The 115,343-nt window shown below is 70.2% G+C and carries 97 protein-coding genes, 1 pseudogene and 1 riboswitch (1 of these 99 running past the window's edge); of the genes and pseudogenes, 46 read left to right on the forward strand and 52 right to left on the reverse strand.

The annotated features are described in order from the left end of the window. Positions 1-241: 241 nt before the first annotated feature. Positions 242-1,801 carry a helix-turn-helix domain-containing protein gene (locus ACFW0G_RS06940; RefSeq protein WP_378323869.1) on the reverse strand — a complete coding sequence of 520 codons (1,560 nt, stop codon included), beginning with the start codon at positions 1,799-1,801 and terminating at the stop codon, positions 242-244. 273 nt (positions 1,802-2,074) lie between these two features. Here ACFW0G_RS06940 and uraD point away from each other — a divergent pair, with 273 nt between their 5' ends. The 12 genes from uraD to alc all read left to right on the forward strand — a co-directional run bounded on the left by uraD (position 2,075) and on the right by alc (position 13,527). Then, positions 2,075-2,587, forward strand: a complete 513-nt coding sequence (gene uraD / locus ACFW0G_RS06945) for a 2-oxo-4-hydroxy-4-carboxy-5-ureidoimidazoline decarboxylase (RefSeq protein ID WP_378323870.1) — start codon at positions 2,075-2,077, stop codon at positions 2,585-2,587. Then, positions 2,584-2,898: a hydroxyisourate hydrolase gene (uraH, locus tag ACFW0G_RS06950; RefSeq protein ID WP_378323871.1), complete on the forward strand. Its 315-nt coding sequence runs from the start codon at positions 2,584-2,586 to the stop codon at positions 2,896-2,898. Before uraD ends, uraH begins: the two co-directional genes overlap by 4 nt. 49 nt (positions 2,899-2,947) lie before the next feature. Beyond that, positions 2,948-3,823 (forward strand): factor-independent urate hydroxylase, encoded by an 876-nt coding sequence (pucL, locus tag ACFW0G_RS06955; protein ID WP_378323872.1) that lies wholly within the window; start codon positions 2,948-2,950, stop codon positions 3,821-3,823. Between the two features lie 14 nt (positions 3,824-3,837). Continuing rightward, positions 3,838-4,707, forward strand: a complete 870-nt coding sequence (locus ACFW0G_RS06960) for an FAD binding domain-containing protein (protein ID WP_378323873.1) — start codon at positions 3,838-3,840, stop codon at positions 4,705-4,707. Next, positions 4,698-5,180, forward strand: coding sequence for a (2Fe-2S)-binding protein (locus tag ACFW0G_RS06965; protein WP_378323874.1), 483 nt, complete (start codon positions 4,698-4,700; stop codon positions 5,178-5,180). The genes ACFW0G_RS06960 and ACFW0G_RS06965 overlap by 10 nt, the downstream gene beginning before the upstream one ends. Then, entirely contained in the window at positions 5,177-7,477 is a 2,301-nt protein-coding gene (pucD, locus tag ACFW0G_RS06970; RefSeq protein ID WP_378323876.1) for a xanthine dehydrogenase subunit D, read from the forward strand. The genes ACFW0G_RS06965 and pucD overlap by 4 nt, the downstream gene beginning before the upstream one ends. A 19-nt stretch (positions 7,478-7,496) precedes the next feature. Continuing rightward, a complete protein-coding gene (locus ACFW0G_RS06975; protein ID WP_378323878.1) occupies positions 7,497-7,979 on the forward strand; it encodes a nucleoside deaminase in 483 nt (160 codons plus the stop codon). A 141-nt stretch (positions 7,980-8,120) separates the two neighbouring features. Beyond that, entirely contained in the window at positions 8,121-9,566 is a 1,446-nt protein-coding gene (locus tag ACFW0G_RS06980; protein WP_378323880.1) for an NCS2 family permease, read from the forward strand. A 10-nt stretch (positions 9,567-9,576) separates the two neighbouring features. Further along, positions 9,577-9,963 carry a gamma-glutamylcyclotransferase gene (locus ACFW0G_RS06985; protein ID WP_378323881.1) on the forward strand — a complete coding sequence of 129 codons (387 nt, stop codon included), beginning with the start codon at positions 9,577-9,579 and terminating at the stop codon, positions 9,961-9,963. After that, complete coding sequence (locus tag ACFW0G_RS06990; protein ID WP_378323882.1) at positions 9,960-11,081, forward strand: glycerate kinase; 1,122 nt, start codon at positions 9,960-9,962, stop codon at positions 11,079-11,081. The genes ACFW0G_RS06985 and ACFW0G_RS06990 overlap by 4 nt, the downstream gene beginning before the upstream one ends. Next, positions 11,078-12,394: an allantoinase AllB gene (gene allB / locus ACFW0G_RS06995; RefSeq protein ID WP_378323883.1), complete on the forward strand. Its 1,317-nt coding sequence runs from the start codon at positions 11,078-11,080 to the stop codon at positions 12,392-12,394. Before ACFW0G_RS06990 ends, allB begins: the two co-directional genes overlap by 4 nt. Beyond that, positions 12,391-13,527, forward strand: coding sequence for an allantoicase (alc, locus tag ACFW0G_RS07000; RefSeq protein WP_378323884.1), 1,137 nt, complete (start codon positions 12,391-12,393; stop codon positions 13,525-13,527). The genes allB and alc overlap by 4 nt, the downstream gene beginning before the upstream one ends. A 106-nt stretch (positions 13,528-13,633) precedes the next feature. Here the strand turns inward: alc and ACFW0G_RS07005 are convergent, their stop codons facing one another. Then, a complete protein-coding gene (locus ACFW0G_RS07005) occupies positions 13,634-14,224 on the reverse strand; it encodes a flavodoxin family protein (RefSeq protein ID WP_378323885.1) in 591 nt (196 codons plus the stop codon). A gap of 127 nt (positions 14,225-14,351) precedes the next feature. Between ACFW0G_RS07005 and ACFW0G_RS07010 the strand changes: the two genes are divergently transcribed. Next, entirely contained in the window at positions 14,352-14,756 is a 405-nt protein-coding gene (locus tag ACFW0G_RS07010; RefSeq protein ID WP_378323886.1) for a winged helix-turn-helix transcriptional regulator, read from the forward strand. 86 nt (positions 14,757-14,842) lie between these two features. Further along, positions 14,843-15,541, forward strand: a complete 699-nt coding sequence (locus tag ACFW0G_RS07015; protein ID WP_378323887.1) for a nitroreductase family protein — start codon at positions 14,843-14,845, stop codon at positions 15,539-15,541. A 37-nt stretch (positions 15,542-15,578) separates the two neighbouring features. On the opposite strand, the gene ACFW0G_RS07020 is transcribed toward ACFW0G_RS07015, so the two are convergent. The 6 genes from ACFW0G_RS07020 to ACFW0G_RS07045 form a co-directional block, all read right to left on the reverse strand. Next, positions 15,579-15,794: a DUF397 domain-containing protein gene (locus ACFW0G_RS07020; protein WP_378323889.1), complete on the reverse strand. Its 216-nt coding sequence runs from the start codon at positions 15,792-15,794 to the stop codon at positions 15,579-15,581. A gap of 106 nt (positions 15,795-15,900) precedes the next feature. Then, positions 15,901-16,821 carry a universal stress protein gene (locus ACFW0G_RS07025; protein WP_378323890.1) on the reverse strand — a complete coding sequence of 307 codons (921 nt, stop codon included), beginning with the start codon at positions 16,819-16,821 and terminating at the stop codon, positions 15,901-15,903. A gap of 155 nt (positions 16,822-16,976) precedes the next feature. Next, positions 16,977-17,711, reverse strand: coding sequence for an ABC transporter permease (locus ACFW0G_RS07030; RefSeq protein ID WP_378323892.1), 735 nt, complete (start codon positions 17,709-17,711; stop codon positions 16,977-16,979). Further along, positions 17,711-18,430, reverse strand: coding sequence for an ABC transporter ATP-binding protein (locus ACFW0G_RS07035; RefSeq protein ID WP_378323893.1), 720 nt, complete (start codon positions 18,428-18,430; stop codon positions 17,711-17,713). Before ACFW0G_RS07035 ends, ACFW0G_RS07030 begins: the two co-directional genes overlap by 1 nt. Before the next feature lie 77 nt (positions 18,431-18,507). Continuing rightward, a complete protein-coding gene (locus tag ACFW0G_RS07040; protein WP_378323894.1) occupies positions 18,508-19,059 on the reverse strand; it encodes a hypothetical protein in 552 nt (183 codons plus the stop codon). A 183-nt stretch (positions 19,060-19,242) separates the two neighbouring features. Then, the gene (locus ACFW0G_RS07045; RefSeq protein WP_378323895.1) at positions 19,243-19,953 is read right to left on the reverse strand and encodes a DUF998 domain-containing protein; all 711 of its coding nucleotides are present in this window, start codon (positions 19,951-19,953) and stop codon (positions 19,243-19,245) included. Between the two features lie 561 nt (positions 19,954-20,514). Between ACFW0G_RS07045 and ACFW0G_RS07050 the strand changes: the two genes are divergently transcribed. After that, a complete protein-coding gene (locus ACFW0G_RS07050; RefSeq protein ID WP_378323896.1) occupies positions 20,515-21,366 on the forward strand; it encodes an SAM-dependent methyltransferase in 852 nt (283 codons plus the stop codon). Positions 21,367-21,391: 25 nt separating this feature from the next. Here the strand turns inward: ACFW0G_RS07050 and ACFW0G_RS07055 are convergent, their stop codons facing one another. Further along, positions 21,392-21,748, reverse strand: coding sequence for an ArsC/Spx/MgsR family protein (locus ACFW0G_RS07055; RefSeq protein ID WP_378323897.1), 357 nt, complete (start codon positions 21,746-21,748; stop codon positions 21,392-21,394). Between the two features lie 712 nt (positions 21,749-22,460). On the opposite strand from ACFW0G_RS07055, the gene ACFW0G_RS07060 reads away from it, so the two are divergent. From ACFW0G_RS07060 to ACFW0G_RS07070, 3 genes are read left to right on the forward strand one after another with little or no spacing between them, the layout of a single operon-like run. Beyond that, a complete protein-coding gene (locus ACFW0G_RS07060; RefSeq protein WP_378323898.1) occupies positions 22,461-23,747 on the forward strand; it encodes an aspartate kinase in 1,287 nt (428 codons plus the stop codon). Further along, positions 23,744-27,814 carry a Pls/PosA family non-ribosomal peptide synthetase gene (locus ACFW0G_RS07065; protein WP_378323899.1) on the forward strand — a complete coding sequence of 1,357 codons (4,071 nt, stop codon included), beginning with the start codon at positions 23,744-23,746 and terminating at the stop codon, positions 27,812-27,814. The genes ACFW0G_RS07060 and ACFW0G_RS07065 overlap by 4 nt, the downstream gene beginning before the upstream one ends. After that, entirely contained in the window at positions 27,811-29,181 is a 1,371-nt protein-coding gene (locus ACFW0G_RS07070) for a diaminobutyrate--2-oxoglutarate transaminase family protein (protein ID WP_378323900.1), read from the forward strand. The genes ACFW0G_RS07065 and ACFW0G_RS07070 overlap by 4 nt, the downstream gene beginning before the upstream one ends. A gap of 82 nt (positions 29,182-29,263) precedes the next feature. On the opposite strand, the gene ACFW0G_RS07075 is transcribed toward ACFW0G_RS07070, so the two are convergent. Next, complete coding sequence (locus ACFW0G_RS07075) at positions 29,264-30,295, reverse strand: alpha/beta hydrolase (protein ID WP_378323901.1); 1,032 nt, start codon at positions 30,293-30,295, stop codon at positions 29,264-29,266. A 397-nt stretch (positions 30,296-30,692) separates the two neighbouring features. Here ACFW0G_RS07075 and ACFW0G_RS07080 point away from each other — a divergent pair, with 397 nt between their 5' ends. The 8 genes from ACFW0G_RS07080 (at position 30,693) to ACFW0G_RS07115 (ending at position 40,915) form a co-directional block, all read left to right on the forward strand. After that, positions 30,693-31,538 carry a response regulator transcription factor gene (locus ACFW0G_RS07080; RefSeq protein ID WP_378323902.1) on the forward strand — a complete coding sequence of 282 codons (846 nt, stop codon included), beginning with the start codon at positions 30,693-30,695 and terminating at the stop codon, positions 31,536-31,538. Between the two features lie 112 nt (positions 31,539-31,650). Beyond that, on the forward strand, positions 31,651-32,286 hold the full coding sequence (locus tag ACFW0G_RS07085; protein ID WP_378323903.1) for a TetR/AcrR family transcriptional regulator: 636 nt from the start codon (positions 31,651-31,653) through the stop codon (positions 32,284-32,286). Between the two features lie 162 nt (positions 32,287-32,448). After that, positions 32,449-34,323, forward strand: coding sequence for a CocE/NonD family hydrolase (locus tag ACFW0G_RS07090; RefSeq protein WP_378323904.1), 1,875 nt, complete (start codon positions 32,449-32,451; stop codon positions 34,321-34,323). A gap of 28 nt (positions 34,324-34,351) precedes the next feature. Then, positions 34,352-35,911 carry an ABC transporter substrate-binding protein gene (locus ACFW0G_RS07095; RefSeq protein WP_378323905.1) on the forward strand — a complete coding sequence of 520 codons (1,560 nt, stop codon included), beginning with the start codon at positions 34,352-34,354 and terminating at the stop codon, positions 35,909-35,911. A gap of 10 nt (positions 35,912-35,921) precedes the next feature. Continuing rightward, positions 35,922-37,313 carry a GH1 family beta-glucosidase gene (locus tag ACFW0G_RS07100; protein ID WP_378323906.1) on the forward strand — a complete coding sequence of 464 codons (1,392 nt, stop codon included), beginning with the start codon at positions 35,922-35,924 and terminating at the stop codon, positions 37,311-37,313. Next, entirely contained in the window at positions 37,301-38,242 is a 942-nt protein-coding gene (locus ACFW0G_RS07105; protein ID WP_378323907.1) for an ABC transporter permease, read from the forward strand. Before ACFW0G_RS07100 ends, ACFW0G_RS07105 begins: the two co-directional genes overlap by 13 nt. Further along, positions 38,239-40,134 carry a dipeptide/oligopeptide/nickel ABC transporter permease/ATP-binding protein gene (locus tag ACFW0G_RS07110; RefSeq protein ID WP_378323908.1) on the forward strand — a complete coding sequence of 632 codons (1,896 nt, stop codon included), beginning with the start codon at positions 38,239-38,241 and terminating at the stop codon, positions 40,132-40,134. Before ACFW0G_RS07105 ends, ACFW0G_RS07110 begins: the two co-directional genes overlap by 4 nt. After that, positions 40,121-40,915: an ATP-binding cassette domain-containing protein gene (locus tag ACFW0G_RS07115; RefSeq protein ID WP_378323909.1), complete on the forward strand. Its 795-nt coding sequence runs from the start codon at positions 40,121-40,123 to the stop codon at positions 40,913-40,915. Before ACFW0G_RS07110 ends, ACFW0G_RS07115 begins: the two co-directional genes overlap by 14 nt. Here the strand turns inward: ACFW0G_RS07115 and ACFW0G_RS07120 are convergent. From ACFW0G_RS07120 to ACFW0G_RS07165, 10 genes are all read right to left on the reverse strand, one after another. Then, positions 40,833-42,161, reverse strand: a complete 1,329-nt coding sequence (locus ACFW0G_RS07120; RefSeq protein ID WP_378323911.1) for a glycosyltransferase — start codon at positions 42,159-42,161, stop codon at positions 40,833-40,835. The two genes, ACFW0G_RS07115 and ACFW0G_RS07120, sit on opposite strands and share 83 nt — an antisense overlap. Beyond that, positions 42,158-43,336, reverse strand: a complete 1,179-nt coding sequence (locus ACFW0G_RS07125) for a hypothetical protein (protein ID WP_378323912.1) — start codon at positions 43,334-43,336, stop codon at positions 42,158-42,160. Before ACFW0G_RS07125 ends, ACFW0G_RS07120 begins: the two co-directional genes overlap by 4 nt. Next, positions 43,333-45,327, reverse strand: coding sequence for a CocE/NonD family hydrolase (locus ACFW0G_RS07130; RefSeq protein WP_378323913.1), 1,995 nt, complete (start codon positions 45,325-45,327; stop codon positions 43,333-43,335). Before ACFW0G_RS07130 ends, ACFW0G_RS07125 begins: the two co-directional genes overlap by 4 nt. Then, positions 45,324-46,334 carry a 3-oxoacyl-ACP synthase III family protein gene (locus ACFW0G_RS07135; RefSeq protein ID WP_378323915.1) on the reverse strand — a complete coding sequence of 337 codons (1,011 nt, stop codon included), beginning with the start codon at positions 46,332-46,334 and terminating at the stop codon, positions 45,324-45,326. The genes ACFW0G_RS07130 and ACFW0G_RS07135 overlap by 4 nt, the downstream gene beginning before the upstream one ends. Before the next feature lie 58 nt (positions 46,335-46,392). Continuing rightward, a complete protein-coding gene (locus tag ACFW0G_RS07140) occupies positions 46,393-46,605 on the reverse strand; it encodes a DUF5988 family protein (RefSeq protein ID WP_378323916.1) in 213 nt (70 codons plus the stop codon). 32 nt (positions 46,606-46,637) lie between these two features. After that, a complete protein-coding gene (locus ACFW0G_RS07145; protein WP_378323917.1) occupies positions 46,638-47,432 on the reverse strand; it encodes an ABC transporter permease in 795 nt (264 codons plus the stop codon). Beyond that, positions 47,429-48,394, reverse strand: a complete 966-nt coding sequence (locus ACFW0G_RS07150) for an ATP-binding cassette domain-containing protein (RefSeq protein ID WP_378323918.1) — start codon at positions 48,392-48,394, stop codon at positions 47,429-47,431. The genes ACFW0G_RS07145 and ACFW0G_RS07150 overlap by 4 nt, the downstream gene beginning before the upstream one ends. A gap of 240 nt (positions 48,395-48,634) precedes the next feature. Next, on the reverse strand, positions 48,635-49,555 hold the full coding sequence (locus tag ACFW0G_RS07155; RefSeq protein ID WP_378323919.1) for an AraC family transcriptional regulator: 921 nt from the start codon (positions 49,553-49,555) through the stop codon (positions 48,635-48,637). Between the two features lie 361 nt (positions 49,556-49,916). After that, positions 49,917-50,564 (reverse strand): LuxR C-terminal-related transcriptional regulator, encoded by a 648-nt coding sequence (locus ACFW0G_RS07160; RefSeq protein ID WP_378324011.1) that lies wholly within the window; start codon positions 50,562-50,564, stop codon positions 49,917-49,919. A 277-nt stretch (positions 50,565-50,841) separates the two neighbouring features. After that, positions 50,842-51,435: an ANTAR domain-containing protein gene (locus ACFW0G_RS07165; RefSeq protein ID WP_378323920.1), complete on the reverse strand. Its 594-nt coding sequence runs from the start codon at positions 51,433-51,435 to the stop codon at positions 50,842-50,844. A 288-nt stretch (positions 51,436-51,723) separates the two neighbouring features. Between ACFW0G_RS07165 and ACFW0G_RS07170 the strand changes: the two genes are divergently transcribed. Further along, on the forward strand, positions 51,724-52,368 hold the full coding sequence (locus tag ACFW0G_RS07170) for a sigma-70 family RNA polymerase sigma factor (protein ID WP_378323921.1): 645 nt from the start codon (positions 51,724-51,726) through the stop codon (positions 52,366-52,368). 3 nt (positions 52,369-52,371) lie between these two features. Here the strand turns inward: ACFW0G_RS07170 and ACFW0G_RS07175 are convergent, their stop codons facing one another. The 3 genes from ACFW0G_RS07175 to ACFW0G_RS07185 all read right to left on the reverse strand — a co-directional run bounded on the left by ACFW0G_RS07175 (position 52,372) and on the right by ACFW0G_RS07185 (position 55,161). Further along, complete coding sequence (locus tag ACFW0G_RS07175; protein ID WP_378323922.1) at positions 52,372-53,331, reverse strand: hypothetical protein; 960 nt, start codon at positions 53,329-53,331, stop codon at positions 52,372-52,374. 301 nt (positions 53,332-53,632) lie between these two features. Then, entirely contained in the window at positions 53,633-54,352 is a 720-nt protein-coding gene (locus ACFW0G_RS07180; protein WP_378323923.1) for a GAF and ANTAR domain-containing protein, read from the reverse strand. A gap of 59 nt (positions 54,353-54,411) precedes the next feature. Continuing rightward, complete coding sequence (locus ACFW0G_RS07185) at positions 54,412-55,161, reverse strand: GAF and ANTAR domain-containing protein (RefSeq protein ID WP_378323924.1); 750 nt, start codon at positions 55,159-55,161, stop codon at positions 54,412-54,414. A gap of 492 nt (positions 55,162-55,653) precedes the next feature. On the opposite strand from ACFW0G_RS07185, the gene ACFW0G_RS07190 reads away from it, so the two are divergent. The 3 genes from ACFW0G_RS07190 to ACFW0G_RS07200 all read left to right on the forward strand — a co-directional run bounded on the left by ACFW0G_RS07190 (position 55,654) and on the right by ACFW0G_RS07200 (position 56,837). After that, entirely contained in the window at positions 55,654-55,881 is a 228-nt protein-coding gene (locus ACFW0G_RS07190) for a hypothetical protein (RefSeq protein WP_378323925.1), read from the forward strand. Between the two features lie 207 nt (positions 55,882-56,088). Next, on the forward strand, positions 56,089-56,382 hold the full coding sequence (locus ACFW0G_RS07195; RefSeq protein WP_378323926.1) for an ANTAR domain-containing protein: 294 nt from the start codon (positions 56,089-56,091) through the stop codon (positions 56,380-56,382). 59 nt (positions 56,383-56,441) lie between these two features. Further along, positions 56,442-56,837 (forward strand): response regulator transcription factor, encoded by a 396-nt coding sequence (locus ACFW0G_RS07200; RefSeq protein WP_378323928.1) that lies wholly within the window; start codon positions 56,442-56,444, stop codon positions 56,835-56,837. On the opposite strand, the gene ACFW0G_RS07205 is transcribed toward ACFW0G_RS07200, so the two are convergent. From ACFW0G_RS07205 to ACFW0G_RS07220, 4 genes are all read right to left on the reverse strand, one after another. Then, a complete protein-coding gene (locus tag ACFW0G_RS07205) occupies positions 56,827-61,329 on the reverse strand; it encodes a HAMP domain-containing protein (protein ID WP_378323929.1) in 4,503 nt (1,500 codons plus the stop codon). The two genes, ACFW0G_RS07200 and ACFW0G_RS07205, sit on opposite strands and share 11 nt — an antisense overlap. Before the next feature lie 68 nt (positions 61,330-61,397). Then, a complete protein-coding gene (locus tag ACFW0G_RS07210; protein ID WP_378323930.1) occupies positions 61,398-62,381 on the reverse strand; it encodes a transcriptional regulator in 984 nt (327 codons plus the stop codon). Between the two features lie 183 nt (positions 62,382-62,564). Next, entirely contained in the window at positions 62,565-63,638 is a 1,074-nt protein-coding gene (locus ACFW0G_RS07215; RefSeq protein WP_378323931.1) for a PAS domain S-box protein, read from the reverse strand. 76 nt (positions 63,639-63,714) lie between these two features. Continuing rightward, positions 63,715-64,389, reverse strand: coding sequence for a response regulator (locus ACFW0G_RS07220; RefSeq protein WP_378323932.1), 675 nt, complete (start codon positions 64,387-64,389; stop codon positions 63,715-63,717). A 463-nt stretch (positions 64,390-64,852) separates the two neighbouring features. Here ACFW0G_RS07220 and ACFW0G_RS07225 point away from each other — a divergent pair, with 463 nt between their 5' ends. From ACFW0G_RS07225 to ACFW0G_RS07245, 5 genes are all read left to right on the forward strand, one after another. Continuing rightward, on the forward strand, positions 64,853-65,059 hold the full coding sequence (locus ACFW0G_RS07225) for a hypothetical protein (protein ID WP_378323933.1): 207 nt from the start codon (positions 64,853-64,855) through the stop codon (positions 65,057-65,059). 175 nt (positions 65,060-65,234) lie between these two features. After that, positions 65,235-65,663, forward strand: coding sequence for a hypothetical protein (locus ACFW0G_RS07230; RefSeq protein ID WP_378323934.1), 429 nt, complete (start codon positions 65,235-65,237; stop codon positions 65,661-65,663). A gap of 377 nt (positions 65,664-66,040) precedes the next feature. Next, positions 66,041-67,450 (forward strand): glycosyltransferase family 2 protein, encoded by a 1,410-nt coding sequence (locus ACFW0G_RS07235; RefSeq protein ID WP_378323935.1) that lies wholly within the window; start codon positions 66,041-66,043, stop codon positions 67,448-67,450. Positions 67,451-67,475: 25 nt separating this feature from the next. Then, positions 67,476-67,868 (forward strand): hypothetical protein, encoded by a 393-nt coding sequence (locus tag ACFW0G_RS07240; protein ID WP_378323936.1) that lies wholly within the window; start codon positions 67,476-67,478, stop codon positions 67,866-67,868. 76 nt (positions 67,869-67,944) lie between these two features. Continuing rightward, positions 67,945-69,846, forward strand: a complete 1,902-nt coding sequence (locus ACFW0G_RS07245) for a PQQ-binding-like beta-propeller repeat protein (protein ID WP_378323937.1) — start codon at positions 67,945-67,947, stop codon at positions 69,844-69,846. Positions 69,847-69,851: 5 nt separating this feature from the next. Here ACFW0G_RS07245 and ACFW0G_RS07250 read toward each other — a convergent pair whose 3' ends face one another. The 3 genes from ACFW0G_RS07250 to ACFW0G_RS07260 are packed head-to-tail and all read right to left on the reverse strand — an operon-like array spanning position 69,852 to position 72,981. Next, on the reverse strand, positions 69,852-70,832 hold the full coding sequence (locus ACFW0G_RS07250; RefSeq protein WP_378323938.1) for a TolB family protein: 981 nt from the start codon (positions 70,830-70,832) through the stop codon (positions 69,852-69,854). Further along, positions 70,829-72,085 carry an MFS transporter gene (locus ACFW0G_RS07255; RefSeq protein ID WP_378324013.1) on the reverse strand — a complete coding sequence of 419 codons (1,257 nt, stop codon included), beginning with the start codon at positions 72,083-72,085 and terminating at the stop codon, positions 70,829-70,831. Before ACFW0G_RS07255 ends, ACFW0G_RS07250 begins: the two co-directional genes overlap by 4 nt. Before the next feature lie 8 nt (positions 72,086-72,093). After that, a complete protein-coding gene (locus ACFW0G_RS07260; protein ID WP_378323939.1) occupies positions 72,094-72,981 on the reverse strand; it encodes an alkaline phosphatase family protein in 888 nt (295 codons plus the stop codon). 185 nt (positions 72,982-73,166) lie between these two features. On the opposite strand from ACFW0G_RS07260, the gene ACFW0G_RS07265 reads away from it, so the two are divergent. The 3 genes from ACFW0G_RS07265 (at position 73,167) to ACFW0G_RS07275 (ending at position 76,108) form a co-directional block, all read left to right on the forward strand. Further along, positions 73,167-74,087, forward strand: a complete 921-nt coding sequence (locus ACFW0G_RS07265) for a hypothetical protein (protein WP_378323940.1) — start codon at positions 73,167-73,169, stop codon at positions 74,085-74,087. A gap of 84 nt (positions 74,088-74,171) precedes the next feature. After that, the gene (locus ACFW0G_RS07270; protein ID WP_378323941.1) at positions 74,172-74,915 is read left to right on the forward strand and encodes an AMP-binding protein; all 744 of its coding nucleotides are present in this window, start codon (positions 74,172-74,174) and stop codon (positions 74,913-74,915) included. Further along, the gene (locus ACFW0G_RS07275) at positions 74,912-76,108 is read left to right on the forward strand and encodes an acyltransferase (RefSeq protein ID WP_378323943.1); all 1,197 of its coding nucleotides are present in this window, start codon (positions 74,912-74,914) and stop codon (positions 76,106-76,108) included. The genes ACFW0G_RS07270 and ACFW0G_RS07275 overlap by 4 nt, the downstream gene beginning before the upstream one ends. Positions 76,109-76,114: 6 nt before the next feature. On the opposite strand, the gene ACFW0G_RS07280 is transcribed toward ACFW0G_RS07275, so the two are convergent. From ACFW0G_RS07280 to ACFW0G_RS07295, 4 genes are all read right to left on the reverse strand, one after another. Continuing rightward, entirely contained in the window at positions 76,115-76,645 is a 531-nt protein-coding gene (locus tag ACFW0G_RS07280; protein WP_378323944.1) for a hypothetical protein, read from the reverse strand. A 72-nt stretch (positions 76,646-76,717) separates the two neighbouring features. Continuing rightward, entirely contained in the window at positions 76,718-77,728 is a 1,011-nt protein-coding gene (locus ACFW0G_RS07285; RefSeq protein WP_378323945.1) for an ABC transporter substrate-binding protein, read from the reverse strand. Continuing rightward, the gene (locus tag ACFW0G_RS07290) at positions 77,704-78,513 is read right to left on the reverse strand and encodes an ABC transporter ATP-binding protein (RefSeq protein ID WP_378323946.1); all 810 of its coding nucleotides are present in this window, start codon (positions 78,511-78,513) and stop codon (positions 77,704-77,706) included. The genes ACFW0G_RS07285 and ACFW0G_RS07290 overlap by 25 nt, the downstream gene beginning before the upstream one ends. Then, positions 78,513-79,583, reverse strand: coding sequence for a FecCD family ABC transporter permease (locus ACFW0G_RS07295; RefSeq protein WP_378323947.1), 1,071 nt, complete (start codon positions 79,581-79,583; stop codon positions 78,513-78,515). Before ACFW0G_RS07295 ends, ACFW0G_RS07290 begins: the two co-directional genes overlap by 1 nt. Positions 79,584-79,681: 98 nt before the next feature. Beyond that, positions 79,682-79,797: riboswitch (cobalamin riboswitch) on the reverse strand. An 884-nt stretch (positions 79,798-80,681) separates the two neighbouring features. Between ACFW0G_RS07295 and ACFW0G_RS07300 the strand changes: the two are divergent. The 3 genes and pseudogenes from ACFW0G_RS07300 to ACFW0G_RS07310 form a co-directional block, all read left to right on the forward strand. Beyond that, a pseudogene (locus ACFW0G_RS07300) lies at positions 80,682-81,011 on the forward strand (DUF222 domain-containing protein); the annotation flags it as partial. A gap of 101 nt (positions 81,012-81,112) precedes the next feature. Then, on the forward strand, positions 81,113-81,811 hold the full coding sequence (locus ACFW0G_RS07305) for a DUF222 domain-containing protein (protein WP_378324014.1): 699 nt from the start codon (positions 81,113-81,115) through the stop codon (positions 81,809-81,811). A 193-nt stretch (positions 81,812-82,004) separates the two neighbouring features. After that, positions 82,005-82,283 (forward strand): hypothetical protein, encoded by a 279-nt coding sequence (locus ACFW0G_RS07310; protein ID WP_378324022.1) that lies wholly within the window; start codon positions 82,005-82,007, stop codon positions 82,281-82,283. Here the strand turns inward: ACFW0G_RS07310 and ACFW0G_RS07315 are convergent. The 5 genes from ACFW0G_RS07315 to pdhA all read right to left on the reverse strand — a co-directional run bounded on the left by ACFW0G_RS07315 (position 82,274) and on the right by pdhA (position 88,063). Beyond that, positions 82,274-83,806, reverse strand: a complete 1,533-nt coding sequence (locus ACFW0G_RS07315; protein WP_378323948.1) for a hypothetical protein — start codon at positions 83,804-83,806, stop codon at positions 82,274-82,276. The genes ACFW0G_RS07310 and ACFW0G_RS07315 overlap by 10 nt on opposite strands. A gap of 88 nt (positions 83,807-83,894) precedes the next feature. Then, a complete protein-coding gene (locus tag ACFW0G_RS07320; protein ID WP_378323950.1) occupies positions 83,895-84,617 on the reverse strand; it encodes a phosphatase PAP2 family protein in 723 nt (240 codons plus the stop codon). Between the two features lie 105 nt (positions 84,618-84,722). Then, a complete protein-coding gene (locus ACFW0G_RS07325; RefSeq protein WP_378323951.1) occupies positions 84,723-85,961 on the reverse strand; it encodes a dihydrolipoamide acetyltransferase family protein in 1,239 nt (412 codons plus the stop codon). Continuing rightward, positions 85,954-86,955, reverse strand: coding sequence for an alpha-ketoacid dehydrogenase subunit beta (locus ACFW0G_RS07330; protein ID WP_378323953.1), 1,002 nt, complete (start codon positions 86,953-86,955; stop codon positions 85,954-85,956). The genes ACFW0G_RS07325 and ACFW0G_RS07330 overlap by 8 nt, the downstream gene beginning before the upstream one ends. A gap of 1 nt (position 86,956) precedes the next feature. Next, on the reverse strand, positions 86,957-88,063 hold the full coding sequence (gene pdhA, locus ACFW0G_RS07335; protein ID WP_378323954.1) for a pyruvate dehydrogenase (acetyl-transferring) E1 component subunit alpha: 1,107 nt from the start codon (positions 88,061-88,063) through the stop codon (positions 86,957-86,959). A 78-nt stretch (positions 88,064-88,141) separates the two neighbouring features. Here pdhA and ACFW0G_RS07340 point away from each other — a divergent pair, with 78 nt between their 5' ends. Continuing rightward, the gene (locus tag ACFW0G_RS07340; RefSeq protein WP_378323955.1) at positions 88,142-88,678 is read left to right on the forward strand and encodes an Lrp/AsnC family transcriptional regulator; all 537 of its coding nucleotides are present in this window, start codon (positions 88,142-88,144) and stop codon (positions 88,676-88,678) included. Between the two features lie 4 nt (positions 88,679-88,682). Here the strand turns inward: ACFW0G_RS07340 and ACFW0G_RS07345 are convergent, their stop codons facing one another. The 6 genes from ACFW0G_RS07345 to ACFW0G_RS07370 form a co-directional block, all read right to left on the reverse strand. Continuing rightward, positions 88,683-91,031, reverse strand: coding sequence for a polysaccharide lyase 8 family protein (locus tag ACFW0G_RS07345; protein WP_378323956.1), 2,349 nt, complete (start codon positions 91,029-91,031; stop codon positions 88,683-88,685). A gap of 69 nt (positions 91,032-91,100) precedes the next feature. Then, complete coding sequence (locus ACFW0G_RS07350; protein ID WP_378323957.1) at positions 91,101-92,555, reverse strand: aldehyde dehydrogenase (NADP(+)); 1,455 nt, start codon at positions 92,553-92,555, stop codon at positions 91,101-91,103. Between the two features lie 41 nt (positions 92,556-92,596). Next, a complete protein-coding gene (locus ACFW0G_RS07355; protein WP_378323958.1) occupies positions 92,597-93,748 on the reverse strand; it encodes a hypothetical protein in 1,152 nt (383 codons plus the stop codon). 4 nt (positions 93,749-93,752) lie between these two features. Next, the gene (locus ACFW0G_RS07360; protein WP_378324015.1) at positions 93,753-95,009 is read right to left on the reverse strand and encodes a glucarate dehydratase family protein; all 1,257 of its coding nucleotides are present in this window, start codon (positions 95,007-95,009) and stop codon (positions 93,753-93,755) included. Between the two features lie 10 nt (positions 95,010-95,019). Continuing rightward, complete coding sequence (locus tag ACFW0G_RS07365; RefSeq protein ID WP_378323959.1) at positions 95,020-95,952, reverse strand: 5-dehydro-4-deoxyglucarate dehydratase; 933 nt, start codon at positions 95,950-95,952, stop codon at positions 95,020-95,022. A gap of 52 nt (positions 95,953-96,004) precedes the next feature. Next, on the reverse strand, positions 96,005-97,516 hold the full coding sequence (locus tag ACFW0G_RS07370; RefSeq protein ID WP_378323960.1) for a sodium:solute symporter family protein: 1,512 nt from the start codon (positions 97,514-97,516) through the stop codon (positions 96,005-96,007). Between the two features lie 182 nt (positions 97,517-97,698). On the opposite strand from ACFW0G_RS07370, the gene ACFW0G_RS07375 reads away from it, so the two are divergent. Continuing rightward, positions 97,699-98,499, forward strand: coding sequence for an IclR family transcriptional regulator (locus ACFW0G_RS07375; protein ID WP_378323961.1), 801 nt, complete (start codon positions 97,699-97,701; stop codon positions 98,497-98,499). A 58-nt stretch (positions 98,500-98,557) separates the two neighbouring features. Further along, entirely contained in the window at positions 98,558-99,382 is an 825-nt protein-coding gene (locus ACFW0G_RS07380) for an NAD-dependent epimerase/dehydratase family protein (protein WP_378323962.1), read from the forward strand. 12 nt (positions 99,383-99,394) lie between these two features. Here the strand turns inward: ACFW0G_RS07380 and ACFW0G_RS07385 are convergent, their stop codons facing one another. Beyond that, positions 99,395-99,943 carry a DUF6817 domain-containing protein gene (locus ACFW0G_RS07385; RefSeq protein ID WP_378323963.1) on the reverse strand — a complete coding sequence of 183 codons (549 nt, stop codon included), beginning with the start codon at positions 99,941-99,943 and terminating at the stop codon, positions 99,395-99,397. Between the two features lie 153 nt (positions 99,944-100,096). Between ACFW0G_RS07385 and ACFW0G_RS07390 the strand changes: the two genes are divergently transcribed. Beyond that, positions 100,097-100,981, forward strand: a complete 885-nt coding sequence (locus ACFW0G_RS07390) for a LysR family transcriptional regulator (RefSeq protein ID WP_378323964.1) — start codon at positions 100,097-100,099, stop codon at positions 100,979-100,981. 100 nt (positions 100,982-101,081) lie between these two features. Then, positions 101,082-102,137 carry a chitinase gene (locus ACFW0G_RS07395; RefSeq protein WP_378323966.1) on the forward strand — a complete coding sequence of 352 codons (1,056 nt, stop codon included), beginning with the start codon at positions 101,082-101,084 and terminating at the stop codon, positions 102,135-102,137. 84 nt (positions 102,138-102,221) lie between these two features. Here the strand turns inward: ACFW0G_RS07395 and ACFW0G_RS07400 are convergent, their stop codons facing one another. From ACFW0G_RS07400 to der, 6 genes are all read right to left on the reverse strand, one after another. Beyond that, on the reverse strand, positions 102,222-103,790 hold the full coding sequence (locus ACFW0G_RS07400) for a hypothetical protein (RefSeq protein ID WP_378323968.1): 1,569 nt from the start codon (positions 103,788-103,790) through the stop codon (positions 102,222-102,224). Between the two features lie 88 nt (positions 103,791-103,878). Continuing rightward, complete coding sequence (locus ACFW0G_RS07405; RefSeq protein WP_378323969.1) at positions 103,879-106,176, reverse strand: Tat pathway signal sequence domain protein; 2,298 nt, start codon at positions 106,174-106,176, stop codon at positions 103,879-103,881. 29 nt (positions 106,177-106,205) lie between these two features. Continuing rightward, on the reverse strand, positions 106,206-108,542 hold the full coding sequence (locus ACFW0G_RS07410; RefSeq protein ID WP_378323970.1) for a glycoside hydrolase family 95-like protein: 2,337 nt from the start codon (positions 108,540-108,542) through the stop codon (positions 106,206-106,208). A 237-nt stretch (positions 108,543-108,779) separates the two neighbouring features. After that, positions 108,780-110,114, reverse strand: coding sequence for a M1 family metallopeptidase (locus ACFW0G_RS07415; protein WP_378323971.1), 1,335 nt, complete (start codon positions 110,112-110,114; stop codon positions 108,780-108,782). Between the two features lie 7 nt (positions 110,115-110,121). Beyond that, positions 110,122-114,030 carry a Pls/PosA family non-ribosomal peptide synthetase gene (locus ACFW0G_RS07420; protein WP_378323973.1) on the reverse strand — a complete coding sequence of 1,303 codons (3,909 nt, stop codon included), beginning with the start codon at positions 114,028-114,030 and terminating at the stop codon, positions 110,122-110,124. 310 nt (positions 114,031-114,340) lie between these two features. After that, positions 114,341-115,343: the 3' portion of a ribosome biogenesis GTPase Der gene (der, locus tag ACFW0G_RS07425; RefSeq protein ID WP_378323975.1), read on the reverse strand. 512 nt of this gene lie beyond the right edge of the window; 1,003 of the gene's 1,515 nt are visible here — the last part of the coding sequence; its start codon lies beyond the right edge, outside the window; its stop codon occupies positions 114,341-114,343.

Here is a 115,343-nt window from a genome sequence, read left to right on the forward strand (position 1 = left end):
GTGCCCCCCCACAACCCCCCGGCCGGCCCCCTCCCCAGTTTAATGTGTGGTCCCACTCGGGGCTGTGGCAGTCATTCGGGTCGCGGGGGCGGCCCCCCCCCACAAGGCAGCGCGCCGCGCGAAGCGGCACCAAATCCACAAAGGACAGAGACCCTGACCGCTGACATGTCCCGAACGCGCCGTTGGAGACGTTGAGCGTCCGCTACGCGTCGTTCGGGACAGCGCCGACGGCAACCCGGGCTCACTCCTGGTCGAGGGCCAGGTAGAGGTCGACCCGGTCCGGGAAGGACGCGAGATCCCGGCCGGTCAGCTCGGCGATCCGGCTGATCCGGTAACGCAGGGTGTTGACGTGGACGTGCAGGGCGGCCGACGTCTGCGTCCAGGACCCCGAGTTCTGCAGGAACACCCGGAGGGTGTGGATCAGCTCGGACTTGTGCGCGGCGTCGTAGGCCAGCACCGGCCCGAGCACCCGCGACCGGAACGACCTCCGCAGCTCGTCCGGGACCGCGGCGAGCAGCAGCAGATGCGAGGCGACGTCGTCGCCCGCCACCACGGTGGCCCGGCCGGGAGCCAGCTCGGCGAGTTTGCGGGCGTGCCGCGCCTCGTGCACGGCCGACCGCAGCCCGGCGGCGTCGAGTGCCCGGCTCGCGCCGACCGCCAGCCGCGCCGAGCCCAGCGCGGGTTCGAGCGTCCGCACGGCTTCCTTCACCTCGGCGACCAGCGCGTCCACCGCGTCCAGCCCCGCGCCGGGCGAGATCCGGGCCAGGCCAAGCGTTTCCCCGTCGATCTCGCCGATGATCGCGCGGTCCCCCAGCGGGGCGAGCAGCTCCGCGAGGAGCACCGCGGCGAGGCCCGGACCGCCGCCGTCCAGGCTCACCGACACCGCGCACACCGGATCGGCGGGCGCGAGATCGGCCTCCGGCAGGCGTGCGGCGACCTCGGCCGCGGTCGTGTTCTCCGCCAGCGCCAGCCGGAGCAGCGGCTGGGCCGCCCGGTCTTCCATCCGCTTCGCGTCGTCGAGCCGGGTGCGTTCGAGACCGGCCAGCGTGGCCAGTTCCGCGGCCAGCTCCCGGTCGGCCGGCTCGTGGTCCCCGTCGAGCACGAGGAACCAGCTGACCACGCGATGGCCCGCCCGCGCGGCGGCGGACAGCAGGGTCACCGGGCCCGCGTCCGTCTCGACGACCTTCGGCAGCCGGTCCGCGCGCAGGAACCGCTCGGCCAGCAGCACCCGGCGGTCCGCGGCGAGCGTGTCCGCCGGTCCGGCGATCAGGCGTCCGGTGGCGCTCAGCACCCAGCAGTCCGCGCCCAGTTCGGTCGCGCCCGCGGCGATCAGGTTGGCGATGCCGCCGCCGTCCGCGACGGCCGCGACCAGCCGCCGGTACTGGTCGAGGAACCGGCCCGCCCCCGGTGTGCGCTCGGCGCGTTCCGCCGCCAGCCAGAGGATGGCCTGCTCGCTGATGGTGGCGAACGAGACGTTCACCGGGACTTCGATCAGCGGCACGCGATGCCGGCGGCAGGCCGCCACCATGTGGTCCGGCACCGGACCACCACCCCATTGGGCGGTTCCCGCGCCGAGTGCCGCGACGTCGGCCTCCGCGAGCGCGGCGACGAACGCTTCCGACTCGGCTGGGTTGTTCCACCACTCCATGCCGCTGAGCACGAGTTCCCCGCCGGTGAGATAACGCCGGGGGTCACGCAGCGTGGCAGTGAAGACACGCTCGAAACTCCGGTCGAGCTGGTCTTCTCCGACCAGCAGCGTGAGCCCGAGCTGCTCGGCCGCCAAGAGTGCGCTCAGTCGCACCGTGCCTCCAAGCTTCTTTTGTCCGTCTTTGGAGGAAAGCACGAAAACCACGTCCCCGCGCCCCCGTTCTTTCGGTGAATCCGCCGCTGGCCAGCCGCGGAACTCCCAGTGTGTACTGCTTCACAGCCCGGAAAGCGAGCGATCGGGCACAGCGAGGCGCGACGACGCGACGAGCGGGAGGCGACGGTACGGCATGAGTGATGCTTGCGAGCGAATCATGGACATCATGCGCCAAAAGGAATTGGACGCTGTCTCGCGGAGCGAGTCGATCGCATGAGCGAATCTTCACGGAGCGTGCTCACCCCGTTCCACGCCCTCTCCGGCGCCGCGGCCGAGCGCGAACTGCTCGCTTGCTGCGCCTCGCCGGTCTGGGCGGCGGCGATCGCGGCGGGCCGCCCGTATGACGACGTCGGCGCGGTGCTGCGTGCGTCGGACATGGAACTGGCGGTCCTCGGCTGGGACGAGATCGAGAAAGCGCTCTCCGCCCACCCGCGGATCGGCGAGCGGGCCGCGGGGCAGGGCCGCGAAGCGGCGTGGTCCCGTCGTGAGCAGTCCGCCGCCGCGACCGCGGACGCCACCGTCCTCGCGGAACTGGCCGAGGCGAACGCCGAGTACGAGCACGTCTTCGACCGGGTGTTCCTGATCTGTGCGAGCGGGCTGCCCGCGGCCGAGATCCTCGCGCACCTCAGAGCCCGCCTCGGCAACGACGAACAGGCCGAACGCGCCGTGGTCCGCGAGGAACTGCGCAAGATCGTCCGGCTGCGACTGGAGAGGTGGCTGTCTTGAGCCTGTCGACCCACGTCCTGGACGCCGCGAAGGGCCGGCCCGCCGCCGGACTCGGCGTCCGGCTCGACCGCCACGACGACACGGGCTGGGCCACGGTCGCCGAGGAGCGGACCGACACCGACGGCCGGATCACCGGCTGGTCCCCCGGCCCCGGCACGCACCGGCTCGTCTTCGACACCGGTGCCTACCTCGGCGCCGGCGCGTTCTACCCCGAGGTCACGGTGGCCTTCCGGATCGGCGATCCCGGCGAGCACTACCACGTCCCCCTGCTGCTGAGCCCCTACGCGTACTCGACCTACCGGGGCAGCTGAGCACTGTCCACTTCAGACATCCATTTCGGACCACGAGGAGCACGGAAAGATGGCGATCGTTCTCGGCGGGAACCGGTACGGCAAGGCCGAAGTCCGGCTCGTCCGCATCGACCGCGACGGCGAGGAGCACGGGATCACCGACCTCAACGTCAGCGTCGCGCTGTCCGGTGACATGGCCGACACGCACCTGAGCGGCGCGAACGACAAGGTGCTGGCCACCGACACGCAGAAGAACACCGTGTACGCCTTCGCCCGCGACGGCATCGGGTCCATCGAGGACTTCGCGCTGCGGCTGGCCCGGCACTTCGTCGACTCGCAGGAGAGCATCCACTTCGCGCGGGTCGCCATCGAGCGGTACTCGTGGTCGCGGCTGACGGTCGAGGGCGAACCGGCCCGGCATTCGTTCTCCCGCTCGGGCGACGGCACCCGCACCACCGTGGTGAGCTACGACGGCGAACGGTCGTGGGCGCTGTCCGGGATCACCGACCTGACCGTGCTCAACTCCACCGACTCCGAGTTCTGGGGTTTCCCGCGCGATCGGTACACGACGTTGCAGGAGACCAAGGACCGCATCCTCGCCACCGCCGTCAACGCGACCTGGCGGCACGCCACGACCGATGACGTCGACTGGGAAGCGAGCTACCGCGCCGCGCGCCAGAACCTGCTGGAGGCATTCGCGGCCACCTACAGTTTCTCGCTCCAGCAGACGCTGTACGCCATGGGCGAGCGGGTGCTCCAGCACGTCCCGGGAATCGCCGAGGTCCGGCTGAGCCTGCCGAACAAGCACCACTTCCTGACCGACCTCACCCCGTTCGGCATGGACAACCCCGGCGAGGTGTTCTACGCGGCGGACCGCCCCTATGGCCTCATCGAAGGCACCGTGCTGCGCGACGACGCGCCACCCGCCGGTCCGGCCTGGGACTGAGGGAGGAATCCACAGTGGACTTCTTGCGCCCCCGTAGCCTGGCCGAAGCCCTTGCCGCCAAAGCGGAACATCCCGACGCAGTCCCGATCGCGGGCGGTACCGACGTCATGGTGGAGCTGAACTTCGACCATCGCCGTCCCGCCGCCCTGCTGGACCTGAACCGGGTCGCCGAGCTGCACGAGCACGGCCGCCAGGACGGCCGGATCCGGATCGGCGCCGCGGTGCCCTACACCCGCATCATCGCCGAACTGGGCACGGAACTGCCCGGGCTGGCGATGGCCGCGCGGACCGTCGGCTCACCGCAGATCCGCAACCGGGGCAGCGTCGGCGGCAACCTCGGCGCCGCGTCCCCGGCGGGCGACAGCCATCCCGCCCTGCTGGCGGCCGACGCCGACGTCGAGATCGCGTCCGTCAGGGGCACCCGGATCGTGGCGGCGAAGGACTTCTACCTCGGGGTGAAGCGGAATGTGCTCGAACCGGACGAGCTGATCACCGCCGTCCACCTCGCGCCCGCCGACGGGCCGCAGCAGTTCAGCAAGGTCGGCACGCGCAACGCGATGGTGATCGCGGTCTGCGCCTTCGGCCTTGCCCTGCATCCCGCGCAACGGCGCGTCGGCACCGGGCTCGGTTCGGCCGCACCGACGCCCCGCGCGGCCACCTCCGCCGAGGAGTTCATCGCCGGTGAGCTGGACTGGGAATCGCCCAGGCCGCTGAACGACTCGGTGCTGCGCCGGTTCGGCGCGCTGGTCGCCGAGGCCGCGTCGCCGATCGACGACGTCCGGGGCAGCGCCGCCTATCGCAGGCACGCGCTGTCCGTGCTGGCCCGCCGCACCCTCGGCTGGGCCTGGTCCGACTACACCCGAGGAGGACGGGCATGCGCGTGAACCTGACCGTCAACGGCGAGAAACGCGAAGCCGACGACGTCTGGGAAGGGGAAAGCCTGCTCTACGTACTGCGGGAGCGGCTGGGCCTCCCCGGCTCGAAGAACGCTTGCGAGCAGGGCGAATGCGGCTCGTGCACGGTCTATCTCGACGGCGTCCCCGCGTGCTCCTGCCTGGTCGCGGCCGGACAGGCCGAGGGCCGCGAGGTCCGCACGGTCGAGGGGCTCGCCGACGGCGACCGGCTCGACCCGGTCCAGGAGTCCTTTGTGGAGACCGGTGCTGTCCAATGTGGATTCTGCACGCCGGGCCTGCTGGTCGCCGCGCACGACCTCCTCGAACGTAACACCGAGCCGAGCGACCCCGAGATCCGGGAAGCGCTCGCCGGGAACCTGTGCCGCTGCACCGGCTACGAGAAGATCCTGGCAGCGGTCCGGCTCGCCGCGTCGCGCCGCCGGGACAAGGAGGGGGCCCGATGAACGCGCCCGCCCGTTCCCCGCAGAACCTGGCCGACACCATCTCCGGCGGGGTCGGTGACAGTCCACTGAGGCCGGACGGCACGCTGAAGGTCCGCGGCGAGTTCGCCTACGCCTCCGACCTGTGGCACGAGAACATGTTGTGGGGCGCCACCCTGCGCAGCCCGCATCCGCACGCGCGCATCCTCGCCATCGACGTCTCGGCGGCGCTGGCCACGCCCGGGGTGCACGCGGTCCTCACCCACGAGGACGTCCCCGGCGAAAACGTTTACGGCCTGAAACACCAGGACACCCCGGTGCTCGCCGAAAACCTCGTGCGGTACCAAGGAGAACCCGTCGCACTGATCGCCGCCGACCACCCGGAGATCGCGCGGCAGGCGCTCAAGAAGATCCGGGTCGACTACGACGTGCTGGAGCCGATCACCGATCCTGAGCGCGCCGCCCATGACGACTCGCTGCCGAAACTGCACCCGAACGGCAACCTCGTGCGCTACCAGCGGATCGTCAAGGGCGACCCGGAAGCCAGGGCGGACGTGGTGGTCTCCGGCGTGTACGAAATCGGCATGCAGGACCAGGCTTTCCTCGGCCCGGAAGCAGGACTCGCCGTACCGGACGAGGACGGCGGCGTCGACCTCTACCTGGCGACGCAATGGCTCCACGTCGACCAGAAGCAGACCGCGCACGCGCTCGGGCTGCCGCCGGAGAAGGTGCGACTGACACTGTCCGGCGTCGGCGGCGCGTTCGGCGGCCGGGAGGACCTGAGCATGCAGGTCCACTCGTGCATGCTGGCGCTGCGCACCGGCCGCCCGGTGAAGATGTCGTACAACCGCGAGGAATCCTTCTTCGGCCACGTGCACCGCCACCCCGCGCGGATGTACTACGAGCACGGCGCGACTCGCGACGGCGAGCTGGTCTACGTCCGGGCGAGGCTGTACTTCGACGGCGGCGCCTACGCCTCCAAGACCCCGGTCGTGGTCGGCAACGGCACGACGCTGAGCGTCGGCCCGTACAACGTGCCCAACGCGCACATCGAGGGCTGGGGCGTCTACAGCAACAACCCGACCTGCGGCGCGATGCGCGGGCTCGGCGCGGTCCAGCCGACCTACGCCTACGAGTCCCAGATGGACAAACTCGCCGCCGCGCTCGGGATGGACCCGGCCGAACTGCGCGTCCGCAACGCGATGAGCGAGGGATCGACGACCGTCACCGGCCAGGTCGTCGACTTTCCCGCCCCCGTCGGCGAACTCGTCCAGCGCGTCCGGGATCTGCCGCTGCCGCCGGAAAACACCGACGCCGACATCCTGCAGTTGCCCGGTGGCGCGGCGAACACCACGCACGGCGAGGGGGTCGTGCGTGGTGTCGGCTACGGCGTGACGATCAAGAACATCTCCTACGCCGAAGGGCTGGACGACTATTCGACCGCCCGGGTGCGGCTGGAGGTGATCGGCGGCGAGCCGGTCGCGCTGGTGCACACCGCCGCGGCCGAGGTCGGCCAGGGCCTGGTCACCGTGCAGCAGCAGATCGCGCGCACCGAACTCGGCGTCCAGCGGGTCACCCTGCATCCGCACGACACGAGCGTCGGCGACGCCGGGTCCAGCTCGGCGTCCCGGCAGACCTACATCACCGGCGGCGCGGTGCGGAACGCGTGCCTCGCGGTGGCCGGGCAGGTGTACGCACTCGCCGCGCGCCGCCTCGGCGTGTCCCCGGACGGGCTGAGCCTGAGCGGCGGGAAGCTGACCGGCACCGACGGCGTCGTGCTGGCGGATCTCGCGGAGGTGCTCGGGGACGAGATCATCGAGGAGACCCGGGAATACCACCACCGCAAGACGTACCCGCTCGACCCCGAAACCGGTCAGGGCAACGCGCACGTGCAATACGGCTTCTCCGCGCACCGCGCCGTCGTCGACGTGGACACCGAACTCGGCCTGGTCAAGGTCGTCCAGCTGGACTGCGCCCAGGACGTCGGCAAGGCGGTGAACCCGGACGCCGTGCTCGGCCAGATCCACGGCGGATCGGCGCAGGGCCTCGGCCTCGCGGTCATGGAGGAGATCCAGGTCACCGGCGGGACCGTGCGCAACCCGTCGTTCACCGACTACCTCATCCCGACCATTCTCGACATGCCGCCGATGACCGTGGACGTGCTGGAGCGTCCCGATCCCCACGCGCCGTACGGCGTCCGGGGCGTCGGCGAGCCACCGACCATCTCCGCCACCCCGGCGATCGCGAACGCGATCCGCGCGGCCACCGGCCTCGCGCTCCCCCGCGTCCCGATCAAACCGGAACACATCACCGGCACCTGAACGACTTCCGGGAGAACAAATGCTCGTGCACACCGACCTCGAAACCGCGTGGCTCGCCGAAACGATCCGGCTGGCCACCGAGAACGTCGCGAACGGCGGCGGGCCCTTCGGCGCGCTGATCGCCCGCGACCACGAGATCGTCGCGACCGGCATCAACCGCGTCACCCCGAACCTCGACCCGACCGCGCACGCCGAAGTGACCGCGATCCGCGCGGCCTGCCAGGAACTCGGAACGTTCAAACTGGACGGTTGCGTGCTCGTTTCGAGCTGCGAGCCCTGCCCGATGTGCCTCAGCTCGGCGTTGTGGGCCAGGGTCGACCGCGTCATCTACGCGGGCGACCGCCACGACGCGGCCAAGGCCGGTTTCGACGACCGCGCCTTCTACGAGCTCTTCGACAAGCCGAGGGACAGCTGGGACGTACCCGTCGCCAGGCTGTCCACAGTAGACGGATTCGTTCCCTTCGCGGCCTGGCTGGACAACACCGCACGCGTCGAATACTGAGCCGAAAACCCACCGGAAATCGCCAGAACCTGGCCGAAACCGGTGCTGACCGGAGCACCAGAAAAACCCAAACGTCCCGCTCGCCCCGCCCCGTGCCATACGGGGCGCGGCGAAGCACGCCCACCGGCAAGGGAAGGACGCATGACCCGGACCCAGCCCGAGGCCCGCCTCGGCGTACCCGCCACCGCAGGCCGCCTCTCCCCGCTCGAACGTCTCTTCGCGATCCGCGGCCGCGGATCGACCGTCGGCCGCGAAGTCCGCGGCGGCATCACCACCTTCGTCGCGATGGCCTACATCGTGCTGCTCAACCCGCTCATCCTCGGCGCGTCGGCCGACATCACCGGCGCGCGGCTGACCTCGTCGCAGATCACCACCGCCACCGCGCTCGCCGCCGCGGTGATGACCGTCCTCATGGGACTGATCGGCAACGCCCCGCTCGCTTTGGCGGCGGGGCTGGGCATCAACGGCATCGTGGCCTTCCAGATGGCACCGGCGATGACCTGGGCGCAGGCATTCGGGCTGGTCGTGCTCGAAGGCGTCTGCATCGTGCTGATGGCCGCGAGCGGCATCCGCCAGCGGATCATGGACGCGATCCCGAAGGCGCTGAAGACCGCCATCACCGTTGGCGTCGGCCTCTACCTCGCGCTGGTCGGCCTGGTCAGCGCCGGTTTCGTGACCAGGACGCCGGACGCCGCGCACAGCACCGTGCCGGTCCGGCTCGGGCTGAACGGGCATCTGTCCGGCTGGCCGATCGCGGTGTTCTGCTTCGCGCTGCTGCTGATGACCGTGCTGACCGCGCGGAAGGTGCCCGGCGCGGTGCTGATCAGCATCGGCGCGGCCACCGTGCTCGCGGTCGTGCTCAACCAGGGCTTCGGCGTCTCCGGCTGGGGTCTGGTGGAGCCGAGGGTGCCCGATCACCTGCTCGCGGCGCCGGACTTCGGGCTGTTCGGGCACGTCGACCTGTTCGGCGGCTTCGTCTCGGCCGGGCCCATCGCGGCGACGGTGTTCCTGTTCACCCTGGTGCTTTCCGGCTTCTTCGACGCGATGGGCACGATCACCAGCGTCTCCGACGAGGCCGGGCTGTCCCGGGACGGGAAGGTGCCGCGGATGGGCCGGATCCTGCTCGTCGACGGCGCCGGTGCGGTGATGGGCGGGGTCAGCGGTGCCTCCCCCAACACCGTGTTCCTCGAATCCGCGGCCGGGGTCGGCGAGGGCGCGCGGACCGGGCTGGCGAGCGTGGTCACCGGGGCGCTGTTCGCTGCCACCCTGCTGTTCACCCCGCTGGCCGACGTCGTCCCGGCGCAGGCGGCGGCGCCCGCGCTCGTGGTGATCGGCGGGATGATGATGGCGCAGTGCCGCAACATCCCTTGGCACGACACGGATTACGTGATCCCGGTGTTCCTCACGGTGGCGGTCATCCCGTTCACCTACTCGATCACCAACGGCGTCGGCGCCGGGCTCATCGCGTTCGTGCTGATCAAGACCTGCAAGGGCCGGTGGCGCGAGGCGGGCTGGCTGCTCACCGTGCTCGCGCTGATCTTCGGCGTCTACTTCGGCGTCACCGGCATCGAAGCTCTCTTCACATAAGGAGCGAGAAATGGCCTTGATGTTCCTCAACGGCGGAGCCATGCGGGGTGAGCCACTGCACCACCTCCTCGGCGACGCCCCGCTCGTCACGGCGACCAAGACGGCGCCGAAGTACCGTTTCTACTCCGTCGGCGACGCCTGCCCCGCGCTCTATCCGGTATCGCACGGCGGGGCCGCGGTGTCCGGCGAGGTGTACGACCTCTCGATGGACGTCCTGCGCGACCGCGTCCTGCCGAGCGAACCGCACGAACTGGAGCTCGGCGTCGTCGAACTCGCCGATGGCAGTTCGGCCTTCGCCATGTTGCTGCGTCGTCCCTACACCTCGCATGTCCAGCTCACCGACATCACCGAGATCGGCGACTGGCGGGCCTACCGGGCCGGCACGAAGAAGCCGTGAGCGGGCCCCACGTCCTGGTGGCGCCGGACAAGTTCAAGGGTTCCCTGACCGCCGCCGAGGTCGCCGGCGCCATCGCGGCCGGGATCGGTTCCGTCGTCCCCGGCGTCCCGGTGCGTACCTTGCCGGTGGCCGACGGGGGTGACGGGACCGTCGCCGCGGCGGTCGCCGCCGGTTTCCGCCGCGTCGACGTCCCCGCGCGGGGCCCGACCGGGCAGCGGATCACCGCCTCCTTCGCGCTTTCGGGCGACACCGCGATAGTGGAGCTGGCGGAGGCGTCCGGGCTGCACCGGCTCCCTGGCGACGTGCCCGCCCCCTTGACCGCGTCCAGCGCGGGCACCGGGGACCTGATCGCCGCGGCGGTGCGGTCCGGTGCCCGCCGGATCGTGCTCGGGGTGGGCGGCAGCGCCTGCAGTGACGGCGGAGCGGGCCTGCTGACCGCGCTCGGCGCCCGGCTGCTCGACTCCTCGGGTGCGGAGCTCGCCCCCGGCGGCGCCGCATTGCGGGAGCTGCACCGCCTCGAACTGTCCGATCTGGACCCCGCATTGTCCGAAGTGGACATCGAGTTGGCGAGCGATGTCGACAACCCGCTGCTCGGCCCGCACGGTGCCGCCGCGGTCTACGGACCACAGAAAGGGGCGGGCCCGGCGGCGGTCCGGGTACTGGAGGACGGGCTGCGCCGCTGGGCCGAGGTCGCCGGCCCAGCGGACGCGGCGCGCCCCGGGGCGGGCGCGGCGGGCGGCGTCGGATTCGCCGCGCTCGCCGTACTGCACGCGCGCAGGCGTCCCGGGATCGAGTTGCTCACCGAACTGCTCGGGTTCGACGACGCCCTGCGTGACGCCCGGCTCGTCGTTACCGGTGAGGGTTCGCTCGACGAGCAGACCCTGCGCGGCAAGGCGCCCTCGGGAGTCGCGGCGAGGGCGCGGAAGGCGGCCGTTCCGGTGGTCGCCGTCGCGGGCCGCTGCCTGCTCACCACCGCCGCGCTGCGGGACTCGGGCTTCGAGGCCGCGTACGCGCTGACCGATGTCGAGCCGGACCCGGCTCGCTGTATCGCCGCCGCCGGACCGTTGCTGACCATGGTGTCCGCGCGGCTGGCCGAAGACTGGCTGAGGAGCCCATGACCGACCTCGTACTGCGTTCGGACCAGGTCCACACCCCCGGCGGCCCCCGTCCCGCCGCCGTCTGTGTCCACAACGGACGGATCACCGCCGTACTCGACCGGAATTCCATTGTGGACACCGCGCGCGACGTCGACCTCGGCGGCCTCGCCCTGCTTCCCGGGCTGGTGGACACCCACGTGCACGTCAACGAACCCGGCCGCACCGAATGGGAGGGTTTCGCCACCGCGACGGCGGCCGCGGCGGCGGGCGGGGTCACCACGATCCTCGACATGCCGCTGAACAGCCTGCCGCCCACGGTGACCGCCGGCGCGCTGGCGGTCAAACGCGCGGCGGCGGCCGGGCAGTGCGTGGTGGACGTCGGTTTCTGGGGCGGGGCGATCCCCGGCAACCTCGACGATCTCGCCGGGTTGCACGAGGCGGGCGTCTTCGGCTTCAAATGTTTTCTCTCTCCGTCCGGAGTGGACGAATTCCCGCCGCTGGACTGGGCGGGACTCGACGCCGCGCTGGCCGAACTGTCCAAGATGGACGCGTTGCTGATCGTGCACGCCGAGGACGCGGCCGAACTGGACGCGGCCCCGGCGGCGGGCGAGTCCTATCCGGACTTCCTCGCCTCGCGCCCGGAATCGGCCGAACAGCGAGCCATCGACGGACTGATCGACCGCGCGACGCGGCATTCCGCGCGGACGCACGTCCTGCACCTTTCCTCGGCCGCCGCGCTCGGCCGGATCGCCGACGCCCGGGCGGCCGGGGTGCGGATCACCGCCGAAACCTGCCCGCACTACCTGACGCTGGCCGCCGAACGGATCCCGGACGGAGCGACGGAGTTCAAGTGCTGCCCGCCGATCCGGGACGACGTCAACCGGGACCGGCTGTGGCGAGGGCTCACCGACGGCGTCATCGACTGCGTGGTCAGCGATCACTCGCCCTCGACGCCCGAACTGAAGCGAGGCGGGTTCGGCGAGGCGTGGGGCGGGGTGTCCTCGCTGCAGCTGGGCTTGCCCGCCGTCTGGACCGAGGCGCGACGCCGCGGGCACTCGCTTTCCACCGTCGTACGCTGGATGGCCACCGCGCCCGCGGACCTCGCGGGACTGTCCGGCAAGGGACGGATCGCCCCCGGCCGCGACGCGGACCTGGTCGCCTTCGCCCCTGACGAGGAGTTCACCGTCGACGTCGGCGGGTTGCGGCACCGGCACCCGATCACGCCGTACGCCGGGGCGCGGCTGCACGGCGTCGTCCACCGGACCTGGCTGCGCGGCCGGGAGATCGACGGCGAGCCCACCGGAGTTCTGTTGTCCCGAGAGAGGAAAGCATGACCACCGAACCGACCACCCTGCCCGACCTCGCGTCCCGGCCGCACGGCGGCACCGTCCTGGCCGCCAGCGACGAGTTCTTCGCCGACAAGGAAAACCTCATCAAGGCCGAGGACCCGGCCTTCCGGCCGCACACCTTCACCCCGAAGGGCCAGGAGTACGACGGCTGGGAGACCCGCAGGCGCTTCGGCAGGACCGGTGGGCACGACTGGGTGCTGCTCCGGCTCGGCGCCCCCGGCATCGTGCGCGCGATCGACGTGGACACCTCGTTCTTCCTCGGCAACTATCCGGAACGCTGCCGGGTCGAAGCGACCGGAGTCGAGGGCTACCCCGGCGTCGAGGAGCTGGCAGCCGCCGAGTGGTTCGAGCTGCTGCCGGAGAGCCCGCTGGCGGGCGGCACGCACAATGTGTTCACAGTGGACAGTCCCCGCCGGGTCACGCACATCCGGCTGCACATCCTCCCGGACGGCGGAATCGCCCGGCTGCGAGTGCACGGCGAAGTCGTTCCCGATCCCCGCGACCTGTCCGGGCTGCCGTTCGACCTCGCGGCGACCCTGAACGGCGGCACCGTGCTCCGGTGCAGCGACAGCTTCTTCTCCCCGCCCGCCAACATGCTCCAGCCCGGCGAGTCCCGGTTCATGGCCGACGGCTGGGAAACCGCCCGCCGCCGCGACGACGGACACGACTGGGCGGTGCTGTCGCTAGCCTGCGCGGCGACCCCAGTGGTCGCGGAGATAGCCACCACGCACTACCTCGGCAATTCACCGGACCGCGTCGCACTGTCCGGTGTGGACAGCGCGACCGCGTCACCCGATGACGACACGGCGTGGTTCCCGCTGCTGCCCGAGACGAAGCTGCTGCCGGACACCACCCACCGGTTCCGGCTCGCCGCGGACCGTCCGGTCACCCACGTCCGGATCGACAGTCACCCCGACGGCGGCATCGGCCGCTTCCGCCTCTACGGCGAGCTGACCGCCCAGGCGGTCCACGACCTGACGGCCCGGTGGTTCACCTCGCTCCCCCTGGCCCAGGCCGTCCAGGTACTGGCCGCCGCCGGGCTGCCCGGCGAGCTGGCCGACCGTCCGGTGACCGCGGTGCCGGACCTGCTCAAAGCCCTGCTGGGCAAGGACTCGTGAGCGTTCCGACCGCTTCGAACCGTTCGGAACGCTCATGAGTCCTTGGTGCCCCACGCGTTCGGGATAGGCGGAGGTCAGCGGACTCGCCGGGCGGAAGGCTCGCGGATCAGGCGGCCAGGGTGGTCCGGCCCGCCACCACGACGCGCGCCACCTCGGCGATACGCCGGCCGAGTTGACGCGCGGTGGCGATGTCGGCCTTGTGCACCGCATCGGGTCCTTCGTCGTTGTTGCTCTGCGCGCCCGCGCCGAGGAAGAACCCGAGGCGGTTGACGTCGTGCTCGGACGCGGTCGAAGTGTTCCAGCCCGGGTGGAGGCCCAGGTTCACCCAGTGCATGCCGTGCTGGGCGGCGAGCACGGTGAAGTACTGGAGGGTGTTGAACTTGTCGCCGCTCTTCGAGCCCGAGTTGGTGAAGCCGGCGGCGAGCTTGTCGCGCCAGACGCTGTCGTACCAGCGCTTCGAGCTGATCTCGGCGAAGGTGTGGAACGCGGCGGACGCGGTGCCCATGTAGGTGGGCGAGCCGAAGACGATCGCGTCCGACGCGTCCAGCAGCTCCCACTGCTCGTCGGACATCTTGTCGATCTCGATCAGGTGAACGGCGGCCCCGGTTTCGGCGGCGCCGTCCCGGACGGCTTCGGCGAGGACGGCGGTGTGGCCGTAGCCGGAGTGGTAGGCGATGGACACGGCAGGCGTGGTCACGGGCACAGGCTCCTTCGGATTCGCTCCCGGCCGCGGGATCGCGCCGGGGATGACCTCTCCAGGAAAGCACTAACTAATCGAAAGCGCAATCCATGGGTTAGCGCTACCGAGTGGTAAGCTTGTGTCCATGAGCAGCGCGCCCGACACCGAGATCTGCACCGGAGACGAAGCGGTCTTCGACGTGTTCGCGCGCACCTGCCCGTCGCGCACCGCACTGGAGCACGTCACGGGCAAATGGGGCAGCCTGACCCTCGGCGCGCTCGGCAAGGGCACGGCCCGCTTCAACGAGCTGCGGCGCCGGGTCGACGGCGTCAGCGAGAAGATGCTGTCCCAGACCCTGCACGCGCTGGAGCGCGACGGCCTGGTGCACCGCGAGGCCCAGCCCACCAATCCCCCGCGCGTGGACTACGCGCTGACCCCGCTCGGCGAAACGATCACGAAGCAGCTGCTGACCCTGATCGACCTCGTGGAAGGCCGGATGCCCGAGGTCCTCGACGCCCAGCGACGCTACGACACCGAAGACCGCGCCTGAGCGCCTGTCCGCTATCCGGACACCTCGTTCCGTCAAACGGGCGCATTTCCTTACGGCGGCGGCCGTCCGTTGCCAGAATCGTCGCCATGACGACCTCACAGCGGTGGATGCCCAACTACGGCGAGCCCTACCAGCCGGTCCCCTACCAGCCGCCGAGGATGGCAGCGGGCGAATCGGTCACCAAGGCGGCGGAGCTGCGGCAGCGGATGGAGCAGCGGCGGACCGTCCGGATGTTCGCCTCCGACCCGGTGCCCGAGCAGGTCGTGCTGGACGCGATCGCCACGGCCTCGACCGCGCCGAGCGGCGCGCACCAGCAGCCGTGGACGTTCGTCCTGGTCACCGACCCCGACATCCGGCAGCGGATCAGGGAGGAGGCCGAGGCGGAGGAACGGGTCTCCTACGACGGCAGGCTCGGCGAGGAGTGGCTGTCCGCGCTGCGCCCGCTGGGCACGGACGCGATCAAACCCCACCTCACCGACGCTCCTTACCTGATCGTGGTGTTCCAGCAGCGGTACCACCTGATGGACGACGGCCGCACGCACAAGCACTACTACGTCGACGAGTCGGTCGGCATCGCGGTCGGGATGCTGCTCACCGCGCTGCAGGTGGCCGGGCTCTCCGCGCTGACCCACACGCCGTCGCCGATGCGGTTCCTCGCCGAGGTCCTCGGCAGGCCACGCAACGAAAAGGCCTTCGCGGTGATCCCGGTCGGCTATCCGGCCGAGGACTGCGTCGTCCCCGACCTGCGGCGCAAATCCCTCGACCAGGTGCTGATCCGGGTCTGAACGTCCGATACCGAACGTTCGGACCCGCGACCCTTCGCTACGACCGACAGGCCTTGAGGTGCGCCAGTAACGCGCCGAAGGAGGGCGCGCCGACGACCAGCACCGGACGAATGTGGTCGGGCAACGCGGCCTGCTTGCTGTCGCGGACCCCGACCAGCCCGTCCCCGGTGCCGACGTCGACGCAGGCGTTCTCCTCGAAGTGCGAATGGCTGCTCGTGTGCCAGCCGGTCAGGTTGGTGTACCGGGTACGCATGGGTGGCCTCCCTGTCCTCGGATGTTCCGACTGGGGTCCGCGCCGGTCCCGAGGTCTGGGGGCTCCCCGGTGGATCGCACCGGGAGGTCCTGAGCGGTTCCCTCTCTCAGGGTAAGCGGCGGCGCACACGGGGTAAACCGCCACCCGGCGGCGTGATGAGGACCGGGCACGCCGCATGGTGCGTCAGCGTCCGCCCTGTCGAGCCGAGGGTCAGCCCGGACAGGCCACCCCGGCCCCGGCTGCCGACCACGATCAGCCGAGCCTGGTGGCTCAGTGTCACCAGGCAGTGCCGTGGCCGTTCGGCGACCACCATCCGCTCGACCGCGACGATCGGATGCCGTTCGGCACGAGACCGCAGCCGCTCCCCGAGCAACCGCCAGCCCTTCTGCTGCGCGGCGCGGCCACCGCCGGACAGCATGGTTTCGCGATCATGGCAGGCGTGCACCGCGAGCAGTTCCGCCCCGGCCAGTGCCGCCGCCGTGAACGCGGCGTCGATGGCCGTCTCGCCCGCCGGGCTGCCGTCCACGCCGAGCACGACCGGCCCGTCCGGCCGCGCGTGTCCCCGGACGACCGCCACCGGGCAGCGCGCCTTGGCGAGCAGATCCGCCACCGGAGCCCCGTAGAACCAGCCGAGCAGGCGGCCGTGCTCCGGCGGCCCGACCACGATCAGCGCGGCGCCCGCGGTCCCCGCGAGCAGCGCGGTCAGCGGGTCGGTGTCCATCGACTGCGCGAACACCGGGACCCCTGGCACGGCTTCGCCCGCGATCGACGCCGCGGCTTCGAGCAGCGAGGACGACGACGCCCGCTTCCCCGCGTACCACTCGGGCGGCAGGGTCAGTGTGCCGCCGGGGTCCGGCAAGGTCATCGCGTGGCGCAGGACCAGCCGCGTACCGCGTCGCCGTGCCTCTTCCGCCGCCCAGCGCAGGGCGTGCCCGGCCGCGTCGGAACCGTCGACGCCCACCACGACCGCTCCGTCCACAACGGACTCCACGAGTGTCGCCCGCCCGGTTTCTCCCGCATCCGCCATCGTCTTCTCCTCACCGACGTCCGCGGGACCGCACGCCCGGAACCCGTCGTCCCCTCAGCTTCGCGGTCGGGCTCGTACGGCGCGCAGAGTCGAACGGCCCAGAGACCGGGCGCCACATGGCCCCGGCTCGGTGATGCGGATGCATCAGTCCCGGGTCACGGTGTCCGGCGGTGCAGCGTCGCCGCGCCCAGTACCAGCGCGAGCACCGCGCATCCGGCGACGACGAGCATGTCGCGCAGCAGTGTGCCGTCGATCGCGCCGGAGCGGGTCACCTGCGTCAGCGCGTCGACTGCGTAGGACAGCGGGAGCACGTCCGAGAGCCACCGCAGCGCCCAGCCCATGCTCTCGCGGGGCACGAACAGCCCGCACAGCAGGAACTGCGGCAGCACGAAGACCGGCATGAACTGGACGGCCTGGAACTCGGTGCGGGCGAACGCGCTCACGAACAGCCCGAGCGCGGTCCCGAGCAGCGCGTCGAGCACGGTGATCAGCAGCAGTGTCCACACCGGACCGGCGAGGTCGAGGCCGAGCCAGGCGAGGCACACCGTCACCGCGACCCCGACCTGGACCAGCGCGAGCAGGCCGAACGCCAGCGCGTAGCCGCACAGCAGGTCCAGCCTGCCGATCGGCAGGGTCATCAGGCGTTCGAAGGTGCCGCCGGTCCGCTCGCGCAACGTGGTGATCGAGGTGAGCAGGAACATGATCGTGAACGGGAAGATCCCGAGCAGCGCCGGTGCCACGGCGCTGAAGGCGGGGGCGGAGTTCAGCACGTAACGCAGCAGGATCATCAGGATCGACGGCACCCCGATCAGCAGCACCACGGTCCTCGGGTCGTGCCGGAGCTGGGTGAGGATGCGCCGGGCGGTGGCGAGAGTGACGGACGCGCGCATCACGCCTCCCTGTCCCGGATCAGGCGCAGGAACGCCGGTTCCAGGCTGCCGGTCCCCGTGCGCCGCAGCAACGCCTCGGGGGTGTCGTCCGCCAGCAGGGCGCCGTCGCGCATCAGCAGCAGGCGGCGGCAGCGCGCGGCCTCGTCCATCACGTGGCTGGAGACGAGCAGCGTGACACCGTCGGCGGCCAGCGCGTGGAACAGCGTCCACAGCTCGTCCCGCAGTTCGGGGTCCGAGCCGACGGTCGGCTCGTCGAGCACCAGCAGCTCCGGGGAACCGAGCAGCGCGACGGCGAGGTTGGCCCGGCCACGCTGTCCGCCGGAAAGCCGCCCCACGAGGACGCCGGCGCTCGCGGCGAGGCCAACCCTGGCGATCGCGTCGTCCACAGTGGACGTCTTGGCACCGAGGACGGTGGCGAAGTAGCGCAGCGACTCGGTCACCGTGAGATCGGCGTAGAGCGCGGGATCCTGTGTGGCGTAACCGATCCGATCGCGCAGCCACGGGCTACCGGCGGGGTGCCCGAGCACGGTCACCGTGCCTCCGGCGACGAGTTGCACCCCGACGATCGAACGCATCAGCGTGCTCTTCCCGCAGCCGTTCGGGCCGAGCAGCCCGGTAACACTGCCACGCGCGACGGTGAACCCGAGACCGTCGAGCACGGTGCGGCCGCCCCGGATCACCCGGAGGCCATCGACCACGATCGCGGGCTCAGTGCTCATCACGCGCTCCGTCACGGACCGCTCGCCGTCGAGCCGCCCCAGCCCATTGTGCACCCCGGACCGCGGGAATCCCAGGGTCAGGCCCGCTCCTGCCGGGGAATCAGCGCCTCGACGCGCACCACGCCGCGCAGTGCTTCCCTGGCCCGACGCTCCATTGTGTACTCGGTGACGGCGCGGCCGCTCTGCGCGGACACCGCGAAGGCACCGCGGCCGAAGAAGTACGTCAGGACGAGTTTGCGCGCCTGCCGTTCGCCGTCCTCGGTGAACTCGACCGAGACACACCGCAGCGAAGCGCCGAACCCGGCCAGCGCCAGCCGTTCCGTGATGTCCACGAGATCGGCGAGCAGGCGCACGAGGTCGCCGTCCCGGCGCCAGCACCGCACCGTGCTGCGGCCACGGACGTCCTGGGTGACCACGTTGTGCAGGAAGGCGTCCCCCGCGGTCGCCGCGATGATCTCGGCCTGGGTCCGCTCGGCGGCGTCCCGCGGCACGAAGGAGATCGTGCCGCGGCCGGCGGACACCAGCCCCAGCGCCGCGCGGAGCCGGACCGCGGCGACCGGGACGGCGTCGAGGGCCTGCAGGTGGGCACGCAGCATCCGGCGGCTTCGCACGGTGGAAAGCAGGGTCATCTCCGTCTCCGTCCCGGGCGGGCGCGCACGGCCTGGACACCGTCCGCGCCCGCCCAATCCGCCGACGGTAGGCCGTGACCCGGTGACCGCGCTGCGTACGTTGGGCCCTGGCGGCGGGGACTTAGGTCACTGTCCACAACGGACTCGAAACCCATGCGAGGCTCAGCCGTTACCGGGAACCTCTCAGTACGCCGGGCCTGTCGCCCTCGACGCGTGCCGGGCCCACCGGACCAGGACGACCAGCAGGGCCAGCTCCAGCACCGCCATCAGCCGTTCGACGAGCCCGGTGGCGACGGTCGGGAGATGGCCGCCCAGCACGACGTTCACCGCGAACGGGACGATGAAGGGCAGGTAGAACGGGATCGACGCGAGCGAGAGCCACCGGGACCACCGCGCGAAGCGGCTCCACGGGAGCCAGGCCCGGTGCCGCCTGCCGAGCAGCCAGCCGACCACGGGGAGGCTCACACAGCTCACCGCGGTGGCGTAGAGGTGGGCCTTCCCGGCAGGAGTGACCGCCCCGCCCTGCGGGTCCTTGCTGAACGCGGCCACGATGAGCACGCTCAGGCACCACACGAGCATCACCGACACCGCGAACGGACCGCGCAGCACCCGCCCGCGGTACAACGCCACCAGCGCCGCGGCCGAGCCCGCGCTGGTCAGGATCAGCGAGCCGTCCCACAGCCACCACCCTGGGCAGAGCGCGTAGTCCGACAGCATCGCGGTCACCGGGTCGATCGGCCCCCAGTACCGGTCCACGTGCAGCACCACGAGCAGCAGGGCGGCGAGCGCGAACGCGCCCAGCGCGACCGAGGTGAACGGGCCGAACCGGCGGTGCGGGCCCGGCACGAGCGGTTCCGGCCGCGCGAGTACCGGGACAGAGGGACTCGAGGACATGCGCGGGGACCCTAGCCGACGGCATCCCGGCACCGATCGGGGCGGGGTGCCGGGGATTGTTCATCACACACCGGCTTCGGACATCGGCACCCGATCACCCACGAACAGAACGGAGGGCCACAAAATGACGCACCGGGAACATACCCGCGATTTCGCGACGGTGATTTTCCCACGACTCCCCCGAACGCGACCGGTTATCGCGAAACCCCGAAGGGACATTCGGGCAATTCACCGATCCGAACACACCGCCGGAGAGTGCCATCCTTACGGCGGGAACCCGACATTTCGATGACGCAAACCGGACAACTCCCCCTTTCCGGTCCGATAGCGCCGACGCCGGCGGAGGGTTCTTGTTTCCACGCAGCGCGACCGGCCGGATACGAACAGCGAAAGCACCCGTCCCACTCGCGGAAACTGTGCGGAAATCACCGGCTACCGGATCCCCCATCGGAAACCGGGGGCCGAGCGGGAATACCCGGGCCCGTGCCAGGCCCGGCGCGATGGAACCTTCCGGGCGAAACGCCCCGGGAGTGCTTCCCCGCGACGGCCCGTAGCGGAAGGATGACCGCCATGCGCGACACACAGCCCGTACCGGACGGGGTCGACCTCGACAAGCCGAACGCCGCCCGCATCTACGACTGGCTCCTCGGCGGCACCGCGAACTGGGCCATCGATCGCGAGTTCGGGGCCAGAGCGGTGGAGACCTTCCCGCTCGCCCCCATCCTCGCGAGGACGAACCGCGAGTTCCTCGGCCGGGGCGTGCACTACCTGGCACGCAACGGCGTCGAACAGTTCCTCGACCTCGGCTCCGGGGTCCCGACGGTGGGCAACGTGCACGAGATCGCGGACCGGGTGAACCCGCGCAGCCGCTGCGTGTACGTCGACATCGAGCCGGTCGCCGTCGCGCACGCGAGGGTGCTGCTGGAACGGCACGGCGACCCGGACCGGCACGCCGTCGTCCAGGGCGACCTGCGTGACGTCGAGGAGGTCTGGGAACGCGCGCTGGACACCGGTGTGCTCGACCCGGCGAAACCGATCGGGCTCATCCTGGTGGCCGTCCTGCACTTCATCGCCCCGGAGGACCGCCCGCACGACCTCGTCGCCCGGTATCGCGACGCGCTCCCGCAGGGCTCCTACCTGCTCTCGTCCCACGGGACCGAGGACGGCACCCCGCAGGCCGACGCCGCCAAGCGGGCCGAACTCCGGGCGCAGTACAACCGCTCCGGCAATGCCGTGTTCTCGCGCACCCGCACCGAGTTCGGCCGCTTCTTCGACGGGTTCGACCTGGTCGACCCCGGCCTCGTGTGGCTGCCGGAATGGCACCTCGACGAGCAGCCGTCGGCCGCGAGCGAGGCGTTGACGAGCAATCCCGCCGAGTCCTGCAGCCTCGGCGCGCTCGGCCGCAAACCGTGAGGCGCCCCGCGCGGGACGGCGGCCGCTAGGGCAGTACCGACCGGACCGCCTCCGCCGACCGGCCGACGACGGCCGTCCCGTCGTCGGCCGTGATGATCGGCCGCTGGATCAGGATCGGCCGCGCAACCAGCGCGTCGATCCACCGGCCGCGCGTCCCCGCCGTCCGTTCCCACGAGGCCAGGCCCAGCTCGGCGGCGGCTTCCTCGCCCAGCCGCGCCACATCCCACGGTTCGAGGCCGAGCCGCTCCAGCACCGCACCGAGTTCCGCGGCGGAGGGCGGCTCCTCCAGGTAGCGACGCACGGTGTAGGCCGCGCCCGCCTCGTCGAGCAGCGACAGCGCCGACGCGCATTTGGAGCAGGCGGGGTTGATCCAGATTTCCATGCCCCACACCTACCGCATGCTCGCGCGCGCCCGACAAGCCGGTCCCGGACCGGGCCGAAGACGCGGGAATCGTCGCAGGTCCGCCACAGGACTAAACCACCTCACCGACACCCCGGTTAGTCCACTGTGGACTCAACGGGAACGCGGGACGTTCCGTCGCGCGCACCAGCGGACGTTCGCCCGCTCGCCCCATTCATCTCCACTTCCCGGCGGAAAGAACTGAATTAACGCGGCGAATCGCCGAAGAACTCCCACACCAACGCGACTGCGGTAATTGCACGGCCTGGTTACCGCTCCCGACCTAACGACCGCTGTAATTCTCACAACACGGACGGGGGTACCTCCCGGAAGATCGATGCACTAACTTCGACACTCGTTCGGTAAGACTCCGCGCCGCCGCTTCGAGGAGTTGGAAACCGTGCTCAATCGCTGCGACCTCGGTCGCATGCCGCGCATCTGTACACGGGGTATCCAGATAGCCTGGCATCAGGGGGAAAACCCACACCGGCTCTGAAACGCCGCCGAGTACGGCCACGTGTCCCTGCACGCGTCGCCGTACCACCTGCCGACCTGGTCCGGCCGGCGGGACATTTCACACCGCGCGTCAGCCCAGCACCCGCGCGCGCGGCCAGCAGTATCACCTGCCTATTTCACTGCCGCCTGCCCTTTGGGGCGGAAGTTGTTTCGTTCATTACAGAAAAAGGTGCGAGGGATGAAGAATTACTTTGACGTACCGGAACGCCGGCCGTGGGAAGACGCGCCGCCGACCGGGTTCGACGGGCCTGACGAGGGGATCGTCGTTCGCAAGTACGGCGGCTCGTCGCTGGCGACGCCCGAACTCGTGCACGGGGTCGCGCAGGAAGTGGCCGGACTGGTCCGGACCGGCAAGCACGTCGTGGTCGTCGTCTCCGCGATGGGGAACACCACCGACGAGCTGGTGGCGCTCGCCGGGCAGTTCGCCGACCAGCCCGATCCGCGGGAACTCGACCAGATGATGGCGACCGGGGAACAGCTTTCGGCGGCGGCGCTGGCGCTCGCGCTCACCCGCCGCGGGGTGAAAGCCGTGTCGCTGTCCGGGGATCAGGCCGGCATCGTCGTCGGCGGCGAACCGGGGTCGGGCACGATCGTGCGGATCGACCCGACCAGGATCGTCGAGCGGATGCGGGACGAGCAGGTCGTCGTGGTCGCCGGATTCCAGGGCCGCGACGCCACCGGCGAACTGCTCACGCTGGGCCGGGGCGGCTCGGACACCACCGCTGTCGCACTGGCGGCGGCGCTGGGCAGCCCCACCTGCGACATCTGCACCGACGTGCAGGGCGTGCGGACCGCGGACCCGCGGATCGTGCCGGAAACCCAGCCGGTACCGACGATCGCCTACGAGGTCATGACGGAACTGGCCCACCACGGCGCCCGCGTCCTGCATCCGCGGTCGGTGGAACTGGCCGAGCGGCATGGGGTTTCGGTACGGGTACTGCATTCCTCGCGGCCGGGACCCGGCACCATGGTCGAAGCGGCGGAACCGCTCGAAGGCGGTCCCGAGGTGATCGGCGTCGCGCACGAGCGCGACGTCCGGCAGGTCCGGCTCATGGGCCCCCGGTTGCTGGCGGGCGGGACCGCCCGCGTGCTGGCCAGGCTGGCCGCCAGCGGCTTGAGACCGGACACGCTCACCTGGCCCGATCCGGACGTTCTCTGGTTCACCGTGCGCGGTTCCGCGCCGCTGGCGGGGCCCGTCCGCGAACTCGCCGAAGAACTGGGGGCGCACTGGGAAATCGACGAGGACCTCGGCGCGGTGTCCGTGGTGGGCACCGGTCTCCTCGACGACCCCGGTCATCTTTCCGCGCTGCTGCGCGTCGTGGGGGAACTCGGCGTCACCGTGCCGACCATGGCCACCTCGCCGTCCCGGCTCACCGCCGTCCTCCCCGCCGACCGGCTCGACACCGCGGTCCGGGCGCTGCACGAGGCGTTCGGCCTGAACGTGCCCGCCGAGGCCCGGCGGTGAGCCCGCGCGAAGCACCCGTCGGCCTGCTCGCCGACGAGGGCCGGGTGCTGACCTGCGGCGGTTTCGACCAGGAAATCCGCTGGCACAGCGGAGAACGACTGGAGCAGTTGTTCGAGCAACGGTGCGATCTGCTGCCCGCCGGCACTCTCGCCGTGGACGCGGGCGATGTCCGGCTCACCTTCGCCGAACTCGACGAGCGGGCCAACCGGCTCGGCCGTCACCTGCTCGCCCAAGGAGTACTCGCGGGCGACCGGATCGGGCTGTTGTTCGACCAGCCGGTGCAGACCTACGTCGCGATGCTGGCGGTACTCAAGATCAACGCCGGCTACGTCCCGCTCGACACGGCCTTCCCGGACGATCGCCTTGCCTACATCGCGCGGGACGCCGGCGTGCGGATGGTGCTGACGCTGTCGGCACTGCGCGACCGGTTCGAACGCGGGAGCGTCGACCTGGTCTGTGTCGACGAGGACGAGCCGCAGCTCGCCGCCCGGCCGGGCGGACGCCTGAGCAGGGCGGAAAAGGGCGAGCCCGCGGACGAACTCTGTTACATCATCTACACCTCGGGGTCGACGGGCCGGCCCAAGGGCGTGCCGATCGACCACGGGAGCATCTGCAACTTCGTCCGCGTGGCGTCGGAGGTCTACGGCATCGAGTCCGGCGACCGGATGTACCAGGGCATGACGATCGCCTTCGACTTCTCGGTCGAGGAGATCTGGGTACCCCTGCTGTCCGGCGCGACGCTGGTGCCGAAGCCCAGCGGCGCCAGTCTCATCGGCTACGACCTGTACGAGTTCCTGCGGGACAACGACATCACCGCGATGTGCTGTGTTCCGACGCTGCTGGCCACGCTCGACGAGGATCTGCCGGCACTGCGCTTCCTGCTGGTCTCCGGGGAGGCGTGCCCGGAGGATCTCATCGCCCGCTGGCACCGGCCCGGCCGCCGCTTCCTCAACGTGTACGGCCCGACCGAGGCGACCGTCACCGCGACCTGGGCGGTGGTCCGGCCCGATCAGCCGGTGACGATCGGCGTGCCGCTGCCCACCTATTCCGTTGTCATCCTCGACCCCGACGAACCGCGCGCGCTGGCCGCCGGTGAGCTGGGCGAGATCGGGATCGCGGGAATCGGGCTGGCCACCGGCTATCTCAACCGGCCCGATCTGACCGAGCGGGCGTTCGTCCCGGACTTCCTCGGGATCGAACGGAACCCGTCGGGCCGGATCTACCGCACCGGCGATCTGGGCCGGATCACCGCCGACGGCGAGATCGAGTACCACGGCCGGACCGACACCCAGGTGAAGATCCGGGGCTACCGCATCGAACTCACCGAGATCGAGTCGGTGCTCCTGCGGGTGCCCGGCATCGCGCAGGCGGTGGTGGACACCTACGAGCCGGAACCGGGCACGGTGGAGCTGGTCGCGTACTACAGCCTCCGCCGCGACGCGTCCACTGTGGACACCGAGGAGATCCGGCGGCTGCTGCGGGAGCGGTTGCCCGCGTACATGGTGCCCGCGTACTTCGAACAGCTCGACCTCATCCCGATGACGCCGAGCGACAAGGCCGACCGCAAGAACCTCCCGGCCCCCACCGGACGGCGGACCGTCGCGGCGCCGGACGACCACGTGGCACCCGCCACGGAGACCGAACGGCAGCTGGCCCAGGCGTTCGCGGAGGTCCTGCGGCTGGACGAGGTCTCGGTCACCGGTCACTTCTTCGACGACTACAGCGCGAACTCGCTGCTGCTGGCGAGGTTCTGCACCCGGGTGCGGGACATCGACGGCCTCGCGCCACCGTCGATGAAGGACGTGTACCTGCATCCCACGGTCCGGAGTCTCGCCGACACCCTGTCCGCCGCCCCGCCGGTCACCCCGGCCGTCCAGGCGACGGCCACCGCCGAGCCGTACCGGGCGGGCACCGTCCGCTATGTCCTCTGTGGACTCTTCCAGCTCCTGGTTTTCCTCGCGTACGCCGCGGCGGCGGGAGTCGTCCTGGAACGGGGGTTCGACTGGATCACCGCCGCGCCGGGCCTCGTGGAGACCTATCTGCGCATCGTCGGGTTCGGACTGGCCGGGTTCGCGTTCATGGTCATTGTGCCGATCCTGGCGAAATGGCTGCTCGTCGGCCGCTGGAAACCCGGTGAGATCACCGTATGGGGTCCGGGGTACCTGCGCTTCTGGACGGTCAGGACGCTGACCCGGTTCAACCCGCTCGTGATGTTCGCCGGCTCGCCACTGTACTCGTTCTACCTGCGGGCACTCGGCGCGAAGATCGGCAAGGGCGCGGTGATCCTTTCGCACAATCCCCCGGTGTGCACCGATCTGCTGACGGTCGGCGCGGGGGCGGTGATCCGGAAGGACACCTTCTTCACCGGCTACCGCGTCGAGGGCGGCCGGATCAGGACGGGCCGGGTGAGCATCGGCGACGACGCGTTCGTCGGGGAGCACTCCATCCTCGACATCGACACCGTGATCGGCGACGACGCCCAGCTCGGTCACGCGTCCTCGCTGCACTCCGGCCACGCCGTCCCCGACGGCGAGTCGTGGCACGGCTCCCCGGCCCAGCCCTCCACAGTGGACTACCGGGCGCTGGCCACCGGGCGGACCGGCGCGTTCCGGCGCTTCCTGTTCTGCGCCGGCCAGTTGCTGACGGTGCTGCTGTTCACGATTCCGCTGCTGCTGGCCGGTACCGACCTGGTGGTCCAGGTCGTCTACCCCGCCGGCAGGCCGGACTTCGGCAGCTGGGCGTTCTGGAGCAGGCAGCTCGCCGGTTCCGCCGCGCTGTACTTCGGCGGGCTGCTCGCCAGTCTCGTGCTGGTACTCACCGTGCCCCGGCTGCTCACCCTGTTCCTGAAACCGGACCGGGTCTATCCGCTCTACGGGCTGCGCTACTCGTTCCAGCGGACGATCGCCCGGCTGACGAACGTGCGGACACTCACCTACCTGTTCGGGGACAGCAGCTACATCGTGCACTACCTGCGCGCACTGGGCTACGATCTGTCCAAAGTGGAGCAGACCGGGTCGAACTTCGGCGTCGAGGTCAAGCACGAGACACCATTCCTGTCCACAGTGGGCGCCGGGACCATGGTCTCGGACGGGCTTTCCTTCATGAACGCGGACTTCTCCGGTTCCTCGTTCCGCCTGCGCCGGACGGCAGTCGCGCCGAAGGCGTTCCTTGGCAACAACATCGTCTACCCACCGGACTCGCGGGTGGGCGAGAACTGCCTGCTGGCGACCAAGGTGCTGGTACCACTGGACGGGCCGGTGCGGGAGAACACCGGCCTGCTCGGCTCCCCCGCCTTCGAGATCCCGCGGTCGGTGCGCCGAGACGGCGACTTCGACCACCTCAAGACCGGGGACACACTGCGCCGCGGCCTGGCGGCGAAACTCCGGCACAACACCGTCACGCTGCTGTGCTACCTGCTGGTCCAGTGGCTGAACTTCCTCGGTGTCGTGCTGATCGGTGTGGTGACCGGTAGCCTCCACAGCCGGTTCGGCGCACTCGCGACCGGTGCGGAGATCGTGCTGACGCTCTTCTTCTCGGTATCGTTCCTGGTGCTGGCCGAACGCGCGATCTCCGGCTTCCGGTCGCTGCGGCCCCGGTTCTGCTCGATCTACGACCGGCGGTTCTGGCGGCACGAGCGGTTCTGGAAGCTCAGCGCGGGCCGCTACCTCGCGCTGTTCAACGGCACCCCGTTCAAGAACACGCTCTGGCGCCTGCTCGGTGTCCGGATCGGCAGGCGGGTGTTCGACGACGGCTGCGCCATCCCGGAGAAGTCCCTGCTCACCATCGGCGACGACTGCTCGCTCAACGCGGGCAGCGTCATCCAGTGCCACTCCCTGGAGGACGGCACGTTCAAGTCCGACCACATCGTGCTCGGCGCGGGCTGCACCGTCGGCACCGGCGCCTTCGTCCACTATGGAGTGTCCATGGGCGACGGCACGGTGATCGACGCCGACGCCTTCCTGATGAAGGGCTCCGAACCGCCGCCCGGATCCCGCTGGCGGGGCAATCCGGCCACCGAACTGGCCACCGAAACCGAGACCACCGCACTCGTGAGGAGTCCGCGATGACCCAGGTACACACCAGACCCCCCGAACTCGTCCCGCACGTCGCGGGCGACCTGCCCGGCCCCCGTTCCGCGGAGTACCTCGAGCACCAGCGGCGCTGGGAGTCCAACGCCAGGGCGTACCCGAGGAACCTGCCCATCGCGATCGCGGAGGGCACCGGGAGCCACGTGCGCGACATGGACGGGAACGTGTTCCTCGACTTCCTGTCCGGGGCCGGGGTGCTTTCGCTCGGCCACAACCACCCGGAGCTCGTCCGCGCGGCCGCCGCGCAGCTCGGCGTGTTCACGCACGGCCTGGACTTCCCGACCCCGGCCAAGCGCGAGTTCATCGACGCTCAGCTGTCCATGCTGCCCGCCGGGATGCGCGAGCGGATGAAACTGCACTTCTGCGGGCCGACCGGGGCGAACGCGGTGGACGCGGCGCTCAAGCTGTGCAAGACCGCGACCGGGCGCGGCGACATCGTTTCGTTCCAGGGCGGGTTCCACGGTTCGAGCCATGCCGCGATGGCACTGACCGGGCTGGTCTCGCAGAAGCGGCCGATCGCGAACGGGATGCCGGGTGTGCACTTCTTCCCGTACTCCTACTGCGCCCGGTGCCCGCTGGGGCTCTCGCCCAACACCTGCGAGACCAACTGCGTCGCCTACCTCGAACGCGCGCTGCAGGACGTCAACGGCGGACTGCCACTGCCCGCCGCGGTGGTGCTGGAGATGGTGCAGGGCGAGGGCGGGATCGTCCCGGCCCGCCGCGAGTTCGTCCGCCGGATCCGCGCGCTGACCAGGAAACTGGACATCCCGCTCGTGGTCGACGAGGTGCAGACCGGCTGCGGCCGGACGGGGCGGTGGTTCGCGTTCGAGCACTTCGACATCGAGCCCGACGTCATCGTGGCGTCGAAGGCGTTGAGCGGCATGGGCCTGCCGGTGGCGGTGATCTTCTACGACGAGCGGCTCGACACCTGGGCGCCGGGGGCGCACTCCGGCACCTTCCGCGGCAACCAGGCCGCGTTCGCCGCGGGCGCCGCCGCCGTCCGCATCGTGCGGCGCGACGACGTCCTCGGCAACGTCCGGCGGCGCGGCGCGCAACTGGCCGACCGGCTCACGATGCTGCGCAACAACCCGTGGGTCCGCGAAGTACGCGGGCTCGGGCTGATGTGGGGCGTCGAGCTGGCGGATCCGGCCGACGGCTCGCCCGCGAGCACGTACGCCCGCGCCGTCCAGGCGCACGCGCTGCGGAACGGGCTGATCATCGAGCTCGGCGGACGCGACGACGGTGTCGTCCGGCTCATGCCGCCGCTCACCGTGACCGCCGAGGACATCGATCGCGCCAGCCTCATCCTGGCCGGCGCGATCGAGCACTGCCGCCCGGGCGACTGACCCGGGCCGCCTGAGGTTCGTGAAGGCCTCCTTCCCGTCCCTGACTGCGGTGAAGGAGGCCTTCACGGACCGTGCGCTCCGCTCAGCCGTCGGCGGCGCCGATGGCGGCGGCCAGCAACGGGAAGGAGTGGTGCAGGTCGCGCTGCCACCACGGCCAGTTGTGGGTGCCCGGTCCGTACAGTTCGGTGGTGATCGAGCCGCCCAGCGCGCGGACGCGGTCGGCGAAGGCGGCGCTTTCCTCATAGCACAACGGTTCGATGAGCACGTCCGGCGGCGCTCCTGGCGGGTCGAGCGCGCCCGGTTGACCGTTCCCGCAGGCGACGTAGAGCGGGATGCCGACAAGCCGGTCCGCCAGCATGTAGGGGTTGTGCGCGGCCCAGACGTCCGCGTTCAGGATCGGGTCGCCCCACAGCGCGAAGGGGTCGTAGCCGTCCTTCACCAGCACACCCTGGATCAGGCTCGAACCGCGGGCGTTCTGGTAGGTGGTGTGCAGCAGCCCGCTGTACGCCGCGGCCGCGCGGAACATGCCGGGGTGACGGCCGGCGTACGACATCGCGCCGAAGCCGCCCATCGACAGGCCCGCGATGGCGCGCACGGTGCCCGCGCCGTAGGAGCGTTCGAGGATTTCCCGGAGTTCGGTCAGGTGGAACGTCTCCCAGCGGGGCGGGCCGCCCGCGCCGTGGTTCAGCCAGTCGCTGTAGAAACCATCGCGTCCAGCGCTCGGCATCACCACCAGCATCTCGCTGTGCCCGGTCAGCTCCTCCACGTCGGTCGAGCGCGTCCACGACGTGTAGTCGTCACCGGAGCCGTGCAGGAGGTACAGCACGGGCCAGGTCTTTTTCGGCGCGGGGGTCCAGCTCGCGGGCAGCAGCAGGCGGACCGGTACCGTCGCGGCCAGCGCGGGCGAGGAGATGGTCAGGTCGAGGAGCCGCTCGCCGACGTAACGTTCGGACACGACGCGCGCACCGGTGTCGGCGCGGGCAACCGCGGCGCCGAGGCCCAGGGCCGTCATGCCCGCGGCGGCGCCGAGGACGAAGCCCCGCCGGGAGATCGTCGACGGACCACCCCCGCTGCGGTCGGGGGCGAATTTCCGGGGTGCGAAGGGCCTGGGCATCGTTGCCTCCTTGGCGCGCGGTGATCGACACGAACCGTTTCCACGCAAGGGAAACCAGCCTTCACCCGAGTGCGCGAACAGCGCCGCGCCGTCGCGGCCGCCACGCGGGCGAAGGGGACTGCGGATCATTCACCCCTCACCGACAGCGAGGGGGAGAACGCTTTCCGGGAGCCGGAGTCTTACTGTCCACTGAGGACAGCACGGGAACGCACTCGCGCGTTGTCGCGTTCACGGACATCGTGGCGCTGGTGCAGTGAGCTCGTCATTGAGGCTCCCGGGTGTGCGGGATACGCGAACGACTTCGGTGGATCGGCGTATCGTTAGGCAATGTCCCATCGCGGCGGAGTACCGAACCACCCCCGGCTGAGGGGATGCCGTAACGAGTCGAGGAGCAGGCGTGGGAACGCACGGACAGCCCGACGACCGGCCGCAGATCCAGCGCACACTGGCCGGACTGCGGGAGGCGACCGGTCTCCCGCTGGCGTTCGGCGGTGAGATCGGCGCCGGTCAGGTACGGCTCACGCAGTTCGCGGGCGTCACCACCGGGGCACTCAAGGGCGTCACGCTCGACCGCGGGCGCGGACTCGGCGGCAAGGTCCTCGTCCTGCGCCGCCCGGTGGTGGTCAACGACTACGTGCGGGCGAACGGGATCAGCCACCACTACGACCACGTCATCACCGCGGAGGGCCTGCGCGCCATGATCGCCGCGCCCGTGGTGGTCTCCCGCGAGGTCCGCGCGGTCCTCTACGGCGCGCTCCGCAGCGACGAGGCGCTCGGCGACCGGGTCGTCCAGTCCGTTCTCGAGGCGGCACGGGAGCTGGAACAGCGGCTGGCCGTCCAGGACGAGGTCGTCCACCGGCTGGCCTGGTTCGACCGGTACGGCGCGACGGGGCAGGCCAACCCGCGCTGGGAGCTGGTCCGGCAGGCCTACGCCGAACTGCGGATCCTCGCCCAGGACGTCGGGGACACCGCGCTGCGCCGCCGGGTCGCGGCCATCTGCGCGAAACTGTCCACAATGGGCGGTCCGGCCGGTGCGCGGCCGAGCGGGCCGCGGCTTTCGGCACGCGAGCTGGACGTGCTCGCCTGCGTCTCGCTGGGCTGGACGAACGCACAGGCGGCGGCCGATCTCGGAATCACCGTCGAGACGGTGAAAAGCTATCTGCGCAGCGCGATGCGCAAACTGCTCGCCCATTCCCGGATGGAGGCCGTGGTCACCGCACGGCGCCTTGGTCTTCTCCCATGAGGGTACCGAACGCGGTACAGTAGTACCATGCTGATTCTGGACGGCGTTCTGGCCGGCGGGGTACCGATCTCGGTCCACCGGCCCGGCGGACAGTGTGCGAGGCTACGAAACCATGACCGTGAAGCCACCGTGGATGACGCCACCCGGCGTGCACACCGCCAGGACCCGTCGCATGTCCGCGGCGCGGCGTGAGGAACTGCTCCGGCAGCTGGCCGACCTCGTGCTCGCCGAGGGTTTCGCCCGGCTGACCGTGGACGATCTGGCCAGCAGGCTGCAGTGTTCCAAGTCGACGCTCTACGCCGTCGCGGCCAGCAAGGAACAGCTCGTCGTGCTCGCGGTCCGTCATTTCTTCACCGAATCGGCCACGCGCGTGAGCGAAAAAGTCGCCCCGATCACCGATCCGTCGCAGCGGATCGCCGCCTATCTGGCCGGGCTCGGCGCGGAAATGCGGCGCATGTCGCCCGAATGCTACGCGGACATGGTGACCACCCAGGCGACCGCGGAGATCTACGCACGCAACTCGCTCGCCGCCGCGCAACACGTCCGCGAGTCCATTCAGGACGGTGTCGCATCCGGAGAGTTCCGCGCGGTCAACGCGGATTTCGTCGGCGCCGCGGTGAGCCTGCTCATCGACAGCATCCAGCACGGCGAACTGCTCGACCGCACCGGGCTCGCGATGGGCGACGCCTACACGGAACTGGGTAATCTCGTACTGGCCGCGCTCACCAACCACACCGGCACGCCCTGACCGGGCAATAAATCACCGGCACCGCACAACTCGGACACGAGGCTTGCGGCGTCCGCGCATGTGTGTTTAACGTACTCCAGTGGGTACTCAAGTATTCGATTTAGTACCCGCACCCAGTACCCGCCGGGCAGCAGGCCCGCGGGGTGGAGGGCGGAGGCAACGATGCCGGTGCGCACGGAGAGCAGACCTGCCCAGGGGTACGACGTCACGGTGCGGCGCGACGTCCGGATCCCGACCGGCGTGAGCGGCGTGACGCTTTCGGGCGATCTTTTCCTTCCCGAGGGCAAGAGCCCGGTTCCCTTACTGCTCACGGTCCTGCCGTACCGCCGCGACATCACCGCGCTGAACGGTTCCCCGGCCGAGCGGTGGTTCGCCGCGCGCGGCTACGCCTCGATGCTGCTCGACCTGCGCGGTACCGGTTCCTCGGACGGCACCCAGCGGCCCCCGTTCGACCCCGGCGAAGCCGAAGACGCCCTCGCCGCCATCGAATGGGCGGTCGAACAACCCTGGTGCGACGGAAACGTCGGGATGTGGGGCGGTTCCTACGGCGCACTGACGGCGATGCGGGCCGCCAGCCACCGGCCGCCCGGCCTCCGCGCGATCATCGCGGTCGAGGGCCCCACCGACCCCGGCCGTGACTTCGTCCATCCCGGAGGCTCGCGCGGTGCCTTCTCCCCCTTGGGAACCTGGGCGCTGGGCACGTTGTTCAACCAGCTCCTGCCCCCGCTCGACGACTACGCCGATCCGGCCGAGCAGACACGCTGGCGCCGCCGGTTCACCGCTGCGCCGTACCTGCTCGACCTCTGGCGCAACGGACCGGGTTCGCCCGCCTGGCCCGTGCGCGAAGTGGACCTCGCGGCGATCGAGGTACCCGCGCTGTGCGTCGCGGGCTGGCGCGATCTGTTCGTCGACGGCACCATCCGCGCGTTCGAGCGGATGAGCGGCCCCAAGCGGCTCGTCGCCGGACCGTGGATGCACGTGATGCCACAGGAATGTCCGTTCACGCCCATCGACTTCCTCGCCCTCGCCCAGTCCTGGTGGGACCGCTGGCTGCTCGGCGAGGACACCGGGCCCGAACCGCCGCCGGTCAGCGTCTACGTCCAGGGCGCCCGGCCACGCTGGCTCGGCTTTCCCAGCTGGCCACCGCCCGGCACCACCCGCGTCGAGGATCTCGCGACCTGGCAACGCGGTGAGCCCGCGGAAACCGACGCGGCGGTCGGCCTGCTTTCCGGCCTGTGGTCGACGCCTGCCGGGATGTTCGGCCTGCCGCTGGACCAGCACGACGACGACGCGCGCAGCCTGTGCCACACCTCGGCACCACTGGCCGAAGCGTTGCTCGTCAGCGGAAAACCGCGCGTCGTGGTGTCGGCCGGGTGGCCGCGGGTGTCGGTGAAGCTGACCGACGTCGACCCGGCCGGACGCTCCACCCTCATCTGCGCGGGACTGGAGTCCGGAAAGGACGGTGCGGACCGGATCGAGGTCGAGCTGACCCCGACCACCTACGAGATCCCGGCAGGACACCGGCTCCGGGTGGCCGTCGCCCCCGGCGACTTCCCCCGCGTCTGGCCGGAAACCCCGCCGGGCACCGGATTCCCGTCGGTGCGCACGCTTTCGCTCCCCGTGGTCCCCGCGGGCAGCGGCGCGACGATCGACTATCCACTGCCGGACGCCGGCGCGGCCGCGGCGGCGCCGATGTCCGAACAGGACCCTTCGGAGCAGGCCGCGTGGGAGATCACCACCGATCTGCTCAACGACCGGGTCTCCCTGCGGCTGGCGAGTTCCAACGCCGTCCGCCCGGAGGACGTCGCCGATCGCGACCACGCGCTGGCCATCGCCCAGACCCTGGTGGCCACCGCCGACCGCGCCGACCCGGCGGCGTCGACCGTCACCGGCAGCATCACCGCGACCATCGACACCGAAACCGGCGCGCACCTGACCGTCGACGTGGGGGTGAGCGCGACGTCCTCATCGGTCGACGCCACCGGCCGCGTCACCCTCGACGGGGAAACCCTCCTCGACCGGCACTGGCGCGGCTGAGCCCCGCCCCGAACGAAAGGGCATCGCGATGCGCACAGCGCCGGAAGCCTTTCCCTCCCCCATGATCAGCCGCCGCCGGTTCACCGGTCTCGCACTCGGCGGGCTGGCGCTCGCGGCGAGCGCGGCCTGCGGTGGCGGCCCCGATCCGCAGGGTGCCTCCCGCATCCTGCGGATCGGGCAGTACTGGCCGCCGACCAGCCTCGACCCCGCCAAGGCGGGCGGCGAGTCCACTTTGTACTTCAACCCCGCCTATGAACCGCTCATCTACCGGGCACCGGACGGTTCGTACCAGCCGCGGCTGGCGACGGCATGGCGCTATCTCGGCAGTGGCAACCAGAGTTTCGAGATGACGCTGCGGGAAGGGGTGACCTTCAGCGACGGCGCGCCGCTCACCGCCGAAGCGGTGGCGGGCAGCATCGGGCACTTCCGCAAGGGCGCCGGGCAGGCCGCGGCGTTCCTGGCCGCGGTCGACAAGGTGGAAGCCACCGGGCCGCTCACCGTGCGGCTCGGGCTTTCCCAGCCGCATCCCCAGTTGCCCGCCCTGTTCACCCAGGACTTCTTCGTGGGCAACGTGCTCAGCCCCGCGGCGGTCGCCAAGCCCGAGGAGCTGGCGACCCAGACGTTCGGCGCCGGGCCGTACGTGCTGGTGCCGGGGGAAACCGTCGCGAACGACCACTACACCTACGCGCCGAATCCCCGGTACTGGAACGCGCGGGAGCGCAACTACGACCGGATCACCATCAAGGTGCTGCCCAACGAGAACACCGGGCTCGCGGCGCTCAAGACCGGGCAGGTCGACGTCATCGGCGGCAGCTACGCCATCGCCGACGGCGCGAAGGCGGCCGGGCTGAAGATCACGACGAGCCCGAACATCGTGATGGGCCTGCAGCTCAACGACCGCGCAGGCACGCTCAGCCCGCCGCTCGCCGACGTCCGGGTGCGCCAGGCGCTGAACTTCGCCGTGGACCGCGAGAAGATCACCAGGGCGCTGCTCGGCGAGTACGGCATCCCGACCGAACAACCCGCCGCGCCAGGCGAAGACGGCTTCAACGACAAGAACTTCTACAGCTACGACCCGGCACGCGCACGTCAGCTCCTGGCCGAGGCGGGACTGGCCAACGGTTTCTCGCTGCCGGTGATCGTCGGATCGACCCCGGCCTTCTTCGGCGACATCGTGCAGGCCATCGCGGCCAATCTGCGTCAGGTCGGGGTGAACCTCCAGATCACCTCGAAGGAGCCGTCCGCCGCGAACGCCGAGATCACCAAGTACCCGGCGTCGCACATGGGCTGGGGCGCGCTGCCGGTGTATTTCATGGGGCGTGGCCTGTGGCTCAAGGACGCGATCGGGATGAATCCCTTCCACAGCAGCGATCCGATGCTCGAAGACCTGGACCGGCAGGCGGCCGCGGCCGACGGCGAGGTACGGGCCGACCTCGACCGGCGGATCGTCCGGCGGGTCGTGGAACTGGGCTGGTTCCTGCCGGTGTGCCTGAGCCCGCTGTTCCTGTACTACCGGAATTCGGTCGGGATCGACGCGGTGCGCGGGAAGCTGTTCCCGAGCGTCACCGCCTGGCATCCCGCGACCTGAGGGGGCGGACATGGACACCGGAACGGACACCGAACCGGAAACGGCGGACGACGCGCTGGCGTTCCCGCCCGGGTTCTGCTGGGGCGTGGCGACCTCGGCCTACCAGATCGAGGGAGCGTGGGACGCCGACGGCAAGGGACCGTCCACATGGGACACACTGAGTCACCGGCCCGGCGGGCTGGCGGGCGGCGCGACCGGCGACGTCGCCTGCGATCACTACCACCGGCTGGACGAGGACCTCGAGCTCATGGCCCGCCTCGGGGTGACCAGCTACCGCTTTTCGGTGTCCTGGCCACGGGTGCGGCCCACCGGCCGGGGGCAGTGGAACCCGCGAGGGCTGGCGTTCTACGACCGGCTCGTCGACGGCCTGCTGGCCCGGAACATCGACCCGATGCTGACGCTCTACCACTGGGATCATCCGCAGGCGCTGGAGGACGACGGCGGCTGGCTGAACCGGGACACCGCCGAACGTTTCGCCGAGTACGCGGAGGGAATCGCGGCCAGGCTCGGGGACCGGGTGCACCGGTGGATCACGGTCAACGAACCGCTGTCGGTCGTGCACGCCGCGATGAACGGCTCGTCACGCCTCGACGGACCGCTGCGGCAGCACGCACTGGCGATGGCCCACCATCTGCTGCTGGCCCACGGGCTCGCGGCGCAGCGGCTGCGCGGGCTGACCGGGCGCGGACGGCGGATGGAGGTCGGGATCGCGCTCAACCTGTCCGGGGTCACACCGGCCAGCGGGCGCTACGCCGATGTCGAAGCCGCCGGCCGGGCCGAGGCCTATGAGGACCGCTTGTTCCTCGATCCGTTGCTGCACGGTCGTTATCCCCGTGTCGAGGGCGTCCCCGTGGTGCGCTGCGATCCGGCCGACAACACCGTTATCGCGGCCCCGCTCGATTTCCTCGGTGTCAACTGGTACGCACCAGCGCGCGTCGCCGCCGCGCCCTCGGAGCCGTTCGGCTACACCAGGACTCCGCTGCCGGACACCGCGGCCAACATGCTCGGCTGGCCGATCGTGCCCGCGGCGTTCGGCGGGCTGCTGCGCTGGCTGCGGGCGCAGTACCCGGACCTGCCACCGGTCCACGTCACGGAAAACGGCATGCCGCTGCCCGACGAGGTGGACGCGGGCGGCGCGGTGCGGGACGAGGAACGCATCGGCTATCTCCGCGGCTGTCTCGTCCAGCTGCGGGCCGCGATCGACGCGGGCCTCGACGTCCGCGGCTACCACGTCTGGTCGTTATTGGACAATCTCGAATGGGAACACGGCTACGGTCCTCGCTTCGGCCTCGTGCACGTCGACTTCACCACGCTGGAGCGCACGCCCAAGGCGTCCTTCGAGTGGTATCGGCGGCTCATCGCGGCGCAGTCGGCCGGGGAGGGCCCGCCATGTCACGGCTGATCGCGCGGCGGGTAGCCGTCTCGGCCGCGCTCGTGTTCATCGTCTCGCTGGTGACCTTCCTGTTGCAGGCCGCGGCCCCCGGGGACGTCGCGCGCACCCTCCTCGGCGACCACTACAGCGCGGAAGCCTACGAGCGGCTACGACACGAACTCGGCATCGACCGCCCGCTGCTGACGCAGTACTGGCAGTGGCTGACCCACGCGGTGCGCGGCGATCTCGGATCGTCGCCGCTGTCCGGGCTCGACGTCTCCGCCGAGATCGCCAACCGGGCTCCGGTCACGATCTCGCTCATGGTGGGCGCGACGCTGGTGACCGCGTTCGTCGGCGTCGCGCTCGGCGTGCTCAGCGCGGTGCACGGCGGCCGGATCGGGCGCGTGATCGACGTGCTTTCGCTCGTCGGCTACGCGCTCCCGAGCTTCTGGTTCGCGCTGACCATGGTCACGCTCTTCGCCGTCACCATCCGGCTCCTGCCCGCCACCGGGTACGTGTCGCTCGGCTCGTCGCCGGCGGGCTGGGTGCGCAGCCTGATCCTGCCGGTCGCCACGCTCGCGCTGCCCGGGATCGCGGTGTTCGCCAAGCAGACCCGCGACGCCATGCTGGAAGCGCTGTCACGGGATTTCGTGAACGCTTTGCGCGCCAACGGGGTCCCGGAGTTCTCCATCGTGGTGCGGCACGCGCTGCGCAACGCCGCGATCCCGGTCGTGACGCTCGTCGGGCTGACCTTCATCAGCCTGCTGAGCGGCACGGTGTTCGTCGAGGCCGTGTTCGCGATGCCCGGGCTGGGCGGGCTCGCCGTGCAGGCCACCACCCAGCACGACGTCCGCATGCTGCAGGGGGTGGTCGTCGTGTTCACGCTGGTGGTGGTGACGGTCAACCTGGTGGTGGACCTCGCCTACGGCTGGCTCAACCCCAAGGTGCGTGCCCGGTGAGCGCGCCCGGCCACCGGTGGCGGGCCGTGCTGCGCCGCCCGATCGCCGCGGTACCGCTGGCCTACCTCGCCATCCTGCTGCTCGCCGCGGTGTTCGCCCCGCTGCTGGCCACCTACGACCCGGCCGCCGCGGATCTGGACCACGTGCTGTCCGGGCCGACCGCGGCACATCCGTTCGGCACCGACGGCCTCGGCCGCGACGTGCTCACGCGAATCGTGTACGGCGGCCGGATCAGCTTGGTCGACGCGGCCGTCGTCGTGCTCACCGTGCTGATCGCAGGCGTCGGCAGCGGGATCGCCGCGGGGTTCCTCGACGGCTGGCTCGACCGCGTCTTCACCTGGGTCGTGGACGTGCTGCTCGCGATCCCCGTGCTGGTCACCCTGCTCGTGGTACTCGCCATGGTCGGCGGGCAGCGGGACGTCGCCATGATCACCCTGGGCATCCTGCTCTCCCCGGGGCTCGCGCGGGTGGTCCGCGGTTCGACGTTCGCCGTGCGGCAGGAGCTGTACATCGCCGCGGCCCGCGTGTACGGGCTGCCGAACCGGCACATCGTCGTGCACCACGTGCTGCCGCGGGTGGCCGGGCCGATCATCGTGCAGATCTCGATGCTGGCCGGCGGCGCGCTGCTGATCGACGCCGGCCTGAGCTACCTCGGGTTCGGCGCGCAACCCCCGGATCCGACCTGGGGGAACATGATCGCGGACGCGTCGGCCGTGATCGACCGCCAGCCGTGGCTGCTGCTGCCGCCCGGTGTCGTGCTCGGGCTGGCGATCCTGGCGTTCGGCCTGCTCGGCGACGCCGTCCGCGACGCGACGGCCGATCGTTCCGAGCATCCCGGCGAGCGGCTGCACCGCGCCCATCGCGCGCCGACCCCGACGCTCGCCCCGCACGCCGGCGGTTCCTCGGCATTGCTGTCCCTGCAAGGAGTATCGATCGCGCTGCCGGGCACCACCGGGACACGGACCGTCGTGGCGGACGTCGATCTGGACGTCCAAGCGGGCGAAGCCGTCGGGCTGATCGGCGAGTCGGGCTGCGGCAAAACCCTGACCTGCCGGGCGGTCCTCGACCTGCTCCCGGCCGACGGGGCCGTCACCGGGGGCAGCATCCTGTTCGACGGCACCGACCTCGCCACCGCGGGACCTCGTGCGATGCGGCGGCTCCGGGGCTCCGGGATCGCGATGATCTCGCAGGACCCGATCGCCGCGCTCGATCCGGTGTTCACCGTGGGCCAGCAGCTGGGCGAGCTGGTACGGCGGCATCGCGGCGGGACCCGGCAGGCCGTGCGCGCCCGGACGCTCGATCTGCTGCGGGACGTCAACCTCCCCGAACCCGAGCAGGTGGCGCGGCGTTACCCGCACGAACTCTCCGGTGGGATGGCCCAGCGCGTCGCGATCGCGATGGCGTTGTCCGGGGAGCCGAAGCTGCTCATCGCCGACGAGCCGACGACCGCGCTGGACGTCACCGTGCAGGCCGAGGTCCTCGACCTGTTGCGGGGGCTGCAGAAGGAGCGGGGGATGGCGATCCTGCTCGTCACGCACGACTGGGGCGTCGTTTCGGCGCTGTGCCGCCGCGCGTATGTGATGTACGCGGGCGACATCGTCGAATCGTGCGAAGTCGCGGAGTTGCTCGACCGGCCGCGGCATCCCTACACCGAGGGTCTGCTCGGCGCGATGCCGAGCCGCGCGGTGCCCCGGGGCAGGCTCGCGACCATTCCGGGAAGCGTGCCCTCGGCGCGGGTGCCGGGCTGTCCCTTCGCCCCGCGCTGTGAGCTGGCCACGCCCGAGTGTTCGGACGCCCCGATCCCGGTGTCCGAGCCACTGCCGGGACACACCACCCGCTGCCTGCACCACGAAAAGCTGTGCTGGGAAAGGAAAAAACGTGAGCCTGCTTGAGGTCCTCGATCTGCGGGTCGCGTATCCCCGCAGACCCGGCGGGCGTGGCCACGACGTCGTCGCCGTCGACGGGGTGAACCTGCACCTCGAACGAGGGGAAACCCTCGGCCTGGTCGGGGAATCGGGCTCGGGCAAGTCGAGCACCGGGCACGCGCTCGTCGGGCTGGCCCGGCCCGCCGCGGGCCGGATCCTGTTCCACGGCAAGGACATCACCCACGTCTCGGCGCGACGGCGCCGGGAACTCGGGCAGCACGTGCAGATCGTCTTCCAGGATCCGCACGGCTCGCTCAACCCGTCGCGGACCGTCGGCCGGACACTGGCCGAGCCGCTGCGCGTCGTGCGCGGCATGAGCCGCCGGGACGCCGATGCCCGCGTCGCGGAGATCCTCGCCCAGGTGGGAATGCCGCCCGAGACCGCTTCGCGGTACCCGGCCGCTTTGTCCGGTGGCCAGCGTCAGCGCGTCGCGATCGCCCGCGCGCTCGTCGGCGAACCGGAACTGATCGTCTGCGACGAGCCGACCAGCGCGCTCGACCTCTCGGTGCAGGCCCAGATCCTGAACCTGCTGCTGGACCTGCAGCGGCGGCTCGGGCTGAGCTACCTGTTCATCTCGCACGACATCGACGTCGTGCGGCATATGGCGCACCGGGCGGCGGTCCTGTTCGGTGGCCGGATCGTCGAACAGGGACCGATCGAGCGGGTCACCGGCCACCCCTGCCATCCCTACACCCGGGCGTTGCTGGCCGCGGTCCCGTCGGTCTCCGGGCCGTCTCCAGGATCTTGACCGCCGTGCCGACGCCGTCCTCCGCGCGGATCAGGTGGCCGAGCTGCTCCGCGCGCGCGGCGAGCGCGGGATCACCGGCGGCCCGGCGGATCGCGGCGGCCAAGTCATCGGACGTCAGCGTGCGCAGTGGCTGCGGGGCGGGAGCGACGCCGCTCAGCTGCATCCGCCGCGCGAAGAACGGCTGGTCGAACATGAACGGGCAGACCACCTGCGGGCGCCCGGCGGCGAGTGCGGCGGCCGTCGTGCCTGCTCCGCCGTGGTGCACCACCGCGGCCATCCGGGGGAAGAGCCAGTCGTGCGGAACGTCGGTGAGGCAAAAGACGTCGTCGCCCAGCTCCCCGGGGTCGATCCCGCCCCTGCCGACCGCCAGCACCGCCCGTACCCCGGCCCCGCGGACCGCGTCGAGGACGATCCGGCCGGTCCGCACCGGATCGCTGCCGACCATGCTGCCGAAACCCAGGTAGACCGGCGGTTTCCCGGCGGCAAGGAACGCCGCCAGCTCGGCCGGTGGAGTCCAGCCCGCCGGGCCGGGCAGGAAGAAGAACCCCGTCGTGTGCACCGAATCCGGATACCGCGCCCCCGCGGGCAGGACGTGCCCGCTGAAGCCCTGCAGTACCGTCGCGGGCCCGCCGTCCGGACGGCGGAACACCCCGGACCGGCGACGCGGCAGGCCCAGCGTTTCCGTGCGCCAGCGGCGGGTCCCGCCCGTGAAGGCACGGACGAACAGCCGGGTCGAAAGGTACGAAGCGCGGTTGAGCGGTGCGGGCAGCGGGAACGGGAACAGCGGATCGGGGAACGACCGCGTGGGCACCCAGAACGGCTGGAGGCACACCGGGACCGCGGGCACGCCGAGGAGTTCCGCGATCGCGTCGCCCGGCACGTTGACCTGGTGCACGACCAGATCGACGTCGCCGGAATCGGCCGCCGCGAACGCCAGCGCGGCGAGGTCGTCGAACACCCGGCCCATCGCCGCGCGGTTGTGGCGCAGGAACTCGAGGCCGAGGAGTTTTCCGCGCAGGCCACGGAAGTTGTTCTCCACCGCCTCCCACGCCCGGCGGTCGCCGACCAGTTTGTTCGTCCCGTCGTCCAGCGGCACGACCCGGGCGCAGTGCGGCTCGGCGATCGCGACCGCCGACGCCGGGCCCGCCAGCACCGGCTCGTGCCCGGCCCTGGTCAGCGCCATCGCGAGCGCGGTGAACGGCTGGACGTCGCCCCTGCTGCCGTGGGTGATCAGCAGGACCTTCACGACGACGCCCCGATGATGAGCAGCTGCTCCTGCAGTTCCCGCGCGATGGCCTCCGCGTCCTCCTCGGTGAAGAAACGCTTCGTCAGTACATAAAGGACGGTCAGCCTGCCACGATAGGTGGAGACGTAATAACCGGGGAAGAGCGTGTCGTCGACGGTGTTGAGAATGTGCGTCTCGACGACCTCGACGCCGTCGGGCATCGGGAATTCCGGTACCACACCGAGATTGCTGACCAGCGCGAAGGAAAGGTTGCGGTCGAGCGCGCTCTTGAGCGGCGCGCCCGCCCGCACCCCCTCGCCGCTCTCCAGCGCCGCGTCCATCTGCGCCTTCACCGACTGCCCCACCAGCACGGGACTCATCCGCGTCGAGACGTCGACCTCGGCGACGTAGGAGAGCATGAAGTTGGTCGTCTCCAGCTCCCCCACCGGCGGCTCGACGCGCCCGCGAAAGTCCACAGGGGACACCGAGAACATCGGGACCGGGTCGCGGCCACCGGCGAACGCCCGCTGCGTGAGCAGGATCGCGCCGCTGACCAGCCCGTGCACGGTCGTGCCGTACCGCCGCGCGGTCCGCCGGATCCAGCTCGTCTGCTCCTCGTCGAGCCGGAGGTACCCGCTGAGCAGCCCACCCTCGCCGTCGAGGATCGACGGGCCCGCCGTGTGGAACAGCCGCCGGTCGTACGGAATGAGACCGAGCCGCTCGTGGAACAGCTCCGCGGGCGGAGCGGGCAACGTGCCCGCCGCCTCGGCGGGCTCCGCCTCCCCCACGGTGAACAACCGCAGCAGTTCTCGCAGATAGCCGAGCCAGCCGTTGGCGTCGACGATCGAATGGTCCGCGCGCAGGGCGAGATATCCGTGCCGCTCGCCCCGCACGAGCACGAGGTCCGCAACCGCCCGCGAAGCGTCCCACGGCAGTTCGACGATCTTCGTCAGGACGTCGGGGGCCTCGTCGAGGATCAGCAACTCGGGGACCTGGCCGTCCTCGACGCGCATCACGGCGTCGCGCCCTGCCCCGCGGATCCTCGCTCGCAGCACCGGATGCGCGGCGCACAACGCCCGGAACGCGCGGTCGAGCGCCTCGGCGTCCAGGTCGCCCTCGTACTCGGCGGCCATGATGACGACCCGGTTGAAATGCGCCAGCTCCAGGTAGTTCAGCGGACGTTCCACCATGGTCATGACAGGGTCCATTCTCTGGTGCAGAAAGGGGTTCCGTTGATCAGGACTTCCGCGGTCACGGTCGCGGCGGCGGCCCGCATGTCGATCTCGGCGCGGACCGTCGCCCGGTCGCCGTCGGCGGTCTCCGCGGTCTTCTCCCCCGAAGCCAGCATCCGCGCGCCTGCCGCGTCGCCGTTGGCCACCTCGAAGCCGAGCAGCGTCCTCATGGCGAGCGAACCCTCGGTGTAGCGGACCCGGTCCTCCTTCGCCACGGTGAGCCGCACCGCGTCGCCGAGGTGATCGCGCGTGATTTCCCAGCGGTCTTTCGGGACGTCGCGGGCACTCGTCCGTCGTTCCGGCGGATCCACGACGACGTCGGTGAGCGAAGCCGGATCGCACACCGGCAGGCTGAGCGTGGTCGCGGTGTTCCCGCCGTAGCCCTCCGCGGCCAGGCCGACGTAGTCCCCGGACGCCTGGATGACGCGCACGCCGAGCAGCGCGGGCTTTCCGGCAGGCCACAGCCTCGGGACGTCGGCCATCGCGAGGACCAGCCGCAGCCGGTGCCCGGCCGCCAGCCGGTAGCACGTCGGGTCGAGCCGCACCTGCACGACGTAGGGCGAGCCATTCCGCTGGGGCCGCAGGGAATCCAGGTCGACCACGCCCATCGATACGAGCACCGACCGGTCCTGTTCGTCCACATCGGTCACCTTGACCACACAGCGGGAGGCGCTGGTGGCCGGGGTGATGATCACCCGTGCCGTCGGGCTGCCCGCCACCAGCACCGGTTCGGGGAACGGAGCGCTGGTGAACGCGAGCGACCGGGTGTCGTCCTCGTGCTGGTCGAGCGGATAGCCGAACTTGTCGATCGGGTGTTTCGTGAGCCCGCTCAGCGCGCCCACCGTGTCGTCGCTCCGGCAGACCGTGGTCACGACCGCGGTCGAACGCCCGGTGCGGTTCGATCGGTAGAGATGCCCCGAGCGCGCGGCGACGAAAACCTGGTCCCCGGTCTTCTCCGGCGGCCAGCGCGGCGCCTGTACCCAGCGGCCTTCACCGCCCTGGACGAAGAACGTCGCCGGCTTTTCCCGCGTGCGCGGCACTTCGCCGTGCAGCCAGCGGTCCCACCAGGCGCAGGCCAGCGCGGCCGAGGGCACCGGCTCGACGCCCGCGACGTCCGGGAAGGTGTGCAACCACGGCCCCACCAGCAGCCGCTTCGGGCCGCGGATCTGCTGGTACGCGGTGATCATCGACGCGCAGAACAGGTCACGCCAGCCCGCGACGCACAGCGACGGCACGGTGATCCTCCTGGCGTCGACGCGACGCTGTTCCCACACCGGATGTCCCGGCGGATGGAGCCACGAATCGGCGAACCACGGTTCGAACTTCTCCAGCCGTTCCTTCCACAATGTCTCGTGTTCGGCCTTGTCGTGCTCTCGCAGCGGAGGCAGCAGCGCGCAGAAGATGTTGTACAGACTGAGATGCCCGAACATGCCGATCCCGCCGCGCAGTCCCGCCGGGTGCACCAGATCGCGCTCGGCGTCCGTCCAGCCCATCACCGGGAAGATCGCCCGCAGGTGCGGCGGCTGCCTGCTCGCCACGGCCAGCGTCGTCATCCCGCCGTGCGAAAGGCCCCACATGCCGACCCGGCCGGTGCACCACGGCTGCGCCGCCGCCCACTCGACGACCGACACGCCGTCGTCGACCTCCTCCGGGCTCAGGATCGGCCGGGGCACGCCCTCGGAGGTCCCGATGCCGAAACTGTCCACATAGAGCACCGCGTAACCACGCTCGGCGAAGTAGCGCAGGTATTTCCGGGCCGCTATCCCGCCGAGCCCGTCCTTCCGTCCGGTGTGGACGGTCACCAGCGCGGGCACCCGGCCCGCGCCCTTCGGCAGGTACAGATCCCCGCCGAGAGTCAGGCCCGGCACGCTGGAGGGGATGCGGACGTCACCGGTGAACTCGACCTCGTACCGCGGCGGGCGCGAACGCGGGAACCGGATCGGGGGACGCGTCACCACAGGTCCTCCCGCGTCCTCGGCCCCGCCCAGCGCAGGGCCGCGCCGCCCCAGCTCATCCCGCCGCCGAAGGCGATCAGCAGCACGACGTCGCCCGCGAAGACCTTCCCGGTCCGCACCGCGTCGTCGAGGGTGATCGGGACCGACGCCGCGCCGGTGTTGCCGTAGCGCTCGATCGTCAGGTGCATCTGCTCGGGCCGCAGGCCCATGGTGTCGGCCAGCTCGCGCAGGATCGTCCCGTTCGCCTGATGCGGCACGAGCAGGTCGACGTCGGCGATGTCGAGTTCGGCCGCCTTCACCACGTCGGCGACGAGCTCGGGCACCACCCGCGCGGCGAAGTCGCGGACTCCCCTGCCGTTCATGGCGAAGTGGTGCTGACCGCCGGCGAGGGTCTCCGCGCTGGCCGGGCGACGGCTGCCACCGCCGGGAATACCGACCATGTCCACGAGCGTGCCGTCGGAGCCGAGCGTGCTGGCCAGCAGCCCGCGTCCGGTACCGGTCTTGCCAAGCACCACCGCGCCCGCGCCGTCGCCGAACAGGACGCAGGTACGCCGGTCGGTGTAGTCGAGGATGCGGGAATAGATGTCGGCGCCGATCACGAGCGCGGTGCGCGGGCCGGGGTCCGCGGTGAGCATCGCGTGCGCGGTCACCAGCGCGTAGACGAACCCGGAGCACACCGAATCGACGTCGAACGCCGCCGCGCGGACGGCGCCGAGCTGGGCCTGGACGGCACAGGCGGTCGCGGGCATCGGCTGGTCCGGGGTCGAGGTCGCGACGATGATCAGGTCGAGGTCGGTGGCGGCGATGCCCGCGGCGTGCAGCGCCCGGTGGGCGGCCGCCGAGGCCAGGTCGGACGTCGCTTCGTCGGGGGCGGCGACGCGGCGCTCCGCGATGAGCGTCTTGTCGAAGATCCACTGCTCCCCCACCCCGAGACGCTTGCCGAGCGTCTCGCTGGTGAGGACCGTTTCCGGCAGGTAGGAGCCGGTTCCGAGAATCGCGGTGTTCATGACATGGGTGACCTTTCTTCGGGCACAATCCACCTACGGAAGGAATTCCTCGAACGTGTTATTCGGCGACCTTCGTCCGGTCACACCAGACGAAAACGGGAGCTTCGTCGCATCCCCCTGGCGATTCGAGATCCAGTACGAAATGTTCGTACCCCGCCCGGAACGGAATCTTCAGGTATCTCGCGGAGAACTCCGAAAACCGGACGCTCATCCGGTCCGGGACTCCGTCCGGGCCGCCTTCCAGGCGCACGTCGACACTCGGTTCAGCCACGCCCATGGCTCGTTCACCTCCTCTCTCCGGCCTCAGCCCGCGCGTTTCCGGTAGGCACGCATGGCGAGCGGGAAGAACACCAGCACGGCCACGACCATCCACACCAGTCCCCCGGCGAGCGGACCGGCGACGGGGCCACCGGCGAGCAGCCCGCGCATGACGTCCGCGAGCAGGCTGACCGGGTTGACCCCGGACCATGCCCGCAGCCAGCCGGGCATGCTGGCACTCGGGACGAAAACGTTGCTGGCGAACACGAACGGCATGAACAACGCGATCGCGACGCCCTGCACCGAATCGGGGCGGCGGACGACCATTCCGATGTAGACGGTCACCCAGCAGAAGCACAGCCCGGCCGCCACCAGCAGACCGGCCGCCGCCAGCGTCGCGAAGAGTCCGGTGTGGACCCGGAACCCCATCGCCGTGCCCACGGCGAGCACCGTGCCGAACGCGAGCAGATAGCGGACCACGTCCGCCAGCACCCCGCCGACCAGTGGCGCGGCGCGCGCGATGGGCATGCTGCGGAAGCGGTCGAACACGCCCTGGTCGACGTCGATGTTGAGGCCCACCCCGGCGGACATGCTCGCCAGCAGCACGGTCGGCACCAGCAGGCCGGGCACCAGATTACGCAGGTACGACGTGGTGTCCCCGGCGATCGCGCCACCGAACAGGAAGCCGAACATCACCAGGAACAGGACCGGCTGTACGGTCACGTCCACCAGATGTTCCGGATTGCGCCGGATCTTTCGCAGGCCGCGTCCACAAAGGACGGCGCAGTGCCGCACGGCCTCGCCGGGCCCGACGTGCCGCCTCGCGTCCGTCCCGCTCATACCGCACTTCCTTCCGGCACCGGCCGCTCACCGGGGACGCCGGTCAGCGACAGGAACACCTCGTCGAGACTGGGCAACCGCAGGGCCAGTTCGTCCGCGGCGATCCCGGCCTCGTCCAGTTTCCGGACCACAGTGGACACCAGCAGCGGATCACGGGCGGGCACCGTCAGCAGTCCGGTGGTGGTGTCGTAGGCGGGCGCGGCGCCTGCCAGTTTCCCGACGATCCCGGCGACCACGGCGACGTCGCCGGGAATCGCGGGCCGGACCCGCAGGGTGTGCCCGCCGATCCGGCGCTTGAGCTCGCCGGGGGTGCCCTCGGCCACCACCCGGCCGCGGTAGAACACCGCGATGCGGTCGGCGAGCCGGTCCGCCTCCTCGAGATACTGCGTGGTGAGCAGCACCGTGACCCCGTCGGCCACGAGCCGCCGGACGACGTCCCACAGTTCGCGGCGCACATGGGCGTCGAGCCCGGTGGTCGGTTCGTCCAGGAAGAGCACTCGCGGCCGCCCGAGCAGGCTCGCGGCCAAGTCGAGCCTCCTGCGGGTCCCGCCCGAGTAGGTCTTCGCGGCCCGGCCCGCCACCTCGTCCAGCCGGAACCGGTCGGCCAGCTCGCCGGCCCGCGCCCGCGCCGCCCGCGCGGACATGCCGAGCAACCGTCCCATGAGGACGAGGTTCTCGGTGCCGGTGAGATCGCCGTCCACCGACGCGTACTGCCCGGTGAGGCCGATCACCTCCCGCACCGCGACCGGATCGCGGACGACGTCGTGTCCGTCCACAATGGCCACACCAGCGTCCGGCCGCACCAGTGTGGCCAGAATCCGCACCGCGGTCGTCTTCCCGGCACCGTTGGGCCCCAGTACCCCGAGCACGGTGCCCGCCCCGGCGGCGAGGTCGATCCCGTCCAGAGCCACGGTCGGCCCGAAACGCTTGACCAGACCCTCCACCCGAATACCGAATGACATGACTCGATTCTCCCCACGGCCGCCCGAACGCGGCAATCCATGAACCGAAACATTCGATCCCCGGTAATTGGCCCCTTGTGCTTTTCGGTCAGGTGCGGAAACGGCGAACTCGCGTACCCGGAGAGTCGGCCGGCGTACTGGGCGCCACACTTTTGTCGCGAACGCTCCGTTCAGGACGCTGATCGTCGCGAACGCTCCGTTCGCGACAAGCGAGGGCGTGACACCATCGCCACGAAGGAATCAGTGGCGGCGCAGCGTTTCCGACGGCTTTTCGCCGAACCGTCGCTGATAGGTGGCGGCGAACCGGCCGGTGTGCAGAAATCCCCATTCGGCCGCCACCGCGGTCACCGTCACCGCGTCGGACTGGGCGGCGCGCAGCTGGTCGTGCACCCGGCGGAGCCGGATCTCGCGCAGATACTCCATCGGCCGCATGTTCAGATGCTTGCGAAAACCCAGCTGCAGCGAGCGTTCGGTCACATCGGCCTCGCGGGCGAGGCTCGCCGTCGTGTGTCGCCACTGCGGGTGGCTTTCCATCCATTCGAGCGCGATGCTCACCGCGCGCGAGGGCGCCGCGGCCACGTCACCGTTGAGCATGCTCGAATAGTTGTTCGCGTGCGCCACCAGCAACGCGCTCATGAGTGTCCACTCGAAACGGTCCGCGACCACCGGCTGTTCGATCAGCGTCCCCGGCCGGTCCAGCTCGGTGACCAGCAGATCCACCGCGCGGCGCCAGCTCCGCCCGTACCCGGAGCCGAGGTCCATCGACGGCGCGAAGCGCAAGGGTCTTCGCAAAGGGGCACCGAGCAGATCACTCAACCGCGCTTCCAGCGACGCGCGTTCCATGCGCAGCACCAGTTGCGTGCAGTCCGCGGTCCAGCGCATGGTCACCGGGTCGGCCGGCGAGAGCACCGACGCCTGCCCCGCCCCCACCAGCACCCGGTCCGGACCACTGCGGATCTCGGCCCGCCCGGTCAACGGGATGAGCACCGCGAAGAAGGTGTCCTGCGGCGCGTAGCGGATGCGCACGTCACAGCCGTAACTGACGTAGTTGACCGACATGTCCCGCAGCCGCACCGAATGCATCCGAGCGTCCAGTCGCGCGGCCGGCCCGAGGACGTCGAGCGTGTGCGGGCACAGGACCCGGCCGCACACCTCTCTCACGTACTCCGGATCGCCGCAGTGGAGCAACTCGTGGCGCGCGAGAGGCAACGACGCTTCAGGGACCTCGACCCCGACCACAATGACCTCCGACCTTCGAATCGTTCGGGTAACCCCCGGGGAAGTCGCCTCGTCGCGCCCTCGTGATCATCCTTCACCCGCGACCAGGCGCCGGAATCCACCGTCGGGGTGAAATCCAGCGCCCTGAATTCTCTGTCCTTTTTACACACGAAACCGCCGGCTCGCCCGAAAACGAAGGCCGACGCCGGCAGCACAGCAGATTATAGGGACCGCGACAACGCACCCGCATCGGTCGAAAGAACGAATTCGCGGCCCCGTACTCCCGGTCCTCTCCCGTCGTGGGTCAGGCTATGCCGAGGTCGCGCGCGAACGCGGCGAGCTGGGTGCGGCTGCGCAGATCCAGCTTGGCCAGTATGCGTGACACATGCGTCTTGACCGTCGACTCGCTCACCCCGAGTTCCCGTGCGACTTCGAGGTTCGAACAGCCGTAGGCGATCAAGCGGATGACGCCGCGTTCGCGTTCGGTCAGGGGTGTGGCCCCGCGCGGCTCGCGCCTGCCGGGGCGGCCGCCGCGGAACTCCTCCAGCAGTTCCCCCGCCGCCTGCGGGGAAAGCCACGCTTCCCCTCCCGCAACGGCTTTCAGTGCGGCGCCAAGGGTCCACGCCTCCTGGTTCTTGATGAGGTACCCTCGCGCACCCGCCCGCGCGGCCCGCGCGGCGTCACCCCGGCGGTACGCGTCGGCGAGGACCAGTGTCCATGGCGCACGCCTCCCGGTGGACCGGACGACCTCGGCCACGACGGCGATCCCGTCCTCGCCCGGCAGATCCCGGTCGACGAGGACCACGTCCGGCTCCACTGCGGCCAGTGCGGCGAAGACGTCGCTCCCGGTTTGCGTCACATCCTCGACGACTTCTGTTTCCGGCTCTTTCGCGAGAATTCTCCTGATCCCGTTCGAGCTGATGGACGAACCCAGGACCAGCAATATCCGCATCACGATCGGCGCCTACCGGTTCCGGCCCCTTCCCGGATTCCCATAGTGCGACGCGCACCTCGCGAAACAGTGTCCCCGGTCAAGCATTCCACCTCCGACTGCGGCCGTCCGCGCGGCCACGACATCCCCGCACCGAGATCAGAAATTAGCGTGCCCCTGACGAAACCGGCAATCTGCAAACCGTCCGTGTTCATCCCTTTACCGCATGCTGCCCGGCGCAGAGCCGCGAATTTCCGCCGTTCAGCCGAACGTATTCTCGGCCACCCGGCCGAAGCGGTCACCCCGGTCGTTCCGGGCGTGTCCGGGCCCCGGACGCGACCACTTCGGCGGCCGTGACCTCCACCGGTTGCCGCCGCGAGCGCGCGAGGGCCAGCAACGATTCGCGGCCTGCCGCCGGATCGGTCTTGTACCGCTCCGCGAGGACACCGGTCGCCTGCGCGATCACCACCGTGCGGTCCAGTTCCGCCTGCAGCAACGCACTCCGTGCGGCCTTCTCGCGGATCCGCTGCCGGTGCAGGAGGCCGATCGCCGCGGCGTCCGCGAGCGCGGAAGCGGTGCGCAGCGCGTGCGTGTCTTCGCCTTTCCCGTCCGCGTGAATGAGGCACAGCAACCCGACCGTGTCCGTCCTTCTGCGCAACGGCACCACGGTGGAGTCCGAGAGCCACAGCCGGGCCCGGGTGAGGCCGGCACCGGCGTCGGCCACCATCCGCAGGCGCCCGCCGGAGCCGGCGAACAACAGCACCACGCTGTCCGCCCCGGCCAGTGCCCGCGCCCGCTCGACGAGGAAACGGCCGAACATCGACTCGTCGAAATCCGGCGCCAACGTGTCGGACAATAGGATCATCGACTCGATCAGCTGATCGCCGCACATCGCGGCTCCCTCCGCCAGGCCGGATTCCGGTTTTCCTTGCCAGGACAATGAAACACGAACCCCGGCCGCCCACCACACCCAGGAGCAGGTAGCGTGCGGCGATAGTTGCCGAGCGTGTCCGTGATCGGCTTTTCCTCGCAAACGGGTGCCGGAGGCCACGACGGTGGACAAGCTCCCGCCAATGGGGCAGGGTTGTCTCCCGTACGCCCGTGCTGTCCCGGACCCTGATGGTCGAGCGTGAACTCCGAAGGGAATTCCGACCGACGCGATCGATCCGGGAGCAGCCGAATGCGTGGAAATGCCCAGGAATTTTCCCACATTCTGCCCACCGCGAGCACTTTCACCCGCCCGGACGCGCGGCTCATCGCAGCCGCGGTCACCGGCGAGCGGGAGGCACTGAACGCCCTCGCCGAGGTGCTGCGGCCGATGGTGCTGCGCTACTGCGTCAGCAGGCTCGGCGTCCAGGAGACCGGCTGCGCCGGCGCCGAGGACTGCACGCAGGAGGTCCTGGTCGCGGTGCTGGTCGCACTGCCGCGTTATCGCTATCGCACGGACCGCTTCCTGTCCTTCGTCTTCGGTGTCGCCGCGCACAAGATCAGCGATCTGCTCCGGCGACGCGGCAGGGAACGGTGCGAGCCGCTACCCGATCCCGACGCCGTGGTCGCCCCCGAACCGGTCCCGCCGGAGGACGCGGTCGAACGCCTCGACCAGCAACGCCAGCTCAGGCGAATGCTCCAGCGGCTGCCCGACAACTACCGGGAGGTGCTGGGCATGCGGGTCCTGTTCGGATTCACCGCCGAGGAAACCGCCTCCAAGCTCAACATGCCCAGCGCCGCCGCGGTCCGCGTCACCCAGTTCCGCGCGCTGACCAAGCTGCGCCGATCCGCCCCCGCGGCCCCGCCACGGGAGGGCGCGTTGCTGGGCGCCCGGTAGTCATCAGGCCGGTTGCGCCCGGAACCGGCCGATCAGCTCAAGCAGTTCACCGCCGCGCGGGCTCGGCCCGTTCCGCCGGATGGCCTCGTCCAACGGCCACAAGCGGTCCTTCGTCCGCGCCGACCGCAGTCCGCGCGCCAGCTCGATCGCTTCCGTGCCCGCCCCGGCGGCCTCGTCGAGATCGCCCGCAAGGGCGTGGCACACCGCGAGCCAGATCAGCGTCAAGGAGCAGCTGCGGGCCATTTCCGGTCCGTAGCCGTCGATCGCCTTCGTCAGCTCGGGAATCGCCCGCTCCCCGTGCCGCGTGTCCACCGTCCTGGCGAGCTCGGTCCGCACCGTACCTGCCATCGCCGCCAGATCGGTGGCGCCGAAGAACGCCGCCCACGGCGCGGGCGGCGTGTCCCGGGAATCCGCGAACTCGTCCGCCGCCCGGCCCAGGTTCGCCAGCGCCTCGTCGGCGTCGCCCCGCATCGCGTGCGCCCACGCCTGGTTGGCCGAAAGGATCGCCTGACCGAGAGCCGATCCGGCGCGCCGCGCGGCTTCCTGGCCGCGGGCGAACTCGGTCACCGCCGCCCCGACGGCGTGGTAGTGCAGGTGCAGTCTGCCGAGCCGGTAGCACACGTTCGCCACCAGATCATCGTTGCCCGCCTCGGTCGCCAGTTCGATCGCGCGCTCGAACCTACGCTGGGCGACCCGGGCGTTCCCGGCGTCGAACTCGGTCCAGCCCAACAGGTTCTCCGTGTCGGCGAGCACGGTGCACAGCCGCGCACGGAGGTGCTCGGGCACCATCCCCCGGCGCAACAGGCGGCCACTGGTCTTCAGCACCCGCAGTGCGTCCCGGCAGTAGCCACCGCCGAGGCGGTAGTCGAGCGCCCGGAACGTCTCGACCGCCGCCTCCAGGTCCTCGATGTCCGCGGTGTCGACTCGGACTGGAAGCCGTTCCTCACCGGTGAGCGCGGTCATCACCACACCTCCGAACGCACCACGAGTCCCTGACGGATGTCCATGGAATTCCCACGCTCCTGGTATTTCAACCGGACGAACAGACAGCCGTCTGGGTCCAGGACGGGATTACACCGTCACGGCACATCTGCGTACCCCGGCGTCCACAGCTTCACTGATGTTAGTAAGTCCGGATGCCGGGACCATCCGCCGATCGGGCGCAGTGTTACGGCGTGCGGATATCCACGCATTCCCATCCGCACTTTCCGATGCACGGGAATCCGCGACCGGCGCAATGCACACCCCGCCGCGCACGGGAATATCAGGCGGAGAAAAGATCCTGGACGTCTTCGGAACGCGAGACGACCGCCGTCGCGACCTCGGTCAGTTTCCGGTTGTTGCGCCGCGAATATCCGCGCAGCACCGCGAACGCGCCCGCCATGTCGAGGCCGAGCCGTTCTGCGATGAAGCCTTTCGCCTGCTCGATGACCACCCTGCTGGACAGTGCAGTCTGCAACTGTTCGATAAGGACGTCGTAGTGCCGGGCCGAGCGCGCCTGCAGGAGGCCGATCGTGGCCACGTCCACCATGGCCTGCGCGGTGCGCATCGACGGCCCGTCGAGCGCTCCCGGCGCGCCGATCAGCAGGTTCAGCACGCCGACGATGTCGGACCGCAACCGCATCGGCAGCGCGTAGGCGGCCTGGAAACCGGCCGCGGACGCCTTGAGCGCGAACGAGGGCCATTTGGCCTCCGCCCCGGGCAGATCGGTGTAGCCGACGACCGCGCCGAGCCGATACGCGTCGGCGCACGGGCCTTCGTCGATCTGCAACTGGAACAGCTCGTGGGTCCGGGATTCCTCGTCCGCGCTGGCCACCACCTGCAGGCCACCGCGGGGATCGGCGAGCAGCACGCCCGCCGCGTCGATCTCGAGCAGTTCGACACAGCGCAGGGAAAGGAGGTGGAGGAAATCCAGCACGTCGAAGTCGTCGACCAGAGTGTCCGCCAGTTCGACGAGTACCTCGGTCAGACTGTCGTCACGCATCGACCCACGCACCTCCGCACCCGGAACACCCTACAACGATCACGGTCATCCGCTGCGTCTCAGCCGGGATCCCGTTCGGGTGCGAATCTCAGCCGCCGCGCGACCACATCCGCCGCCAGCTCCGCCAGCCCGCGGTGTTCGGCGAAGGCACGTGCCCGCAGCCGGGCGTAGGCGTCCTCCAGGCTCACGTCCAGCTGTGCGGCGACCATTCCGGCCGCCTGGTGCACCTGTGGGCTCAGCAAGGGGAAGCCGTTGCCCGACCCGACCAGTTTCCCACCCCCTGTGTGGGTCTGCTCATTGAGGAGCAGGATCCAGACCAGCTCGGCGAACGAGAGCGCCTCGCCCACCGCGGCCCTGGGCAGCGATCCGGGTTCGGCGCAGTAGAGCGTCAGCGCCCCGGCACGGCTGGCTCCGGCCGACAGCGGCAGCACATGACACGAGCGGGCACCCGCTTCGACGGCCAGCGGCACGAACAGCGGCCAGCGACGGCCGATCGCCGGTGCCTCCAGGTCGGCGACGAGCACGGGGACGCCGGTGCGCAGCACCAGGCTCCCCGGCCCCTCGCCGACGGTCGCCTCGATCTCGGTGAGCCGGGTGCCCAGCTCCCCCGTCGCGTACCGCAGTTCGGCGGTACCGGCCCCGGTGCCGACCACCAGGCACGCGCCCTTCACCCCGAACCGGTCCACCACGGCCTCGCAGACGAACTCCACGGTGACGCGCCTGCGCCGCGCCCGCGCGAGCTCGCTCAGCGAAGTCCAGAGCTTCGCGAGCCGCGAGTCGTCTCTGCTTCCGTCGTGAACCGTGACCACGTTGTTCCAGGCTTTCCGGACACCAGCGGCTTCCCGAACAGGAAAACCCTTGCCGATCCTACCTATCCCCGTGCCGCACGCCCGGCGCAACACCCCGGGCGGGTCACCCTCCGCGAGAGTTCGAACATACGCGCGATTCCCGCGCTCGGCGACCCCCATTGTCGCCGAGCACCGATGGCTGCGGGATCCTTACCGATCCCCTCTCGCGAAACCCTGAAACAATAGTGCCGAAAGTCCCCGGTTCGCCGGTGCGCCCGCATCCGGCGCAGTCTCGCTCCGGGAACAGATCTTCCTTGTGCGACAAGAGGATCCGCGCCGACGCACCCGGTTGACCTATGGCGGGACGCGGAATACTGCGGGACAGTGGCCGCGGAGCCGATTCTCGCCCCGTTCACCCCGCGAGGGAAGTGGTCCCGGAAATGATCGAATACTCCGGGCTTCCGGCAGAACACCTGTCGCTCGCCCCGCCCGGCATCCGGGCGAACCCGTAACATGCCCGCGAAAGCCCGCCCCGACCTCGGCGCCGCGCTCGCCACCGCCGCCCGCTGGCTGGACGAGGTGCCCGGCGTCGTCGGGGTCGGCCGGGGCTACTCCGACGGCGCGCCCGCCCTCGACGTGTGGGTGAATCCCGGCACGGTGCCCGCCGGGCGGCTGCCTTCCCGGCTTTTCGGCGTGCCCGTGCGCGTGCACGGCGCCGGTGGACCATCGGAGGCGAGCTGATCCACTCGGCCGCCCGCTTTGTCCTTTGTGGACTGCGATGCGGCGAAGGGCGCTTTCAGCGCGCTCAGCGCTATGAAGGACCCCTTCACGGCGCTGGTCGTCCCTCGGGGTATTCCGTTTCGAAACCCGGCCAGGGTCATTTGCACCTAACGGGCCCGGGACCTTCGTGTCTTCACCGGTCACCGCGCGCTGTGTGATCCTTCGTGCATGGACACCACGAAGTCCCGGCCCCCGAATCTCACCGCCCAGAGCAGCGAGATCGAAGCACTGCGGAACCGCCTCCGCTACTACCGTACGCGGGCGGATCAGCTCCAGTACGCGCTGGACCACCGGCTGCCGATCGAGCAGGCGAAGGGTATCCTCGCCGAACGCTACGGGATCGACGTGGACGAGGCATTCGCCATGCTGCGGTCCTTCTGCCGGGACCACAACCTCAAGATCCACGATGCCGCCCGGGCGTTGATCGGCCAGACGGGTGAAGCCCGGCGCGTGGCGTGCTGAGCGGCACCATGGTCAGTCTGGGGGCCGACTACGCCGGCGAGGGAGGTCCGGGGGCTCTGATGGGTCCGAGGCGAAACCACTCCCGGCTGCGGATACTGATCGCTGACGACAACCCGATCGTCCGCGACGCGCTGCAAGCGCTGCTGGAAACCGAACCGGATCTCGACGTCGTCGGGGTCGCCGGTGACGCGGCCGAGGCGGTGGAACTGGCCGAGCGGTGCGCACCCGAGGTCGCCGTACTGGATGTGCGCATCCCCGGCGGCGGGGCGTGGATGGCGCGGGAACTCCGCCGCCGGGTCCCCGGGCTGGGACTGATGGCCTTCTCCGCGCACAGCGACAGCGGCTCGATCGCGCAGATGGCCGCGGCCGGGGTCACCGAGTACCTCGTCAAAGGCAGCCCGAACACCGAGATCATCGCGGCGATCCGGCGGCTCGGCGAGCGGGTCAGCGACTGAGCCAGCGTTCCATGCAGGCGAGCAGTTCGGCGGTGTCCACCGGCTTCGTCACGTAGTCGCTCGCGCCCGCGGCGAGGCTCTTCTCCCGATCACCCTCCATCGCCTTGGCGGTGACCGTGATGATCGGCAGCCCCGCGAACCGCGGCATCTCGCGGATCGCGGCGGTGGTGGCGTAGCCGTCCATCTCCGGCATCATCACGTCCATCAGGATCAGGTCGATCCCCTCGTCGGCGAGCAGCATCTCGATGCCCTTGCGGCCGTTCGGCGCGTGCACCACCCGCAGCCCGTGCAGCTCCAGCATCCCCGAGATGGCGAACACGTTGCGGGTGTCGTCGTCGATGAGCAGGACCTTCCGGCCACGCAGCCGGTAGGACGTCGGCGGCTCGCCGTCGCGCTCGTTCTCCGTCGACGGCGCGGGCGCGGTCTCCGGCTTGCGCATCAGCGGCAGGATTCCGTCCAGCTCGCTCGCGGACAGGTGCAGCATGATCCGCTCCCGCAAGGAGTCCAAAGAGGACAGTAGCTCCACCGGGTGCACCCGGACGTGCGCCTGGAGCAGCCGTTCCTGCGCGGCGGACAGCTTCCGGCTCGCGTGGGCGAGCACCGGGACCTCGATCGGGTCCGGGCCCTCGGTCAACCGCTTGAGGAAGGTCAGCGCGGTGGTGCCCGGCATGCTGGTGTCCAGCACGATGCAGCGGAACGTCCGCGCGGTCAGCGCGTCGATCGCCTCGGCGGGGTTGGACACCGCCTCCACCCCGACCACCGGCACCGCACCGTGGGTGTAGGCCAGATCCGCCGCGACGCCCCTGGCCAGCAATGTCAGGAGGTTGTTCTCCTGGCTTTCCACCACGAGGACGCGGCGACGGCCGAGCTGCTCGGCGGCGTCGGGCCGCTCGGTGCCGGGGTCGGCGGTGCCCGCGGTGTACTGCGCGACCGGCAGGAACAGGGTGAACGTGCTGCCCTCGCCGAGCCTGCTCTCCGCGCGGATCTCCCCGCCGAGCAGGAACGCGACCTCACGGCTGATCGACAGGCCGAGCCCGGTCCCGCCGTACTTCCGGCTCGTGGTCCCGTCGGCCTGCTGGAACGCGCCGAAGATGGAGTCCAGATTCTCCTCCGCGATCCCGATCCCGGTGTCCGCGACGACGAAGGCGACCAGCTCGTGCCCGGCGGGCGAGGACAGCACCTCCTGATCCACGAGCTCGACACGCAGCTCGACGCTGCCCTCTTCGGTGAACTTCACCGCGTTGGACAACAGGTTGCGCAGCACCTGGCGCAGCCGCTGCTCGTCGGTGAACAGCAGGCCCGGCACGTCCCTGCCCACCGTGACCTGGAAGTCGAGCCCCTTCTCCGCGGTGAGCGGCTGGAACGTGGTCCGCACGTAGTCGACCAGCTGCCGCAGCGGGAACGGCTCGTGATGGATGTCCATCTTGCCCGCCTCGACCTTCGACAGGTCGAGGATGTCGTTGATCAGCTGCAGCAGGTCGGTGCCCGCGGACTGGATCACCTTGGCGAACTCGACCTGTTTCGGGGTCAGGTTCTGGGTCGAGTTCTGCGCGAGCACCCCGGCCAGGATCAGCAGGCTGGTCAGCGGCGTCCGCAGCTCGTGCGACATGTTGGCGAGGAACTCCGACTTGTACTTCGACGCGAGCGCCAGCTGCTGCGCGCGTTCCTCGATCTCCTGCCGCGCCTGCTCGATCTCGAAGTTCTTCACCTCGATGTCGCGGTTCTGCGTGGCCAGCAGTTCCGCCTTCTCCTCCAGCTCGGCGTTGGACCGCTGCAGTTTCGCCTGCTGTGCCTGGAGTTCCTCCGACCGCGCCTGCAGTTCGGCGGCGAGCCGCTGCGACTCCTCCAGCAGCGAGTCCGTGCGCGCGTTGGCGATGATGGTGTTGACGTTGACGCCGATGGTCTCCATCAGCTGTTCGAGGAAGTCCCGTTGCACCGCGGTGAACCGGGTGAAGGAGGCCAGTTCGATGACACCGAGCGCCTGGTCCTCGAACACGATCGGCAGCACGATCAGGTTCACCGGCGCGGCGGAGCCGAGGCCGGAGGAGATCTTGACGTACTCGGGCGGGGTCTGGTCGACGACGATCGGCTTCTTCGCCTGCGCGGCCTGCCCGATCAGCGACTGCCCGAGGTCGAACCGCGTGACGACGTCGGCGCCTTCGCTGTGCCCATAGGCGGCGATCAACCGCAACCGGGGCCGGTCCTCGCCCGGCTCGGTGAGAAAAAACGTGCTGTGCTGCGCGCCGACGAGCGGGGCCAGCTCGTTCATGATCAGCTGGGCCACCACCCGCAGATCGCGGTGCCCCTGGATCAGCCCGGAGATACGCGCGAGGTTGGTGTTGAGCCAATCCTGCTCCTCGTTGGCCCGGGTGGTCTCGCGCAGCGACTGCACCATCGCGTTGATGTTGTCCTTGAGTTCGGCCACTTCTCCTTGCGCCTCAACGGAAATCGACCGGGTGAGGTCGCCGGTCGCGACCGCGCCGGTGACCTCCGCGATGGCCCGCACCTGGCGGGTCAGGTTGCCCGCCAGCTCGTTCACGTTCTCGGTGAGCCGTTTCCACGTGCCGGACACACCCTCGACCTCGGCCTGCCCGCCGAGCCTCCCTTCGCTGCCCACTTCGCGCGCGACGCGGGTGACCTCGGCGGCGAACGCGGAGAGCTGGTCGACCATCGTGTTGATGGTGGTCTTGAGTTCCAGGATCTCCCCGCGGACGTCGACGTCGATCTTCTTGGTCAGATCGCCGCGTGCCACCGCGGTGGTCACCTGCGCGATGTTGCGCACCTGGCCGGTGAGGTTGTTCGCCATCGAGTTGACGTTGTCGGTGAGGTCCTTCCACGTCCCGGCGACGTTGGGCACGCGCGCCTGGCCGCCGAGAATCCCTTCCGTACCAACCTCTCGCGCGACCCGCGTCACCTCGTCGGCGAACGCCGAGAGCGTGTCGACCATGGTGTTGATCGTCTGCGCGAGTGCGGCCACCTCGCCCTTGGCCTCGACCGTGATCTTCTGGGACAGGTCGCCGCGCGCCACGGCCGTGGCCACCTGCGCGATGGAGCGGACCTGATCGGTGAGGTTGTCGGCCATCACGTTCACCGACTCCGTCAAGCCTTTCCACGTCCCCGAAACGCCCTTCACATCGGCCTGCCCGCCGAGACGTCCTTCCGTGCCCACCTCCCGCGCGACGCGAGTGACCTCGTCCGCGAACGAGGAAAGCTGGCCGACCATCGTGTTGATCGTGTCCTTGAGTTCCAGGATCTCGCCCCGCGCGTCGACCCGGATCTTCTGCGAGAGGTCGCCGCGCGCGACGGCGGTGGTGACCTCGGCGATGGAGCGGACCTGATCGGTGAGGTTGTCGGCCATGACGTTCACCGACTCCGTCAGGCCTTTCCACGTCCCCGAAACGCCCTTCACGTCGGCCTGCCCGCCGAGACGACCTTCCGTGCCCACCTCCCGCGCGACGCGAGTGACCTCGTCCGCGAAGGACGAAAGCTGGTCGACCATGATGTTGATCGTGTTCTTCAGTTCGAGGATCTCGCCGCGCGCGTCGACCCGGATCTTCTGTGTCAGATCGCCCTTCGCCACCGCGGTCGCGACCTGCGCGATCGAGCGGACCTGCGCGGTGAGGTTGCCCGCCATGAAGTTCACCGACGTCGTCAGATCCCGCCACGTCCCCGCGACACCGGGCACCTGCGCCTGCCCGCCGAGGATCCCTTCGGTGCCGACCTCGCGCGCCACCCGCGTCACCTCGTCCGCGAACGCCGACAGCTGATCCACCATGGTGTTGATGGTGTTCTTGAGTTCGAGGATCTCGCCCCGCGCGTCGACGGTGATCTTCTGCGACAGATCGCCCTTCGCCACCGCGGTGGTGACCTCGGCGATCGAGCGCACCTGGTTGGTGAGGTTGCCCGCCATGAAGTTCACCGACGTCGTCAGATCCCGCCACGTCCCCGCCACGCCGGGGACTTCGGCCTGCCCGCCGAGACGTCCCTCGCTGCCGACCTCGCGCGCCACCCGGGTGACCTCGTCCGCGAACGCCGACAGCTGATCCACCATGGTGTTGATCGTGTTCTTCAGTTCGAGCATCTCGCCTTTGACGTCGACGGTGATCTTCTGCGACAGATCGCCCTTCGCCACCGCGGTCGCGACTTCGGCGATGTCGCGGACCTGGCCGGTGAGGTTGCCCGCCATGGCGTTGACCGAGTCGGTGAGGTCCTTCCAGGTCCCCGAGACCTCCGGGACCGAGGCCTGACCGCCGAGCTTGCCCTCCGTCCCGACCTCCCGCGCGACCCGGGTGACCTCCGAGGTGAACAGCGCGAGCTGGTCGACCATCCCGTTGAACACGGCGGCCATCTCGTCCACCAGGCCGTCCTCGGCGCGGGGCAGCCGGGTGCTGAAATCGCCGTCCCGCACCGCCTTCAGGCCGTCGAGCAGTCGTTGCAGGCCTTGGTCGTCCAAGGCCGTCCCGCTCCGCTTCACCGCTCGTGATTCGGCCATCGCGTGCTCCCGGGGTCGAGGGGGGGTGGTCGCAAGGGGGTCGCGCCGCCGTGGCCGCGCGGCGGGGTTCAGGCCGCGGTCCGGAACTCCGCGACCTGGTCGGCCAGCTCGCAGGCGGACGGATTCGCCTGGCGCAGCCGCGCCTGCTGTTCGAGCGGGGCCAGCCGGTCACGGAACCGCCGCGAACTCAGCGCCATGGCCTCGGTCAGCGCCCGGTCGGCGACCGCGACGGCCTCGTCGACGTCCTCCGAGAGCAGATGACTCGTCGCCAGCATCGTCAGGCACAGCGACCTGCTGCGGGCCATGCGGTCGCCGTACCGCGCCACCACCCGGGTCAGCTCGTTGACCGCCATCGCCGCGTACATGGTGTCGACGGCGGCGGCGAGTTCGACGTAGACCGTGCCCGCCATCGCGGCCAGGTCGGTCTCGCCGAAGAACTGGGCCGAGGCCGGGGCGTCCGCCGCGTCGGCGCGTTCGAAGGCGTCGACCGCACGACCGAGCGCGGCGAGCGCGGGCCGGGGATCGGCGAGCTTCGCGTAGGCCCACGCCTGGTTCGCGTACAGCACACTCAGCATGAGCGTGCACTCGCCGGACTCGGCGGCGACCACACCGCGCTGGAACGCCTCCAGCGCCTCGCGCGGGGCGTCGTGGTGCAGGAACACCCGCCCCTGCCGATAACGGATATTGGACAGCAGCGCGTCGTCGCCGCCCTCACCGGCGAGCTCGGCCGCGTGGTCGAGCCAGGCGTGCGCGACGACGGGACGTCCGGAGTCGAACGCGGTCCAGCCGGCCAGCCCGGCCAGATCCGCCAGTGCCGAGCACAGCGCGGCACGGACCGCCGAGGAGCAGTCGGCGTCGAGCAACCGGAGCGCCCAGTTCAGCTGCGCGGCCACCGCGTCCCGGCACCAGCCGCCACCGTAGCGGTAGTCCAGCGCGCGGAACGTTCTCGTCTCGGCCTCCACCTTCCTGACTTCGGCGCAGCCGATCCGGCCGCGGCCCACCACGGGCCAATGGGAGTCGGTGCAGTAGGAAAATGCTTGCTCTACGGTCATTTCGGGCCTCCGTGATCGGGTACCACCGAGGGGTGGGCCACCGGGGGCCGGAGTGACGAGCGGGTTCATTTCGTGCGGAGCGCGGGAATGCCGGGACTGGCCGAGCGGCAACCGGGCTCCCCGGTATTTTTTCACGCCCGGCGGCCGGAGGCATTGCCGACGCCGATTGCGTTTCCGCATCGATCAGCCCTTCTCGCCGCTGCGCGTCCGATATTCGGGCATCCAGAATTCGATCGTCACGCCCGCGCCGGGCGCGCTGTCCACCGTCAGCCAGCCCTGCGCCGCCTCGGCCCGCTCCCGCATCGCCGAAAGACCGACGTGTTCCCAGCGCCCGGCGCCGACCGCCGCGGCGTCCATGCCGACCCCGTCGTCGGACACCCGGACCAGCAGCCCGCCGTCCCGTTCGGCGAGCACGACGTCGACCCGGCTCGCCGACGCGTGCTTACGCACGTTCACCATCGCCTCCTGGACGATCCGGAACACGTTCACGACGACCTCCGGGGTGAGCGAGGAGACGTCGATGTCCTGCCGCAGCGTGCATTCGAGCCCCCAGCCCTCGACCACGTCGTCGAGGTAGGCGCGCAACGCGGACACCAGATCGTCGCTGTCCTGGACCGGCGGCCGCAGATGGGCGACCAGCGCGCGCAGCCTGGCGATGGTCTCCTGAATGGACTCGTCCAGCCCGGCCAGCGCCGTGCGCACCTCTTCGGACTGGCGCGCGGCCAGCATCTGCAGCCGCATGCTCACCGCGATCATCGACTGGATCGAATCGTCGTGGACGTCCCACGCGATCCGCCGCCGCTCGGTTTCCTGTGCCCGCACCAGATGGGTGAACACCTGCTGCCTGCCCACCCGGTCCAGCGACGGCGTCAGATCACGGACCACCTTGCCGAATCCGACGATCTCGCCCCGTTCGTCACGCACGGCGGTGAGCACGGAATTGGCCCAGAACCGCGTCCCGTCCTTGCGAAGCCGCCAGCCTTCCTCTTCGAACCGGCCCTGGTCGGCCGCGGCCGCCAGCTCCGCCTCCGGCTTCCCGTCGGCGACCTCCTCCGGCGGGTAGAACACCGAGAAATGCTGCCCGATGATCTCGTCCGCCCGGTATCCCTTGATCCGTTCGGCGCCGGCGTTCCAGGTGACGACGAAACCACGCACGTCGGTGGTGAAGATCGCGTAGTCGACGACGTTGGCGATGAACAGTTCGAAGAGGGCCTGGCTCGGCGGCGCCGCGCCAGGCCTTCCCGATGACGTGGTCATAGTGCAGCTTCCCACGCGTTCCGGCGTGCTTTCCCCGTTCTCACCCGAGCAGACGAATGATCGCCGGGGAATCAGCTCACTCAATGAGTCCGGTCCGCCGGGCGACCGCGACGGCTTCCAGTTTCGAATGCGTCCCGGTCTTGGTGAGAATGCGCTGCACGTGATTGCGCACGGTATTCCGCGCGAGCGCGAGTTCTTCGGCGATCTGTTCGGTGCCCAGCCCTTCGGCCACCCGGATCAGCACCTGCCGTTCCCGGATGGTCAGCGCGGGCGCCAGCAGTTCGGGTTTCCCGGCGAGTTCGGCGAGTGCGCCGGCGAGCAGTTCGGGCTGGATGACGATCTCGCCGCCCGCGACCGTGCGAATGCTTTCGACGAGTTGCCCGAGCAACCCGGATTTCAGCAACAGCCCGGCCCCGCGCGCTTCGAGGATCCTGGCCGCCATGGCACTGTTCGCGTCGCCGGTGAAGATCAGCACCCTGGTGGACGGCGATTCCGCGCGCAGCCGCGGAATCGCGTCGATTCCGTCGCCGTCGGGCAGCCTGCGGTCCAGCAGTACGACGTCCGGCCGCTGCCGCGCCGTCGCGGGGATGCCTTCGGCGAGGGAATGCGCGCAGCCCACCAGTTCGATTTCGGGATACGCCTCGAACGCCGCCATGAGCGCTTCGGCGACCATCGCGTGATCCTCGACCAGGAGCACCCGGGTGGGCGTCCCGCCCCGGGAAGCACGCGCCGCGCCCGGCGTGTCCGGCATCCACCCACCTCCGCGTCGTCGCGGCGTCGGCGGCCGCCGGGGTCATTGTGGCCCACGCGCACCGGCCGACGCGTCCGCCGACCGGTGCGCGTTTTCCACCCTTTGCCAAGGTCATCCACATTTCGGACCGCATGCGTCCGTTCGGCGGCTGAACGCGGGGCGAGGCCGGGAATAGGATGCGGGGTGTAGCCGGTCGGCTCCGCCTCGTGGCACCAGGCGAGCCGGCTGTCGCCGTTCTGGACCCCGACGGTCGATCAATCCGTCCCGGGTGGGGAACAGGAGGCGACGGGCATCATGGGTGTACGCATTCAGTTCGCGACGCTGTCGGACGAACGGCGCCGCGGTCGCCCGGCACAGATCATGAGCCGCGCCGTCGGTGGCCGATCCGATCCGGCGCGCCGTCAGAGCGCCGATGCCGGTACCGGCCGCCACGGAGAATCCGATCCGCACGGACGAGGTTCCCATGCCTGACCACGACGTCCTGGAACGACCCACGGCACATCCGCCGGCCGACGAGCAGGGCCTCGGCACGGCACTGCTGCTCGGCGGTCTGCTGGCCGCGGTCGAGATCGCCGAAACCGCCGCGGGGCTGGTGCTCTCGGCGGGTGGTCTCGTCGACACCGGCTATCCGATCCCCGAGGACCCGCCCGGGCCCCCGCGCGGCGAATAATCCCGCCCCGCCGCCGACGGTGGCATTCCCTACCGGGCACTTCCGGCCACCAGGTTCGACTCGACGGGCACATCTGACCCACCAGTTATTCGACCGCCAGTACCGTAACCGGCTGGGTCGTCATAGATATCAGCAGTTCGTACGAAGGACGGTCAGGTGATTTGCTGGGATCGCTGTGGGGACGTCCATTGTCGGAGTTCTCACTCCACGGCAGATCCGTTGGCTGAGAAAACATCTGAACGACTATCACCGCCGGGTCGCCCGTGCACTCGAAGACGACGTTTACGACCCTGTTGTCTCCGCCATCCTCGAAGCCCGGCGAGCCGGCGATCAGCGTGAGGTGCGTGCGTGCCTCGTGGATACACTTCTCGCGGTCACGGCATCGCTTGAATCACTACCCAGCCAGGGCGGCGTGGTCGAACCGGAGGATGACGAGGCCCGCTGGCGCTGGGTATGGGCACTACACGAGTTACGCATGGCGTTGACAGTCCGGCTCGGCAGGAAAATTCATTCGGACGCATCGGCCAAATTGATGAACCGTCAGTCCATCACGAAGCGCCGGTCTCGGACCAAAAATCGAGGTATGAGAACCTTGACCGCCTGATCGAGGAGATGGACGACCTGATGCCTCAGGATGAAAAGGAGGTGAAGGCCTTCGTTCTGGGTTATGTGCAGAAAGGGGCCAATAAAGAGGCAGGCCGCGGGCGGCTCCCCCGCGGCCGTCGTAGCCGGCCCACGTCGTGTCACGACAGCGTTGGTCAAGGGGAACAGCGCACTCTCCGCGCACTCGTGGAGGATTAACGGAAAGCGCATCAAGTCTGGCAATCGTGAGCCACCGTGGCCCAACCTGCCCGAAAAGGTAACCGGACGGACAAATGGGGTCCGCCATTCTGGTGAATCCCCTGCGGCCGTTGTATCAGCGGCCCGCTGGAGCGCGCTCCTGAAAAGAGGTAGCGCGGAGTCCAGTGCGGGGAGGTCGCGATGCCGTCCACGATGACGTCCGCCGCGCGGACCCGGCGGATACGGGCCGTCCGGCCGGGTTTCGTGTCCTTCCTCATCCCGTTCGCCGTGCTCGCCGCCATTCTCGTGGCCGCGCCGCCTGGTGCCGGAGGCTCCGGGCCGCTCGCCTGGTACACCACCATCGTCTGGTCGCTGCCGACCGCGGTCACGCTCCGCGGGCTTTCCGGCGGCCTCCTGACGCGGCGGCGCACCGCCGCCGAGCCATTGCCCGGCCCCGTCCCGCATCGGCTGATCGTGGTGATCCCGACGATCGGCCGATGTGACGTCCTCCCCGCGCTCGAACGCGTGGTCGCGTCGTGCTGCGAACATCTGCCCGCGGCGTTCACGGACGTGCGGGTCGACGTCGTCGTGGAGGAGGGCTGCGCCGCGCGGCGGGCGATCACCCTGCTCTCCGGACGGTATCCCCTGGTCCGGATCGTCGAAATCCCCGCCGACTTCCGCACCGCGCGGGGCACGCGCTTCAAGGCCCGCGCCAACCACTTCGCGAACCTGGTGCGGACCACCTGCGGCGAGGCCCGCGACGACGTCTGGGTACTGCACATGGACGACGACACCGGGGTCGGCGAGGACACCGCCGCCGACGTGGCCAGGTTCGTCCACGAGCAGCACGCGGCCGGGGAGTCCGGGCTGCACCTGGCGCAGGGCGTGCTGGCCTACCCCCGCGAACACGCGAAGAACCGGTCGGTGTGGCTCGCCGACGCGGTCCGGCCCGGCTGCGACGTCAGCCTGTTCGCGGCGGGCACCGGACGCGGGACGCCGCGCACCGGGCTGCACGGCGAGCTGCTGCTGGTCCGCGCCTCGGTCGAAGCGGCCATCGGCTGGGACTTCGGCCCGTCCTCGACGGTCGAGGACGCCGAGTTCGCCCTGCGTTTCAGCGCGCTTCACCCCGGCCGCAGCGGATGGTTCGCCGGCCGCTCCTACGGCGCGTCCCCGGCCACCGTGCGTGATTTCCTGCGGCAGCGCGAGCGGTGGGTTTCCGGGCTGCTGCGGCTGGTGGCCAACCGCGCGATCCCGGTGCGGCACCGGCTCCCGCTCCTGCACAGTGTCTCGGTGTGGCTGTGCGGTCCCGCCCAGCATCCGGTGGTGGTGCTCGCGCTGGACGCGGTGCTCGGCGGCAGGGCCGCGCCGGTCACCCCGGTGGTCGCCCCGTTGTGGGCGCTCAACGCGGCGTTCAGCTGGTGGCTCTACTGGGAGGGCTACCGGATCAACGTCCGCTCGTCCGCGGACGCCCGTCCCCGGCTCGGCGAGTCGGTGCGGTTCCTGGTCATGATCCCGTTGTTCGTGCTGTGGGAGGGCATCGGGATCGTCCGCGGCATCGTGAGCGCGCTGCGACACGAGCCCACCTTCACCGTCATCGCGAAGCCTCTCTGAGAAAGCACTGTGCGGAAGGGAAACCATGGCCATCGAAGAGCGCAGGCTGACCCTCGAGGTGACCCTGCTGGAGGACCCCGACGAGACCGAACGCGCCGAGCTGGCCGAGCGGCTGTGCGCGGAGCTCCGGGAACTCGACGTCGACAGCGCGGGGTTCGTGCCGGGCAGGCCCGCCCCAGCGGGCTCGAAGGCCGACGCGGTCACGCTGTCGACCGTGCTGCTCACCTTCGCCGCTTCCGGTGGGGTGTTCACCACCGTCATCGGCACGGTCCGGGACTGGCTGCTGCGGCAGCGACAGCCTGGTGTCGTGGTCGACATCGAGATCGACGGGGACGAGTTCCGCATCGAGGGCGCGACCTCGGACGAGCGGCAGCGGTTGCTCGAAGCTTTCGTAGCGAAGCACTCGGCCGCAGGATGAGCGACGCTTGCGAGCGAATCATGGAAATCATGCGCCAAGAAGAATCGGACACTGTCTCGCGGAGCGAGTCGATCGCATGAGTGGCGGCCGGTACGCGCTGCTGGTCGCGAGTTCGCGGTTCGAGGATCCGGGGCTCGCGCGGCTCGTCTCGCCCGCCGAAGACGTCGAGGCGCTGCGGCGGGTGCTCGGCGATCCGGCGATCGGCGGCTTCGACGTCCAAACCCGGGTGAACCGGCCCGCGCACGAGGTTTCCCGTGCGGTGGAAGCGTTCTACGCCGATCGGCGGCGCGACGACATGCTGCTGTTCTACTTCACCGGGCACGGGCTGAAGGACGATCGCGGCAGGCTGTACTTCGCCATGACCGACACCGAACGCCGTTACCTCGGCGCGACCGCGCTGGCCGCGACGTTCCTGCACGACGTCATGGAGCGCGCCCGCTCCCGCTGCGACGTCCTGATGCTCGACTGCTGCTACAGCGGCGCGTTCGCGACCAGCCGGGTGGCCAAGGGCGATCCGGCGATCCACACCTCGGAACGCTTCGCCGCGCGCGGCCGCGCGGTGCTCACGGCGTCGGACTCGATGCAGTTCTCGTTCGACGGTGACCGGAAAGACGGCGAACGGCCGCTGTCGGTGTTCACCGGGCTCGTCGTGGAAGGCCTCCGCACGGGCGCCGCGGACCGCGACGACAACGGCTATGTCGACGTCGACGAGCTCTACGACTACGTCGACGAGCGGATGCACGATATCGCGCCCGAGCAGCAGCCGGGCAAATGGCAGTGGGACGTCCAGGGCCGGATCGTCATCGCGAACAACCCGCGTTCCCCTGGCACCGCCCTCACCCCGCCGCCGACCCGGATTCCCCGTGGCACCAAGGAAAAACCCCGACTCTCCCGGCGCACCCTGCTGTTCGCCGCCGGCGGCGCCGCGGCGGTGACGGCCGGGGCGGGCGTCTGGGGTGTGACGCGGCTGCTGAGCGACGACGGCCCGCGTCCGTGGTTCTTCCAGACCGGCGGTGAGCTCTACTCCTCCCCCGCCGTCGACGGTGGCGTCGTGTTCGTCGGCAGCACGGACCGCAGCCTCTACGCGGTCGACCTCGCGACCGGAACCCAGCGCTGGCGTTACATCGCGGGCGGCCCCATCACTTCCTCACCCGCCGTCGCCAACGGTGTCGTGTACGTCGGTTGCAACGACGGCAACGTGCACGCCGTCGACGCCGCCACCGGCGGGAAACGCTGGACCTTCGCCACCGACGCGGTCATCCACTCCTCGCCCGCCTTCGCCGCGGGCACGGTCTTCGTCGGCAGCCGCGATCACAACGTCTACGCGATCGACGCGGCCACGGGCGAACAACGCTGGAAGTTCACCGGCGGCGACTGGTTCAACTCGTCGCCCACCGTGGCCGCTGCGTCCAATTCGGACAGTGGGACCGTCTACATCGGATGCCGCGACCACAACGTGTACGCACTCGACGCGGCGACCGGTACCCGCCGGTGGAACTACACGACCACGCTCACCGTCGACTGCTCGGCGGCGGTGTCCGGGACGACGGTGTGGATCGGCTCCGACGACCAGAGTCTCTACGCCCTCGACGCCCGCACCGGCAAGTGGATCTGGCAGTTCCGCGCCGAGGGCGGGATCGTGTCCAGCCCGGCGCTCGACGGCGACGTCGTCTACGTCGGCAGCGACGACAAGCACCTGTACGCCGTCTCGGCTTCGACCGGCCGCCCGAACTGGCGTTACCCGACAGGCAACGGCATCCGCTCCTCCCCCGCCGTCGAGGGCGAGACGGTCTACGTCGGCAGCCGGGACCGCGGCCTCCACGCCGTCGACACGATGACCGGCCAGGCGCGCTGGACGTACCTGACCCGGGGACCGATCGACGACTCCTCACCCGTGCTGGCCTCGGGCTACGTCCTCGTCGGCAGTCTCGATCACCGCCTGTACGCCGTCCGCGCCACCGACGGCGCCGGACCGTGACGTGGTCACGATGTGCGGGTCAGCGCCGCCGGGGAATCCGCGTCCGGGACGAGGACCGACGGACTGCCGGTGCCGTCGGCGGGAACCGTCCAGACGTCGGAGTGGTCCGGTCCGCGAGGCAGGCCGTAGGCGAGGGTGCGATCGTCCACCCACGCGGCCTGATCGTCGACGGACCGGGTCTCCGCGAGCGGCGTCACGCGGCCGGTGGCCAGGTCGAGCACCGACAGCCGCCACCCGTGCCCGGGATCGCCGTCCCGGGCGGCCTTGAACGCGACGCGGCCGCCGTCCGGGGACAGCGACGGGCATTCCACGTTGTCGCGGACCGTTTCCAGGCGACGGGTGCCGAGGTCGCCGCGCATCAGGTAACGGTGCGTGCCGGTACTCATGGTGACGTAGAAGTGCCGGTCGTCGGCGGCGAAGGTGACGCCCCAGAAGTTGAGGTCCGCGGCCGCGTACGGTTTGCCGGCCACGGTGACCGCCCAGTCCTCCAGCGTCGGCACCAGCTCCTGCGTCCTGGTGTCCAGGATGCCGACCCGGGTGGAGAACCGCCCGCCGTTGTACGAATCGCCGGTCACGAACACCGTCCACGCCACCAGCCTGCCGGTCGGCGACACCCTGGCCCGGTTCGGGATGCCCGCCAGCGGGATCTCCCGGCGTACCGCGAGGTGTTCGTCCAGCACCGCGACCTGGTACGTGGTGAGATCGCCGTCCTGGCGCAGGCACACCCCGGTGCCACCGGCCGCGTACAACCGCTGGCATCCCACCGGCGACACCGAGCGCAGGGGACCGTTCACGCCGATCAGCCTGCCGCGACTGTCGTCAGCGGTACTGCGGGCCACCAGACCCGGTCCGGGCGCGATCGACACCTGCGACGCCTCCGCCGTGGCGGTTTTGCCCGGCCGGGCAGCGAGCACGGCGAACGCGGCGAGCAGGATCAGCGCGGTGCAACCGGAAACGGCGACGACGATCCGGGTGCGTGGCCTCATCGCGTCTCCTTTCCGCGCTGCCCCGGTAACAACACCCAGGTCAGGCCGAGCGCTCCGATCGCGGCCCCGAGCGCCAGGCCGGTGGGCGCGGCGCTACCCCAGCCCACCCAGGCGAGTCCGAACGCGACGGACGAGACGAAGTACGCCAACGCCTGAACGGTTTGCACGCAGGCCAGCCCGGTGGTGCGCAGCCCGTCCGGGAAGCACGGGCCCGCCAGTGCCATCAGCACCCCGTCCGTCGCGGCGTAGAACGTCCCGTAAAGCAGCAGAATCACGGCGGTACCGGGAATTCCCGGCAGGCCGAGCGTGAGCAGGAGGTAGACGGCGGCCAGCGCGGCATAGCCGCACCGCAGCATGAAGCGGCGGCCGAAGCGGTCGGCCAGCACGCCGAACGGACCGGCCAGCCCGAGGTAGACGATATTGGTGCCAATGGCCAGCACCGGGAACCAGCCGGTCGCGATGTCGTGCTGCCGCAGCAGGGCCAGGTAGACGAACCCGTCGCCGATGGTGCTCAGCCCGAGGACCGCCGCCGCGCCGAGCAGCCGCCTGACCCGGCCGTCGCGCAGTAAGGCGGCGGCCTGTCCGAGCGTCACCCTGGCCGCGCCCGGGGCGGGCGAAGTGCGGTCTCTGGCGAACAACACCAGCACCAGCACCCCGGCGAGCGCGACGCAGAAACTGACGACGAACAACGCGCTGAACGCGTCCGGGGTGGCACCGCCGACGATGGCCAGCACCCCGAGCGCGACCAGCGGACCGGCGAAGGCTCCCGCGCTGTCCAGCGCGCGATGCACGCCGAACGCACGGCCCAGCACGGGTTCCGGGACCGACAGGCTGATCAGCGCGTCCCTCGGCGCGGTCCGCAGCCCCTTGCCCGCGCGGTCCGCGACGAGAACGGCGCCGATCATCGGGGCACCGGTGACCCCGGCCAGCGCGAGCTTCGCCAGCGCCGAGATCCCATACCCCACGCCGGCCACCGTCTTGCGCCGCCGGAACCGGTCCGCGACGTAGCCGCCCACCAACCGCAGCAGCGCGGTCGCACCGGTGTACAACCCGTCCAGCACGCCGAAGGCGACGGGGCTCAGATGCAGCGTCAGCACGAAATACAGCGGCAGGACCGCGGTCACCATCTCCGACGAGATGTCCGTGAGCAGGCTGACCGTGCCGAGGACGAACACGGTCTGCCCCACGGCCCCGAGTGCGCGCCCGCCCGCCGACCCCTCGCCGCCCCCGCCCCACCAGACGAATTTGGACAGATACACGGTCAGCGGCCGCCCGTGGCGGTGGCCCAGGCGTCGGTGATCGGCTGTTTGCCCGAAGCCTTGCCCAGTGCGGGAAGCCCGTACATGTCCTCCAGCGTGCGCAACACGTTGTAGTGGTTGATCTGGGTGCCGGACCGGTAACCGGCCTTCACGTGGTCGCCGACGAACAGCGTGCAGATCTGGTTGACCGACGTGAAGTTGTCCTCGTCGAACGTGGCGATCAGCAGGCTGTTGTGCGTCTTGGCCCACTGCGCGTAGCCGTCGAGGTGGGACTTCAGCCAGGAGTCACCCGTCTTGATCGAGCAGTCGTGCATGTCGTCGCACATGTCGGGAATGACGAACGAAACCGTCGGCAGCTTGCTGTAGTCGCTCGGGAAAGCCGAGTACGGCACGTTGTACTCGGCCCCCTTCACGGTCGGGAAGTCCACCCACGGCGCGTGTTTGCGGACGTAACGGCCCGAACTGCAGCCGGTGTAGCCCGCCTTGGGCAGCCCCTCGGAGTACCCCTTGAACGTCTTGCCCGCCTTCAGCAGTTGCTGACCCAGGTTGTCGGCCTGGGAGTCCACCGGGCAGCTGTCCCCGGTGACGCCCTGCTGCGAACCGGAGAACAGCGCGAGGTAGTTCGGCTGGCTGGGGTGGGTCACGCCGAAGGCGTTGGTGAACAATGTCCCCTGCGCGGCAAGCGACTTGATGTAGGACGCGGATCCGTTGTCCCCGGCGATGTCCGAGTAGTTCTTGTTCTCGAACAACGCGATCACCACGTGATCGAACCGAGGAAGCGCGGCAGTGGTGCGGGCGGACGAGCCCGCCGGTTCACCGGATGCGGCGGCCAGGCCGAGCAGCGCCAGTATCGGCACCGCGGCCAGTTTCGCGACACGGTTGAGCAGCATCACCCATCTCCTTTTCGCGTGCTGGATCGACCACTGTGGACGGAATCGCCGGGGGAAGCGGGTCCGAGCGTAGAAAGCGCGAGCCCGCGGCAGTACCTACGTTCGTTGTTAACCGAATAGACGGCTTCGCGAGAATCAGCCACTTGGCGGTCGCCGGACTCGCATGTGGACCGCACCATGACGCCATGTCGCTGCCGGACCAGGTGCGCACGGCGCTGAACGACGGACCGTTCGGCCACGCGTTCGCGTGCGCGGCCGCGCACCGGGGCCTGAGCCTGCGGCAGCTGCGGCACCGGCTGGCGGCACGGGACGTCGCGCTGAGCGCGGTGACGCTGAGCTATTGGCAGACGGGGCGGAGCCTGCCCGAACGCGAGGAATCGTTGCACGCGGTCACGGTTCTCGAGGAAATCCTCGAACTACCCGAAGGCGCGTTGCTCGCCTGCCTCGGCGCGAAACGCCCCCGCGGCCGCGGGGTGCCGTCGTGCCGGGGCGCCCGGCGCCTGCACCGGGCCTGGGACTACCCCGCCTTCCTGCCGCCGCTGTTGCGGGAGTTCGACAGCGCGGCCCTCGACTCCGTGTACCGGGTCGGCCTGCACGACACGGTGTATCTCGACGCGGACCGCCGGCTCAGCCGGATCGTCGTACGCATGCTCGTCGAGGCCCGCCGTGACGCCGCGAAGACCGTGCTGACGACCAGCCGCAGCGGACGCGGTCTCGAACCACCGTCCGTCCTCCTGGCACGGCGCTGCCGGGTCGCCACCGCGAAAGCACTGCCCGAAGAGGGATTCGCGCTCACCGAACTGGCGTTCGACCGGGCACTGGACGTCGGCGGACGCGCCGTCGTCGAGTACACAGAGGACTATTCCTCGCGCGCCGTCGCGACCCATCACCACCGCCGGATCGCCGAGCGGATCCGGGACTACCGGGTGTCGGTCGTGTTCCACCGCGACGCGCCGCCCCGATCCTGCGCCACCTGGCGGACCCGGTTCCCGGACGGCCGCCGCCTCGGCCTGGCCCCGGTGCCGGTGGGCGAGGACGCCACCGTGGTGGTCCTGGCGGGCGCGGTGGCCCCCGGGATCCACGGCCTGTCCTGGGCCTGGGAGTGACCGGCCGGGCGTTGATCAAGGTGGACAGCGCGTTCTCAGCGGCCTCATGGGGGATTCACAGAAAGCGCGGCGAACCTGGCAGTCGTGAGCCAGAACGACAGCGAAAGCGGACTTCTCGCGACGATCATCAGGAAACGGGCGAGTGACGCGGGGGAACGCGTCTACCTCGAAGAGGCGCCCGGGCCGGACCGGATCACCTACCGCCGGCTCGCCGACGACGTGGCGGGCTGGCTGACCGCGCTGACCTCGGCCGGCGCGCCCGCCGGGGCGCGGGTGCTGATCGACGTCGCCGATCCGCTGGCGTTCGGCCCGGCGTTCCTCGGCGTGCTCGCCGCCGGGCGGTGCGCGGTGCCCGCCGATCCGGCGGCGTCGCTCGACGAACTGACCGAAAGCGCCGCGCTGGCCGATGCGTTCGCGATCATCAGCGACCGGCCGAACCACGGCGCGAATCTCGGTCTCCGGGTACTCGAACCAGGTCTCCCCGGCACCGCGCGGCCCACCGGTCCCGGCTCGGTGCTGACGCGGGCGGAGCCCGGCGGCGTCGAACTCACCGAGCACCGGCTCCTCCATGCCGCCGCGGCCGCCGCCCGCGAGTTGTCCGGCGACGACCGCGGCTACGGCACCGTGCCGCTGTTCCAGCTCGACGCCCAGGTCACCGGCCTGCTCGCCACGCTCATTGCCGGGGCGACGCTGGTCGTCGGTGCGGCCGTCCCGCCCACCGGGTTCTGGACGCTGGTCCGCCAGCGGCGCATCACCTGGATCGAAACGGCGCCGTCGGCACCGCTCTCGGACGTGGTGAACACCGGCCTCGAACGGGCTATCCGGTGACCACCCTCGAAGCGCCGCGGAAGGCGCCTGCCCGTATCCCGGCGGCGCGGTCGTCGGCGCCCTACCTGCACCAGATCGACCTGTTCCGGCTGATCACCTTCGCCTGCGTGATCCTGATCCATGTCGTCGCCGCCACCAACTACCCGCAGGACGTCCCGGCGAACGCCGTCGAATCGCTGCTGCACTTCACCCGCGAGGCGTTCTTCGCGCTGACCGGGTTCGTGCTGGTCTACCAGTACCGCGACCGGCCGCTGCGGGCCACCGGGTTCTGGCGGCGGCGGTTCCCGCTGGTCGCGGTGCCCTACGTCGTGTGGTCGGTGTTCTTCTGGGGCTACTCGCTCGTCACCACCGGCGAGCCCGCCGGCTCGCTCAGCACGAAGCTGGCCGCGCTCGGCCGGGAACTGATCGAGGGCAGCGCCTGGTACCACCTGTACTTCCTGCTCGTCACGATGCAGGTGTACCTGCTCTTCCCGCTGCTGCTGAAGATGCTGCGCGCGACGCGGGGAAGGCACCGGTACGTGCTCCTGGTCAGCGGCGCGCTCCAGGTGTGCGTGGTGCTGTTCATGACCTACCCGCCCGAGGGCGTCACCTACGACACGATCAGCCACCTGTTCGCGACGATCCTGCCGTACCAGTTCTTCACCGTGCTCGGCGCCGTGGTCGCGATGCACTTCGAGGCCGTGCACGCCTGGGTGTCCGGCCACCGGGCCTTCCTCGCCACCGCGCTGATCGCGATCGGCATCGGCACCGAACTGGCCTACTTCCAGAACGTCCACAGTGGAACGTGGCCGCAGCTGGCGAGCGAGGTGTACCAGCCGTATCTGCTCCTCTGGTTCGTCACCGTCATCGCCGCGCTCTACGCGGTGTGCTCGTGGTGGTCCGCCCGCCGGACCGCGGACAGCCGGGCGGCCCGGTTCATCGCGTGGGCGTCGAACCGCTCGTTCAGCATCTTCCTGGTGCACCCGCTCGCGCTGGCGCTGCTCGGCCCCGCGATCGGCCCGGTGGCGGACTGGTCCGGGGCACCGTGGACGACCGTGGTGATCTACCTCGCCACCCTCGCGCTCACCCTCGTGTTCGTCGAGATCCTGCGCCGCCTGCCGGTCAGCAAGGCCCTCACCGGACGGCCCCGCGTACGCCGCGCGCACCCGCGGCCCGTCCGGCTCGTCGTCAGCAGCGGTTCGCGGCCGCGCTGACGGCGTTCAGGCGGGACGAACCCGCCGGACCACCCGGCGGCCCCGGCTGGTCCTGCCGAACGGCTTGACCACCGACAGCACCACCATGGCCAGGATCGCGACCAGGTTCACGACCGATCCGGCGAGCAGGTGTGCCAGCGTGTCCCGATAGCCGGGAGCGGCGGACGCTCCGCCGCTCGCCGTGTACTCCACCGCCTCGGCGACCCACCCGCCCATCCAGATCGTGTCCGCGATCATCAGCGCGATCGTCAGCACGAACTTGGCGGTGACCCAGTAATGCCGGAGCAGGCCCCATTTCGTGCACAGGGACAGCACCAGGCCGGTGCCGAGGGCGACCAGCACGAGCGGGATCATCAGGTACCGGTCGAAGACCTGCGCGGTCAGGTGGGCCGTGTGACGCACCGCGTCACTGTCGGTCGTGTGCGCGATGATCTTGAGCGCCAGCTGGCTCGCCGCGACGCCGAACCAGCCCACCGAACTCGCGACGTGCGCGACGAGCCAGCACTGGCGCGCCCGCTTCCCCAAACCTCGGTCCATGGCAGAAGAGCATCGCGCCGGAGCGCCGGGGCGGCCATCCGGCACACCCCCTGGCCCGGCCTGCGGACAGCCCTACCCGGCGCTCGTCCGGTTGAGGTAGTCCGCGACCGTCCGGATCGCCGCCGGGTTGCGCGGCCCCTCCACGAGTGCCGCGTACGGCAGTGCGAGGAACCGTTTGTTCTTGATCGCGGGCACCTGGGCCAGCGGCGGGTAACTCTCCAAAAAGGACTGTTTCTGCGCGGCGGTCGGCGGGTCGTAGTCGTTGATCACGATCACGTCGGGGTTGGCCTTGACGACGGCCTCCCACGTGACAGTGGTCCAGCTGTCCTGGAGATCACCCATGACGTCGTCACCGCCCGCGCGCGTGATCACCTCGTGCGACGCGGCGAACCGCCCGGCGGTGAAGGGTTTGTCGGTGCCGGAGTCGTAGAGGAAGACTTTCGGCCGGGGCCGGTCCTTCGGCACCGAGGCCTCGGCCTCACGGACGGCGCCCTGATACTCGGCGACCAACTGCTCGGCGCGAGCGGAAACCCCGAAGATCCGGCCGAGGTTGCGCAGATCGGTGTACAGCGCTTCCAGCGCGGGCATGGTGCCGCGCGAACGATCACCGATCCCGTTGCGGCACGACTCACTGAGCACATAGGACGGAATGCCGAGTTCGGCGAGGTGCTGCGGAGTCAGCCCGGTGTTCTCGCCGAACCCGTAGTTCCAGCCAGCGTAGACGAAGTCCGCGCCTGCCTGGAGCACGACCTCCTTGCTGATCGTGTCGACGCCGAGCCGTGGCGCGCGTTCGAAGTCGGCGCGCCACGGCGACCCTTCGATGTCCTTGTTCTGCCCGTGCGGCATGACGTACCCCGCGATGCGGTCACGGAGGCCGAGCGCGAACAACATCTCGAGGATGCCGCTGTCGTAGGCCACGACCTTGCCCGGCACCTTGGCGAACGTCAGATCCTGGCCGCAGTTCCTGACGGTGACGGGATACCCGGCCGCCGCGCTCGTGGCTTCCGGCCGGACCTGCGCACCGCATCCGGTGACGAGCAGCAGCGCGGCGAGCGCGGTCAGGAGGGAACGTCGTCGCGACATCGCGGGGATCCTTTCGGTTCGACGGCGTTGCTGTACAGAAGCTGCGGCGCGCCCGAAACGGGATGCGGCACGACGTGGGCGCGCACGCCGAACGTCGCGGCGATCAGCTCGGGGGTGAGGACCTCGCGCGGGGTGCCGTCGGCGACGACCCGGCCACCGGCGAGGACGTAGAGGAGGTCGCACGCGGACGCCGCGAGGTTCAGATCGTGCAGCGCGACGAGCGCGGTGACCCCGGTTTCCCGGACCAGGTCAAGGATTTCGAGCTGGTAGCGGATGTCGAGGTGGTTGGTCGGCTCGTCGAGCACCAGCACCTTCGGCTGCTGGGCGAGCGCGCGGGCGACGAGCACGCGCTGGCGTTCCCCGCCGGAAAGTGTGAGATACCCGCGCTCGGCGAGGTGCTCCGCCCCGACCCGGCGCAGTGCCCGCGCACAAAGGTCGTCGTCCGCGTCGGTGTCGCGTTCGAAGGCCCGCTTGTGCGGGAAACGGCCCATGGCGACCACCTCGGCGGCGGTGAAGTCGAACTCCATGTGCTGTTCCTGCGGCAACGCCGCGACACGTTGGGCGCTGTCACGCGCGGAGAGCGTCCAGACGTCGTCGCCGTCGAGCCGCACCACTCCGGCGGAAGGGCGCAGCGCACGGTAGACACACCGCAACGTCGTGGACTTCCCGCAGCCGTTGGGCCCGACGAGCCCGACGACGGCACCCTCGGGTACCCGCAGCCGCAGGTCGCGCACCAACTGCCTGCCGGCGACGGTCACCGTGAGATCTTCGACCCGGATCTCCATCAGCGGCCGCCGAAAACGTAGCCGCGGCGGCGCATCAGCCAGACGAACACCGGGACGCCGAACGCGGCGGTGAGCACGCCGAGCGGGAGTTCCTCTGGCGCCACCAGCGTGCGGGCGAGCAGGTCGACCCACACCAGCAGTACACCCCCGGCGAGCGGCGCCACGGCGAGCACCCGGCGGTGGTCGGCGCCGACGGCCATGCGTACCAGATGCGGGACCATGAGCCCGACGAACCCGACCGCGCCGCTCACGGCGACGAGGCAGCCGGTCACGGCAGCGCACACCACGAAGAGCGTGCGGCGCAACCGCGCGGGATCGACGCCGAGGGTCGCGGCCGTCTCGTCCCCCATGGCCAGCGCGTTGAGCCTCCGTGCCGAAACGTGGAAGTAGAGGAGGCCGAGCCCGACCGCGGCCGCGGCCACCGGCACCGACTGCCAGGTGACGCCGCCGAGACTGCCGAGCAGCCAGAACAACGCCGCGCGCACCGCGTCACCGCGGGGTGCCATGAAGACCAGAACCGTGCTGACGGCGGAGAATCCGTATGCCATCGCGGTTCCGGTCAGTACCAGCCGCAACGGTGTCATGCCCTCTCGCGAACGAGCGGCGAGGTAAACGAGCAGGGTCGCCCCCAGCGCGCCGAGGAACGCGGCCGCCGACAGGCCATAGAGACCGAGAGACGCGAAAAGGCCGAGGACGATCGAGGCGGTCGCACCCACCGACGCGCCCGAGGACACCCCGAGCACGAACGGATCGGCGAGGGCGTTGCGGACCAGTGCCTGGCTGGCGACGCCCACCGCGCTCAGCCCCGCGCCGACCACGAAGGCCAGCAGCACACGTGGCAGCCGGACCTGCCAGACGATCTGATATCCCGGCAGGTCCGCGGCGTCGATCCAGCCACCGGAGATCCCGGCGCCGGCGAACCGCGCGACGTCACGGATCGGCACGTTCGCCGCGCCGAGCGCGACGCCGCACACGAGCGAGGCGAACAGCGCCACGATGAGCAGGGTGATCAGGGGGACGACCGAGCGGCGACGTGGTGGAGTCCGTTGGAGGCCAACGGGTGCGGCCATGCGTTCGCCTTCCGGGCACGGGCCCGCGGACAACCGTGACCAGGGCCGTCCTGGCGGGACGGGACTCCGGACCGGCGACCCGCAGACCACGACGGGTACCAGAGCAAACCGCGCCCGACGGGTATTCGGGCTCGCCGTCACGGGGACGGCCCACCGTTGCGGGTCAGCGCCGGATTCCCACCGGCTTCCCCCGAACGGGCGCGGATGAACTTGTGGTGTGTACGTCCGGTGATCGTCGACCATGGACGGAGCGGGTGTCAATCCGCTGTGACCGGTTCGGCATCGGGTGTGGCGGCTACGGGGCGTCGATCGTCACGCTCACCCGGGGTCGTCAGGTTCTTCCGGTGAACCGGCCCGTGCGTAAGCCGCTCCCTGCACCCGCGATCGATGGAGTCGCAGTCGCTTATCCTTCTGTCCATAAAGGACGGAATGAAATGCGGCGAATTCGTGGCAGGTGACAAAAATGGCTCTGGTCGACGTGGCGTTCGTATCGGGTGACGAAGCGGTGGTAGCCAAAGGACTGCTCGGGTCCAGTCGATCCGACGTTGATCCATTCAGTGAACCGCCGATAGGCCGTGGGCACTTACCGCCGCGACAACGCATCAACCACAACACATGATCATGCACCACCAAACGCAGAATCCATACGAGCCGCGCTCGTGGCTTCTGCCTCGCCGAAGGTCAGAAGCTAGGCGCGGAGGAGAACGGCGTGCACAAGGCCAGCTCATGACGGCGTCTGTTCGAATTGGAACGGGCAACGCCAAGGTATCCGGACAACTGGGGAAACCTTACTCCACACCATGTTCACCCTCGGCGGTCACCGACCGGATCTACCAAGCCGGTGACCAGCCACAAAGCAAGAGGAGTCCAAGATTTGCCGGAATCCCTTATATAGCAACGAAAAACGAGGACTGGGAGTCCACCCGATCGATAGCACACATGTTCGATCGGACGGAGTAGAGTGGTGTTGTGGCCGTCGAGAGCAGCACCCAGAGTTCGCGCACCGAGTGGTGGCGCGAGGATGTCGGCTGCCTGCTGGACAGGCTTCTGGAGTCCGAGTGTGTGCAGCGTCGTGAGGCCGCGGTACAGGGCGAGGTCATGGCCGAGCTGGAACGCCGCGGGATACGCGACACCACCGGATACGGAAGTCTTGTGCGGTTGTTACAGGAGACGTTGAACATCCCGTACGCCGAAGCGAAGGCGCGCGCGGCGCGGGCGCTGGCGCTCAACGGCACCCGCGACCTGACTTCCGGCGAGCAGCCACCTACTGCGCCCGCGACCGCGCAGGCCGCGAGCGAGGGCGCGGTCGGGGCCGCGCAGATCGACGAAATCCTGCGCGTGCTGGACAAGCTTCCCCAGACCGTGTCGGCGCAGGATCGGGAACAGGCGGAGAAAATCCTCGCCGAACTCGCCCGCGCCGCCGGACCCCGGGAAATCCGCGCCGCCGGACGACGCCTGATCTCCCAGCTCGACCCCGACGGGAAAGAGCCGAAACCCGGGAACCAAAGCCCTTCCAGCCCGAGTTCTCCATCGCCCCGCACCGCGATGGCGGGCACCAGATCAAAGCCCGCGTCGACGACGAAACCTCCGCACGCCTGCAAGCCATGCTCGACCCACTCGCCAAACCCCGCCCCGCCACCGAAGAAGACGGACGCGACACCCGAACCCAGTGGGAACGACGCGGCTGCGCGTTCTCCGAACTGGTACGGATGTGGGCCGAACACCCCGACCTACCCACCCAAGCCGGAGAAGCCACCCACATCGTCGTCACCGTCGGACTCGAAGAACTACGGTCCGGCATCGGGCAAGCCACCCTCGATCTGCTCGGGGAGATCACCGCCGCCGAAGCACGGCGCCTCGCCTGCGACGCCAAGATCATCCCCATGGTGCTGGGCTCGCACAGCGAACCCCTCGACGTCGGCCGGGCACAACGCCTCGCCACCCCCGCCATCCGCCGGGCCTTGATCCGCCGCGACGGAGGCTGCGCGTTCCCGGGGTGCGATGCACCCGCTTACCGTTGTACGGCGCACCATGTGGTGTATTGGGCACACCATGGTGAGACCAAAGTGGACAATCTCGTGCTCCTCTGTTCCGTCCACCACAAGGTAATCCACCACTCCGAATGGGAAGTCCGGATCGCCAGCGACGGACTACCGGAGTTCGTGCCGCCCGCCTGGCTCGACGCGACCCGCACACCGCGACGCAACACCATCCACCTCAGAACCTGACGTGAGGTTCCCCGGTTGTCCGGACACCTTGCCTGAGGTGACCGGTGGTCACCAAGGAGGATGTCACGGTGCCTGCACCACATCCGCTCGAGTTCCACCAGCGTGCCGTTGCGCTAACCAGGCTGAGCGGCAAACCGGTCGCTGTGCCAGTGAAGGACCTGGGAGGGGCAGTGAGTCCTGTCTGCGGAACTGGATGACCCAGACCGGACCTGGCCAACCGCCGTTTCACCGTCGACGCACCGGACCGGCTGTGGATCGCGCCGCGGTGATGAACGCCTATTCCCGGCTCATCATCGGCTGGTCCATCGTCGACCACATGCGCACCGAACTCGTCACCGACGCGCTTGGTATGGCGATTCTGCGTCGTGAAGGCCCCCTTCACAGCAAGGCCCCTCTACCCGAGTTGACCCCGCCTGGCTTGACAACGCTCGGCAATCGTCGCGAGTGCTCAGTGCCTGAACGTCAGGGCTGAACATGGTATGTGCGCGTCACCGGACCTGACACGTACCCTTCGGCCGTCCGGCTCGACACGGTGAGCTCGAATGCTTCGAACGTTTCCGGGAGCGTGTAAGTGAAGGTCGCCTTGCCGTCCGGGCCGACCGGGACGACCTGAGGCGGATTGAACGCGATGGACCACAGTACCTCGTGCGAACCGCGCAAAGCGGGGGTCACGATGAACTCGATCGGCTGCCCCGGCTTGGCGGTCGAGGGGCCGCCCTCGGGAAACTGCGGGCTGGTCACGATCGGCGGTAGCGCTTTGACCCAGAACGTGAAGGACGTCTCGTCGGTCACCACACCCGACGCGGTCACACCACGGACCCGCAGGGAGCGATAACCCGGCGCCCGGGGCGTCCAGCGGACCGACGCCGAGCTGTCGGCACTCGCGGCGATCGTCTGTTCCGCCTCGCCGTCGAACACGTATCGGTACGAGACCACCGGCAAGCGTGGCGAAGAGAGCACAAAAGTGCCAGCAACGCCGGGGCCGCCGCTCTCCGGGGAACCGCCGGGGTACTCGGCGCTCGTCACCGTCGGCGCGGGCGCATCCGCCTGGAAACCGCTCTCGCCCCAGCCGGATCGGACACCTGCCGCGTTCACGCTCGCCACGCGGACGTCGAAAGTGCCCTTCGCGGACGGTGTGTATTCGAAGGTCAGCGAGCCGTCCGGAGCGGCGGGCACCGGCACCTCGGGGCCCCGGCCGATCCGGTACACGTACGACACCACACCGTTCCGGTTCGGCTCGACCGTGAAGACCCGCTTCTGATCGACGAGACCGGACCACGCGTCGACCGTCACCGAAGGCTCCACCTGGTTGACGTAGAAGGCGCGGTCGGTGACGCCGGACTTGATGCCCGTGGCGTCGACCGTCCACACCACGAGCTTGTGGCTTTCCTGTCCAGGCTGGGAAAACAGGAGCGGAACGCGCCCCGTGCGGTTCTGGCCCACGGGAAGCGACTGCTCGGCACCGCCGTCGATCCGGTAGACGAACGTCGCCGCCCCCTCCTGGGTGGCGGTGAACACGATGTCCGCGGACACCCCGAGTTCGAACCACGGCACCTGCGCGGCGGGGGCGGTGGCCCGTACCCAGTACCGGTAAGACCGGGCAGGTGATCGGTCGCCCGCACTTCCGACGCCGGTGACCTCGATGGAGACCGGTCCGTCGATGGCAGGAGTGACCGTCACGGTGGCGGAGCCGCCCGGATGGTCGGCCGTCACCCGGCCACCGCGGATGCCGAGCCCGGAGTACTCGAACGCCACCACGTTCTGGTCGCCGTCGGCGCTGAACGTGAAGTCGCCTGGCAGGCCCTGACCGCCGTCGCCGGGCGGACCACCGTTCTCCCGGTACACCGTGGAAGTGACCGTGGGTGCCTTCGACGCCGCTGCCGGATAGTGCGAGGCCGGGTTCTGGGCGGCGGCGGTGCCCGGCACCACACCGAGACCACCGATCACGGCAGCGACGAGCAGCCAAGCCCGCGCGGGTCTGCCAGACGTCCTCATGGTTCATCCCCCCAAGGCATGATCGACACCTCGAGCCTAGCGGCCGCCGTGGCATTGGTAACCCCGCAAAAGGACCAACCGGAAACGTTCAGCGCCGGACGCGGCGGAACACCACCGTTTCGGCTTCCGAGGGACGGCGCGGGGCGATCGGCCGCGGCGCGGTGCCCTGGCGCTGCGGTGGAGCCTGCCGCGGAGGGGCTTCACGCCGACGAGGGATGATCACGGTGTCGGCTTCGGCGGACGGAACACGGTCCGATGGCTCCGCGGGCGCAGGCTTCGCGAACCGCTCTTCGACACGTTCCCGCACACGCGGGGCGGCCCACCACACGGCCAGCGTCGCGGCCAGCCCGACCAAAGTGCCGAAGATGATGTCCGACGGCCAGTGCACGCCGACGTACACCCGCGAGATCGCGATCAGCGCGGCCGGGACACCGAGCAGCCAGCCCCACCGCTTCGAGACGAAGAACCCGACGACGAAGGCGATGGTCATCGCGGCGGTGGCGTGGTTGCTGGGGAAGGAAACGCCGGGTTCGTGCTGGACGAGCTGGTGCACCGGGCGGGTTTCGAACGGGCGCTCGTGGACGGCGAAGGCGCGCAGGACCCGGTTGACGACGAAGCCCAGTGCGAGCGCGGCTCCGACCTGACCGGCGAGCCACAGGTTGTCCGCCAGTGCCCTGCCCCGCATCGTCCACAGCACGATCAGCCCGCCGGCGACGACCAGGACGTAGATCAACGGGCCCGCCACGAACTTCATCACCGCGTCGAGCGCGGCACTGTGCCCGGCCAGGCCGTTGATTACATCGAAGAGCACGATTCAGCTACCTCCCCCAGGTGAACACCTGATGACGGACACACCAAATCGATCATGCCAGTGAACGTGTGGTGACCGCGTGAGGGGCTGAACGTGAACGGAGGGTTACATCTCGCCGAGAGCCGTGACCGGGGATTCGACGCAGTCCGCGACGAACCGGAGGAAACCACCGGCGGTGCCGCCATCGCACACGCGGTGGTCGAAGGCCAGTGTCAGCTCGCAGATCTTCCGGGCGGCGAGTTCGCCGTCCACGATCCACGGGCGGTCCATGATCCTTCCGACACCGAGGATAGCGGCCTCGGGGTGGTTGATGATCGCGGCCGACCCGTCGACGCCGAACACCCCGTAGTTGTTGACGGTGAAGGTCCCCCCGGTCAGCTCGGCGGGGGTCAGCCCGCCCTCGCGCGCCGCGGCCGTACGCTCGGCGATCGCGGCCGACAAGTCCCTTGTGGACAGTTCGTGGGCCCCGGGCACGACCGGGACGACGAGGCCCCGGTCGGTCTGCGCCGCGAAGCCGAGGTTGATCGTGTCCAGCACCACGATCTCCTCGCCCTCGACGCGCGAGTTCAGCTCGGGGAACCGCCGCAGGCCCGCGACGGCGAACCGCGCGATCAGCCCGAGCAACGACACCGGGCGGTCGGGCGCCGCGGCGTTGAGCGCGGCTCGCGCGGCGACGAGTTCGGTCGCGTCGACGTCCACCCACACGGTGGCCTCCGGGATCTCCCGGCGCGACGTCGTCAGCTTGTCCGCGACCGCCTTCCGCACGCCCCGCAACGGAATCCTGCGCTCCCCCGCCGTCGGCACCGTGGGTTCGGGCCGCCGCGCCGCCAGCACGGTTTCGACGTCGGCGCGGCGGATGATCCCGTCCGGGCCGGTGCCGATGACCTGCCTGAGATCGATCCCGTTGTCCGAGGCCAGCTTCCGGACGAACGGCGAGATCACGCCCGGCCCGCTCACCTGCACCGGGGCCGTCGCCGGTGCCGCACCGTTGACCCGCCCGGTCCGCCTGCGCCGGGTAGTCGGCGCGGTCCCGTAGCCGATCAGCACGTTTCCGCTGGACTCGGCCTCGGCGGGCGACGGGGTCACGACACCGGGCTCGGCGAATCCCGCGGCCTCACCGACGGACAGCAGCGGCGAGCCCACGGACAACGACTGACCGGGTTCGCCGTGCAACGCCGTCACGACACCGGCGAACGGCACCGGCACCTCCACCGCCGCCTTCGCGGTCTCGACCTCGACGACGGCCTGGTCCACCGCGACGGTGTCCCCCACCTTCACGAGCCAGTGCACGATCTCGGCCTCGGTCAGCCCTTCACCGAGGTCGGGGAGCAGGAAGTCAGGCACCGGCGACCTCCATCGGCTCGTCGTTCCACTGCAACCGCGCGATGGTGTCGAGGATCCGGTCGACGTCCGGCAGCTGATGACGTTCCAGTTTCGGTGGTGGATAAGGGATATCGAGCCCGGTGACCCGCAGGACGGGCGCGTGCAGGTGGTGGAAGCACTGCTCCGTCACCCGCGCGACGACCTCGGCGCCGTAGCCGGAGAACCCGGCCGCCTCGTGCACCACGACCGCACGCCCGGTGCGGCGGACGGACGCGGTCACGGTTTCGTCGTCGAACGGCGCCAGCGAGCGCAGATCGACGACCTCGACGTCCCAGCCCTCCGCGGTCGCGGCCTCCGCGGTCTCCAGTGCGGTGGCGACCATCGGCCCGTACGCGATGAGCGTGACGTCCCGGCCGGGGCGGCGCACGACGGCTTTGTCGAAGGCGGCACCGGTCCGGGTGAAGGTCACCTCGTCCTTGGCCCAGTACCGGCACTTCGGCTCGAGGAAGATCACCGGGTCGTCGGATTCGATCGAGTCACGCAACAAGTCGTAGGCGTCCTGCGGCGTCCCCGGCGTGACGACGCGCAGGCCGGGTGTGTGCGTGTAGTAGGCCTCGCTGGAATCGCAGTGATGTTCCACCCCGCCGATGCCGCCGGCATACGGCACCCGGATCACCATCGGCAGCGACAACGCGCCGCGCGTGCGGTTGCGCAGCTTCGCCACGTGCGAGGTGATCTGCTCGAACGCCGGATAGGCGAAGGCGTCGAACTGCATCTCCACGACCGGGCGGAACCCGCCCATCGCCATGCCGATCGCGAAGCCGACGATGCCGGACTCGGCCAGTGGCGTGTCGAAGCAGCGGTCCTCGCCGAAGTCCGCGGTGAGCCCGTCGGTCACCCGGAACACCCCGCCGAGCGCGCCGACGTCCTCACCGAAGACGAGTACGCGGTCATCGTCCTTCATCGCGTCCCGCAGTGCTCCGTTGAGTGCCTGCGCCATCGAAACCGGGGTCATCTCACGCCTCCTGGGCTTCGAGTTCGGCTGCCACCAGCGCGCGCTGCGCGACGAGCTGGCGGGTGGGTTCGGCGTAGACGTGCTCGAACACCGACAGCGGATCGAGGTGCGGTTCGGCGTTCATCGTGTCCCGCACGGCTGCCGCGAAGTCCTCGGCCTCGGCGTGGAACTGCTCGATATCCTTGGCGGACAAGGCTTCCCGGCCCGTCAGGTAGGTTTCGAGGCGCCGGACCGGATCCGCGGCCCGCCAGCGTTCGACCTCCTCGGCGTCGCGATACCGGGTGGCATCGTCGGCGTTGGTGTGCGCGTCGATCCGGTAGGTGTGCGCCTCGACGAGCATCGGCCCGCCGCCCCGCCGCGCGTGGTCGACGGCGGCGTCGAGCACGGCCAGCACCGCGACGGCGTCGTTGCCGTCGACCTGCTCGGAACGCACGCCGTACCCGACGCCCTTGTACGCCAGCGCGGGCGCGGCGCTCTGCTTCTCCAACGGCACCGAGATCGCGTAACCGTTGTTCTGCACGAAGAACACCACCGGCGCGTCGAAGACGGCCGCGAAGTTGAGCGCCTCGTGGAAGTCGCCCTCGCTCGTGGCCCCGTCCCCGATGAGCGCCAGCACCACGGTGTCCTTGCCGCGCCGGCGCAGGGCGTGGGCGAGTCCGGTGGCGTGCAGGGTCTGCGTCGCCAGCGGGGTGCACTGCGGCGCGACTCGCGTCGAGGACGGGTCGTAGCCGCAGTGCGCGTCACCGCGCAGCAGCGTCAGGACTTCGCCAGGTTCGAGGCCGCGCGAGACCAGCGCGACGGAATCACGGTAGGTCGGGAACAGCCAGTCGTCCGGCCGCAGCGCCAGCGCGCTCGCGACCTGGCAGGCCTCCTGGCCCGAGCTCGACGGGTACACCGCGAGCCTGCCCTGCTTCGTCAGCGCCGTCGCCTGCGCGTCGAACCGGCGGCCGCGCACCATGAGCCGGTACGCCGTGCGCAGCCGGTCGAGCGCGGGTTCGGCGTACCCGGCACGCTGGCCGACCGCCGTGCCGTCCTCGGCGACGAACCGCACCGGGGTCTCGGAGGGCAACAGCTCGGCAGCCTTCGGCCGGTCCTCGCGCCGCGTCATCGACAGCACCACCCTCTCTGTGACATGTGATGCAAGAATGGTGTCCGTGGCCGAAGCAGTGTTCAAGCAGCGCGCGAAATGAGCGACAGATTGACCGAGAAAGCGATTTCCGACGGCAATACGTCCAGTGAGACCCAGGTCACCGGACGGTCCGGCGGACGAACGGCACCCGCCCTCGACGACGTCGACCAGGCGATCCTCGCCGCACTGACCGAGGACGGCCGGATGTCGATCCGCGCGCTCGCGGACCGGCTGCACATCTCCCGCACCAACGCCTACAGCCGCCTCGAACGGCTCCTCGGCGAGCAGGTGATCACCGGGTTCGGCGCGCGGATCGACCCGCGCCAGGCCGGGTTCGGCACGAGCGCGTACATCATGATCACCATCGAGCAGACGTCCTGGCGCACGATGGCCGAACGGCTCGGCAAGATCCCGTACGTCGACCACGTCGCCCTCGTCGGCGGGGACTTCGACGTGCTGCTCCTGGTCCGCGCGCCGGACAACACCTCACTGCGGGACGTCGTGCTCGACCGCCTCCAAGCCATCGAAGGCATCCGCAACACCCGCACCTGGCTGATCTTCGAGGAGCGCCCTGGCGACACCCTGCGCGGCTGACCCCTTACAACGGGACGACCTTCGTCGCGCCGTAGGTCCCCTTGAGCGGCACCACGACCTTCCTCCGCCGTACCGTCACGGTCACGCTCTCCTGCAGCTGGGTCGGGTCGGACACGGCGAGCTGCCACCGGCCGTCCTTGCGCCCCAGCGCGATCGCCGCGGGGCCGGACACGGTCACCTCGTCGACCGACCCCGCACCGAAGAAGTTCGCCAGCAAAGTGTTGTCCCACAAGCGAACCGCCTGCACCGAGGTCGTGTTCGCCCGGACCCGCCACGACCACGCCGACGCCGCCGTGGCGACCCAGCTCGCGCCCGGAAGCACGACGTAGGCGTACCGCGCTTCCGACGGTTTGACGCCGTGTTCGATCACCAGCTTCTGGTAACGCCGGGTGTAGGGCACCGTGGTGCCCTTGGTGTTCGCGCCGGTGTCGACGTCCCGCCAGGTACCGGTCCGGTCCTCGCGCAACGTCGTCAGCCGCGCGTCGTCCAGCAGGACGTAACCTCCGACATCGGCCAGGTGCAGCCAGCGCGGATTGTCCACAGTGGATGATTCACCGAGTCCCGCGCGAGAACGCCTCCCCTCGATCAGGAGAGCACCCGAGCTGACGCACCGGTTCTCCATCACCGTCCGCACCCGCTCGCCGGAGGCGTCGGTGATCCCGGCACCGAGGCACACCACCCCGGACGGGGTGAAGAACCACGACTTCTTCGCGGTCAGCGTGCCGTCCGCCGAAACGAAGTCCAGCGCGTAGGCCCCATGCCGGGCGTCCCAGCGCACACCACCGGTGTGCGCGTTCTTCGTCAGCGGAACCTGACCGAGCGGGCCGGTCGGGCCGGTCTTCGCCGTCGTCCCCGGCAGCAGCAGCGGATCGACGGTCGGCCAGTACGCGTCGGTGTAATGGCCTTTGGCGTTGGGCAGGAAGGTGTACAGCACCCCGTCGCCGGTGTACCAGCCGTGCAGGTTCATCGCGTTGACCGACTCGTAGCGCGAGATCCGCGTCGAGCTGACACCGAGCGAGGCCGACCAGCCCTCGGTGACGTGCACCATCCGGTCCTGCTGCCCGAAGATCCGGTGCTCGGCGACGATCGGCGCCGAGCGGACCGGGCCCGCGAGCAGCTCCTGCGCGAACTCGATACCCGGGATCGCCACCAGGTCGGGGCCGGGCGCGAACCGCTCCGGGTCCGGAATCTTGAGGAATGGCGCGTAGGTGCCCTCCTTGATCCACTTGGCGGCGAGGCCACCCAGGTCCGTCTTCACCGCGCCGGTCGCCGAACGCGCGAGCAGCACGACGGCGACGGTCAGCTGGTGCCCGATGTCGTGCCCGGTCTCGCCCTGCCGCGACAGCATCCGGCCACGCACCGGCTCCATCAGCGCGCCCGCGTACACGAACGGCGCGAAGCTGTCGGCGACGAGCGCGAAGATCTGCTGCCGCAACGATTCCGGCAGCGCGAACTCCGTGCCCTGCGTGACATGGATCGTCCCGGCAAGCGCGGTGAGCAGCACGATGCCATAGTGGCCGGGGTATGGGATCGAGTCGTGCTGGATGAACGAACCGTCGGTGTGGAACCCGTCCCCCGCCGCCTTGTCGAGCTTCGCGACGACACTCGCCGCGCCGTTGCCCGCGACGTCGACCAGCGCGTCGAGTCCTTTGTGGATCCGCCCGGTGTCCCCGAGCATCGCGCCGGACACGATCGCGATCAGCGATTTGTCCGCCCGGTTCGCCCCGGTCTCCACGATGCCCTGGTTGTTCGTCCTCCGGTTCGGGTCGCCGACGAAGCGCAGGACCGGCTTGAGGTACCGCGCGAGGTCGGCCGGATCGAGCTTGTCCGCCACCACTGACAGGGTGTGCAGCAGGTAGTACGGGATCCCGACCTCGTAGGTGTACCAGTTTCCCAGCTCGGCGGTGTTCTCGTTGTACTGGTGGGTGTACAGCAGATCGAGCGCCCGCTTGATCCGGTCGAGGACGACCGGGTCGCCGGACAGCGTCCCGCCCGGCGTTCCCCAGTCGACCGCGATCGCCCGCAGCCGCGCGTACATCGACGTCGTGTAGTCACTGCCCGGCCCGAACGGCAGATCCGTCCACAGTGGACCTTCGGTGACCGACATGCTCGCGTTGTACGCCTTGGCGACCCGGCCGAGGTTCGCCAGCGCCTCGGCCCGCTCCGGCGACGGCCGGTTGATCCCCGTCTGAAGCTCGCGGTACGCCTTGACGATCGACGCGAACGCCGAAGCAGCCTCCGTCGCAGCACCGGGCGCGCTCGCCGCGAACGCGGGACGGGCCGAAGCGCTCAGCGCGACGGAAGCGGCCGCGATCGCGCCGCCCCGCAGGGCGGTTCTCCTGTTCACGGGCATGGCGAAGCCTCCAAGGCGTCATTGGCTCAAGAGACGGACTTGCGAGAGAAGGGACGGGGAGCTACGGGGTCAGCGGATGCCGTCGATACGGCGCGGGAGCCGCCACGGGTTGGCGTCGCGCAGGGCCTCGGGCAGCAGCGCGTCGGGGAACCCCTGCCACGCGACCGGCCGGAGGAACCGCTCGATCGCCGCGGTGCCGACCGAGGTGGTGGTCGGTGCGGTGGTGGCGGGGTACGGGCCGCCGTGCTGCTGGGCCCAGCTCACGGTCACCCCTGTCGGCCAGTCGTTCCACAGCAGCCGCCCGGCCAGCCGCGTCAGCGCGGGCAGCAGGCCGCGGACGAGACCCGCCTCGTCCTCCTCGCCCTGGATCGTCGCGGTGAGCCCGGGTTCGAGCGTGGCCAGCACGTCCAGCAGCTCGGCCTGATCGGTGTAGGTGACGACGAGCGAGGCGGGGCCGAAGCACTCTTCGTGCACCGCCGCTCCCCCGGCGAGGAACTCCTTCGCGGTGGTGGCCAACAGCGTCGGCGTGAACGCTGATCCGTCGGCCGAACCTTCGACGACAACGTCCACACCGGACACATCGCGCAGTTCGCCGAGCTTGTTCTCGTAACCGGACGCGATGCGATCGTTGAGCATCGGCTGCGCCGCGACCGCGGCCACGGCCTCGCGCAGGACGTCGTCGAGACCGTGCCCCTCGGGCAGGAACAGCAGGCCCGGCTTGGTGCAGAACTGCCCGGCGCCCAGGCTGAACGACCCCGCGTAGCCCTTCGCGACGGCCTCGCCCCGCGCGGCGAGCGCGCCCGGGGTGACCACGACCGGGTTGACGCTGCCGAGCTCACCGTAGAACGGGATCGGCGTCGGCCGGGACACGGCGATGTCGAACAGTGCCCGGCCCCCGGGCACCGAACCGGTGAACGCCGACGCCGCGATCCGCGGGTCCTTGAGCGCGGTGACGCCCGCCTCGACGCCGTGGATGACGTCGAACATGCCCTCCGGCGCGCCCGCCGCGACGAGTGCCTCGCGCACGATCTGCCCGGTACGCGCGGAAAGTTCCTCGTGGCCGGGGTGTGCCTTGAGCACGACAGGGCAGCCGGCGGCCAGCGCCGACGCGGTGTCCCCGCCCGCGACGCTGAACGCGAACGGGAAGTTGCTCGCGGCGAACACCAGCGCCGGGCCGATCGGGACGAGCACACGCCGGATGTCCGGGCGCGGGCCCATCGGCCAGTCCGGATCGGCGTGGTCGACCGTGGCGCCGAGGTACTCGCCGTCGGCCAGCACCTTGCCGAACAGGCGCAGCTGGAACGTCGTCCGCTTCAGCTCACCTTGCAGGCGCGGCGACGCCGGGAGGTGCGTCTCGGCGTGGGCGAGCGGGACCAGTTCCCCGGCGGCGGCGTCGAGGGCGTCGGCGACCGCGTCGAGCCACCGCGCGCGCTCGGCCGGGGTCGCGGCCGCCGCGGGCCGGGCGGCCGCCACAGCGCCCGCGAGGATCGCTTCCAGCGTGGCGGGGTCGGTTTCCTGGCTCATACTTTCCTTACTCCTCAACGACTGTGTCTCTGAAAGAAGGTTCAGAAACTGTGGGCGGCGGCACCGGCGGCCAGCAGGTCCGGCCAGCGGGCGGGCCCGGCGAGCCCGAGGTGGTACAGGTGCACCTCGGCCGCACCCGCCTTCCCGAGTTCGGTGACGTAGGCCTCGATGTCGGGCACGGGGCTGGCCGCCACGGCGGTGATGTAACTGCCGACGGCGACCTTCTCGGGCAGCTTCGCCCGTGCCGCCGCGACAGCGTCCACACTGGACTGTCCGGGGGCCCAGTTCTGCAGCACGACGGCGCCGACCTCCTCGGGGGCGGCCGGGGTGAGCCCCGGCAGCGCGCCGGTGACCCACGGGTCGAGCGCGCCGTGCAGCACGATCCGGGTGCCGTCCGGAAGGCGTTCCAGCACCGCGTGCCGCAACGCGTCGGTCGCGGCCTGGCGCGTTTCGAGGATGCCGCGGCGCACCGAAGGCAGCAGCTTGTCCTCGGTCAGGGTCAGGTCACCCGCGGCGATCAGCCGCCGCACCTCGCCCCGCAATTGTTCACGGATGGTGTCGGCGTCGTACCCGCGCTCGGTCCAGCCCTCGGCGCAGGCGGTGCAACAGCACACCGACAGCAGCCGCGCCACCGCGGGCGCCCAGACGCCGTCGGTCTTTTCGTGTTGGTGCTGATGGACCGCGCCGAGCGGACCGCAGGCCTCCAGGATCACCGACGACAGCTCCAGCCCGTCGACGGCTTCGGCGGTGAGCGTCGCCGAATATTCGCGGACCGCGGGCTGTGCCGGGCACAGCGCCCACGGGTAGACCTCGCCGAAACAGTTGCGCACGGCGACGCCGGGGTTCGCGATGCCCAGCTGCGAGTTGTGCGTGAGCACGATCCACGCGGCGGCCGGGATCCCGGCCTCGTTGAGCAGCCGGACCGCGTCGCCGCCGCTGTCGGGCCAATCTATCCAGTCCGGAGTGGACGGACGGAGTTCCTTGTCCCGCCAAGCTTCCTCGCGCACCGGCCGGTAGAACGCGGCGTGCCGCGCCAGCACCGACGTGCCCCGCTCCGACCACGGCGTCGCGGCCCGCGCGCTGTGGTAGGACAGCGCCACCGCGACCTCGTCCGCCTCCAGATCGGCCGCACGGGCGGTGAAGCCGGGACTGTCGAGCACGTCCCACGGATAGGCGTATCCGGTCACCTTCACCGGGTCACCACCTCGCCGTGTTCGGCTCGAAGCCGGGCTCGAACTTCCGCATGTACGTCACATCGTCCCGTTTCGTCAGTCCACACCGGACAAAGTTCTCGTGCGCCCTGGCGAGCGCGTCGGGGTCGATTTCGATGCCGAGGCCGGGCTTGCCCGGAACCGCCACCGCGCCCTCGCGGAACTCCAGCGCGCCCGGCGCGATCACGTCGGCATCCTTCCACGGCCAGTGCGTGTCGCAGGCGAAGGTGAGATGCGGCGTGGCGGCGGCGACGTGCACCATCGCGGCGAGGCTGATGCCGAGGTGGCTGTTGGAGTGCATGGACAGCCCGACGCCGAAGCTCTCGCAGGTCACCGAGAGCGCCTGAGTGGCCCGCATCCCGCCCCAGAAGTGGTGATCCGACAACAGGACGCCGATCGCGCGGGCACGGAAAGCGGGTTCGATGTCACCGAGGTTGACCACGCACATGTTGGTGGCCAGCGGCATGTTCGCGTGTTCGGCGACCTTCGCCATGCCCTCGATCCCCGGCGTCGGGTCTTCGAGGTACTCCAGGACGCCGTCGAGTTCCTTGGCCACCGCGATCCCGGTGTCGACCGTCCACGCGGCGTTGGGGTCGATCCGCAGCGGGTGCCCGGGGAAGGCTTGGGCGAGGGCGTGGATGCCGTCGGCTTCCTGGCGAGGCGCGAAAACGCCGCCCTTGAGCTTGATCGAGCGGAAGCCGTACTCGTCGATCATCCGGCGCGCCGAGCCGACGAGCTGCTCCGGCGTCAAAATCTCGCCCCAGGAGTCCTCGGTGCCGTCGATGTGCTGGGCGTACTTGTAGAACAGGTACGCGGAGAACTCGACGGCGTCCCTGGCCTTGCCGCCGAGCAGGTCGACGACCGGGAGTCCCAGCGCGTGCCCCTGCGCGTCCAGGCAGGCGACCTCGAACAGCGAGAACACGCTGGAAATGGTCTTACGGATGGAGAAACCGCCGATCAGCCCGTGCTCGTCGGTGAGCACCGTACCGGCAAGGGTCTCGGCCACGATCCGCCGCAGCCCCGGCAGGTCGAACACGTCGTGCCCGCGCAGCCGCGGCAGCACCTTGCGCACCTCGCCGAGGAACGCGGCGTCGCCGTAGGACTCGCCGAGCCCGACGACGCCGTCCTCGCAGATCACCTGCACGACGCTCCGCAGCGCGAACGGCTCGTGCACGCCCATCACGTTGAGCAGCGGCGCGTCCGCGAACGCGACCGGCGTCAACACGACGTCCTGGATCTTCAAGCTCACCGCTTCACAGCCCCTTCAGCGTCGTGAAGCCGTTCTCGACGATCTGCGCCAGCCGGTCGATCTGCTCCGGCGTCGGCTCGACCAGCGGCGGGCGCACCGGGCCGACCTTGTCCCCGCGCAGCCGCGCGGCGGCCTTGACCAGCGACACGGCGAACCCTGGCGTCTCGTCGCGGAGCGCGACCAGCGGCAGGTAGAACCCGCTGAGCAGGGTGTCCATCACCGCATTGTCCCCCTCGGCCAGCGCCCGGTGGAAGCGGTGCGCGATCTCCGGGGCGAAACAGTGCACCGCCGACGAATATCGCGCGACGCCGACCGACGCGTACGCCTTCGCCGAGACCTCCGCGGTCGGCAGCCCGTTGAAGAACAGGAAGTCCCGCGCCCGCTCGGTGCCGACGGACCGGATCGCGGTGACGATCCGGGTCATCAGCTCGACGTCGCCGAAGCCGTCCTTGAGCCCCACCACGGACGGAATGTCCACAAGGGACACCGCGGTCGGAGCGGTGAACACGCCGGTGCCCCGGTGGTAGACGATCACCGGCACCGAGGACTCGCCGACCGCGAAGCGGACGAAGTCGACCAGCCCGGCGGGCGGACCGGACACGAGATAGGGCGGGAGGAGGAGAACGCCGTCGGCGCCCCCCTCCTCCGCCGCGGCGATCGCGGACCGCGCCGCCGCGGCGCCGCCGCCGGCACCGACCCAGACCGGGACCCGGCCGCCGACGACCTCACGCGCCTTCGCCAGTACCGCCGCGTGCTCGGCAGGGGAAAGCGAGCTCAGCTCGCCGGTCCCGCAGGCGACGAACACCGCGCCGGCCCCGGCGGCCACATGGCTTTCCACGTTCTCCGCGAACGCGTCGAGGTTCAGCTCGAGGTCCTCGGTGAACGGGGTGAGGGGGAACGCCAGCAGGCCGTCCAGCTCGATCTTGGGCTGTGCCATCAGTTTCTGCTCTTTTCGTCCTTGTCGGTTGTGGCCAGGATTCGGCCGGGGGCTAGGCGGGCACGGTGGAGCCCTCCTTCGCACCCGCCGAGGCGACCTCGTCGTCGCTGCCGATGGTGTCGATGATGACGTCGGTGGTGTCCTTGCGCTCGGGCGCGATCAGCCCCAGCCCGGTGTAGAGCGCCAGCGAAACCAGGACCGGCGTCGCGATGAGCGCCGTCTGACTGACGTCGAACACGTAGTAGACCAGTCCGTACGCGATGAGCCCGCCCGCCCAGGAGACGATCGCGGCCCGCGCCCCGCACCGGCGGAACCAGGGCAGCATGCCCAGCAGCAGCGGGATGGAGATCGGGCCCATCAGCGCCGCCACCCAGTTCACCACGATCTGCAGCACACCGCCCAGGTTCTGCGCCTGTGTCGCGACGATCATGGTCAGCACCACGAAGGTCACCGTGGTGATCCGGGCGGCCTTGAGGCCCTGGACGTCGGTCCACCGGCGGGCCTTGCGGAACATCACCGGGATCATGTCGCGGGTGATGACCGCGGAGATCGCGTTCGCGTCGGAGGACACCATAGCCATGGTGTGCGAGAAGATGCCGGCCAGCACCAGCCCGATCAGGCCGGGCGGGAGGAACGTCGTGGTCATGATCGCGTAGGAGTTGCTGGGGTTCTTCACGCCCGGGATCAGCAGCGGCGCGGCGAACATCGGGAACATCAGCACCAGCGGCCAGATCAGGTACAGCGCCGAGGAGAGGCGGGCGCCGCGCCGGGCCGCGTGGGTGTTCGGCGCGGCCATGTACCGCTGCGCCAGGTTCCACATGCCCCCGTTGTACTCGAACGTCTTCACCAGTACGTAGACGAGAAGGAAGATCGTGGTGTACTTCGGCGTCGTCGGGTTGACGTGGGCCGAGGGCAGCTTGTCCCACATGGTCCACAGCGCCGAGATACCGCCGAGCTTGCCCAGGACGACCACGATCATCACGATCGCGGCGATGGCCTGGATGACGAACTGGCCCAGTTCGGTGAGCGCGTCCGCCCACAGGCCGCCGACCGTGCAGTAGAAGAGGGTGACCACGCCGGTGATGAGGATGCCCAGGTTGTAGTCCACCCCGGCGAACACGTTCAGCAGCGTGGCGACCGCGAACCACTTGGCGGCGATGTCGAAGATCTTCAGCAGGCTGCCGCTCCACGCCAGCACCTGCTGGGTCGGCACGTTGTACCGCTTGGCGAGGTACTCCAGCGGCGAGGCCACCCCGAGCTTCGACCGCAGCTTGTTCCAGCGCGCGGCGAACAGCCAGCTGCCGATCGCGACGCCGATGCCGATGCTGGCGAAACCCCAGAAGTACACGGTGATGCCGTCGGTGTACGCGACCCCCGCGTACGCGACGAAGAGGACGGCGCTGTAGCCGGACATGTGGTGCGAGATCCCGGTCAGCCACCAGGGCATCTTCCCGCCCGCCGTGAAGAAGTCCTTCACATCACCGACGCGCTTGTGCGACCACCAGCCGATCACCACCATCAGCCCGAAATAAGCGCACATCATCGCCCAGTCGAGTAAGTGCACCGCTGACTCCCTTCCGCGTCCACGTTGATGCGGTTCACATCCATGAACGGAGTCTGTTATAGTGATTATGTTCATCCATAAGAACGCTGTTCGGCACGCTAATATGGCCGCAGTCACAAATCAAGGCACAGTCGCCACTTCAAAAGCACAGTCACGGTCAACGGCCGGTTGGAGGAGTACAGATGCCGCAGAAGGCCGACAGCCCCGTGGCCGTCAACGGCGAGAGCGCCGGGGTCAAGTCGGCGCGGCGCGCCGTCGACCTCATCGAGACCTTCGCGGCCAACGACGTCTGGCTGTCCCTTTCGGACCTCCACGCGCGGACCGGCTTTCCCCGGTCGAGCCTGCACGGGCTGCTGCGGACACTGCTCGACACGGGCTGGCTGGAGGCGGACCCGAACACCGCGCGCTACCGGCTCGGCGTCCGCGCGCTGATCTGCGGCACGGCCTACCTCGACCGGGACGCCGTCGTCCCGTTCGCGACCGAGGCACTGGAGCGCATCCGCGAGAAGACCGGCTTCACGGCGCACTTCGCGCGCCGCAACGGCACCGAGGTCGTCTACCTCGAGACGCGCGAGGCGCAGCGTTCGACCCATCTCGTGTCCCGCGTCGGCCGGACACTGCCCACGCATGCGACGGCGCTGGGCAAGGCGCTGCTGGCCGAGCTGACCCGCGACGAGATCGACCAGCTGATGCCCGCCGAACTGCCCGCCCTCACCCCGAACACGATCACCACCCGCGAGGCGCTGCACGCCGAATGCGCCGCGACCCGGGAGCGTGGCTACGCCTCGGAAGTCGAGGAGGGCACCCTCGGCGTCCGCTGCGTGGCCGCGGTGATCCCCTACCGCATCCCCGGCACCGACGCGATCAGCTGCTCGATGCCCATCGCGCAGGTCAGCGACGCCGAGGCCAAGCTCGTCGGCGAGCTGCTGGCCGAGGCCACCGCGGAACTCGGCAGGCAACTGCGCCGCGCCGGTATCCGCTGAGACCCCGCCGCCGCCTTAACCGTCCACTTCGGACATTCCATGGAAAGGACCTCGACACATGGCAGACCAGCGTGTGCTGATCACCGGCTCGGCGGGCGTCGTCGGCACCCTGATGCGCCCGAGGCTGCGCCGCGAGGGCCGGGTGCTGCGCCTGCTCGACCTCGCCCCGCAGCCCGCCGCCGAGCCCGGCGAAGCGGTCGAGGTGCGCACCGGTTCGGTGACCGACGCCGAAGCGATGGCTTCGGCCTGCGAAGGCGTGGACGCGGTGATCCACCTGGGCGGGCACAGCAGGGAAAACTCCTGGGAAGCCACCCTCGACGTCAACATCGACGGCACGCACACCGTGCTCGAAGCGGCGCGGGCCGCCGGGGTGTCCCGGGTGATTCTGGCGTCGAGCAATCACGCCGTCGGCTTCCGCCGCAACGACGAAGGCGGCACCACCGGCCTGCCCGCGGACTCCTCGCCCCGCCCGGACACCTACTACGGCGTCAGCAAGGCCGCGATCGAGGCGCTCGGCAGCCTGTACCACTCCCGGTTCGGGATGGACGTCATCGTCATCCGGATCGGCTCGTGCTTCGAAACCCCGCTGCCGCTGGGCCCGCGCGGCCTGACCACCTGGCTCTCCCCCGACGACGGCGCCCGGCTCTTCGAGGCCTGCCTCAGCGCACCGTCACCGGGATACCGGCTGATCTGGGGCGTCTCGGACAACACCCGGCGGATCTATTCGCTGACCGAGGCCGAGGCGCTGGGCTACAAGTCGCTCGACAACGCCGAGGTCTACGCCGAGCAACTGGCGGACAAACCCACGCCCACCGGGATCGCCGCCGAGTACGTCGGCGGCCCCTTCTGCACGGCGCCACTGGGCGAGTTCAACCCGCTCTGAGCGCCCCGGCTCCTAACCCTCCACAATGGACTCCGCGGCGAGGCGGTCACGCCAGGCGTGGTCGCCGAGCAGCGGCCGGAACCGCGTCAGCAGAGCCAAAATTCCGGCACCCGCCTGGCGGGCGAAGTCGGCGCTCGCGAAGACGAGATCGAGTTCGTTGGCGGCGGTGAGCTCGGCGAAATCCCTTCGCTGTTCCTTGGTGGGCACGAACTCCTCGGCAGAGAACCGGTCCGTCATCGGGGCGCCCTCGGCGAGCCGCGGATAGGAAGCCGACCGGTCACAGGCGCCATAGAGATAGACCAGCGCCTCGGCCTCGGCACCGACGGCCTCGGCGAGTTCGGCGCGCCGCCCGAGTGGCATCAGGGCCGTCGGGAAACCGTCCGTTCCGTACGCGGCGTGGCACAACCCCGCGAGCCGCAATGCGGGCCGCGCTTCCCAGCGGGCCAGCCGTTCCTCGACCCGGAGCAGATGAGCCAGCAAGGTCCCGCCGGGGTGCTCGATCTCCGCCGCCCCGTACCGCTCGAGCAAGGCGATCGCGGCGGTGACTCGATGCGCGTCCATGGACGTCCCTTCCGTGTCGGGTCGGCACCCCGCTCCTGCGCGCCGGAGCGAGGTTGCCGCCCTTGGCCTGGCCGTCACCATCGTCGGCCCGGCGGAGGGCCCCGGTCAATTCTCGGGTTTACTGGGAGAAGTCCAAGCTCTAGCTTGGATCCCGTGACTCTGGAGGATCTGCGTGTCTTCGTGGCCGTGTGTGACCGGGGCAATCTGAGCGCCGTCGCGCGCGAGCTGTCCCGTAGCCAGTCCGCGGTGAGTCAGCACATCAAGCGGCTGGAACGGGAGATCGGCCTGGCTCTGGTGGAACGCAGGCCGCGCGGAGTCGTGCCGACCCAGGCGGGACGTCTCCTGCACACCGCGGCCCGCGGCAGCCTCAACGGCATCGACTCGGTGGTCCGCCAGCTGCGCGACCTCGCCGAGGGCACCGCGGGCGAGGTCCGCGTCACGACCGGCGCGACGACCGTCCGGCACTTCATGGCGAACGGCATCCTCGCCTTCCGGCAGCGCTTTCCGAAGGTACGCCTGGAATTCCACACCCGGGTCGCCAGTCGCGACTGCCTGGCCGCGCTCCTCGCGGACGAAGCCGAAATCGCCCTGATCACGATCGGGGACCCGGTGCGCGGAATCGAGCAGCATCCGTTCCTCGAACTCCCGTGGTCGCTCGCGGTCGGCGTCGACGACCCGCTCGCCGGCCGCGCGCGTCTCGACCTCGGCGCGCTCGAGGAAATCCCGCACATCAGGCTCCCGGAGAAGTCGGCCTCGCGAGCGCAGCTGGACGCGCGCCTGGCCGAACGCGGGATCGGCCAGGCGGGGTCGGCAGGGGTCGCGGACTGGGACACCGTCATCATGCTGGCGGAGCTGGGCGTGGGCCGCGGCGTGGTGCCCGCCCTGCCCGGCTGGAATCCGTCCCGGCATCCGAGGCTGCGGCTGATCCCCATCCCCGACTTGCCCCCGCTGGTCGCGGGCTGGGGTGTCCGGCAGTGGGAAACGCTTACCCCGTTCGCCCGCACGTTCGCCGAAACCATCGTCGCGAATCTGGTCTAGACCACCCGATCGTAGGTAGTCACCCCGCCAGGCCGCGCCTACATTGGGCCGAACCGCCGCGCTCTCCGCTTCAGCAGGAAACTCCGGATGGGAGCTGGGTATGTTCGGTCGGATGGCACGTGTGCTCGGAATCGGCCTGGCGGCCACGACCGCCGTGTCGCTGGTCGTGCTGGGCCAGGCGGACGCGTCGGCGCAGGGCGAAACGTGCGCGGTGAAGTCCAGGCCCTCGGGCAAGGTGGTGCAGGGGTACTGGGAGAACTGGGACGGCGCCGCGAACGGCGTCCACCCGCCGATGGGGTGGATCCCGATCACCGACGCCAGGATGGCGGCGCACGGCTACAACGTGATCAACGCCGCGTTCCCGGTCATCCAGTCGGACGGCACCGTGCTCTGGGAGGACGGGATGGACTCGACCGTCAAGGTGGCCACCCCCGCCGAGATGTGCGCGGCGAAGGAGGCGGGTGCCACGATCCTGATGTCCATCGGCGGCGCGGCGGCGGGCATCGATCTCAACTCGTCCACGGTGGCCGACCGGTTCGTCGCCACCATCGTGCCGATCCTCAAGAAGTACAACTTCGACGGGATCGACATCGACATCGAAACCGGGCTGGTCGGTGGCAGCAGCATCAACGAGCTTTCGCCGTCGCAGGCCAACCTGATCCGCATCATCGACGGCGTGCTCGGCCAGATGCCGTCGAACTTCGGCCTCAGCATGGCGCCGGAAACCGCTTACGTCACCGGCGGCAGCGTCACCTACGGCTCGATCTGGGGCGCGTACCTGCCGATCGTCAAGAAGTACGCCGACAACGGGCGGCTGTGGTGGCTCAACATGCAGTACTACAACGGAAGCATGTACGGCTGCTCCGGTGACTCGTACCAGGCGGGCACGGTCGAAGGCTTCACCAGGCAGACCGACTGCCTGAACAAGGGGCTCGTCGTGCAGGGCACCACGATCCGCGTCCCGTTCGACAAGCAGGTCCCCGGGCTGCCCGCCCAGCCCGGCGCCGGTGGCGGCTACATGTCGCCGGGCCTGGTCTCCCAGGCGTGGCGGAACTACTCCGGCGCGCTGAAGGGTCTCATGACCTGGTCGATCAACTGGGACGGCGCGAGGAACTGGACCTTCGGCGACAACGCGAAGTCGTTGCAGGGCCGCTGATCCCGGGGTTCGAGCGCCCCAATGTGGCATTGGGTGCGTTGGACGCACCGAACGCCACATTGGGGCGCATGAGCCGGGAATCCATCAGGAGCCCAAGTGTCCCAAGGCATCCAGATCGACGGCCTCCTTGACGAGGCTGAAACCGTCCGGGGGCACACCCTTCGTCGAGGTGAGCCACGCGCCGCGTGCGTGGGGGCGCGTGCGCCGCGCCTCCTTGCCGAGCAGTAACGCGACATAGCAGCCGTAATCGATGGCGTAACCGTCGTAGAGCGTGCCGGGACGATGCGAATCCACCAGCCCGCGCCGCAACACGTGCAGCAGCCGCGCGTCGTAGAGATCCTCGATCATCTCGTGCCGTGCCCCGGAAAGCTGATCGAGCACGAAGGTCCGGGACCGGCGTTTGCCGACGACCTCGTCCACGAGCAGCCGCAGCAGGCGCAGCGCTTCCTCGTTCCCGCTGATCGCGGTCTGCTTGTCCCGCAGGTACCAGTCCCTGGCGGCCAGGCGCACGTCCCGCAGGCCGATCGCGCCGTCGTGGGCGTACTGCGCGGCGAGCGCCGCGATGTTGATCGCGTCGCGGGGCACACCTTCGGCGGCGCGGACGAGTTCGGCGAAAGCCGTGCCGCGGAAGGCGTCCGCCACGAAGCTCGCCGGATCCGGCGGCAGGAAGGAGGAGATCATCGACGCCAGCCTCGTTCCGGCGTGATTGTGGAAGAGCTGTGCGAAGAACTCTTGCGCCCGCGTCCGCGAGGCGTCGAAGATCATGATGTCGTCCAGGCTCACCGCCGACGCCGCGTCCGCGCCGACCTCGATGCCGACGTGATCGCCGTCGGCGAGGCGCTCGCGGAACCGGGACCGCCGCTCGATCGCGGCGATCTTCACCGTCATCCCCGCGGTCGGCAGGACACACCGCCGCAGCAGGTCCGCGAGCAGCGGCTGCAGCTCCAGCGGAAGGCTGCTCCATTCGTCCAGCAGCAACCAGACCCGCCGCCCCTCCAGCGCACTCGCGATCGTACGCATGGCGCGGTTGAGCGGGCCGAACACCAGATGGCTGCGCTCGGTCCCGGTGCGCCGCAGCCTGCTCTCCCCGGTCACCGACCGCCGGTGTCCCATCGACATCTTCAGGCTGAGCGGCACACCCACTTCGACGCCGTTGGTGGCCTCCTCCGCCAGCCCCGCCCGGGTTTCCCGCTCCACCTCGCCCACCACCTCGACAGCGGTGGCGGCCTCGGCCAGCGCGTCCAGTGCGGGCAGCAGCACCTCGGGATCGCCGAGCTCCCGGTCGACCACGACCGCGAGCAGTTCCTCGTGGATGGCCTCGAGCGTGTCGATCAGCAGGTGCGTCCCGCGCGCGGCGGCGCTCAACGTGCCGTCGGCGTAGAGCCCGCCCGCCGAGCCGAGTGTCCGCAGGTCGAGGTACATCGCGATGTCGCCAGTGTTGTCGACGAGGTCACTCAGGTAGAGCAGCGCGTGGGTCTTCCCGGTGCCGCGCCTGCCGTAGATGATCTGGTGATCGGTCGAGTGCAGCATCGCCGAAAACGATCCCGCGGTGACGAACGTCTTGGTCAGCGTCGCTCTGTCGGCGCTCTCCGCGCGCCGCGGAATGCGCATCAGCGCCTGGTTCACATGCCGTTGCCGCCCGACGGTCCCCATCGCAGCAACCTTGCCGCGCGGGGACACGCCGGGCAGCCGCCGTCCGCGTGATCGCGGCCGGCACCCCGGGTGACGTCGACCCGGACGATCAGGGCAGGCCCCACGGCGTCGAGACGCCGTTCGCGGGAACCGGGCGGACGGTGAAGTCCGGCCGGTCACCCTTCCGGTACACCACCGCCTCCTCCCCCGCGCGCAGCTCGAGCTGGAGATCGCCGTTCGGCAGCGCGCGCCACCGTTTCGGCCTGCCCCAGGTGTCCCGCACGACGAGGTCGCCGTCGATGCCCGGCCGCAGCACGCATGGCGCGCCCGCCTCGCTCCGGACCTTGAGCCACCGCGTCTTCCCGCCCTCCCGCGACGCGCTGAGCAGGAACGCCCCCTGAGTCCGGAAGTCCGACAGCACCACGTCGCCCCAGTTCGCCGGGACGGCGGGGAACAGCCGGATGACCCCGCCCCAGCTCTGCACGAGCATGTCGTGCAGCGACTGCGCGGCCGACAACGGCGTCTCGATGACCGGGCCGGATTCCTTGTACATGGTGTTCGGCTGGATGAACCGCTTCTGCAGCTCGCCGAGGTAATACGCGGCCTTGTCGCCCCGCAGCATCTGTGCCGACATCGACGCCGCTCCGGTGAACGTGTAGCCCTGCAGCGCGCCCTCGAAACCGACCCAGTGGTCGAGCGAGGTCTCGATGATCTTCCGGTGTTCCGGCTGCTCCCAGGTGATCTCGTACAGCGGGTAGATCTGGAGCAGATGCGAGTAGTGCCGGTGCGATTTCGCGAACGGCACGCCGGCGCCGATCATGTAGCCGTTGGCGTCCGCCGGATAATCGACCAAAGTGGACAGTACCCGCTGCCAGCGTGGTGCCAGTGGGTCGGCGATGCGCAGTTCGCGCGCTGAGTCGAGCAAAGTCTTGCAGCCCCAGCGGATCAGCGACAGATCGTAGGTGCAGTCCGGGGCGTTGACGCCGTACTCCGGCGAGAACGTCGCGGGCAGGTGGAGCCTGCCGTCCGGTCCCTCCTTCAGGAAGTGCAGGTAGTAGTTGATCGCCCGGCGCAGCAGCGGGAACAGCGTGTCCCGCAACAACTTCCGGTCCATGGTGTGCCGATAGGACAGCCACACGTTGTGCAGTGCCCAGGTCAGGTTGCCGACCTCCGGCGTCGGCGGGTCCTGTCCGGGGATGCCGACGGCGTATCCGCTGGTGGTCCCGGCGGCACCGTTGAGCAGGCTCATGTCGGTGGTGCGCGGGATGCCCGCCGAATCGGCACGATACGGCTCCGACAGCTGATTCGACAGGTTGGCGCGGTACTTGTCGAGCGTGTGGCTGACGGCGTCCAGTTCGAGGTGGTTCGAGCCGTGGATGAGCCAGTACTCGAGCTGTACGTTGAGGTTCCACCACGTGGCAGGCCACGGCGTCGGTTCGAGCCATGGCCCCGAAGTCGCCATCACCGGCGCTTCGCGGCGGGCCGCGGACGCCACCTTGTACAGCTGGATCCAGTAGAAGCTCTGCAGCCGGGTGTCCGGAATGGACAGAAAACTACGCCGGTAGTAGTCATGCCACCAGCGCCGGTGCCCGTAGGTGAGTAATCCGAACGGCTCCGCGCGGCGGACCGCGCGCAACGCCACCGCCTTCGCCGTCCTTTGTGGATGCGACCACGCCACCGACGTGTAGAGCGTGCGAGCCGAACCCCAGGACGTCTCACGCCATGCGGTCACGTGCTCCCCGCCGGCGAGCAGCCCCTGGACGGCGAGGCGGCAGTCCCCGCTCGCCTCCATGCTCGCCGGCGGATTCGCGACGTACCCGGCGGGCGGCGGCTTCCCGAACTTCGGATCCGTTCTCGGGCTCACGGCCTCGGCCGGTTGGAAGACCCAGCGGAAGTCCCGCTCGCCCTCGGTCGGCCGGACCTCGATCGCGAGCAACGACTGTTCACTGTGGACGATCGCTCGCAGCGCGAGACTGCCCGCCACCGTGGTGATCGTGCCGGTCAGCTCGGCGTTCCACAGATCCAGCCGCCAGTCGATCGCCGTGATCGCGCCGACCGGCTCCAGCGTGAAGTAGCCGATCGGCAGCCGGGCGAGGCCGAACAGCGAGCCGAACTCGGGCCGGTGATCCTGGACCTGGCTGTGCTGGACGTTGAACCGGACGGCGTTGCGGCCGGGCTCGGCGTAGATCCCCGAGCCGAGGAAACCGTTGCCCAGGAACGGTCCCTCGTACCAGGTCTTCGGCATGCTGCGCCAGATCAGATCGGCCGAGCCGAGAAACCGCGCCCAGTCGACGTCGGCGCGCCCGAAGGACTCGGCCGCCGAGGCCGTCGTGCCGGTGCCCGCGAGTCCGGCGGCCGCGAGCCCGGCGAGCGTCCCGCCGAGCATCGTTCTCCTGCTGATGTCCATTCGCAGACCTCCTTGTCCGTGTCCTCGCCTCAGCCGGGCAGCCCCCACGCCGGTGCCGTACCGAGCGCCGTGACGTCGCGCGGATCCAGATCGGGGCGCGCGCCGCGCCGGGTGATCACCGCGGTGCCGCCGCGACGCAGCCGGACGGCGATCCGGCCGGGCGCCTCGGCCCGCCACGGCACCGGGCGGCCCCAGCCGTCACGGACCTCGATGTCGCCCCGGATACCGTGTTCGAGCACGAGCGGCTCGCCCGCCTCGCTGCGAACGCGGATCCAGTCGGTCGCCCCGTCGCGGCGAGAGGCGTCGACGACAAAGGCTCCCTCGGTGCGCAGTCCGGCGAACGAGGCCTCCGGCCAGCTCGCGGACACCGACGGGAACACCTTGAGCACCCCGTTCGCGCCCTGCACCTGCATGTCCACAATGGACTGCGCGGCGGTGATCGGGCTCTCGATGGCGAAGTTCGCGCCCTCGCGGTACATCGTGTTCGGCGTCAGCTGGGTGTCGCCGACGATCGTCCGGTTCAGGAAGACCTGGAGGAACTTCAGGGCCTCCTCCGGCGCGTCCATCACCGAGCACATCGAGGACGCGGCAGCGTAGCTGTAGCCGTGCCACAGGGACTGCATCGACGTCCAGTGATCGAACGTCCGGCGCATGACGTCGCGATCCCCCGGCCGCTCCCACAGCTTCTCGCGCAGCGGGTAGAGCCACAACAGGTGCGAGAAGTGCCGGTGCGAGTCGGCGAGCGGGACCCCGTCGCCGATCAGCACCCCGTCCGCGCCCTGGTGGTACGGCACGAGTTTCGCCGAGATCTCCTGCCACGCCTTGACACGCGGATCGTTGATGCGCAGCTTCGCGGCCGTGTCGACGAGTGTGCGCGCGGCCCAGCGGATCAGCGAAAGGTCGTAAGTGCAGTCGGCGGCGTCGGCGTATTCCGGCGAGCGCGTCAGCGGCAGGTGCAGCAGGCCGTCGGCGCCGGGCGTAAGAAAGTGCCGGTAGAAGTTGAGCGCCTTGGCGAGCGCCGGGTACAGCTCGCGCAGCACGCGCTCGTCCATGCTGTGCCGATAGGCGAGCCAGACGTTGTGCAGTCCCCACAACAGGTTTCCGGTCTGGTCGGTCTTGTTCGGCGTGCCGGGAACGCCGACGGTGCGAGTGCCGCCGGGCCGCAACCGCCAGTCGCTCGGGTGCGACAGCGCATACGTCTCGCCGTCGCGGTAGGCCGGAGGCACCGACAGTTCCAGATTCGCGTGGTCCCGGCGGAACGTCGTGGTGACCGCGTCGAGCTCCGGATGGTTGGCGCTGTTGACGATCGGGTAGGTGACCTGGACGTTGAGATTCCACCAGACCGCGGTCCAGCTGTTGCCGACCTCGGGGAACCACGGCCCCCATTCGGACACCACCGGCGCGTCCGCCCGGGTCGACGCGGCGATCTTGTACAGCTGGATCCAGTAGAACCGCTGGATCCGCTTGTCCGGTACCGAGACGAAACTCTTGTGGTGGAAGGAATTCCACCAGTGGCGATGACGGGCGACGAGAATGTCGAGGTTGCCGGAAAACGCTTCCTGAACACTGCGGATCGCGTCGCGCGTGTGCGTCGGCTTCGGGAACCCGTAGGCGATCGTCGCGGCGAGAAGTCTTCGCGTGCCGAACCTCCGCTCCCGCCACGCGGTCGTGTACCCACCCCCGGCGAGCAACGGCTGTTCGGCGTACTGAACGCCGCCGCTGGCCCCGATCGTCGGCGCCGGGTTGGCGACGTACTCCGGGGGCTTGCGGACCGTGCGCGTGGTCGCGGAGACGAGCGGCTGGAACGCCCACGCCGCGTTCGCCTCACCCGCGCTGGGCGAGAGGGAGACGAGCAGGACGCCGAGGTCGTTGTGCACCAGCGCGGAGAACGCGACCGAGCCCTGCGTGGTGGTCACGGTGCCGGAAAGCTCGGCGTTGTAGATGTCGAGCGTCCAGTCCACGGCAGTGATCGCGCCCGCGAAGGTGAGCGTGAGGTAGCCGACCGGCAGCCGCGACAGCCCGATCCCGGCCTCCCACTGACCGCGCTGGTCCTGGACCTGGGTGTGACTCAGCATCAGCTTGAGGGTCTGCGGCGTCGCGCCGGCGTAGATCTGGGCGCCGAGGTATCCGTTGGCGAGGAAGGGCGCGTCCTGCCAGCCGGTCGGGAGCCGGGCCCAGCGCAGATTGGCGTCGGTAGCGACGTCGCGATGAATGTCGCGACGTCCCTGGCCTGCCACCCCCGCCTCGTCTCCGCCTCCGCTCGCGCTCGCCGGTGGTGCCGCCCGCGCCCACAACCCGCCGAGCGCGGCCGCCCCGGCAGCGACGGAAGCCGTGCGCAGCAAGGCACGACGGGACACCTCGACCATGGAGCGCCTCCCGATTCATACAACGTTTAGCCGGAGTGGTCTCCCGGCGAACGGCATGTTCGCAGACTTTTACGCAGGTTGACCAGTCCAGACATCCGATGTATCCCACTGACCGGTGCACATTCAAGGTCGTGAACATCGCTCCCGCACGTCGGCGCTGCTCCCGAAGCCGAAGGACGTCGCGCACAGGACACTGAACGTCCCGAACGCGTCGTTCGCGACGTCACCACGGTGCGGTCAGGCGTCGGGCAGGGGCGGCAAAACCGGATTGTCCAGCCAGGTCGCGAAAAACCCGGCCAGCGACTCCCCCGCATACCCCTCCGCGAGCGCGGTGAACTGCGCCGTCGTCACGGTGCCGTGCCGGTGATCGGTGGCCCACGCGCGCACCAGCGGGAAGAACACCGCGTCGCCGACCCGGTGCCGCAGGGCGTGCAGGGTCAGGGCGCCTCGCTTGTACACGCGCTCGTCGAACATCTTCGCCACGCCGGGGTCGGCGATCCGCAGGTCCATCGGCTTCGCCCGCATCCGGGAGTGCCACGACCCGGCGAGCGCGCGCACGGGCTGGCCGCCGGATTCCTCCGACCACAGCCATTCGGTGTAGGTCGCGAAGCCCTCGTTGAGCCAGATGTGCCGCCAGTCGGCCACCGTCAGGCTGTTGCCGAACCACTGGTGCGCCAGCTCGTGCACCACCAGCCGCTCGTGGGTACGCCTGCCGTCGACGTGGTTGGCGCCGAAGATCGACATCCCCTGCGCCTCGATCGGGTCGTCCAGCTCGTCGTCGGCGATCACGACGACGTATTCCCCGAACGGGTAAGGCCCGAACCACTGCTTCAGCAGGTCCATCATGCGGCCCTGACGCCCGAAGTCCCGTTCGAACGGCACCCGCAGGCGCGGCGGGACGGCCGCGCGCAGCGGAACCGGGCCCGCCGAAAGCTCGACGTCGTCATAGCGTCCTATTTGGACACTCATGAGGTAGGTCGGCGTCGGCTCCGCGCGCTCGAAGACCCACTTCGTCGTGCTCGCCGAGTCGTACCGCGAGACGAGGTCGCCGGTGACGGCGACCAGGTACGGCGAGGACGTCGACACGGTCACGCGGTAGGACGCCTTGTCCGCCGGGTGATCGTTGCACGGGAACCACGACGGCGCGCCGACCGGCTGGCTCGCGACGAGCGCGCCGTCGGTCAGCTCGTCCCAGCCGATGTCGCCCCAGCGGCTCGTCACCGGACGCGGATTGCCGACGTACCGGACCTCCACCCGGAACTCCGCCTCCGCCGGGATCGACCTGGCCGGCTTGACCTGCAGCTTCTGTCCACGGTGGACGTACTTGGCCGGTTTGCCGTCGACGAGCACCCTGCCGATCCGGAACTCGCCGAGGTCGAGCGTGAACCGGGACAGCGCTTGCCGCGAGGTGCAGGTGAGCACCGCCGTCGCGGACAGCCGGTTGGGTCCGATCCGGTAGTCCAGGTCCAGGTCGTAGTGCCGCACGCGGTAGCCACCGTTGCCGTGGCGGGGAAGGTAGGAATCTCCGGAGGTGTCCGCCCCCGGACCGGGAGCGGAAGCCCTCGAAATCACTCGTTCGTCACCCTCGCCACGCCGAAATCGGATTGCCCAGCCAGCGCGAGTCTGCCGGAACGGCGTCGCCCCTGGTCACCAGCGACCCGGGTCCGACGGTCGTCCGCGCGCCGATGCTCGCGCCCGGCAGCACGATACCGTGCGGCCCGAGCGTCGCGCCCTCGTCCAGGGTAACCGGCGACATGCTCATGATCCGGTCGTGGAACAGGTGCGTCTGCACGACGCAGCCGCGGTTGATCGTCGCGCCGTCGCCGAGCCGCACCAGGTCGGCCTCCGGCAGCCAGTACGTCTCCAGCCAGACTCCGCGCCCGATCTTGACGCCCATGGTGCGCAGCCAGGCGGTCAGCAGCGGGGTGCCGCCCACCGAGCCGATCAGCCACGGCACCGCGAGCGCCTCGACGAACGTGTCGGCCAGCTCGTTGCGCCACACGAACGAACTCCACAGCGGATGCTCGATGTCGCGGAACTTCCCGACCAGCAGCCATTTCATGATCGTCGCGACCAACGCGGCCACGACACCGGCGGCGAGCAGCAACGGACCACCCAGCAGCGCCGCGACCACGAACCCGTACGCCGAGGCCAGCGCGAGGAACCCGCCCGCGACGAGCACGGTCAGCGCGACGCCGCACATGACCGGCACGATCCGGCACAACTCGACCAGCGCCCGCGCGGCCTTGAGATGCAGCGCCGGGGTGTAGGTGCGGCTGGTGTCCGCCTCGCCGACCGCGCGGCGCACCGGCAGCGGCGGCATCCCGAGATACGAGGAGCCTTTCTTCGCCTTCAGCGGTGCCGACGACAGAACGCCGACCAGACCGCGCTTGGGCACCGACCGGCCCGGCGCGGCCATCCCCGAGTTGCCGAGGAACGCCTGCTTGCCGATCCGCGCCGGCGCGACGTGCAGCCAGCCGTGGCCCAGCTCGTAGGTGGCGACCATGGTGTCGTCGGCGAGGAACGCGCCACTGTCCACTTTGGTCATCTTGGGCAGCGCGAGCACGGTCGACGCCTCGACGTTGCGGCCGACCTTCGCGCCGAGCATCCGCAGCCACACCGGGGTGAACAGGCTGGCGTACAACGGGAACAGGCCCTCGCGGGCCATGCCCATCAGCCGTTCGGTGGCCCACACCTGCCACGCGACGCGGCCGTGCACCGGGTGGTAGCCCTCGACCATGCCGATGCTCAGCGACCGGACGCCGACGAGCACGAGCAGCATGTACGTCAGGAAGTACGCGATCGTCGCGAGCGGCGAGAACACCAGCGCGTTCACGACCGCCGCGCTCAGCGTCGGCGCTCCAGCCACGGCGTACCCGAGCACCGCGACGCCCGGCAGCGCGGCGAGGCCGGGCAGGAACCCGAGCACCAGCGACGTCGCGCCGTAGACGGCGGCCCAGAATCGCGAGCGCGGCGGGCGGCTCGACGGCCACTTCAGCGCGTCCTTCGCGTCCTTGGCGACCCGCGCGGCGGGCGAACCCGCCCAGCGCTGACCCGCCGGGACCGCGCCACGCACCGTCGAACCGGCGGCGATCTCCGCGCCCTTGCCGATCCGCACCCCGGGGAACAGCGTGCTGCGGGCGCCGATCCGCGCGTCCGCGCCGATCCGGATCTTGCCGATGTGCACGAGATCGCCGTCCACCCAGTGCCCGGACAGGTCGACCTCGGGCTCGATCGCGGCACCGCGGCCGAGCTTGAGCAGGCCGGTCACCGGCGGCGGCGAGTGCAGGTCGACGTCCTTGCCGATCCGCGCGCCGAGCGCCTTCGCGTAGGTCGCCATCCAGGACGCCCCGGCGACGCTGTCCGCGCCGCTGAACTCGGCGAGCTTCTCCGCCGTCCACAGTCGCAAGTGGACACTGCCGCCCCGCGGGTAGCTACCGGGGCGCACGCCGGAGAGCAGCACGCGCGCGCCGCCCGCGGCGATCGCGATCCGGCCCGCCGGGCTGAACAGCACCAGCCACGCCAGCCCGATCCAGCCCCAGTTCAGCGTCGGCGCCCAGGCGAACCCGAGCAGCGCCAGCACGTTCGACAGCGCGGCGGCGATGGTGGCCCAGCGCAGCCCGACGAGGCCGAGCAGCGGGACCATGAGCACGCTCTGGATCAGCCCGGCCCGGCGCGGCGTCGGCGCGACCTCGCGGCTCTCGGTCTCCTGGCCGCTCAGCGCGTCCAGCATCGCGGCGAGCGCGCCCAGCTTCGGATGCTGGTAGATGTCGGACACCGACACCTGCGGATGCCGGGTGCGGATGCGCGCGATGAGCTGCGCCGCGGTGAGGCTGCCGCCGCCGTGCGTGAAGAAGTCCGCCTTCGGGTCCTTCACCGACACGCCGAGGATTTCCGCCCAGCCCTCGGCCAGCCAGGTCTCGGTGGCCGACAGCCCGGCCGCGCTGGCGTCCACTGTGGACAGCGGCCAGGGCAGCGCGGCGCGGTCGACCTTGCCGGAGGTGCGGGTCGGCAGGTCGTCGATGACGGCCAGCAGCGGCACCAGCGCGGCGGGCAGCTGCTCGCGCAGGCGGGTCGCGGCGTCGTCGAGATCGAGGTTCGCGTCCGGCGCCGGGACGACGTAGCCGACCAGGACCTGGTTGCCCGCCTTCGTGCGGCGGATCGCGGCGGCGGCACCCTGCACGCCGGGCAGGGACTGCAGCGCGGCGTCGACCTCGCCCAGCTCGATGCGGCGCCCGCCGAGCTTGACCTGTTCGTCGAGCCTGCCGAGGAACAGCAGGCCCTCGGGCTCCGCGCGGACCATGTCGCCGCTTCGGTAGGCGCGCTGCCAGCCGAGCGCCGGCAGCGGCGCGAACTTCTCGGCGTCCTTCTCGGCGTCGAGGTAGCGGGCCAGCCCGGCGCCGCCGATGACCAGCTCGCCGGTCTCCCCCATGCCGACCGGCTCGCCCGCCTCGTTGACGACCGCGAGCTGCCAGCCGACCAGCGGCAGGCCGATGCGGACGGGCCCCTCGCCGGTCAGCTGCGCGGCGCAGGCGACGACGGTGGCCTCGGTGGGGCCGTAGGTGTTCCAGACTTCGCGGCCCTCGACGGCGACGCGCTCGGCCAGCTCCGGCGGGCAGGCTTCGCCGCCGAAGATCAGCAGGCGGACGTCTTCCAGCGCGTCGGCGGGCCAGAGCGCGGCGAGCGTCGGGACGGTCGAGACGACGGTGATGCGCTGCGCGACCAGCCACGGGCCGAGGTCGACGCCGGTGCGGACGAGCGCGCGCGGCGCCGGGACGAGGCAGGCGCCGTGCCGCCAGGCCAGCCACATCTCCTCGCACGAGGCGTCGAAGGCGACGCTCAGGCCCGCGAGGACGCGGTCGCCGGGGCCGATCGGCTCCTCGGTGAGGAACAGCTCGGCCTCGGCGTCGACGAACGCGGCGGCCGAGGCGTGCGTGACCGCGACACCCTTGGGCTTGCCGGTGGACCCGGAGGTGAAGATGATCCAGGCGTCGTCGGCCGGGGCGGGGCGGCCCTTGCGTCCTCCTGGCGTGCCGTGCACGGTGATGGCGCCGTCGGTGGCGATCGCGGCGACACCGGCCTCGCCGAACACCAGCTCGGCGCGTTCCTCGGGGTCGTCGGCGTCGACCGGGACGTACGCGGCGCCGACCGACAGCGTGGCGAGGATGGCGATGTACAGCTCGGCGGTACCGGAGGAGATCCGGATGCCGACGCGGTCGCCGACGCCGACGCCGTGGGCACGCAGGCGGCGGCCGTAGGCGTCGATCTCGTCGACGAGCTTGCGGTAGGACAGCGTGGTGGTGCCGTCGTCGATCGCGGCGGCGTTGGGGTGCTCGGCCGCGGTGGCGGCGAGGATGTCCAGCAGGGTGCGTTCGCTGGTGCCGAGCCCCGACCAGAACAGGGCCCGGTCGGCGACCGGCGCGGGCGAGGGCGCCTGGGTGACCTCGGCGACACACGCGAGCGGGCGGTGGTCGGCGGTCAGCGTCATCGGCCGCTCACCCCGGCGGCTTTCCGGCCATGGGCGTACTGGGACATCATTCGGGGGCGCAAGCCCATCACTCACCTTCCGCGAGTGTCATTCGGGCTTGCACTCTCCAGTTGAGGCGCCCGCAACAGACCGTCCACGATACCCGGAGATGAACGAATGGTTTCTCCTGGGTCACGCCCGAGTGTCGGACGTCACCGCCTACCAGCGAACTCGCGTGTCCAGACGGCGTTTTCGCGTGATTGGACGGAGATTTCGCGAGATCTCCGTTCCATCACGCGAGATCTCCGTCCAATCACGCGAGATCGGTGTTTCAGCGGGTGCGGGATTTGGTGGGTTTCTTACCGGCGCCGGGCTTCGGTTTCTTTTCCCGGACGCGGACATTCACCCGAACGGGGCTTCCTTCGAAGCCGAACCGCTCGCGGAACTTGCGTTCGATGAAGCGGCGGTAGCCCGCCTCGAGGAAGCCGGTGGTGAACAGGACCAGCGTCGGCGGGCGGATCCCGGCCTGGGTCGCGAACAGCACCTTGGGCTGCTTGCCGCCGCGCACCGGCGGCGGGGTGGCCGCGATGAGGTCCGACAGCCAGCCGTTGAGCTGGCCGGTGGGAACCCGCTGGTCCCACGACTTCAACGCCGTCCGCAGCGCTGGCGCGAGCTTGCGCACCGAACGCCCGGTCAGCGCCGAGATGTTCACCTTCTCCGCCCACGGCACCCGGACCAGGCCGCGTTCGAGCTCCCGGACCATGGCGTGACGGCGGTCCTCGTCGACGAGGTCCCATTTGTTGAACGCCAGCACGCACGCGCGCCCGGCCTCGACCACCATCGTCAGCACCCGGAGGTCCTGTTCGGACATCGGCTCGGCCGCGTCCAGCAGTACGATCGCGACCTCGGCCGCGTCGATCGCGGTCTTGGTGCGCAGCGAGGCGTAGTACTCGGCGCCGTTGGCCGAGTTGACGCGCTTGCGCAGACCGGCGGTGTCGACGAACCGCCAGACCTCGCCGTCCAGCTCGACGAGCGAGTCGACCGGGTCCACAGTGGTCCCGGCGACCGAGTCCACAACGGACCGCTGCTCCCCGGACAACTTGTTGAGCAGACTGGACTTCCCGACGTTCGGCTTGCCGACCAGCGCCACCCGGCGCGGGCCGGAGGTGATCGTCTCGCGCTCGCGCGGGGCCGCGGGCAGTGCCTTGATGACCGCGTCGAGCAGGTCGCCGGAGTTGCGGCCATGCAGCGCGCTCACCGGGTACGGCTCGCCGAGGCCCAGCGACCACAGCGACGCGGTGTCGGCGAGCAGCCGCTCGTCGTCGACCTTGTTC

Source organism: Amycolatopsis sp. NPDC058986 (assembly GCF_042741125.1).
In the GTDB taxonomy this organism is placed as follows: Bacteria; Actinomycetota; Actinomycetes; order Mycobacteriales; family Pseudonocardiaceae; genus Amycolatopsis.

What these genes read in the sequence shown, in the direction of transcription:
- uraD (WP_378323870.1), top strand. Translation starts at nt 2,075, where the DNA reads ATGAGCGAATCTTCACGGAGCGTGCTCACCCCGTTCCACGCCCTCTCC.
- pucL (WP_378323872.1), top strand. Translation starts at nt 2,948, where the DNA reads ATGGCGATCGTTCTCGGCGGGAACCGGTACGGCAAGGCCGAAGTCCGG.
- ACFW0G_RS06965 (WP_378323874.1), top strand. Translation starts at nt 4,698, where the DNA reads ATGCGCGTGAACCTGACCGTCAACGGCGAGAAACGCGAAGCCGACGAC.
- pucD (WP_378323876.1), top strand. Translation starts at nt 5,177, where the DNA reads ATGAACGCGCCCGCCCGTTCCCCGCAGAACCTGGCCGACACCATCTCC.
- ACFW0G_RS06975 (WP_378323878.1), top strand. Translation starts at nt 7,497, where the DNA reads ATGCTCGTGCACACCGACCTCGAAACCGCGTGGCTCGCCGAAACGATC.
- ACFW0G_RS06980 (WP_378323880.1), top strand. Translation starts at nt 8,121, where the DNA reads ATGACCCGGACCCAGCCCGAGGCCCGCCTCGGCGTACCCGCCACCGCA.
- ACFW0G_RS06985 (WP_378323881.1), top strand. Translation starts at nt 9,577, where the DNA reads ATGGCCTTGATGTTCCTCAACGGCGGAGCCATGCGGGGTGAGCCACTG.
- allB (WP_378323883.1), top strand. Translation starts at nt 11,078, where the DNA reads ATGACCGACCTCGTACTGCGTTCGGACCAGGTCCACACCCCCGGCGGC.
- alc (WP_378323884.1), top strand. Translation starts at nt 12,391, where the DNA reads ATGACCACCGAACCGACCACCCTGCCCGACCTCGCGTCCCGGCCGCAC.
- ACFW0G_RS07010 (WP_378323886.1), top strand. Translation starts at nt 14,352, where the DNA reads ATGAGCAGCGCGCCCGACACCGAGATCTGCACCGGAGACGAAGCGGTC.
- ACFW0G_RS07015 (WP_378323887.1), top strand. Translation starts at nt 14,843, where the DNA reads ATGACGACCTCACAGCGGTGGATGCCCAACTACGGCGAGCCCTACCAG.
- ACFW0G_RS07020 (WP_378323889.1), bottom strand. Translation starts at nt 15,794, where the DNA reads ATGCGTACCCGGTACACCAACCTGACCGGCTGGCACACGAGCAGCCAT.
- ACFW0G_RS07025 (WP_378323890.1), bottom strand. Translation starts at nt 16,821, where the DNA reads ATGGCGGATGCGGGAGAAACCGGGCGGGCGACACTCGTGGAGTCCGTT.
- ACFW0G_RS07030 (WP_378323892.1), bottom strand. Translation starts at nt 17,711, where the DNA reads ATGCGCGCGTCCGTCACTCTCGCCACCGCCCGGCGCATCCTCACCCAG.
- ACFW0G_RS07035 (WP_378323893.1), bottom strand. Translation starts at nt 18,430, where the DNA reads ATGAGCACTGAGCCCGCGATCGTGGTCGATGGCCTCCGGGTGATCCGG.
- ACFW0G_RS07040 (WP_378323894.1), bottom strand. Translation starts at nt 19,059, where the DNA reads ATGACCCTGCTTTCCACCGTGCGAAGCCGCCGGATGCTGCGTGCCCAC.
- ACFW0G_RS07045 (WP_378323895.1), bottom strand. Translation starts at nt 19,953, where the DNA reads ATGTCCTCGAGTCCCTCTGTCCCGGTACTCGCGCGGCCGGAACCGCTC.
- ACFW0G_RS07050 (WP_378323896.1), top strand. Translation starts at nt 20,515, where the DNA reads ATGACCGCCATGCGCGACACACAGCCCGTACCGGACGGGGTCGACCTC.
- ACFW0G_RS07055 (WP_378323897.1), bottom strand. Translation starts at nt 21,748, where the DNA reads ATGGAAATCTGGATCAACCCCGCCTGCTCCAAATGCGCGTCGGCGCTG.
- ACFW0G_RS07060 (WP_378323898.1), top strand. Translation starts at nt 22,461, where the DNA reads ATGAAGAATTACTTTGACGTACCGGAACGCCGGCCGTGGGAAGACGCG.
- ACFW0G_RS07070 (WP_378323900.1), top strand. Translation starts at nt 27,811, where the DNA reads ATGACCCAGGTACACACCAGACCCCCCGAACTCGTCCCGCACGTCGCG.
- ACFW0G_RS07075 (WP_378323901.1), bottom strand. Translation starts at nt 30,295, where the DNA reads ATGCCCAGGCCCTTCGCACCCCGGAAATTCGCCCCCGACCGCAGCGGG.
- ACFW0G_RS07085 (WP_378323903.1), top strand. Translation starts at nt 31,651, where the DNA reads ATGACCGTGAAGCCACCGTGGATGACGCCACCCGGCGTGCACACCGCC.
- ACFW0G_RS07090 (WP_378323904.1), top strand. Translation starts at nt 32,449, where the DNA reads ATGCCGGTGCGCACGGAGAGCAGACCTGCCCAGGGGTACGACGTCACG.
- ACFW0G_RS07095 (WP_378323905.1), top strand. Translation starts at nt 34,352, where the DNA reads ATGCGCACAGCGCCGGAAGCCTTTCCCTCCCCCATGATCAGCCGCCGC.
- ACFW0G_RS07100 (WP_378323906.1), top strand. Translation starts at nt 35,922, where the DNA reads ATGGACACCGGAACGGACACCGAACCGGAAACGGCGGACGACGCGCTG.
- ACFW0G_RS07105 (WP_378323907.1), top strand. Translation starts at nt 37,301, where the DNA reads ATGTCACGGCTGATCGCGCGGCGGGTAGCCGTCTCGGCCGCGCTCGTG.
- ACFW0G_RS07125 (WP_378323912.1), bottom strand. Translation starts at nt 43,336, where the DNA reads ATGACCATGGTGGAACGTCCGCTGAACTACCTGGAGCTGGCGCATTTC.
- ACFW0G_RS07135 (WP_378323915.1), bottom strand. Translation starts at nt 46,334, where the DNA reads ATGAACACCGCGATTCTCGGAACCGGCTCCTACCTGCCGGAAACGGTC.
- ACFW0G_RS07145 (WP_378323917.1), bottom strand. Translation starts at nt 47,432, where the DNA reads ATGAGCGGGACGGACGCGAGGCGGCACGTCGGGCCCGGCGAGGCCGTG.
- ACFW0G_RS07150 (WP_378323918.1), bottom strand. Translation starts at nt 48,394, where the DNA reads ATGTCATTCGGTATTCGGGTGGAGGGTCTGGTCAAGCGTTTCGGGCCG.
- ACFW0G_RS07160 (WP_378324011.1), bottom strand. Translation starts at nt 50,564, where the DNA reads ATGCGGATATTGCTGGTCCTGGGTTCGTCCATCAGCTCGAACGGGATC.
- ACFW0G_RS07165 (WP_378323920.1), bottom strand. Translation starts at nt 51,435, where the DNA reads ATGTGCGGCGATCAGCTGATCGAGTCGATGATCCTATTGTCCGACACG.
- ACFW0G_RS07170 (WP_378323921.1), top strand. Translation starts at nt 51,724, where the DNA reads ATGCGTGGAAATGCCCAGGAATTTTCCCACATTCTGCCCACCGCGAGC.
- ACFW0G_RS07175 (WP_378323922.1), bottom strand. Translation starts at nt 53,331, where the DNA reads ATGACCGCGCTCACCGGTGAGGAACGGCTTCCAGTCCGAGTCGACACC.
- ACFW0G_RS07180 (WP_378323923.1), bottom strand. Translation starts at nt 54,352, where the DNA reads ATGCGTGACGACAGTCTGACCGAGGTACTCGTCGAACTGGCGGACACT.
- ACFW0G_RS07190 (WP_378323925.1), top strand. Translation starts at nt 55,654, where the DNA reads ATGCCCGCGAAAGCCCGCCCCGACCTCGGCGCCGCGCTCGCCACCGCC.
- ACFW0G_RS07195 (WP_378323926.1), top strand. Translation starts at nt 56,089, where the DNA reads ATGGACACCACGAAGTCCCGGCCCCCGAATCTCACCGCCCAGAGCAGC.
- ACFW0G_RS07200 (WP_378323928.1), top strand. Translation starts at nt 56,442, where the DNA reads ATGGGTCCGAGGCGAAACCACTCCCGGCTGCGGATACTGATCGCTGAC.
- ACFW0G_RS07205 (WP_378323929.1), bottom strand. Translation starts at nt 61,329, where the DNA reads ATGGCCGAATCACGAGCGGTGAAGCGGAGCGGGACGGCCTTGGACGAC.
- ACFW0G_RS07210 (WP_378323930.1), bottom strand. Translation starts at nt 62,381, where the DNA reads ATGACCGTAGAGCAAGCATTTTCCTACTGCACCGACTCCCATTGGCCC.
- ACFW0G_RS07215 (WP_378323931.1), bottom strand. Translation starts at nt 63,638, where the DNA reads ATGACCACGTCATCGGGAAGGCCTGGCGCGGCGCCGCCGAGCCAGGCC.
- ACFW0G_RS07220 (WP_378323932.1), bottom strand. Translation starts at nt 64,389, where the DNA reads ATGCCGGACACGCCGGGCGCGGCGCGTGCTTCCCGGGGCGGGACGCCC.
- ACFW0G_RS07225 (WP_378323933.1), top strand. Translation starts at nt 64,853, where the DNA reads ATGCCTGACCACGACGTCCTGGAACGACCCACGGCACATCCGCCGGCC.
- ACFW0G_RS07235 (WP_378323935.1), top strand. Translation starts at nt 66,041, where the DNA reads ATGCCGTCCACGATGACGTCCGCCGCGCGGACCCGGCGGATACGGGCC.
- ACFW0G_RS07240 (WP_378323936.1), top strand. Translation starts at nt 67,476, where the DNA reads ATGGCCATCGAAGAGCGCAGGCTGACCCTCGAGGTGACCCTGCTGGAG.
- ACFW0G_RS07245 (WP_378323937.1), top strand. Translation starts at nt 67,945, where the DNA reads ATGAGTGGCGGCCGGTACGCGCTGCTGGTCGCGAGTTCGCGGTTCGAG.
- ACFW0G_RS07250 (WP_378323938.1), bottom strand. Translation starts at nt 70,832, where the DNA reads ATGAGGCCACGCACCCGGATCGTCGTCGCCGTTTCCGGTTGCACCGCG.
- ACFW0G_RS07260 (WP_378323939.1), bottom strand. Translation starts at nt 72,981, where the DNA reads ATGCTGCTCAACCGTGTCGCGAAACTGGCCGCGGTGCCGATACTGGCG.
- ACFW0G_RS07265 (WP_378323940.1), top strand. Translation starts at nt 73,167, where the DNA reads ATGTCGCTGCCGGACCAGGTGCGCACGGCGCTGAACGACGGACCGTTC.
- ACFW0G_RS07280 (WP_378323944.1), bottom strand. Translation starts at nt 76,645, where the DNA reads ATGGACCGAGGTTTGGGGAAGCGGGCGCGCCAGTGCTGGCTCGTCGCG.
- ACFW0G_RS07285 (WP_378323945.1), bottom strand. Translation starts at nt 77,728, where the DNA reads ATGTCGCGACGACGTTCCCTCCTGACCGCGCTCGCCGCGCTGCTGCTC.
- ACFW0G_RS07290 (WP_378323946.1), bottom strand. Translation starts at nt 78,513, where the DNA reads ATGGAGATCCGGGTCGAAGATCTCACGGTGACCGTCGCCGGCAGGCAG.
- ACFW0G_RS07295 (WP_378323947.1), bottom strand. Translation starts at nt 79,583, where the DNA reads ATGGCCGCACCCGTTGGCCTCCAACGGACTCCACCACGTCGCCGCTCG.
- ACFW0G_RS07310 (WP_378324022.1), top strand. Translation starts at nt 82,005, where the DNA reads ATGACCCAGACCGGACCTGGCCAACCGCCGTTTCACCGTCGACGCACC.
- ACFW0G_RS07315 (WP_378323948.1), bottom strand. Translation starts at nt 83,806, where the DNA reads ATGAGGACGTCTGGCAGACCCGCGCGGGCTTGGCTGCTCGTCGCTGCC.
- ACFW0G_RS07330 (WP_378323953.1), bottom strand. Translation starts at nt 86,955, where the DNA reads ATGACCCCGGTTTCGATGGCGCAGGCACTCAACGGAGCACTGCGGGAC.
- pdhA (WP_378323954.1), bottom strand. Translation starts at nt 88,063, where the DNA reads ATGACGCGGCGCGAGGACCGGCCGAAGGCTGCCGAGCTGTTGCCCTCC.
- ACFW0G_RS07340 (WP_378323955.1), top strand. Translation starts at nt 88,142, where the DNA reads ATGAGCGACAGATTGACCGAGAAAGCGATTTCCGACGGCAATACGTCC.
- ACFW0G_RS07345 (WP_378323956.1), bottom strand. Translation starts at nt 91,031, where the DNA reads ATGCCCGTGAACAGGAGAACCGCCCTGCGGGGCGGCGCGATCGCGGCC.
- ACFW0G_RS07350 (WP_378323957.1), bottom strand. Translation starts at nt 92,555, where the DNA reads ATGAGCCAGGAAACCGACCCCGCCACGCTGGAAGCGATCCTCGCGGGC.
- ACFW0G_RS07365 (WP_378323959.1), bottom strand. Translation starts at nt 95,952, where the DNA reads ATGGCACAGCCCAAGATCGAGCTGGACGGCCTGCTGGCGTTCCCCCTC.
- ACFW0G_RS07375 (WP_378323961.1), top strand. Translation starts at nt 97,699, where the DNA reads ATGCCGCAGAAGGCCGACAGCCCCGTGGCCGTCAACGGCGAGAGCGCC.
- ACFW0G_RS07380 (WP_378323962.1), top strand. Translation starts at nt 98,558, where the DNA reads ATGGCAGACCAGCGTGTGCTGATCACCGGCTCGGCGGGCGTCGTCGGC.
- ACFW0G_RS07385 (WP_378323963.1), bottom strand. Translation starts at nt 99,943, where the DNA reads ATGGACGCGCATCGAGTCACCGCCGCGATCGCCTTGCTCGAGCGGTAC.
- ACFW0G_RS07395 (WP_378323966.1), top strand. Translation starts at nt 101,082, where the DNA reads ATGTTCGGTCGGATGGCACGTGTGCTCGGAATCGGCCTGGCGGCCACG.
- ACFW0G_RS07400 (WP_378323968.1), bottom strand. Translation starts at nt 103,790, where the DNA reads ATGGGGACCGTCGGGCGGCAACGGCATGTGAACCAGGCGCTGATGCGC.
- ACFW0G_RS07405 (WP_378323969.1), bottom strand. Translation starts at nt 106,176, where the DNA reads ATGGACATCAGCAGGAGAACGATGCTCGGCGGGACGCTCGCCGGGCTC.
- ACFW0G_RS07410 (WP_378323970.1), bottom strand. Translation starts at nt 108,542, where the DNA reads ATGGTCGAGGTGTCCCGTCGTGCCTTGCTGCGCACGGCTTCCGTCGCT.
- ACFW0G_RS07420 (WP_378323973.1), bottom strand. Translation starts at nt 114,030, where the DNA reads ATGACGCTGACCGCCGACCACCGCCCGCTCGCGTGTGTCGCCGAGGTC.